General features: G+C 68.9%; 96 protein-coding genes and 1 pseudogene (1 of these 97 running past the window's edge). 40 read left to right on the top strand and 57 right to left on the bottom strand.

What is annotated here, in order from left to right; all coding sequences use genetic code 11:
• The 5 genes in view from ABD255_RS35310 to ABD255_RS35290 are tightly spaced (at most 56 nt apart) and all read right to left on the bottom strand, a layout consistent with a single transcriptional unit that may run on beyond the window.
• A protein-coding gene (locus ABD255_RS35310) for a methylenetetrahydrofolate reductase (RefSeq protein ID WP_344221139.1) crosses the window boundary here: on the bottom strand, positions 1–711 show its 5' portion. 42 nt of this gene lie to the left of the window's left edge; 711 of the gene's 753 nt are visible here — the first part of the coding sequence; its start codon is at positions 709–711; its stop codon lies off the left edge, out of view.
• A gap of 56 nt (positions 712–767) precedes the next feature.
• The gene (locus tag ABD255_RS35305) at positions 768–1,988 is read right to left on the bottom strand and encodes an RNA polymerase sigma factor (protein WP_344221138.1); all 1,221 of its coding nucleotides are present in this window, start codon (positions 1,986–1,988) and stop codon (positions 768–770) included.
• 10 nt (positions 1,989–1,998) lie between these two features.
• Complete coding sequence (locus tag ABD255_RS35300) at positions 1,999–2,343, bottom strand: YciI family protein (RefSeq protein ID WP_344221137.1); 345 nt, start codon at positions 2,341–2,343, stop codon at positions 1,999–2,001.
• Positions 2,344–2,383: 40 nt separating this feature from the next.
• On the bottom strand, positions 2,384–3,655 hold the full coding sequence (locus tag ABD255_RS35295; protein ID WP_344221136.1) for a sensor histidine kinase: 1,272 nt from the start codon (positions 3,653–3,655) through the stop codon (positions 2,384–2,386).
• Complete coding sequence (locus tag ABD255_RS35290; RefSeq protein WP_344221459.1) at positions 3,652–4,308, bottom strand: response regulator transcription factor; 657 nt, start codon at positions 4,306–4,308, stop codon at positions 3,652–3,654. Before ABD255_RS35290 ends, ABD255_RS35295 begins: the two co-directional genes overlap by 4 nt.
• 140 nt (positions 4,309–4,448) lie before the next feature.
• Here ABD255_RS35290 and ABD255_RS35285 point away from each other — a divergent pair, with 140 nt between their 5' ends.
• The 4 genes from ABD255_RS35285 to ABD255_RS35270 are packed head-to-tail and all read left to right on the top strand — an operon-like array spanning position 4,449 to position 7,925.
• Positions 4,449–4,967, top strand: coding sequence for a hypothetical protein (locus ABD255_RS35285; RefSeq protein ID WP_344221135.1), 519 nt, complete (start codon positions 4,449–4,451; stop codon positions 4,965–4,967).
• Positions 4,967–6,022: a peptidoglycan-binding protein gene (locus ABD255_RS35280; RefSeq protein ID WP_344221134.1), complete on the top strand. Its 1,056-nt coding sequence runs from the start codon at positions 4,967–4,969 to the stop codon at positions 6,020–6,022. Before ABD255_RS35285 ends, ABD255_RS35280 begins: the two co-directional genes overlap by 1 nt.
• Positions 6,019–6,681 carry an ABC transporter ATP-binding protein gene (locus tag ABD255_RS35275; protein ID WP_344221133.1) on the top strand — a complete coding sequence of 221 codons (663 nt, stop codon included), beginning with the start codon at positions 6,019–6,021 and terminating at the stop codon, positions 6,679–6,681. The genes ABD255_RS35280 and ABD255_RS35275 overlap by 4 nt, the downstream gene beginning before the upstream one ends.
• The gene (locus ABD255_RS35270) at positions 6,681–7,925 is read left to right on the top strand and encodes an ABC transporter permease (RefSeq protein WP_344221132.1); all 1,245 of its coding nucleotides are present in this window, start codon (positions 6,681–6,683) and stop codon (positions 7,923–7,925) included. The genes ABD255_RS35275 and ABD255_RS35270 overlap by 1 nt, the downstream gene beginning before the upstream one ends.
• An 11-nt stretch (positions 7,926–7,936) precedes the next feature.
• Here ABD255_RS35270 and ABD255_RS35265 read toward each other — a convergent pair whose 3' ends face one another.
• A complete protein-coding gene (locus tag ABD255_RS35265) occupies positions 7,937–8,887 on the bottom strand; it encodes a complex I subunit 1/NuoH family protein (protein ID WP_344221131.1) in 951 nt (316 codons plus the stop codon).
• A gap of 87 nt (positions 8,888–8,974) precedes the next feature.
• On the opposite strand from ABD255_RS35265, the gene ABD255_RS35260 reads away from it, so the two are divergent.
• On the top strand, positions 8,975–9,823 hold the full coding sequence (locus ABD255_RS35260; RefSeq protein WP_344221130.1) for an NAD(P)H-binding protein: 849 nt from the start codon (positions 8,975–8,977) through the stop codon (positions 9,821–9,823).
• A gap of 161 nt (positions 9,824–9,984) precedes the next feature.
• On the opposite strand, the gene ABD255_RS35255 is transcribed toward ABD255_RS35260, so the two are convergent.
• From ABD255_RS35255 to ABD255_RS35245, 3 genes are read right to left on the bottom strand one after another with little or no spacing between them, the layout of a single operon-like run.
• The gene (locus ABD255_RS35255; protein ID WP_344221129.1) at positions 9,985–10,719 is read right to left on the bottom strand and encodes an NADH-quinone oxidoreductase subunit C; all 735 of its coding nucleotides are present in this window, start codon (positions 10,717–10,719) and stop codon (positions 9,985–9,987) included.
• Positions 10,716–11,348, bottom strand: coding sequence for an NADH-quinone oxidoreductase subunit B (locus tag ABD255_RS35250; protein WP_344221128.1), 633 nt, complete (start codon positions 11,346–11,348; stop codon positions 10,716–10,718). The genes ABD255_RS35255 and ABD255_RS35250 overlap by 4 nt, the downstream gene beginning before the upstream one ends.
• A 4-nt stretch (positions 11,349–11,352) precedes the next feature.
• Positions 11,353–12,210, bottom strand: coding sequence for an alpha/beta fold hydrolase (locus ABD255_RS35245; RefSeq protein WP_344221127.1), 858 nt, complete (start codon positions 12,208–12,210; stop codon positions 11,353–11,355).
• Positions 12,211–12,317: 107 nt separating this feature from the next.
• Between ABD255_RS35245 and ABD255_RS35240 the strand changes: the two genes are divergently transcribed.
• The 10 genes from ABD255_RS35240 to ABD255_RS35195 all read left to right on the top strand — a co-directional run bounded on the left by ABD255_RS35240 (position 12,318) and on the right by ABD255_RS35195 (position 22,062).
• Positions 12,318–13,805: a purine-cytosine permease family protein gene (locus tag ABD255_RS35240; RefSeq protein ID WP_344221126.1), complete on the top strand. Its 1,488-nt coding sequence runs from the start codon at positions 12,318–12,320 to the stop codon at positions 13,803–13,805.
• On the top strand, positions 13,806–14,345 hold the full coding sequence (locus tag ABD255_RS35235) for a cysteine hydrolase family protein (RefSeq protein ID WP_344221125.1): 540 nt from the start codon (positions 13,806–13,808) through the stop codon (positions 14,343–14,345).
• Positions 14,342–15,061 carry a GntR family transcriptional regulator gene (locus ABD255_RS35230; protein WP_344221124.1) on the top strand — a complete coding sequence of 240 codons (720 nt, stop codon included), beginning with the start codon at positions 14,342–14,344 and terminating at the stop codon, positions 15,059–15,061. Before ABD255_RS35235 ends, ABD255_RS35230 begins: the two co-directional genes overlap by 4 nt.
• The gene (locus tag ABD255_RS35225; RefSeq protein WP_344221123.1) at positions 15,058–16,182 is read left to right on the top strand and encodes an ADP-ribosylglycohydrolase family protein; all 1,125 of its coding nucleotides are present in this window, start codon (positions 15,058–15,060) and stop codon (positions 16,180–16,182) included. The genes ABD255_RS35230 and ABD255_RS35225 overlap by 4 nt, the downstream gene beginning before the upstream one ends.
• On the top strand, positions 16,179–17,090 hold the full coding sequence (locus ABD255_RS35220) for a PfkB family carbohydrate kinase (RefSeq protein ID WP_344221122.1): 912 nt from the start codon (positions 16,179–16,181) through the stop codon (positions 17,088–17,090). The genes ABD255_RS35225 and ABD255_RS35220 overlap by 4 nt, the downstream gene beginning before the upstream one ends.
• 85 nt (positions 17,091–17,175) lie before the next feature.
• The gene (locus ABD255_RS35215) at positions 17,176–17,337 is read left to right on the top strand and encodes a hypothetical protein (protein WP_344221120.1); all 162 of its coding nucleotides are present in this window, start codon (positions 17,176–17,178) and stop codon (positions 17,335–17,337) included.
• 250 nt (positions 17,338–17,587) lie between these two features.
• Entirely contained in the window at positions 17,588–17,716 is a 129-nt protein-coding gene (locus ABD255_RS35210) for a hypothetical protein (RefSeq protein WP_344221119.1), read from the top strand.
• A 13-nt stretch (positions 17,717–17,729) separates the two neighbouring features.
• Complete coding sequence (locus ABD255_RS35205) at positions 17,730–17,894, top strand: hypothetical protein (protein ID WP_344221118.1); 165 nt, start codon at positions 17,730–17,732, stop codon at positions 17,892–17,894.
• A 287-nt stretch (positions 17,895–18,181) separates the two neighbouring features.
• On the top strand, positions 18,182–21,097 hold the full coding sequence (locus ABD255_RS35200; RefSeq protein ID WP_344221117.1) for a helix-turn-helix transcriptional regulator: 2,916 nt from the start codon (positions 18,182–18,184) through the stop codon (positions 21,095–21,097).
• Positions 21,098–21,255: 158 nt separating this feature from the next.
• Positions 21,256–22,062 carry an NPP1 family protein gene (locus ABD255_RS35195; RefSeq protein ID WP_344221116.1) on the top strand — a complete coding sequence of 269 codons (807 nt, stop codon included), beginning with the start codon at positions 21,256–21,258 and terminating at the stop codon, positions 22,060–22,062.
• Between the two features lie 679 nt (positions 22,063–22,741).
• On the opposite strand, the gene ABD255_RS35190 is transcribed toward ABD255_RS35195, so the two are convergent.
• Positions 22,742–23,752, bottom strand: coding sequence for a dipeptidase (locus tag ABD255_RS35190; RefSeq protein WP_344221115.1), 1,011 nt, complete (start codon positions 23,750–23,752; stop codon positions 22,742–22,744).
• A 56-nt stretch (positions 23,753–23,808) separates the two neighbouring features.
• Between ABD255_RS35190 and ABD255_RS35185 the strand changes: the two genes are divergently transcribed.
• A complete protein-coding gene (locus ABD255_RS35185; RefSeq protein WP_344221114.1) occupies positions 23,809–24,720 on the top strand; it encodes an ornithine cyclodeaminase family protein in 912 nt (303 codons plus the stop codon).
• On the opposite strand, the gene ABD255_RS35180 is transcribed toward ABD255_RS35185, so the two are convergent.
• A complete protein-coding gene (locus ABD255_RS35180) occupies positions 24,707–25,075 on the bottom strand; it encodes an NADH-quinone oxidoreductase subunit A (protein WP_344221113.1) in 369 nt (122 codons plus the stop codon). The two genes, ABD255_RS35185 and ABD255_RS35180, sit on opposite strands and share 14 nt — an antisense overlap.
• Positions 25,076–25,100: 25 nt before the next feature.
• Positions 25,101–25,934, bottom strand: a complete 834-nt coding sequence (locus ABD255_RS35175; RefSeq protein WP_344221112.1) for a hypothetical protein — start codon at positions 25,932–25,934, stop codon at positions 25,101–25,103.
• Positions 25,935–26,231: 297 nt separating this feature from the next.
• Between ABD255_RS35175 and ABD255_RS35170 the strand changes: the two genes are divergently transcribed.
• The gene (locus ABD255_RS35170) at positions 26,232–28,214 is read left to right on the top strand and encodes a 2-oxoacid:acceptor oxidoreductase subunit alpha (protein WP_344221111.1); all 1,983 of its coding nucleotides are present in this window, start codon (positions 26,232–26,234) and stop codon (positions 28,212–28,214) included.
• The gene (locus ABD255_RS35165; protein ID WP_344221110.1) at positions 28,211–29,290 is read left to right on the top strand and encodes a 2-oxoacid:ferredoxin oxidoreductase subunit beta; all 1,080 of its coding nucleotides are present in this window, start codon (positions 28,211–28,213) and stop codon (positions 29,288–29,290) included. Before ABD255_RS35170 ends, ABD255_RS35165 begins: the two co-directional genes overlap by 4 nt.
• A gap of 22 nt (positions 29,291–29,312) precedes the next feature.
• Here the strand turns inward: ABD255_RS35165 and ABD255_RS43935 are convergent, their stop codons facing one another.
• Genes ABD255_RS43935 through ABD255_RS35155 form a run of 3 tightly spaced genes read right to left on the bottom strand, consistent with a single transcriptional unit; the run spans position 29,313 to position 31,968 of the window.
• On the bottom strand, positions 29,313–29,447 hold the full coding sequence (locus tag ABD255_RS43935) for a CGNR zinc finger domain-containing protein (RefSeq protein WP_425554615.1): 135 nt from the start codon (positions 29,445–29,447) through the stop codon (positions 29,313–29,315).
• A 22-nt stretch (positions 29,448–29,469) separates the two neighbouring features.
• A complete protein-coding gene (locus ABD255_RS35160) occupies positions 29,470–30,717 on the bottom strand; it encodes a DUF445 domain-containing protein (protein WP_344221109.1) in 1,248 nt (415 codons plus the stop codon).
• 45 nt (positions 30,718–30,762) lie between these two features.
• A complete protein-coding gene (locus tag ABD255_RS35155; RefSeq protein ID WP_344221108.1) occupies positions 30,763–31,968 on the bottom strand; it encodes an MFS transporter in 1,206 nt (401 codons plus the stop codon).
• Positions 31,969–32,085: 117 nt separating this feature from the next.
• On the opposite strand from ABD255_RS35155, the gene ABD255_RS35150 reads away from it, so the two are divergent.
• Together ABD255_RS35150 and ABD255_RS35145 are read left to right on the top strand one after the other, a co-directional pair.
• Complete coding sequence (locus ABD255_RS35150; protein ID WP_344221107.1) at positions 32,086–33,246, top strand: alpha-hydroxy-acid oxidizing protein; 1,161 nt, start codon at positions 32,086–32,088, stop codon at positions 33,244–33,246.
• Entirely contained in the window at positions 33,243–33,899 is a 657-nt protein-coding gene (locus tag ABD255_RS35145) for an HAD family hydrolase (RefSeq protein WP_344221106.1), read from the top strand. Before ABD255_RS35150 ends, ABD255_RS35145 begins: the two co-directional genes overlap by 4 nt.
• A 54-nt stretch (positions 33,900–33,953) precedes the next feature.
• Here ABD255_RS35145 and ABD255_RS35140 read toward each other — a convergent pair whose 3' ends face one another.
• The 3 genes from ABD255_RS35140 to ABD255_RS35130 all read right to left on the bottom strand — a co-directional run bounded on the left by ABD255_RS35140 (position 33,954) and on the right by ABD255_RS35130 (position 37,670).
• On the bottom strand, positions 33,954–34,709 hold the full coding sequence (locus tag ABD255_RS35140) for a D-Ala-D-Ala carboxypeptidase family metallohydrolase (RefSeq protein ID WP_344221105.1): 756 nt from the start codon (positions 34,707–34,709) through the stop codon (positions 33,954–33,956).
• A gap of 142 nt (positions 34,710–34,851) precedes the next feature.
• Positions 34,852–36,759, bottom strand: a complete 1,908-nt coding sequence (locus tag ABD255_RS35135) for a glycoside hydrolase family 76 protein (RefSeq protein ID WP_344221104.1) — start codon at positions 36,757–36,759, stop codon at positions 34,852–34,854.
• 158 nt (positions 36,760–36,917) lie between these two features.
• On the bottom strand, positions 36,918–37,670 hold the full coding sequence (locus tag ABD255_RS35130; RefSeq protein WP_344221103.1) for a sugar phosphate isomerase/epimerase family protein: 753 nt from the start codon (positions 37,668–37,670) through the stop codon (positions 36,918–36,920).
• Positions 37,671–37,790: 120 nt separating this feature from the next.
• Here ABD255_RS35130 and rarD point away from each other — a divergent pair, with 120 nt between their 5' ends.
• Together rarD and ABD255_RS35120 are read left to right on the top strand one after the other, a co-directional pair.
• Positions 37,791–38,699 carry an EamA family transporter RarD gene (rarD, locus tag ABD255_RS35125; protein WP_344221102.1) on the top strand — a complete coding sequence of 303 codons (909 nt, stop codon included), beginning with the start codon at positions 37,791–37,793 and terminating at the stop codon, positions 38,697–38,699.
• 135 nt (positions 38,700–38,834) lie between these two features.
• Positions 38,835–40,904 (top strand): PhoX family protein, encoded by a 2,070-nt coding sequence (locus tag ABD255_RS35120; protein ID WP_344221101.1) that lies wholly within the window; start codon positions 38,835–38,837, stop codon positions 40,902–40,904.
• A 97-nt stretch (positions 40,905–41,001) separates the two neighbouring features.
• Here ABD255_RS35120 and ABD255_RS35115 read toward each other — a convergent pair whose 3' ends face one another.
• The 17 genes from ABD255_RS35115 to ABD255_RS35035 form a co-directional block, all read right to left on the bottom strand.
• Complete coding sequence (locus ABD255_RS35115) at positions 41,002–42,018, bottom strand: polyprenyl synthetase family protein (RefSeq protein ID WP_344221100.1); 1,017 nt, start codon at positions 42,016–42,018, stop codon at positions 41,002–41,004.
• Complete coding sequence (gene nuoN, locus ABD255_RS35110; protein ID WP_344221458.1) at positions 42,015–43,616, bottom strand: NADH-quinone oxidoreductase subunit NuoN; 1,602 nt, start codon at positions 43,614–43,616, stop codon at positions 42,015–42,017. The genes ABD255_RS35115 and nuoN overlap by 4 nt, the downstream gene beginning before the upstream one ends.
• 11 nt (positions 43,617–43,627) lie before the next feature.
• Positions 43,628–45,151 (bottom strand): NADH-quinone oxidoreductase subunit M, encoded by a 1,524-nt coding sequence (locus ABD255_RS35105; protein WP_344221099.1) that lies wholly within the window; start codon positions 45,149–45,151, stop codon positions 43,628–43,630.
• A complete protein-coding gene (gene nuoL, locus ABD255_RS35100; protein ID WP_344221098.1) occupies positions 45,148–47,019 on the bottom strand; it encodes an NADH-quinone oxidoreductase subunit L in 1,872 nt (623 codons plus the stop codon). Before nuoL ends, ABD255_RS35105 begins: the two co-directional genes overlap by 4 nt.
• Before the next feature lie 12 nt (positions 47,020–47,031).
• Positions 47,032–47,331, bottom strand: a complete 300-nt coding sequence (gene nuoK, locus ABD255_RS35095; protein ID WP_344221097.1) for an NADH-quinone oxidoreductase subunit NuoK — start codon at positions 47,329–47,331, stop codon at positions 47,032–47,034.
• A 73-nt stretch (positions 47,332–47,404) separates the two neighbouring features.
• Positions 47,405–48,250, bottom strand: coding sequence for an NADH-quinone oxidoreductase subunit J (locus ABD255_RS35090; protein ID WP_344221096.1), 846 nt, complete (start codon positions 48,248–48,250; stop codon positions 47,405–47,407).
• Positions 48,247–48,843, bottom strand: coding sequence for an NADH-quinone oxidoreductase subunit NuoI (nuoI, locus tag ABD255_RS35085; protein WP_344221095.1), 597 nt, complete (start codon positions 48,841–48,843; stop codon positions 48,247–48,249). Before nuoI ends, ABD255_RS35090 begins: the two co-directional genes overlap by 4 nt.
• Positions 48,836–50,161, bottom strand: coding sequence for an NADH-quinone oxidoreductase subunit NuoH (gene nuoH, locus ABD255_RS35080; protein ID WP_344221094.1), 1,326 nt, complete (start codon positions 50,159–50,161; stop codon positions 48,836–48,838). The genes nuoI and nuoH overlap by 8 nt, the downstream gene beginning before the upstream one ends.
• Positions 50,158–52,590, bottom strand: coding sequence for an NADH-quinone oxidoreductase subunit G (locus tag ABD255_RS35075; RefSeq protein ID WP_344221093.1), 2,433 nt, complete (start codon positions 52,588–52,590; stop codon positions 50,158–50,160). Before ABD255_RS35075 ends, nuoH begins: the two co-directional genes overlap by 4 nt.
• Positions 52,587–53,888, bottom strand: coding sequence for an NADH-quinone oxidoreductase subunit NuoF (gene nuoF / locus ABD255_RS35070; RefSeq protein ID WP_425554613.1), 1,302 nt, complete (start codon positions 53,886–53,888; stop codon positions 52,587–52,589). Before nuoF ends, ABD255_RS35075 begins: the two co-directional genes overlap by 4 nt.
• A gap of 2 nt (positions 53,889–53,890) precedes the next feature.
• On the bottom strand, positions 53,891–54,700 hold the full coding sequence (gene nuoE, locus ABD255_RS35065) for an NADH-quinone oxidoreductase subunit NuoE (RefSeq protein ID WP_344221092.1): 810 nt from the start codon (positions 54,698–54,700) through the stop codon (positions 53,891–53,893).
• Positions 54,701–56,056, bottom strand: coding sequence for an NADH-quinone oxidoreductase subunit D (locus ABD255_RS35060; RefSeq protein ID WP_344221091.1), 1,356 nt, complete (start codon positions 56,054–56,056; stop codon positions 54,701–54,703).
• Positions 56,056–56,763 carry an NADH-quinone oxidoreductase subunit C gene (locus ABD255_RS35055; RefSeq protein WP_344221090.1) on the bottom strand — a complete coding sequence of 236 codons (708 nt, stop codon included), beginning with the start codon at positions 56,761–56,763 and terminating at the stop codon, positions 56,056–56,058. The genes ABD255_RS35060 and ABD255_RS35055 overlap by 1 nt, the downstream gene beginning before the upstream one ends.
• Positions 56,760–57,314, bottom strand: coding sequence for a NuoB/complex I 20 kDa subunit family protein (locus ABD255_RS35050; protein ID WP_344221089.1), 555 nt, complete (start codon positions 57,312–57,314; stop codon positions 56,760–56,762). Before ABD255_RS35050 ends, ABD255_RS35055 begins: the two co-directional genes overlap by 4 nt.
• 3 nt (positions 57,315–57,317) lie before the next feature.
• On the bottom strand, positions 57,318–57,677 hold the full coding sequence (locus ABD255_RS35045) for an NADH-quinone oxidoreductase subunit A (protein ID WP_344221088.1): 360 nt from the start codon (positions 57,675–57,677) through the stop codon (positions 57,318–57,320).
• A 93-nt stretch (positions 57,678–57,770) separates the two neighbouring features.
• Positions 57,771–59,090 (bottom strand): geranylgeranyl reductase family protein, encoded by a 1,320-nt coding sequence (locus tag ABD255_RS35040; RefSeq protein WP_344221087.1) that lies wholly within the window; start codon positions 59,088–59,090, stop codon positions 57,771–57,773.
• Positions 59,091–59,239: 149 nt separating this feature from the next.
• Positions 59,240–59,938, bottom strand: coding sequence for a demethylmenaquinone methyltransferase (locus ABD255_RS35035; protein ID WP_344221086.1), 699 nt, complete (start codon positions 59,936–59,938; stop codon positions 59,240–59,242).
• A gap of 142 nt (positions 59,939–60,080) precedes the next feature.
• On the opposite strand from ABD255_RS35035, the gene ABD255_RS35030 reads away from it, so the two are divergent.
• The 6 genes from ABD255_RS35030 to ABD255_RS35005 all read left to right on the top strand — a co-directional run bounded on the left by ABD255_RS35030 (position 60,081) and on the right by ABD255_RS35005 (position 65,635).
• The gene (locus tag ABD255_RS35030; protein ID WP_344221085.1) at positions 60,081–61,352 is read left to right on the top strand and encodes an isochorismate synthase; all 1,272 of its coding nucleotides are present in this window, start codon (positions 60,081–60,083) and stop codon (positions 61,350–61,352) included.
• Between the two features lie 2 nt (positions 61,353–61,354).
• The gene (locus ABD255_RS35025; protein ID WP_344221084.1) at positions 61,355–61,975 is read left to right on the top strand and encodes an MBL fold metallo-hydrolase; all 621 of its coding nucleotides are present in this window, start codon (positions 61,355–61,357) and stop codon (positions 61,973–61,975) included.
• Between the two features lie 67 nt (positions 61,976–62,042).
• A complete protein-coding gene (locus tag ABD255_RS35020; RefSeq protein WP_344221083.1) occupies positions 62,043–62,963 on the top strand; it encodes an ABC transporter ATP-binding protein in 921 nt (306 codons plus the stop codon).
• The gene (locus ABD255_RS35015; RefSeq protein ID WP_344221082.1) at positions 62,960–63,772 is read left to right on the top strand and encodes an ABC transporter permease; all 813 of its coding nucleotides are present in this window, start codon (positions 62,960–62,962) and stop codon (positions 63,770–63,772) included. Before ABD255_RS35020 ends, ABD255_RS35015 begins: the two co-directional genes overlap by 4 nt.
• A 22-nt stretch (positions 63,773–63,794) precedes the next feature.
• Complete coding sequence (locus ABD255_RS35010) at positions 63,795–65,015, top strand: sensor histidine kinase (protein WP_344221081.1); 1,221 nt, start codon at positions 63,795–63,797, stop codon at positions 65,013–65,015.
• The gene (locus ABD255_RS35005; protein ID WP_344221080.1) at positions 65,012–65,635 is read left to right on the top strand and encodes a response regulator transcription factor; all 624 of its coding nucleotides are present in this window, start codon (positions 65,012–65,014) and stop codon (positions 65,633–65,635) included. Before ABD255_RS35010 ends, ABD255_RS35005 begins: the two co-directional genes overlap by 4 nt.
• On the opposite strand, the gene ABD255_RS35000 is transcribed toward ABD255_RS35005, so the two are convergent.
• The gene (locus ABD255_RS35000) at positions 65,632–66,465 is read right to left on the bottom strand and encodes a GNAT family N-acetyltransferase (RefSeq protein ID WP_344221079.1); all 834 of its coding nucleotides are present in this window, start codon (positions 66,463–66,465) and stop codon (positions 65,632–65,634) included. The two genes, ABD255_RS35005 and ABD255_RS35000, sit on opposite strands and share 4 nt — an antisense overlap.
• Positions 66,466–66,554: 89 nt before the next feature.
• On the opposite strand from ABD255_RS35000, the gene ABD255_RS34995 reads away from it, so the two are divergent.
• The 4 genes from ABD255_RS34995 to mptB all read left to right on the top strand — a co-directional run bounded on the left by ABD255_RS34995 (position 66,555) and on the right by mptB (position 70,069).
• Complete coding sequence (locus tag ABD255_RS34995; RefSeq protein WP_344221078.1) at positions 66,555–67,181, top strand: PadR family transcriptional regulator; 627 nt, start codon at positions 66,555–66,557, stop codon at positions 67,179–67,181.
• A gap of 173 nt (positions 67,182–67,354) precedes the next feature.
• The gene (locus tag ABD255_RS34990; protein ID WP_344221077.1) at positions 67,355–68,344 is read left to right on the top strand and encodes an ABC transporter ATP-binding protein; all 990 of its coding nucleotides are present in this window, start codon (positions 67,355–67,357) and stop codon (positions 68,342–68,344) included.
• On the top strand, positions 68,341–69,141 hold the full coding sequence (locus ABD255_RS34985) for an ABC transporter permease (protein ID WP_344221076.1): 801 nt from the start codon (positions 68,341–68,343) through the stop codon (positions 69,139–69,141). Before ABD255_RS34990 ends, ABD255_RS34985 begins: the two co-directional genes overlap by 4 nt.
• 88 nt (positions 69,142–69,229) lie before the next feature.
• The gene (mptB, locus tag ABD255_RS34980) at positions 69,230–70,069 is read left to right on the top strand and encodes a polyprenol phosphomannose-dependent alpha 1,6 mannosyltransferase MptB (protein WP_344221075.1); all 840 of its coding nucleotides are present in this window, start codon (positions 69,230–69,232) and stop codon (positions 70,067–70,069) included.
• On the opposite strand, the gene menD is transcribed toward mptB, so the two are convergent.
• The 3 genes from menD to menE are packed head-to-tail and all read right to left on the bottom strand — an operon-like array spanning position 69,989 to position 73,682.
• Entirely contained in the window at positions 69,989–71,656 is a 1,668-nt protein-coding gene (menD, locus tag ABD255_RS34975; RefSeq protein WP_344221074.1) for a 2-succinyl-5-enolpyruvyl-6-hydroxy-3-cyclohexene-1-carboxylic-acid synthase, read from the bottom strand. The two genes, mptB and menD, sit on opposite strands and share 81 nt — an antisense overlap.
• Positions 71,653–72,591, bottom strand: coding sequence for an o-succinylbenzoate synthase (locus ABD255_RS34970; RefSeq protein WP_344221073.1), 939 nt, complete (start codon positions 72,589–72,591; stop codon positions 71,653–71,655). The genes menD and ABD255_RS34970 overlap by 4 nt, the downstream gene beginning before the upstream one ends.
• Positions 72,588–73,682, bottom strand: a complete 1,095-nt coding sequence (gene menE / locus ABD255_RS34965; protein WP_344221072.1) for an o-succinylbenzoate--CoA ligase — start codon at positions 73,680–73,682, stop codon at positions 72,588–72,590. The genes ABD255_RS34970 and menE overlap by 4 nt, the downstream gene beginning before the upstream one ends.
• Before the next feature lie 89 nt (positions 73,683–73,771).
• Between menE and ABD255_RS34960 the strand changes: the two genes are divergently transcribed.
• Positions 73,772–74,644 (top strand): 1,4-dihydroxy-2-naphthoate polyprenyltransferase, encoded by an 873-nt coding sequence (locus tag ABD255_RS34960; protein ID WP_344221071.1) that lies wholly within the window; start codon positions 73,772–73,774, stop codon positions 74,642–74,644.
• Between the two features lie 8 nt (positions 74,645–74,652).
• Here ABD255_RS34960 and cds1 read toward each other — a convergent pair whose 3' ends face one another.
• Positions 74,653–75,792, bottom strand: coding sequence for an L-cysteine desulfhydrase Cds1 (gene cds1 / locus ABD255_RS34955; protein WP_344221070.1), 1,140 nt, complete (start codon positions 75,790–75,792; stop codon positions 74,653–74,655).
• Positions 75,793–75,873: 81 nt separating this feature from the next.
• On the opposite strand from cds1, the gene ABD255_RS34950 reads away from it, so the two are divergent.
• The 3 genes from ABD255_RS34950 (at position 75,874) to ABD255_RS34940 (ending at position 77,928) form a co-directional block, all read left to right on the top strand.
• On the top strand, positions 75,874–76,272 hold the full coding sequence (locus ABD255_RS34950; protein ID WP_344221069.1) for a hypothetical protein: 399 nt from the start codon (positions 75,874–75,876) through the stop codon (positions 76,270–76,272).
• 99 nt (positions 76,273–76,371) lie between these two features.
• Positions 76,372–77,388: a M48 family metallopeptidase gene (locus tag ABD255_RS34945; RefSeq protein ID WP_344221068.1), complete on the top strand. Its 1,017-nt coding sequence runs from the start codon at positions 76,372–76,374 to the stop codon at positions 77,386–77,388.
• A 57-nt stretch (positions 77,389–77,445) separates the two neighbouring features.
• Complete coding sequence (locus ABD255_RS34940; RefSeq protein ID WP_344221067.1) at positions 77,446–77,928, top strand: GNAT family N-acetyltransferase; 483 nt, start codon at positions 77,446–77,448, stop codon at positions 77,926–77,928.
• 56 nt (positions 77,929–77,984) lie between these two features.
• On the opposite strand, the gene ABD255_RS34935 is transcribed toward ABD255_RS34940, so the two are convergent.
• The 9 genes from ABD255_RS34935 to hemL form a co-directional block, all read right to left on the bottom strand.
• Complete coding sequence (locus ABD255_RS34935) at positions 77,985–79,538, bottom strand: MFS transporter (RefSeq protein WP_344221066.1); 1,554 nt, start codon at positions 79,536–79,538, stop codon at positions 77,985–77,987.
• A gap of 63 nt (positions 79,539–79,601) precedes the next feature.
• The gene (locus tag ABD255_RS34930; protein ID WP_344221065.1) at positions 79,602–80,213 is read right to left on the bottom strand and encodes a TetR/AcrR family transcriptional regulator; all 612 of its coding nucleotides are present in this window, start codon (positions 80,211–80,213) and stop codon (positions 79,602–79,604) included.
• Between the two features lie 484 nt (positions 80,214–80,697).
• The gene (locus ABD255_RS34925; RefSeq protein ID WP_344221064.1) at positions 80,698–80,949 is read right to left on the bottom strand and encodes a DUF4229 domain-containing protein; all 252 of its coding nucleotides are present in this window, start codon (positions 80,947–80,949) and stop codon (positions 80,698–80,700) included.
• A gap of 2 nt (positions 80,950–80,951) precedes the next feature.
• On the bottom strand, positions 80,952–81,959 hold the full coding sequence (ccsB, locus tag ABD255_RS34920) for a c-type cytochrome biogenesis protein CcsB (protein ID WP_344221063.1): 1,008 nt from the start codon (positions 81,957–81,959) through the stop codon (positions 80,952–80,954).
• On the bottom strand, positions 81,956–83,539 hold the full coding sequence (resB, locus tag ABD255_RS34915; RefSeq protein ID WP_344221062.1) for a cytochrome c biogenesis protein ResB: 1,584 nt from the start codon (positions 83,537–83,539) through the stop codon (positions 81,956–81,958). The genes ccsB and resB overlap by 4 nt, the downstream gene beginning before the upstream one ends.
• Before the next feature lies 1 nt (position 83,540).
• Positions 83,541–84,284 (bottom strand): cytochrome c biogenesis CcdA family protein, encoded by a 744-nt coding sequence (locus tag ABD255_RS34910; RefSeq protein WP_344221061.1) that lies wholly within the window; start codon positions 84,282–84,284, stop codon positions 83,541–83,543.
• Between the two features lie 17 nt (positions 84,285–84,301).
• Positions 84,302–84,913 (bottom strand): TlpA family protein disulfide reductase, encoded by a 612-nt coding sequence (locus ABD255_RS34905; protein ID WP_344221060.1) that lies wholly within the window; start codon positions 84,911–84,913, stop codon positions 84,302–84,304.
• Positions 84,913–85,536 (bottom strand): histidine phosphatase family protein, encoded by a 624-nt coding sequence (locus ABD255_RS34900; protein ID WP_344221456.1) that lies wholly within the window; start codon positions 85,534–85,536, stop codon positions 84,913–84,915. Before ABD255_RS34900 ends, ABD255_RS34905 begins: the two co-directional genes overlap by 1 nt.
• Positions 85,537–85,596: 60 nt before the next feature.
• Entirely contained in the window at positions 85,597–86,919 is a 1,323-nt protein-coding gene (gene hemL, locus ABD255_RS34895; RefSeq protein ID WP_344221059.1) for a glutamate-1-semialdehyde 2,1-aminomutase, read from the bottom strand.
• Positions 86,920–87,185: 266 nt separating this feature from the next.
• On the opposite strand from hemL, the gene ABD255_RS34890 reads away from it, so the two are divergent.
• The gene (locus tag ABD255_RS34890) at positions 87,186–88,547 is read left to right on the top strand and encodes a lytic transglycosylase domain-containing protein (RefSeq protein WP_344221058.1); all 1,362 of its coding nucleotides are present in this window, start codon (positions 87,186–87,188) and stop codon (positions 88,545–88,547) included.
• Positions 88,548–88,673: 126 nt separating this feature from the next.
• On the opposite strand, the gene ABD255_RS34885 is transcribed toward ABD255_RS34890, so the two are convergent.
• Positions 88,674–92,342 carry a S8 family serine peptidase gene (locus tag ABD255_RS34885; RefSeq protein ID WP_344221057.1) on the bottom strand — a complete coding sequence of 1,223 codons (3,669 nt, stop codon included), beginning with the start codon at positions 92,340–92,342 and terminating at the stop codon, positions 88,674–88,676.
• Between the two features lie 181 nt (positions 92,343–92,523).
• A complete protein-coding gene (locus ABD255_RS34880; protein WP_344221056.1) occupies positions 92,524–93,486 on the bottom strand; it encodes an LLM class F420-dependent oxidoreductase in 963 nt (320 codons plus the stop codon).
• Positions 93,487–93,592: 106 nt separating this feature from the next.
• On the opposite strand from ABD255_RS34880, the gene ABD255_RS34875 reads away from it, so the two are divergent.
• Complete coding sequence (locus ABD255_RS34875; RefSeq protein ID WP_344221055.1) at positions 93,593–94,324, top strand: 2'-5' RNA ligase family protein; 732 nt, start codon at positions 93,593–93,595, stop codon at positions 94,322–94,324.
• Here ABD255_RS34875 and ABD255_RS34870 read toward each other — a convergent pair.
• Together ABD255_RS34870 and ABD255_RS34865 are read right to left on the bottom strand one after the other, a co-directional pair.
• Entirely contained in the window at positions 94,299–104,930 is a 10,632-nt protein-coding gene (locus ABD255_RS34870) for a non-ribosomal peptide synthetase/type I polyketide synthase (RefSeq protein WP_344221054.1), read from the bottom strand. The genes ABD255_RS34875 and ABD255_RS34870 overlap by 26 nt on opposite strands.
• On the bottom strand, positions 104,878–106,167 hold the full coding sequence (locus ABD255_RS34865; protein ID WP_344221053.1) for an MFS transporter: 1,290 nt from the start codon (positions 106,165–106,167) through the stop codon (positions 104,878–104,880). Before ABD255_RS34865 ends, ABD255_RS34870 begins: the two co-directional genes overlap by 53 nt.
• Before the next feature lie 197 nt (positions 106,168–106,364).
• Here ABD255_RS34865 and ABD255_RS34860 point away from each other — a divergent pair, with 197 nt between their 5' ends.
• Positions 106,365–109,571 carry a glycoside hydrolase family 3 N-terminal domain-containing protein gene (locus ABD255_RS34860; protein WP_344221052.1) on the top strand — a complete coding sequence of 1,069 codons (3,207 nt, stop codon included), beginning with the start codon at positions 106,365–106,367 and terminating at the stop codon, positions 109,569–109,571.
• A gap of 127 nt (positions 109,572–109,698) precedes the next feature.
• Here the strand turns inward: ABD255_RS34860 and ABD255_RS34855 are convergent, their stop codons facing one another.
• From ABD255_RS34855 to ABD255_RS34845, 3 genes are all read right to left on the bottom strand, one after another.
• A complete protein-coding gene (locus ABD255_RS34855; protein WP_344221051.1) occupies positions 109,699–111,843 on the bottom strand; it encodes an MMPL family transporter in 2,145 nt (714 codons plus the stop codon).
• A 114-nt stretch (positions 111,844–111,957) separates the two neighbouring features.
• Entirely contained in the window at positions 111,958–112,890 is a 933-nt protein-coding gene (locus tag ABD255_RS34850; protein ID WP_344221050.1) for a GlxA family transcriptional regulator, read from the bottom strand.
• A gap of 6 nt (positions 112,891–112,896) precedes the next feature.
• Positions 112,897–113,496: an isochorismatase family protein gene (locus ABD255_RS34845; protein ID WP_344221049.1), complete on the bottom strand. Its 600-nt coding sequence runs from the start codon at positions 113,494–113,496 to the stop codon at positions 112,897–112,899.
• A 226-nt stretch (positions 113,497–113,722) separates the two neighbouring features.
• On the opposite strand from ABD255_RS34845, the gene ABD255_RS34840 reads away from it, so the two are divergent.
• Positions 113,723–114,937 (top strand): aldose epimerase family protein, encoded by a 1,215-nt coding sequence (locus tag ABD255_RS34840; RefSeq protein WP_344221048.1) that lies wholly within the window; start codon positions 113,723–113,725, stop codon positions 114,935–114,937.
• 201 nt (positions 114,938–115,138) lie between these two features.
• On the opposite strand, the pseudogene ABD255_RS34835 reads toward ABD255_RS34840, so the two are convergent.
• A pseudogene (locus tag ABD255_RS34835) lies at positions 115,139–115,343 on the bottom strand (hypothetical protein); the annotation flags it as partial.

Genomic DNA, 115,343 nt, shown 5'->3' with positions numbered 1-115,343 from the left:
GCTCACCGGGATCAGATGCACTCCTTGGAATGCCCCACTGTCACGAATCTTCAGAACCTGCTCACAGGCCGCCTCGACGCCGGCATCGCGATCCCGCGCGACCGCCTCGATCAAAGCTTCGGGGATGGTCAGCTGAGGCAGAGAGCCCAGGTTCGCGGCCATCTTGGCGCTCGCGAGCACCATCACCCCGGCGTACACGGGGATGTCCAGTACTACGCTCTCCCGCCAGCGCAGCAACTCCTCCACGTCATAGCTGACCTGCACGAACAGGAAGTCGGCCTCCGCCTTCCACCTCGGCACCGGCCGCAGGCGGGTCGCCGCGCCTACCTGGAACGGCGCTATCCCGGCGAATGAGGTTGCGCGGGCCTCCTCGATCATCGTCCGCACGGTCAGCTGGCTCGTCCGGGCGCCGGCTGTCGGGTTGTCGCCGTGGACGAAGAGGAACTGCTCCACCCCGTACGCCGCCGCCGTCAGCAGGTCGCGCCGGAAGCCGAGCAGGTTCCGGTCCCGGGAGTTCAGGCAGGCAATCCCCCGCGCACCCATCGCCTGCACCTCGTTCGCCACCGCGACGCTGGACACGGTCGCCCGGCCGATGTGGTTGTCCGGGATCAGGAAGGCGTCCGCGATCGGGCTCATCACCCCGATCTGATGCCGCACCTTCTTCAGATCCGGCCGCGTCGGCGGCTCCACCTCACACACCACTTCGAACATCCTCCGACCCTACCGGCGCAGTACCGTCGGGAGATGCAGGCCGAGGACGGCTGACGTCAGTTGGTGAGAGGGCCCAGGGCTGCTTGTTGCTGTTCTAGGAAGGTGCGTTCGGGGGTGTTTTCGGTGAGGGTGGCGGCTGTCTTGTAGGCGGTGGAGGCTTCGGCTGGGCGGTTGAGGCGTTTAAGGAGTTCGGCGCGGATGGCGTGGAAGAGGTAGTAGCTGCCTAGGTCCAGGTCGTCGACGAGGGCCAGGGCGGTGGCAGGGCCGTTGAGCTCGGCTACGGCGACCGCGCGGTTGAGGGCTATGACCGGGCTTGGGTTCAGGGCCAGCAGGTGGCCGTAGAGCTGGACGATCTGGCGCCAGTCCGTGTCGGCCGCGGTCGGCGCGTCGCTGTGTACCGCGTTGATCGCGGCCTGGAGCTGGTACGGACCCGGCTGGTCGCGGCGTAGGCAGCGGCGTACTAGGTCTTGGCCCTCGGTGACGAGCGCCTGGTCCCACAGCGTCCGGTCCTGGTCGGGCAGCAGGACAAGCGAGCCGTCTGGAGCCACTCGTGCCGGGCGGCGGGACTCCTGCAGGAGCATGAGGGCGAGTAGGCCGACCGCCTCCGGCTCGTCCGGCATCAGGTCGACCAGGAGCCGGCCCAGGCGGATCGCCTCCTGGCAGAGCTCGGTGCGGATCAACTCGTCGCCGGACGACGCGGCGTACCCCTCGTTGAAGATCAGGTACACGACCGCCAGTACTCCGCGCACCCGCTCGGGCAGGTCCGCCTCGTACGGCACGCGGTACGGGATGCCGGCGGCGCGGATCTTCGCCTTCGCCCGGACGATCCGCTGCGCCATCGTGGGCTCGGGGACCAGGAAGGCACGGGCGATCTCGGTGGTGGTGAGACCGCCGATCAGCCGCAGCGTCAGCGCGACCCGCACGTTGAGCGCCAGGGCCGGGTGGCAGCAGGTGAAGAGCAGCCGCAGCCTGTCGTCGCGCACGACACCCTCCTCCACTGGTTCGTCCTGGGCCTGCAGCAGTGCGGCCTGGGCGTGCTTGTCCTCCCGCGAGGACTCACGCCGGAGCCGGTCGATCGCGCGGTTCCGGGCGGTGGTGATGATCCAGCCGGCCGGGCTGGGTGGCAGCCCGGCCGCCGGCCACTTCTCCACCGCCGCCGCGAACGCCTCCTGGACCGCGTCCTCCGCGATGTCCAGATCCCCGAACACCCGCGTCAGTACTGCGACCGCCCGCCCGTGCTCGTCCCGGAACACCGCCGCCACCTGCTCGACCGACACGGCCGCATCTTCAGTGGGCAAAGGGCCGCACTTCGATCGCGAGCGGGCTGAGGATCTCCGCCAGCCGGCGGGACCAGGTGAGCGCTTCGTCCAGGTCCTCCACCTGGATGACGGTGAAACCGCCGAGGTGTTCCTTGCCCTCGGTGTACGGACCGTCGGTGACCAGCACCTCATCACCCTTCGACTGCAGCACGGTCGCCGTGTTCGGTGGATGCAGACCGGCGGCGAAGACCCACGCACCGGCCTCCCGGAGGTCGTCGTTGAAGGCGGCCAGGTTCTTCATGATCGGTTCCAGCACCTCGGGCTCAGGAGCGGGTCCGTCGGGCTGGTAGATGCTGAGCAAGTACTGCTTCACGGGTCCTCCTCGGGTTCATCTACCCACTACACGAGCAGCCTCAGCCCGGATCGACAGGCAGTCTCACGATAATCACCAATCCGCCGCCTTCGCGTGGTTCGGCCCGTACCGATCCGCCGTGCGCCAGCGCCACCGACTGCACGATCGACAACCCCAGCCCGGCGCCCTTCGACCCCACCACCCGATCCTCGCCCAGCCGGTGGAACGGCTTGAACAACCCCTCCACCTCGTACGGCGGAACGCTCGCGCCCGTGTTCGTCACCTCGACCTCCACGTGCTCCCCCACGGTCCGGCTGATCACCCGGACCCACCCGCCGGCTCCGACGTTGTGGCGGATGCCGTTCTCCACCAGGTTGTGGACGAGGCGTTCGAGCAGGAGGGCGTCGCCCTGGGTCGGGGCGTCAGCAGGCTGCCTGACCAGTTCGACTCCACTGTCCGAGGCCTCGGTGGTCAGCTGGGCGACCACGTGGGTGATCACGTCGGCGAGGTTCACGGGATAGGCGGTGATCTCCTTCTCGGAGTCCGCCAGCAGGAGCAGCCCGGTGATCAGTTGCTCGTGGCGTGAGTTGATCTCGAGCAGGGTCTCGCCGAGTTGCTTCACGTCGTCCGAGGCGGTTCTGCGGTGCATGGCGACTTCCACCAGCGCGCGGCCGAGGGTGAGCGGAGTACGGAGTTCGTGGGAGGCGTTGGCGACGAAGCGGCGCTGGCCGTCGAACGAATGGTCCAGACGCTCGACCATCGTGTCGAAGGCGTCGGCGAGGTTCTTCACCTCGTCGTCGGGGCCGCGGAGGGCGATCCGCTCGTGCAGACCCCGTCCTGCGGCCGGGGCGGCGGCGATCCGGCGGGCCGTGTCGGTGACGCGGTGCAGCGGGGCAAGCACACGGCCGGCGACCAGCCAGCCGAAGCCGGCTGCAAGACCGCCGACGATCACCAGCGCGATGCTGCCCTGCACGAGCAGCGACTTGGTCGCCGCCGCCCGCACCTGAGCCTGCTGCTCCCGCATCACCCGCTCGGCGTCAGGCCCGGTCAGCACGTCGCCGTCGCTGTTGAGCACGTAGAGCTCCTTCGGCAGCTTCACCCCCTCCGGAACAGGACTGGGAGAGGCTCCGGGAGTTTGGGGCGCACCGGCGGTCGGGGAGCTGAGGAAGGTGCCGCGCACGATCACGCGGCCGCCGGTGAGCTGCTCGTTGAACAGCACGTACGTGACGCCGAGCAGCAGCACGCCGGCGATCATGAACAGGCCGCCGTAGATCAGCGTCAGGCGGGCCCGCAGAGTCAACTGGCGGGTGGACAGCTTGGCCGGCAGCTTCACGGGATTCGGTACCCCACTCCGGTGACGGTCTCCACCACGGCCGGTTCGCCGAGTTTGCGGCGCAGCTTGAGGATCGTCAGCCGGACCGCGCCGGTGAACGGATCCACGTGCTCGTCCCACGCCTTCTCCAGCAACTGCTCGGCCGACACCGTCGCGCCGTTGGCCCGCAACAGCTCAGCCAGTACTGCGAACTCCTTCTTCGCCAGCGGCACGTACCGCCCGTCCCGGAACACCTCGTGCCGCGCGGGATCCAGCGTCAGCCCGGCGCGTCGCAGTACGGGGGGATCGGCGGGGCGGCTGCGGCGGCCGAGCGCCAGTACGCGGGCGGCCAACTCGGCGAAGGCGAACGGCTTGGTCAGATAGTCGTCGGCGCCGAGTCCGAGCCCGTCGACGCGATCGGTCACGGACGCCGCGGCCGTCAGCATCAGCACCCGGGTGTCGGACCCGGACGCCACCAACTGCCGGCACACCTCGTCCCCGTGCACGACGGGGAGATCGCGGTCGAGCACCAGTACGTCGTACTCGTTGACCGCGAGCCGTTCCAGCGCGGCGGAACCGTCCGGCGCGACGTCGACAGCGTGCGTCGCGTCCCGCAACCACTCCGCGATCGCTGCCGCCAGCAACGGTTCGTCCTCGGCCACCAGCACCCGCATCGCCACGCCATCCTTCCCCGTCCGGACCATCCATCATCCCCGACCGGTTGTTTCCTCCGTGTTGGCTCGACGGGAAACAGCGGGGAAACGTCCACGGGTCTTGTCTTGAGCCGAACCACCGGCGATCACAAGGAGACGACGTGAAGCGAACGACAACCCTCGGCACCCTGGCGCTCATCCTCGGGCTGGCACTGACCGGCTGCGGGTCCGGTGACGAGGGGAACCAGGTCGCCTCCGGCGGCGGCGCGCAGCCGACGACCGGCACCAGCAGCAACCCGGCCGAAGGGCTCAGCCGGGACGAGAAGGGCGTGAAATTCGCCCAGTGCCTGCGGGAGCAGGGCATCAACGTGCCCGACCCCGAACCAGGCAAGGGCCCGATGATCAAGCTCGACCCGAGCAGCGGGATCACCAAGGAGAAGATGGACCAGGCGATGGAGGCCTGCAAGGAGTTCAGCCCGCAGGGCGAGGGCACCCAGGCCAATCCGCAGCAGGAGGAGAACGGTCGCAAGTACGCCGTCTGCATGCGGGAGAACGGCGTGGAGAAGTTCCCGGACCCGAAGCCGGGCCAGCGCGGGATCATGATCGACGGCTCGGTCGGGAACGACCCTGACTTCCAGAAGGCCCAAGAGGTCTGCCAGCCCGTCCTGGCGGGTAAGTGATGGCAAGAAGAACCCTGCTGACGGCGGTCGCAGTACTGGCTGTGGGTGGTGCGCTCACCGCCGCGCTACTGACTCGGAGCGACAGCAGCCAGGCTGCCGATGAGACACCTGCCGCACTGACCAACACGGCCAAAGTGACTCGGCAGACGCTCAAGGACACGGAGACGGCTGACGGTGAGCTTGCCTACGGCACCACCACCACAGCGACCAACCGGGCCGCCGGGACGGTCACCTGGCTCCCCGACAGCGGCCAACAGATCAGCCGGGGGCAAACGCTCTACCAGGTGAACAACCTGCCAACCACCTTGCTGTACGGCGCTGTGCCGGCGTACAGGCGGCTCGCGGAGGACAGTGAAGGGCCGGACGTCCTGCAGCTCGAGCAGAACCTCAAGGCCTTGGGGTACACGGGTCTCACAGTCGACGACGAGTACACGTCCGCCACGGCCGAGGCGGTTGAGGAGTGGCAGGAGGACCGCGGGCTGGAGGAGACCGGCGTGGTCGAGCTCGGCCAAGTCGTGTTCGCGCCCGCGGCGGTGCGGGTGGACAGCCTGCAGGCACAAGTGTCCGATCCTGTCGCGCCGGGACAGAAGTTGCTCGGTTACACCGGGACCACGAAGGCGGTGACGGTGGAGTTGGAGGCGGCGGACCAGCGGCTGGCGAAGGAGAACGCGGCGGTGTCGGTGACCCTGCCGGACAACACGACCGTCGCGGGCAAGGTCGACGAGGTGTCGACGGTCATCATTCCGGCCGCCTCGCCGGACCAGGATCCGGAGACGAAGATCGAGGTGATCGTCGCCTTGGGCAACCAGAAGGCGGCGGCCTCGTACGCGTTGGCTTCCGTCGACGTCACCTTCACGGCGACCGAGCGGAAGAACGTGTTGACCGTGCCGGTGGGCGCGTTGCTGGCGCTGCAGGAAGGCGGGTTCGGTGTCGAGATCGCCGACGGCACGACCACGCGGTACGTGCCGGTGAAGACAGGGCTGTTCGCGGGCGGCCGGGTCGAGATCAGTGGTGCCGGGATCACCGAGGGCCTGAGCGTGGGGGTGCCGAAGTGATCGAACTGACCGACGTGACGAAGGTGTACTCCGGCGGGGTCGCCGCGCTGGCCGGGGTCTCGCTGCGGGTCGACGCGGGAGAGTTGGTCGCGATCGTCGGGCCGTCCGGATCGGGCAAGTCGACGATGCTGAATGTGCTGGGCACGCTGGACCGGCCGACCTCGGGGCAGGTCCACATCGACCGGTACGACGTGGCGACGCTGTCGGACGCGGGGTTGTCCGCGCTCCGGGCGAGCCGGATCGGGTTCGTGTTCCAGCAGTTTCATCTCGCGTCCGGAGTACGGGCGGTGGAAAACGTCGCGGACGGTCTGCTGTACTCCGGTCTGCGGCGCGCCCAGCGTCGTCGGCGGGCGGCGTCGGCGTTGGAGAAGGTGGGGCTGGGGCACCGGCTGGATCACGAGCCGCACGAACTCTCCGGCGGCGAACGCCAACGCGTCGCTGTAGCGCGCGCAGTTGCCGGGGAGCCGGCTCTCCTGCTGGCGGACGAGCCGACCGGCGCTCTGGACTCGGCCTCAGGCGCGGGTGTGATGCAACTACTCCGTGATTTGAACGCCGGCGGGACGACGGTCGTCATCATCACCCACGACCGGGACATCGCCGCCTCCCTCCCCCGCCAGGTCCACATGCGCGACGGCCGAATCATCGCGGAGGTGCGCTGATGAAGGAACAGAACGCGGAAGAGCCGGAGGCGGCTGGGCGGCGCGGGCGGGAACTGCGCCCCGCGCGGATGGGGGCTCGGGATGTGGTGCGGGTCGGGGCGGTGGGGTTGCGGACCCGGCCGTTGCGAGCGTTCTTGTCCGCCCTGGGAATTGCGATCGGAATCGCGGCGATGGTGGCGGTGGTCGGCATCTCCTCATCCTCACGGGCCGAGCTGAACGAGACACTCGATGCCTTGGGCACCAATCTGCTGACGGTCGCACCGGGGACCCGGTTGACCGGCGAACAAGCGCAACTGCCGCTCACCGCGGAGGCGATGGTGCGGCGGATCGGGCCGGTCGAGGCGCTGTCCGCGATCGGGCGGGTCGACGACGCGTCGGTCTACCGCAGCGACAAGATCCCGGCCGTCCAGACCAACGGCATCGTCCCGTACGCCGCACGCACCGACCTGCTCGCCACCATCGGCGCGACGGTCCGCAGCGGCAGGTGGCTCGACGCGGCGACCGGCTCTTACCCCGCCACCGTGCTGGGTTCGGCGGCTGCCGAGCGGCTCGGGATCACCAGGTCCGGACCGGACACCAAGGTGCTCATCGGCGACGAGTGGTTCACCGTGCTCGGCATCCTCGCGCCGTCCGCACTCGCACCGGAACTGGACAGCGCCGCCCTGATCGGCTGGCCCGCCGCCGACTCCACGCTCGGCTTCGACGGACACGCGACCAAGATCTACACCCGCTCGTCCGACGCTCAGGTGGAGTCGGTCCGCGACGTACTCGGCGCCACGGCGAACCCCGAAGCACCGAACGAGGTCGAGGTCTCCCGACCCTCCGACGCGCTCGCGGCGAAGCAGGCGGCAGGTGAGGCGTTCACCGGCCTGCTGCTCGGACTCGGCGCGGTCGCTTTGCTCGTGGGTGGTGTCGGCGTCGCCAACATCATGGTGATCTCGGTGCTCGAACGCCGTGCGGAGATCGGCCTGCGACGATCCCTCGGAGCCACCCGAGGACAGGTCCGGACGCAGTTCCTGACCGAGTCGTTGCTGCTGTCGGCCTTGGGTGGTGCGGGCGGCGCGTTCCTCGGCAGCGGAGTCACCGCCGCCTACTCGTCGTACCAGGGTTGGCTGACGGTCATCCCGCTCTGGTCGCTGGTGGGCGGGGTCGCGGCGACTCTGGTGATCGGCGGACTGGCCGGTCTCTACCCGGCGATCCGCGCGTCCAAGCTGTCTCCGACCGAGGCGTTGGCGACGCCCTAGTAAGAGAAGTCTCAGTAGAAGACGACGACCCCGATGCCGGTGAGCGCGAGCTGGAGCAGCGCCACCGGCACGAGGCCCTGCCAGGCGAGCTTCTGCAGTTGGTCGGCGCGCAACCGGGGGAAGGCGACCCGGACCCAGATGACCAGCAGCGAGACCGCGGCGATCTTCAGGATGGTCCAGATCCAGCCGATGCTGTCCGGACCCGGCCCGCTCCAGCCACCGAGGAACAGCACTGCTGTGAGTCCGGCGAGCACCACGATCCCGGCGTACTCGGCGAGGAGGAACATGGCGAACCGCAAGCCCGTGTACTCGGTGTAGGGCCCGAAGATCACCTCCGAGTCAGCGACCGGCATGTCGAAGGGTGGCCGTTGGAGCTCGGCGAGTCCGGCGATGAAGAAGACGACCATGCCGGGCAACTGCCAGAGCAACCACCACGGGTTCCAGGCGTCGGCGATGCCCGTCAGGCTCAAGCTGCCGGCCGCCACCGCGACGCTCGCCGCGGACAGTACGAACGGGAGCTCGTAGCTCATCAGCTGCGCCGCGACCCGGAGACCGCCGAGCAGGCTGTACTTGTTGCCGCTGGCCCAGCCCGCCATCAGCGAGCCGAGCACGCCGACGCTCATCACCGCGAGCACGAAGAACAGGCCCGAGTCGAAGTCGGCCCCGACGATGCCGGGCGCGAGCGGGATCGCGGCCATCGCCGCCATGTACGGCAGGATCGCGACGATCGGGGCCCACTCGAAGACGCGCTTGTCCGCGGCCGCCGGGGTCACGCTCTCCTTCTGGACGAACTTCACCCCGTCCGCGACCAGTTGCGCCCAGCCGTGGAAGGCCCCGGCGTACATCGGGCCGAGCCGCGACTGCATGTGCGCCATCACCTTGTGCTCGGCCTGACCGACCAGCAAGGGAGTCACCAGGAACGCGACCAGCACGCCGACGACCCGCACCACGAACTCGAGCATGACGGCACCCTATCGACTCCGGCTTGACCTGAACCATTGTTGAGGTCCCAGGGTGTGGAGAAACACCGATCCAAGGAGATGTTGTCGATGACCACGATCCTCGTCACCGGAGCGACCGGCCGCGTCGGGCGCCACGTAGTACAGGGCTTGCTGGCGGCGGGGGTGACCGTACGGGCGCTGGTCCGGAATCCACCGCAGGCCGGGCTGCCGCCAGAGGTCGAGATCGCCCAGGGCGACATCTACGACCCGGCCGCAGTGTCGCGAGCCGCCGCGCAGGTCGACGCCGTCTTCCTTCTCTGGCCGTCGTTCAGCGCGGAAGGCGCAGAACCGATGGTGTCCGCGTTGACCAAGCAAGTGTCGCGCGTGGTCTACCTCTCGGCGATGAATGTGCAAGACGACCAACCGGCCGCCGCGAACGGAGTGTGGGGTGAACTGGAGGACCTGCTGTCCGGAACGGACTGGACGTTCCTGCGCGCGGGCGGCTTCGCGGTCAACACGCAGGAGTGGGCAGACCAGATCCGCACCGGCGAGGTGGTCCGGGTCCCCTCACCGGAAGCCGGGCGCTCGCTGATCCACGAACGCGACCTCGCCGCAGTCGCAGTACTGGCGCTGCTGGACGACAAGCACGTCGGCCAGAAGTACGTACTGACCGGCCCGGAGACGCTGACGCAGACGGAACAGATCGCGATCCTCGCCGATGCCATCGGCAAGCCCCTGCGGATCGAGGAAGTCCCCGCCGCCGAGGCCCGCCAAGCAATGCTCGCCTTCGGCGCCGACCCAATCCTTGCCGACAGCTCGGTCGCCTACTGGGCCTCCCTGGTGGACAACCCCGAGCCAGTAACCACCACGGTCCCCACCCTGCTCGGCCGCCCCGCCCTCACCTACCGCGACTGGGCCAAGGAGCACGCCGCCGAGTTCCGCGCACCGACCGACTGAGAATGGCCTCGCGGAGTTGATATCGCGCGATATCAGAACGGAAGGAGGATCTGATGAGTGATGTGTTGATCCGTGACGTCCCCGACGAGGTGCTCGCGGCCATCACCGGGCAGCGGTTGGAGCGACTCGACCAGGGCTGAGATTCACCCCATCGAACGGGATCAGGAAGTCTCGTCCTCAGGTTCCGTGGGAGGTGTCGGTTCCGCGGGCGGCTTGGGCTCGGTTTGCTTGGCTGCGCGGCGTTCGCCTGCGGCGCGGCGGGGTCGGGCGGGGGTGGCGGCCGTTAGGGCGGGGGCCAGGGGGTCCGGGGCGGGTGAGGCGGGTGGGCGGGGGCCCCAGGACTCGGGGTCTGGTACGCCGGGTGGGAGGGTGCGGCGGCGGCTGGGGGCTCCGGCCTTGGGGGCGTGGTCGGATTCGCCGGGTTCCTTCGCGCCGGGCCAGGGCTTGGCGACTCGGGAGGCGAGGACGAACTCCTTGCGCAGCGGGTTGCCCTCGAAGCCGTCGGGGAGGAGGAGGGGGATGAGGTTCGGGTGGCCTTCGAAGCTGATGCCGAACATCTCGAAGGTCTCGCGCTCGTGCCAGTTCGCGCCGGCGTAGACGCCCGAGAGCGAGGCGAGTTGCGGCGTCGCTCGCGGGATCAGCGTGCGGATGATGACGTGTTCGACGTGCGCCCCGCCCCAGAAGTCCGCCAGGTGGGTGACCACCCGGAACCCGTCGTTCAGTTCGTCGCTCGCGGTCAGGAAGTCGAAGAAGGTCAGGCCGACCTCGTCCCGCAGTATTTCGTGGGTCGCGACCCAGGACTCGGCCGGTACGTCGATCGTGGCCGGGCCGAAGCTGTCGGTCTTGACCGCTGCGATCCCGGCCGCGGTGAGTGCGGCCAGCGCGTCATCGATCACTGCTGCTCCGAAGCCGAAGCCGAAGCCGAAGCGGCAGCCGAGCCGGACTCCGAAGACGAGCCCAGCGCAGGGGGCGTGACCAGCCCGCGGGTCAGCGCCTGCGCGGACGGCTCGTACCGGCTGGTGACGTTCTCACCCGCGATCTTCTCCTGCAGCTTGAGGATGCCCTGCAGCAGCGCCTCCGGCCGCGGCGGGCAGCCGGGCACGTACACGTCGACGGGGATGATCTGGTCGACGCCCTTCGTCACGCAGTACGAGTCCCAGTACGGGCCACCCGAGTTCGAGCAGGAGCCGAACGAGATCACGTACTTCGGCTCCGGCATCTGGTCGTACAGCCGCTTGATCGCCGGCGCCATCTTGTCCGTCACCGTGCCCGACACGACCATCAGGTCGGCCTGCCGGGGCCCGGGCGCGAACGGGATCACGCCGAGCCGGATGAAGTCGTGCCGGCCCATCGACGCGGCGATGAACTCGATCGCGCAGCAGGCGAGGCCGAAGTTGAAGACCCAGAGCGAGTACTTGCGGCCCCAGTTCAGCAGGTAGCGCACCGGCTCGGGCGCGAGTTTCGCCAGCGCGCCCACGGCCGGCCGCACCGTGGGGAGCGGCAGGTGGACCGAGCTGTCAGGCATAGCCTCAGCCTAGTCCGACAATCTCCTCGGCGAGCACCTCCGGGTACTCCAGCGGCGCGTAGTGCCCGACCCCGTCGACGAAGCGCAGCCGTACGTCGCTGAAGAAGTCGTCCAACCGGTCCGACCACGCCCGCGGGAACAGCGGGTCGAACTCGGGCCACAACACCACCGTCGGTACGGCGATCCGGTCGTACGACGCCGGCGCCACCTCCGCGGCCGACGTAGCCACCGAGCCCGCACCCGCCCGGTACCAGTTGATCGAGGCGGTGAACGCGCCCGGCTCGGAGTACACCTCGACCAGGTGATCCAGTTCCGGCTCGAAGCCCGGTCCGGACCAGTGCGTCCAGAAGTGCCGCAGGTACGACCGAACCGCCTCGGGGTTCCCGTCGACCAGTTCCTCGATCACCGGCAGCCGGTGGAACGCCTGGTACCAGAACTCCGCCTGCGGCTTCTCCCCGAACACCCGCTTCCCGATGCCCGGCAACGGCGGCGCGACCACCAGTCCACGCACCACCTCAGGCGTACTCCGCGCGATCCCCTGCGCGATCCGGCTGCCCACGTCGTACCCCGCGAGTACGGGTCGTTCCAGTTCCAGTTCCAGTTCGTCGATCAGGCCGACCACGCTCCGGCCCTGCGCCGCCACGTCGTACTGCGCCGCCGGGTCCGCCACGTGCTTGTCCGACTCCCCGAACCCGCGCAGGTCCGGCACCACCACCTCGAAGCCACGCTCGACCAGCATCGGCGCCAGCAGCCGGTAGTCCGTCCGGTCTCCGGGCCAGCCGTGCAGCAGCACGACGGCGGGTCCTTCGCCTGCCCTGTCGTAGGCCAACCTGAACCCGTCCACCGCTGCGCTGACCGGCATGACCGTCCTCTCCTTGGGGGCTCCCATCATGGTCCTTGACCGGCAGCCGTGCGCGACTTACCGTGATTGAACAGGACTGGACAGGTTCATTTCCCGGAGGGGTCCGAATGGCCGATCAGTTAGAGGTGCCGCCGCTGGAGCCGCGTGGGTTCGCGGTGGAGAGCAACGGCCTGAACGTCATCGACGACGCGGAGCGCAAGGGCACACCGCGGCAGTTGTTCTGGCCCTGGTTCGGGGCGAACGTCTCGGTCCTCGGGCTGAGTTATGGCGCGTTCGCGCTCGGCTTCGGGATCTCGTTCTGGCAGGCGGTGGTCGCGGGCCTGGTCGGTATCGCCTTCTCCTTCCTGCTCTGCGGCCTGGTCGCGCTGGCCGGCAAACGCGGGTCGGCGCCGACGCTGGTGCTCAGCCGGGCCGCGTTCGGAGTACGGGGCAACAAGCTTCCGTCGCTGATCTCGTGGGTGCTGACCGTCGGCTGGGAGACCGTGCTGACGATCCTCGCGACGCTGGCCACGGCGACCGTGTTCGAGCGGCTCGGCTGGGGTGGCGGCAGCGTCACCAAGGTGGTCGCGCTGGTTGTCGTCGGCACCTTGATCGTTGCCTGCGGCGTGCTCGGGTTCGACCTGATCATGCGCGCGCAGGCCGTCATCACGATCGTCACCGGCGTGCTCACCATCATCTACATCGCGCTGGTCGCCGACCAGGTGCACTGGAGCACGGTGTCCGCGCTGCCGGGCGGTTCGAACGCCGAGGTGATCGGGGCACTGGTGTTCCTGATGACCGGCTTCGGCCTCGGCTGGGTGAACATGGCCGCCGACTACTCCCGCTACCTGCCCCGTACCGCATCCAGCCGCGGCGTGGTCGGCTGGACCACCTTCGGCGCCTCCATCGCGCCCGTCGTGCTGCTGATCTTCGGCCTGCTGCTCGCCGGCTCCTCCGAAGACCTCAGCGGGGCGATCGCGGCCGACCCGATCGGCGCGCTCGCGGAGGCCCTGCCGACCTGGTTCCTGGTGCCGTTCGTGATCGTGGCGGTGCTCGGGCTCGTGGGCGGCGCAGTACTGGACATCTACTCGTCCGGGCTGGCCCTGCTGTCCGTCGGTCTGCCGGTACCGCGGTACGTGGCCGCGTTCATCGACGGTCTGGTGATGATCGCCGGCACCATCTACGTGGTGTTCTTCGGGGACGAGTTCCTCGGTCAGTTCCAGGGCTTCCTGATCACACTCGGCGTTCCGGTCGCGGCCTGGTGCGGCATCATGCTCGCCGACATCGCCAGCCGGCGCCGGGACTACGCCGAGGCCGACCTGTACGACCGGTCCGGCCGGTACGGCGACGTCAGGTGGTTGCCTGTAGCCACTGTTCTGATCGCCACCGCGATCGGCTGGGGACTCGTCACCAACGGCAGCGCGAGCTGGCTGACCTGGCAGGGCTACCTGCTGGATCCGCTGGGCTTCGGCGGCAAGGAAGGCACCTGGGCCTTCGCCAACCTGGGCGTGCTGTTCGCCCTCGTCGCGGGGTTCGTGGTCCAGCTGATCGGCGGCCGCTCGCAGGTGCAGCGGCAAGAAGAACTGCCGCAGCGCAGGCAGGATGTGGAGGTCTAGATGACCCCAGTACTAGCCCTGATCGATCTTCAGCGGATTTTCGCCGAGCCCGAGAGCGGATGGGTGACACCCGACTTCCAGCGGGTGATCAAGCCGACCCAGGAGTTGGTCGACCTCTACTCCCCCAACGTCGTCTTCACCCGCTTCATCGCACCCGACGAGCCCACCGGCTCCTGGATCCCGTACTACGAACAGTGGCCCTTCGCGCTCCAGCCGCCCGACTCCTACGCCTACCAACTGGTGGACGAGTTCCACGGCGCCCCGACTCTGGACAAGACCACGTTCGGCAAGTGGGGGCCAGAGCTCGCGGAGGCGGTCGGGTCTGGCGGGCAACTGGTGCTGTCGGGAGTCACCACTGACTGCTGCGTGATCAGCACCGCGCTGGCGGCCGTGGACGCCGGAGTCCACGTGCGGGTCGTCGCCGACGCCTGCGCGGGAGTAGACGAGACCAGCCACCAAAAGGCCCTCGACATCATGCGGCTCTACGCCCCGATGCTGGAGGTCGTCACCGTCGAGCAGTTGGCCGCGGAGCGCCTGTGATCCGTGAAGTGAACCTCAAGCACGAGCGGATCGCGTCCATCCTGGCCCGGGAGATCCGCTCCGGCCGGGTCGGGCGCGGTACCCAGTTGCCCGGCGAGCTCGAGCTGGCCAAGAGGTTCTCGGTCAGCCGGAACACGGTCCGCTCGGCGCTCGCAGTACTGAGTGAGGACGGGCTGATCACCACACGTACGGGCAAGGGCTCGTTCGTGCTGTTCGACGGCCGGCCGCTCGACGACCGGCTCGGCTGGTCCCACGCGCTGGCCGAGCAGGGCGTCGACACCGAGGTCCGGGTACTGCGGCTGGAGCACGCCCAGGACCAGGATCTCGCCGAGCGGCTCGACCTGGACTCCCCCGAGGTGATCGTGGTCGAGCGGTCGCGGGCGATCGTCGGCGGCGAGGCGATCTCGCTCGAACGCAGCCGCATCCCCGCGGTCGGCGAACTGGCGGATCTGCCCGCCCGCGGCCTGGTCGACAACTCGATCACCGCCACCCTGGCCCGCGCCGGCCTACATGTCGACCACGGCGAACAACGCCTCCGCGGTCGCCCCCTGGACCCCGAAGAGGCCACCTTGCTGGGCCGCCCCGAAGGCACCTGGTTCCTCCACACCACCCGAACCAGCTGGACCACCGACAACCGCTTCGCCGAACACGTCGACAGCCTGCTGGACCCCCGCCACTTCGAACTGAGCCTCACCTACAACGAGTCCACCCGATGAGCACCCCCGGCCCTCCGGGCCCAGTCGCACGCCCGCCGGGCGCCGGCTCCACTCCCACCGCCGGCCCCAGCCCGCCCGACCCGATCACGGCATCCAGCGCCTTCCCTTCCCGCGCCTCGCGCGCCGCAGGTGCGCTCTACGGGCTGGCGATCGGTGATGCGCTCGGCATGCCTACACAGTCGTTGCCCAGGGCCCTCATCGTTCGGCGCTACGGCGAGGTGATCGACGGCTTTCACCCCGGTCCGGAGGATCAGCCATTGGCGGCGGGAATGCCGGCCGGTGCGATCACCGACGACACGGAACAGGCCGTACTGCTCGCCCGGCTAGTCGTCTCCTCCGGCGGGCTCGTGGACGGCCGTGAGCTGGCGCGGAAGCTGCTGGACTGGGAAGACTCCATGCGCGCCCGCGGCTCCCTCGACCTCCTGGGCCCGTCGACCAAGCGCGCAATCGACGCCCTGCTCCAAGGCGCGGACATCACCGAGACCGGCCGCTATGGCACCACCAACGGCGCCGCCATGCGGATCACCCCTGTCGGCATCGCCACCCTATCGACCGACCTCGACCTGCTCCTCGACCGAGTGATCGCCGCCAGCGCGGCAACCCACAACACCGGCCTCGCCTTGGCCGCCGCAGCCGCGGTAGCAGCAGCCGTAAGCGCCGGGATCGACGGCGCGACCGTCCCCGACGCGACGAACGCCGCGATCCAAGCCGCAGCCAAGGCCTCGAAGCGCGGCCACTGGGTAGCAGGCGCAGACGTCGCGACCCGCATCAAATGGGCCACCTCCCTGATCGACACGGCGCCTGGCAACACCCCTCCCAGGCCGGGCGCCGTGTCTGCACTTCTCTACGACCTGGTCGGCACCAGCCTCGCCAGCCAGGAATCCATCCCCGCCGCCTTCGCCATCCTCGCCGCCTGCCCCGACGACCCCTGGCTCGCCGTCCGGCTGGCCGCGTCGGTCGGCGGTGACACCGACACGATCGCCGCGATCACCGGCGCCGTGGCAGGCGCGTGCCACGGCGAGGAAGGCTTCCCGGTCGAGGCCCGGATCACCGTTGCCGGCATCAACGACCTGGACCTCGACGAACTCGCGGAGCAACTGCTGAAGGTCCGCTCCGGATGAGGCTGATCCACGTCGGCAACGTGGTGATCGACCTGGTCCTCACCGTCGGCGACCTGCCGGTCCGCGGCGGTGACGTGATCGCCTCCAGTACTGCGACCGCGGCCGGCGGCGGCTTCAACGTGATGGCCGCGGCCGCCCGCCAAGGCCTCCCCACCCTGTACGCCGGTGCGCACGGCACCGGCCCATTCGGTGACCAGGCCCGGGCGGCTCTCGCGCAAGCGGGCATCGAGTGGTTGCACCCGGCAAGAGCCGACCGGGACACGGGTTTCGTCATCACGCTGGTCGACCCCACCGGCGAACGCACCTTCGTTACCAGCCCCGGCGCCGAGGCCACTCTCACCTCAGCCGACCTTCCCGAACCAAAACAGGGCGACCTCGTGTACTTGTCCGGGTACGGCCTGTTGCACGACTCCAACCGAGCCGCCCTGGTCCCCTGGCTTTCCAAGCTCCCAGTCGATGTGCTGGTCTTCTTCGACCCCGGCCCACTCGTTGCCGACATCCCCGAACCCGCCCTCGACGCCGTGCTCGCCCGGGCCGACTGGTGGAGCTCCAACACCACCGAGGCCACCGCGTTGACCGAACTCGCCGACCCTGCCGATGCGGCCCGATCGTTGATTGAGAGAACGACCCGCGCCGATGTGCTGGTGCGAACTGGCCCGGCCGGCTGCGTACTCGCAGTACGAGGTCAGGGTGTCGCGCGGATCGACGGGTTCGCAGTACGGGCGGTGGACCTCAATGGTGCTGGAGACGCGCATGCCGGCGCCTTCCTGGCGGGGATTGCCGAGGGCAAGGATCCGGCCGAAGCGGCTCGTCGCGCGAACGCGGCGGCGGCCCTGGCGGTCACCCGGCGCGGACCGGCCACCGCACCCACTAGGGACGAGCTCGAGAGCTATCTAAGGGTCCACTAGGCGCCGTATAGGGAGTTGTGCCGATGTGGCCGTCCTCCTCAGGCGAGCACAGTCGGGCCATCGACCGAAGCTCCCGGAGGACATCATGCAGTTCTACACTCCCGACTCGCTCCAGGCAGAGATCTCCTGGCGGCAGGAGCGCATCACGCGAGACTTCCAGCGTCGGCTGTGGTTCCAGCGCAGACCCGCTCAGCGGGTGAAGCAACAACCCTGCCTCCCAGCGGTCCAGGCTCGGCACGCGATGTGAGCGCCCGACCACCACCCGTCCCTTCCACCCAGCGCGGCCGAGGTTCCCACCGGAACCCGGCCGCGCTGCCGTTGCCGGGACTACCTAGGCGTTGCCGGGACTACCTAGGCGCCGCCTACGGCGTACAGGGATCCCTAGTGAGTGCGTAGGGGCTGTGGATAGGGACTAGTTCCGATGTGCGGGCCCTCCTCAGACGAGCAGATTGGAGCCATCGACAGGGAGTCGATGCGAAGCAGCCAGGAGGCAGCAGATGTTCACCACCGAGTCGGTCAAGGCAGAGGTCAGCTACCGCAAGGAGCGCCTCACCCGCGACTTCGCCCGGACCCGCAAGACGGGCACCCGCCGGCACCTCGTCCACCTGTTCAACCGGAACGTCTGAAGGGAGGCACACCATGTTCACGACGATTCAGTCAGCCCAGGCGGAGACCGCCTACCGGCAGGAGCGGATCAAGCGCGATTTCGGCCGGGCCACCGCCCGCCGGCAACGCCGGGAGCAGGCCCCCCAGCCTGAGCCGCGGCACGCCCGCCGCGCCCTGCGACCCACCCACGCGGCATGACCGCCGCACCCGCCGTCCCCGACCACATAAAGCCGGTCGGGGACGGCGTTTCCACGTCCACCCCCGAACCGAAACCGCCGACCGGGCCGGCCCGACGGGCCGAACAAGCCGGCCGACAGCCCAGCGAGCGCGCCGGAAAGGCAGCCGGGCAGGCCACCCAGGCCGGACAGACCGCGAGGAGCGGGCGTGTGGCTGCGGGACCTGTCTCGGTTTCCAGGGGGATTTCGCTGTCGGCATCAGCACAGCGGACGGGATGCCGTCGATTTGTGTCGGCTCCAGGGGCGAAGATGGACGACGTGCCCTGGACCTCGACACCTCTCGTCGGCCGCTCGACCGAGCTGGCCACCCTGCTCAGCGCCGTGGACGAGGCGAGAACCCGCCGCGCCGGGGCGATTCTGCTGTCCGGTGACGCCGGCGTCGGCAAGACCCGGATGCTCGACGAGGTGGCCACCGGCGCGCACGAGCGCGGTTTCGGCGTGCTGGTCGGGCACTGCACCGACTTCGGCGACGCCGGGCTGCCCTACCTGCCGTTCACCGAGATCTTCGGCCGGCTGGCCGGCGAGCGCCCCGACCTGGTCGAGAGCGTCCTGACGAACTTCCCCGCGATCGGCCGGCTGCTGCCGACGCACCGTTTGATCGGCGCGCAGCCGGTCCCGCAGGAAGGTCAGCTCGACCGCGCGGCGCTGTTCGACGCCGTACTGGGCGCGCTGACCGCGCTGTCGACCAGCGAGCCACTGGTGGTGATCATCGAGGACGTGCACTGGGCCGACGACTCCAGCCGCGACCTGATCGGTTTCCTGCTGACCCGGCTGACCTCGCAGCGCCTCGCGCTGGTGATCTCCTACCGCAGCGACGACCTGCACCGGCGCCATCCGCTGCGCCGCCCGATCGCCGAGTGGTCCCGCCATGCCCGGGTCCGCCGGGTCAACCTGCTGCCGCTGGACGACACCGACTCGCGCACGTTGCTGACCGCCCTGCTCTCCGAGCCGCTGTCCGCGATGGAGGAGCGGCGGATCCTCGAGCGGGCCGGCGGCAACGCCTTCTTCACCGAGGAACTGGTCGCCGCCGCCTCGATGGGCGACGCGGACGCCGTACCGCCGGATCTGGCCGATCTGCTGCTGGTCCGGCTCGACCCGCTGTCCGACGACGCCCGCCAGGTCGCCCGGGTGATCGCCGTGGCCGGGCGGCGAGTGCCGCACACCCTCCTGACGGCTGTCGCCGGACTGCCCGACCGGGAGCTGGACGCGGCGCTGCGCGAGCTGATCGACGCGCACATCATCGAGCACCCGGGCAACGCGAGCTACTACTTCCGCCACGCACTTCTCGCGGAGGCTGTGTACGACGACCTGCTGCCGGGCGAGCGGGTGCGGCAGCACGCGGCGTACGCGAAGGCTTTGAAAGACCAGACAGTCGCCGGTACCGCGGCGGAGCTGGCCGGCCATGCGACCAGGTCCCACGACCTGGCGACCGCGTTCGAGGCGCGGGTCCGGGCCGGGCAGGAGGCGATCTCGGTCGCGGCGCCGCTGGAGGCGCTGAAGCACTACGAGATGGCCCTGGAGCTCTATCCGAACGCCGCCGAGGATGCCAGCATCGACAAGACCTGGCTGATCGTCGAGACAGCCGCGGCCGCCTCGCTGTCGGCGCAGCACCTGCGTGCGCTGAAGCTGCTCCGCAAGGCGCTCGCGGATCTGCCCGCCGAGGCGCCGAGCCTGCAGCGGGCGCAACTGCTGATGCCGCTGGCCGAGATCGCCCTGGCCATCGACCAGGACCAGGAGGCGAACGAGGCCATCTCCCAGGCCCTGCGGCTCACCTCGGACGAGCCCGCGAGTGTGTTCAAGGCGCAGGTCGCCTCGATGTACGCGCGAGTGTCCGACGCCCTCGGTCGCCCGATGGAGGCTGAGCGCTGGGCGAACGAGGCACTGCAGATCGCGCGCGATGTCGGTCAGGAGTCCGCCGCCGGCGATGCCGGGATCACCCTGGCCCAGCTGCGTCGGCGAGCCGGTGACCCCATCGCGGCCGCCAAGCAGTTGGAAGAAGCCGCGGTACGGGCGCAACTGGCGGGCGACAACGCCGCTGAGATCCGCAGCCGGTTCCTGCTCGGCTCGAACCACTACGAGATGGGCGACCTCGCCAGCGCCAAGACCTCTTTCCTGTACGCCGCTCAGCGGGCCGAGGAGCTTGGTCGGCAGTGGGCCGTCTACGGCTTCGATGCCCGGCGGATGCTGGCGCTGACCCAGTTCGTTGTCGGCGAATGGGATGAGGCGGCCGCCACCGCGCACACGGACTCGAAGACGCCAGCTGCTGCTGAGGCCGCTCTGCGGGCGGTTGGAATGGCCGTTCGGGGCGGGCGCGGCGACACCACCGTGGCCGAGGATCTGGAGCGCATGCGCAAGTGGTGGACGCTGGACGCGATGCTCCCGATCATCGGGCTGCAGCCGGCCGTCGAGGCCTACCTCGCGCTGAACCAGGTCGCCGAGGCGGAGAAGCTGATCGCCGACGTGTCCGCGTTGCTCACCGAGCTGTTCCAGACCGAGTGGTTCATGGCCCGGATCCGGTTCTCCGCGCTGGGGTTGCAGGTGCTGAGCCACCGGGTCGTGCACGAGCCGACGGCCGCGCCCGAACTGGTCGCCCGCGGCGCCGAACTGGTGAGCGACGGGCAGTCGACCGCCGAGAAGGGACTGCCGCCGGGCCGGGTGCTCGGGGTCGAGGGCATCGCCTGGCTGGCCCGGCTCGAAGCTGAGTGGGAGCGGCTGCGGTGGCTTGCCGACATCGATCCGCCGACGGCCGAGGAGCACGTCGCCACCTGGCAGCGAACCGTGGACGCCTTCGGCTATGGATACGTGTTCGAGCAGGCCCGGGCGCGGATCCACTTCTCGGCCGCCCTGCGCGCGGCCGGCCGGGTGGCCGACGCGAACGAGCAGGCGCTGCTCGCCGCGGAGACCGCCCGCGCGCTGGACGCCAAGCCGCTGCTGGACGAGCTCGGCGGCGTGGAGACCGGCGCCGGGCCGACCGCGCTGACGGCGCGGGAGACCGAAGTACTGGCGTTGCTCGCCGAAGGCCGGACGAATCGTCAACTGGCTCGCGAGCTGTACATCAGCGAGAAGACGGTCAGCGTCCACGTCTCGAACATCCTGGCCAAGCTGGGTGTCCGCAGCCGGACGGAAGCGGCTGCCGTCGCGCGCCGGGACGGCCTGCTCGGCTAGTCCCGGTCGCTCGAGGCGTTCACGCATCGTCGATCAGTGGATACGTAGCGTCTATACGGATGTGCCCCGCGCATGTCATCGTCGTTCTCACTCGCCCCGGGGGTGTCCGACTGTCTGGTGACGCGTCCGGGGTCCGCCCCCGTCGAAAGAGCGACACCATGAGCGATCTGTCGTCCCCAAAACCTGTCAGGCGCCGGCGCAGGCGCCGCCTGCTCGGAGTACTGCTCGGCACCGCCGCCCTGACGATCACCACGGCCACAGCGGCGTACGCCGCTCCGCCGCCCGCCCTTCCGCAGAACGCCGGAGGATGGGAACAGTCTTTCTCGCCGGCCTACGACTACGACGGCGACGGGTGCTACGCCACCCCCGCCATCGGCGCGGACGGCACCCTCAACCCGGGCCTGAACACGACCGGCGCGGTCAACGGGAACTGCCGTGACCTGTCCGACCTGAACAACTCCCAGACCTACGCCCGCTCGAAGTGCAACAACGGGTGGTGTGCGGTCGTCTACGCCAGTTATTTCGAGAAGGACCAGGCAGTGGCCGGCAGCGGGCTCGGCGGCCACCGGCACGACTTCGAGCACGTCATCTCATGGATCAACCAGGCGTCGAACCAGGTCGAGTTCGTGACGACCACGCAGCACAGCAGCCAGGTGACCTACCCCCGCGCGCAAGTGCGCTTCGACGGCACGCACCCCAAGGTCGTCTACCACAAGGACGGCGCGAGCACGCACTTCTTCCGGCTCGCCAACACCAACGACGAACCGCCGGAGAACCACTATCACAACTGGCGCTACCCGCCGCTGGTCGACTGGAACGGCTGGCCCACCACGGCCCTGCGCGACCAACTGATGACCGCGAACTTCGGCGCGGCGACCATCAAGATCACCGACCGGGACGACCGGTTCCGGAACCTGCTCAACAACTCCAAGCCCGGCGGCATCCCCTTCAATCCCTGGGCCTGACCACCTTCGATGGGTGCCACTGCTTCAGTGGCACCCATCGACGGCAGGCTCAGGTGGGCACCCATGCCGCTCGAAGGCACCAGGGGCCGGGGGGTGGTGGCCCGATGAAGCCGTTGCCGAGCGGATGGGCGCCCACGGTCACCGCGGGCGCGACCACGCATCAGTGGTGGCCGCGCGAGCGGTGCTGGGGGTGGGCGGTCGGTGCGGCCAGCGCGGGCCGGAACTGATGCCGTCGGCGCTGCCTGGCCAAGTCGTGAACCGGGGCCTCGTCAGCGCGGAACTCGTCGACACGGTCGACCCGGGACGGAGCCCTCCGGGACTGATCTGAACGGGACTGGTCAACGATGTGGTCGAAGACCTGCTGCGCGCGGTGCAACTTCACTGCCAGGACCGCGATGACCCCGGTCGCTGCCGCCGCAATCAATACCCAGAGTTGCCAAGACATGCCCCACCGTCCTGTGTTCGCCCCGTTTCCCCCAGTGATCACTGTAACTCTGATCTCCGCGCTTGGCGACTACCTCATCGCAATCCGTTACACAGCGAGGCTTCTGAACACAACCGTTGTCCAATGCAATCACACGGGGTGATCAGGCAACGATCCCTGACCAGACAGTATTCTCACTCTGAGTAATATCTGAGATCAGCCGTCCGCTACCGGACACCTACGGTGCGCAACCCGTCAACGGCGCAAGAGTTGCATAAGATTGCCGCCGAGGACCTTGCGGAGAGTCGCCTCGGGCATCCCCCGGCGCTGCAGCGCGTCGGTGACCAACGGCATCCCGGCCGGGCCCTCCAGACCAGGCACCATGACCGCGGCGTCCAGGCCCTCGATGATCAGGGGGCGGTCGCAGGCCGGGATCTTCTCGTCGAACACCTCTTGGACGAAGTCGCTGCCGAGGCCGACGTGATCCTCACCCGCCACCTGGACGGCGTACTCGATGTGGTCGGCCAAGTGGTCGACGGTCGGCTTGTCCGCGGTCAGGAAGCCGGCGAAGAAGTTCACGCAGACGACTCCGCCGGTGGCGGCGACACCACGCAACTGCTCGTCGGTGAGGTTGCGGTGGTGCTCGTGCAGTCCGAAGGCGCTGGAGTGCGACGCGACGACGGGCTTGGTGGCCAACTCGAGGATGTGCTCGACGCCGGCCCGCCCGACGTGCGAGATGTCGACCAGGACATCGAGGTCCTCGAGCAACCCGACCGCCTCGACGCCGGCCTTGGTCAGCCGACTGCCGGTCGCGTCCTCCCCCGACCCGTCGCCGAGCGCGCTCCGCCCGAAGTGGGTGAACGAGGCCATCCGTACTCCGAGGCGCTGCATCGTCTGCAGCAGTTCCAGGTCCACGTCGATCTGGGCGCAGCCCTCCAGCGCCAGCACCAGCGCGATCCGCCCGGCCGCGACGGTGGCGTCGAGTTCGGCTCCGGTCGTGCACAGGGTGACCTGGTCGGCGTTGCCCTCGGCGATCCGGTGCGCCGCCTCGATCATCCGCAGCGTCTCCCGCAGCGCCCCCTCGGGCCGGAACTCGTGATCGATGAACACCGGCAGCACCTGGACGTCGATGCCGCCCTCGCGCAGTTGCGGGATCCAGCGATCGCGGAAGTAGCCGACCCACTTCTCCTTCGGCCGGCGCGCCACCAGCATCAGGAGATCGTTGTGCGCGTCCGCCACCACCGCGTCCCGATGCAGGTCCGTCATCGATGTCCCCTCAGTTGTCGCGTGTCTGCCGGGCCACGTTATAACCTCACCGTCTGATGAAGGTGCTGAGCGCGGAAGACGTACGCCGTACTGTGCCGATGCCGGCCGCGATCTCGGCGGTCCGGGACGCGTTCCTCGAGCTCGCGGCGGGTCATTTCGTCCTGCCCGCGCGGCAGATCTTCGGCGACGGCGCGGTGCTGGTGATGTCGGCGTACCACACGCCGAGCCGGACCGCGGTGGTGAAGAAGATCGGCATCGCCCTCGACCAGGTCCCGGCGATCCGGGCGACAGTGATCTGGACCGGAGCCGGCGAACAACTCGTCGCCGACGGCACCTCCATCACGACGCTGCGGACCGGTGCCGTCGTAGGCGTCGCCACAGATTTGCTCGCCGCTCCGGACGCCACCCGCTTGGCCCTCCTCGGGACCGGCGGTCAGGCCGCGGATCAGGTCCGCGCCGTCCTCGCAGTACGTCCGATCACCGAAGTAGCGGTCACCGGCCGCGACGCCACCCGAGCCGCTGCCCTCGCCAAAACTCTGGCGGCTGAATTCCCCGCGGTGCACTTCATCCCCGGCACCTCCATCGACGACGCCATCATCACCGCCGACGTGATCTGCTGCGCGACTTCCTCCTCCACCCCGCTCTTCTCCGTCGATGCCCTCCCCGACCGAGTCCACGTCAACGCCATCGGCGCCTTCCGCCCCACCATGCGAGAACTCCCCCGCGACCTCCTGGCCGCCGCCTCCGTCGTCATGGTCGACCAACGCGAAGCAGCCCTCGAAGAATCCGGCGAGATCATCGACGCCCTCACCTCAGGCACCCTCGCCGAGTCCGACCTACTGGAACTCGGCACCGCCCTGACCACCAAGCCCGACCCCACCGGCCGCACAGTCTTCAAATCAGTGGGCGTAGGCCCCCAAGACTGGGCAATAGCCGCCGCGTTGGCAGCCTCGGTCAGGTCCAGCTGAGGATGCCCTTGCGGTAGGCGTAGAGGAGGCCTACGGCTACGAAGGCCAGGAAGATGAACATCTCGATCAGGCTGGCGACGCCGACGGCGGCGAAGACGGTGGCCCAGGGGAAGAGGTAGACGGCGTCAACGGCGAAGATCACGTAGAGGTAGGCGAACAGGTAGTACCTGATGTGGACCTGGGCCCAGCCCTCGCCGACCGGGTCGACGCCGGACTCGTACGTCTTGAGCTTCTCGGTGGTCGGATACGTGATGGTGAGCGCCTTGTTCAGCGCGAAGGCGCCGAGCAGACCACCGAGGCCGAGCACGAGGATCGCGCCGACTACGCCGTAGCTCTGTGAAACCTGCCCGATCATGGCTCACACCCTAGTGGTGCGCGCCTCAGTTGGTGCAGAGGAGCAGGGCGTCGACGGCGACGATCGGGCCGTAGCCGGACTTCACGTCGGCGACCTGCAGGCGCAGCCGGGTGACGCCGAGGATGTCGCGGTTCAGCCAGGTCTCGGTCTCCTGCGCCATCGCGACCGCGCCGACCACCTTCGCTCCGTTCAGCAGCGAGACCCGGACGGTGCCGTCGGTGAGGTTGCCGAGCCAGGTGCGGACCCAGCGGCAGCCGGTGGTGTCGATGTCACCCCAGACGACGCCCGCCTTGTCGGCGATCACCTCCGCCTCGGCGCGACGCGGCCCCTCGGCCGGCGGGACCACGGTGAACTGCGGGTGGCCCTTGCCGCCGGTCGCGAGCAGCGGCTTCTTGAAGATCCCCCGATAGACATAGTGGGAGAAGCTGATCGCTGACGACGAGGCAGCGCCGTACGGGGCCTGGGCGCCGATGTAGAGCCGGTACGACGCGACGGAGCCCGGCACGGTCGGCGGGATCGTGATGCTGGTCCCCTTGGTCGGGCCGTGCCCGATCTCGATCCACTTCCGCCCGGTCGAGGACCAGCGCTGCAGCGAGACCCGGGAACCGGCCGCGGGCGCCGGGGTGATCGAGCCGACCACCGTGAGCACGCCCTTGGTGGCGTCGGTGGTCTTGATGCTGGTGATCTTCACCGCACGCACCGGCGTGGTCTGGACCGCGGCCGGAGCCGCCTTGCCGGTGCCCGGCACGGACAGGGCACTCTCGGCCGGGACCACCGTGGCGGCGCATCCGGTCAGCGAGAGGGCCGCGACGAGCAGGCCGATGCCGAGGTGGTGAGAACGCAGCGGGCGCACGCCCATGGTGAAACTCCCTCGAGCCCGGGTGGATCCCGGGGTAGATCACAGCTGGATGAAGACACCCTGCCGGTAATGGCTGCGGTTGGCAAGCGAACGACTGCTCTGCGTGACACCGGACGATTCGGCCCGAACAGGTGGATTCGGGCCGCAAGTGGGTACCGCTCAATCCCAGGCTGTGGACCATCAGGTCTTCTGCATGGTTCCGTCCTAAGGGCGAACTAATATTGGGTTATCGCCCTGAATGGGGGGATCGACCGGCCTTTCACGAGAAGGTGGGCCGACCCAAGCGTCGACTTGGAGATGAACAGAAAAGTGACCATCGAGGTCAAGCAACTCGATCGCGTGGTGATCCGCTTCGCCGGCGACTCCGGCGATGGGATGCAGCTCACGGGGGACCGATTCACCGCGGAGACGGCATCGTTCGGCAATGACCTGTCGACGCTGCCCAACTTCCCCGCCGAGATCCGGGCACCAGCCGGTACCTTGCCGGGCGTTTCGTCGTTCCAGTTGCACTTCGCCGACCACGACATCCTGACGCCTGGTGATGCGCCCGATGTGCTGATCGCGATGAACCCGGCCGCACTCAAGGCGAACCTGAGCGACGTACCGCGGGGCGCCACGCTGATCATCGACACCGCCGACTTCACCGCCCGCAACCTGAAGCGGATCGGGTACGACGAGAACCCGCTCGACACCGGGGAACTCGAGGCGTACCACGTGGTCCCGCTGAACCTGACCGGGATGACGGTCGAGTCGGTCAAGGAGTTCGGGCTGTCCCGCAAGGACGCGTCCCGGGCGAAGAACATGTACGCGCTCGGCCTGGTCTCCTGGCTGTTCCAGCGGCCGGTGGAGTCCACCATCGAGTTCCTCGAGACCAAGTTCGCCGGCAAGCCGGCCATCCGCGACGCCAACATCGCGGCGTTCCGGGCCGGCTACAACTTCGGCGAGACCGCCGAGGAGTTCTCGGTCCGCTACGAGGTGAAGCCGGCCCGGATGGCGACCGGCACCTACCGCAACATCTCCGGCAACCTCGCGCTGGCGTACGGCCTGGTGGCGGGTGCCCAGCGGGCGGGGCTGCCGTTGGTGCTCGGTGCCTACCCGATCACCCCGGCGTCCGACGTACTGCACGAGCTGTCAAAGCTGAAGCGGTTCGACGTGACGACGATCCAGGCCGAGGACGAGATCGCCGGTGTCGGCGCCGCCCTGGGTGCCTCGTTCGCCGGTGCGCTCGGCGTGACCACGTCGTCAGGCCCGGGCATCAGCCTGAAGTCCGAGACGATCGGTCTCGGCGTGATGCTCGAACTGCCGCTGGTCGTCTGCGACATCCAGCGCGCCGGTCCCTCGACCGGCATGCCGACCAAGACCGAGCAGGCCGACCTGCTGCAGGTGATGTTCGGCCGCAACGGCGAGGCGCCGCTGCCGGTGGTCGCCGCTCAGTCCCCCGCGGACTGCTTCGCGATCGCCGTCGAGGCGACCCGGATCGCGGTCACCTACCGCACCCCGGTGATGGTGCTGTCCGACGGCTACCTGGCCAACGGCTCCGAGCCCTGGCAGATCCCGGTGATCGAGGACCTGCCGACGATCGACCCGAACTTCACCACCGAGCCGAACGCCACGAACGACAAGGGCGAGCCGGTCTACCTCCCCTACCTGCGCGACCCGGAGACCCTGGCTCGCGCCTGGGCCATCCCCGGTACCGCGGGGCTCGACCACCGCATCGGCGGGCTCGAGAAGGAGGACAAGACCGGCAACATCTCCTACGACCCGGCCAACCACGACCTGATGATCCGCACCCGCCAGGCGAAGGTGGACGGCGTCGACGTGCCCGCGCTCGAGGTCGACGACCCGGACGGTACCGCGAAGGTCCTGGTCCTCGGCTGGGGCAGCACCTACGGCCCGATCGGCGCCGGAGTACGCCGGGTCCGCAAGGTCGGCGGCAAGGTCGCGCAGGCCCACCTGCGCCACCTCAACCCGTTCCCGGCGAACCTGGGCGACGTGCTCAAGTCGTACGACAAGGTCCTCGTGCCGGAGATGAACCTCGGCCAACTGGCGATGCTGCTGCGCGCCAAGTTCCTGGTCGACGTGGTCTCGTACGCGCAGGTCCGGGGTATGCCGCTGGGCGCCGCGGAACTGGCCGAGGTGATCGGCAACCTGGTCGAGGAGACCGAGGGCATCGACGACGACGCCCGTCACCTGGGCGAGGCCGCCGCCAACCTGACCCACGGCGAAGCGCTGCACACCGAACCGAACGGCCAACTGCACCACCCGGAGGGAGCACGATGAGCACCGTCGACCTCGGCCTGCCGAGTCTGCCCGGCGGGCTCCGCGGCGTACCGGCCGCGACCGAGCCGCAGAATCGCAAGGAGTACGTGTCGGACCAGGAGGTCCGCTGGTGCCCTGGTTGCGGCGACTACGCAGTGCTGGCTGCCTTCCAGGGGTTCCTGCCGGAGCTCGGGATCAAGCGCGAGAACGTGGCGATGGTGTCGGGTATCGGCTGCTCGTCCCGCTTCCCGTACTACCTGTCGACGTACGGGATGCACTCGATCCACGGCCGCGCGCCGGCCATCGCGACCGGGCTCGCGGTGGCGCGGCCGGACCTGAGCGTCTGGGTCGTGACCGGTGACGGCGACGCGCTGTCGATCGGCGGCAACCACCTGATCCACACCCTGCGGCGCAACGTGAACATGAAGATCCTGCTGTTCAACAACCGGATCTACGGTCTGACCAAGGGCCAGTACTCCCCGACCTCGGAGCCCGGCAAGGTCACCAAGTCGACTCCGATGGGCTCGGTGGACAACCCGTTCAACCCGGTCTCGCTGGCGCTCGGCGCCGAGGCGACGTTCGTGGCCCGCACGGTCGACTCGGACCGCAAGCACCTGACCTCGGTACTGCGAGCCGCGGCCGAGCACCGCGGTACGGCCTTCGTGGAGATCTACCAGAACTGCCCGATCTTCAACGACAACGCCTTCGACGCCTTCAAGAACCCGGAGACCCGCGACGACGCGATCATCCCGCTCGTGCACGGCGAACCGATCCGCTTCGGCACCGACGGCCGCCTCGGCGTAGTACGCGACGGCTTCGCCTCCCTCGCGGTCCGCGAGATCGCGGACCTCCCGAACGGCGAGGCCGACCTGGTCGTCCACGACGCCCACACCGACGACCCCGCCTACGCCTTCGCCCTGTCCCGCCTCACCGACGCCGGCGTCCTCCACCAGGCCCCCATCGGCGTCTTCCGCGCGGTAGACCGCCCGGCGTACGACGACCTGGTCCGCCAACAGGTAGCAACCTCCAAGGAAACCCAGGGCCAAGGCGACCTCCAGTCCCTGGTCACCGGCTCCGACACCTGGACCGTCAACTAGTACTACGCGGAGTCCGTCGCCGTCAGGTGCTCTGGCGGCGACGGAAGGCGGCTACCCGGGTGCGGTTCTGGCAGGTGACCGAGCAGAACCGCCGGTGGGCGCGGGCCGAAACGTCGATGTAGACGTCGGCGCAGCCGTCCGCGGCGCAGGTCCCCACGCGGGCCGGATCGTGCTCCGCGCTACAGCAGTTGGCTGGCGGTGTGGATTACCAGGCCTACCAGGGCGCCGACGACGGTGCCGTTGATGCGGATGAACTGGAGGTCGCGGCCGACGTGGAGTTCGATGCGGGCTGAGGCTTCTCGGCCGTCCCAGCGTTCGATGGTGTCGGAGATGACGGAGACGATCTCGGTGCCGTAGGTGCGGACGACGTAGCCGACGGCTTCGGAGGCTCGGGTGTCGACCTTGGCGCGGAGTACGTCGTCGGTTTGCAGGCGCTTGCCCAGGTCCTTGATGGCTTGGGCGGCGCGGCCGCGCAGCGGGCCTTCGGGGTCGTTGATCGCGCCGATCAGGGCGGTTCGGACGGCGTCCCAGACGGCGGTGAGGCTGGTGCCCATGTCGGGGTGGCTCAGCATCCGGCGTTTGAACGTCTCGAAGCGCTCCATCATCTCCGGGTCGTTCTGCAGGTCGTCGGCCAACTGGCTCAGCAGCCGGTCGACCGCCTTGCGGGCCGGGTGCTGAGGATCGTCGCGGATGCCGGCCAGCCAGACCAGCGCCTCCTTGTGGATCCGGTCGATCACGATCGAGTCGACCCAGCGAGGGGACCAGCGCGGCGCGCGGGAGCCGACGACCTCGGTCAGGGTCTCGCGGTTGTCGCGGAGCCAGTCGTAGGCCTCGACCATCAACAGGTCGAACAACGCGTGGTGCGCGCCGTCGTCGACCACCGACTGCAGGAAGTGCCCGGCGATCGGGCTGAGCGGCTCGGCGGCGAACCGCGGCAGCAGCGAGCCTTGGACGAAGGCGGTGACGTCGTCGTCACCCAGTCTCGGCAGCGCCGCGCCGATCGTCCGGGCGCCCTCCTCGACGATCCGTTCAGCATGGTTGCCGGAGGCAAGCCATTCGCCGGCCCTGCGGCTGACCTCGGCGGTCCGCATCTTCTCGGCGACGACCGCCTCGGACAGGAAGTTCTCGGTGACGAACTGCTCCAGGCTCTCGGCCAGGCTGTCCTTGCGGGTCGGCACGATCGCGGTGTGCGGGATCGGCAGCCCGAGCGGGTGGCGGAACAGCGCCGTCACCGCGAACCAGTCCGCCAGCGCGCCGACCATCGCCGCCTCGGACGCGGCGTTCACGTAACCCCACGCACCCTCGCGGTGCAGCGTCACGACGTACACGATCGCCGCCAGCACCAGCAAGGACAGCGCGACCATCCGCATCTGCCGCAGGCCGCGCCGCCGCACCAGATCGGCCCCGCTCAAAACCAGTGTCGCCATACCCCGATCTAACCAACTGCCTGGTGATCACGCAGCGCGAACGAGCTACGACCGGGCCTCCGCCAGCGGCCGGGCCGTCCGCCGGTCCATCTGCCCAGACACCAGCGCCAGTACGAGGCCTGCCACCGCCAGCGCCGCGCCAACCCGGCTCGGCCACTCGTACCCATACCCAGCAGCCAGTACTACGCTGCCGAGCCACGCGCCGAGCGCGTTCGCCACGTTGAGCGTCGAGTGGTTCAACGACGCCGCCAGCGACTGCCCCTCGTGAGCGACATCCATCAGCCGAGTCTGCAGAGCAGGGATCAGGATGCTCGCGCTGAACCCCATCGCGAAGACCCCGATCAACGCGCCCGGCTTGCTCTGCGCGAGCCAGCCGAAGGTTCCAAGCACCACGGTCACCGCGATCAGCCCGCCGTACATGCTGGGCATCAGCGCCCGATCGGCCAGCCGCCCACCGACCAAGGTGCCGCCGGTCATGCCGATGCCGTACACGGCGAGCACGATCGTCACCGCCGCCGGGGTGAAGCCGGCCAGTTCGGTCATCGTCGGGGTGATGAACGAGTACGTCGCGAACATGCCGCCGAAGCCGACCATCCCGACCAGCAGGGCCATCCACACCTGCGGCTTGGCCAGGGCGCTCAACTCGCTGCGTACGTTGACGTCGTTGCCGACCGGCTGCGGACCGACCCAGGACCAGACCGCCACCAGCGTCAGCAGACCGAGTACGCCGACCGCCAGGAACGGGAGTTGCCAGCCGAACTCCTGCCCGAGCAGGGTGGTCACCGGGACGCCGACGATGTTCGCGACCGGCAGGCCGACCATCATCATCGAGACCGCCCAGGCCCGCCGGTTCGCCGGCACCATCGAGGCGCCGACGACGGCTCCGATGCCGAAGAACGCGCCGTGCGGCAGCCCGGTCAGGAACCGCGCCGCCATCAGCAGTTCGTAACTGTTCGCGATCGCGGACAGGACGTTGCCCAGCACGAAGACCGCCATCAGCCCGAGCAGCAGCCTCTTCCGGCCGGTCCGGGCGCCCAGCGCGGCGATCACCGGCGCCCCGACGACCACGCCGATCGCGTACGCCGAGACGATGTGCCCGGCGGTCGGGATCGAGATGTCCACGCCGGCCGCGATCTCGGGCAGCAGGCCCATCGTGACGAACTCGGTCGTCCCGATCGCGAACCCGCCGGTCGCCAGCGCCAGCAGCGCCAGGCCGACGTGCCGCGAGCCCGCGGAGCTGTCAGGAGTCATCGAACTTGTCACGCCTGATTGTCGCATCAGCCCGGCCCGCCCCGGCCGAGGTCTCAGCCGCCGGTGTGACCAGCGCCATCGCGTGACGCGGAGGACCCGTTGTGAAAGCATCCGGCCATGTCATCACCGGCCAACTACGGCGATCACCAGTTGAGCATCTACGTGCAGGGCATGTTCCAGAACACCCGGCCGGAGATCACCACTGACCTGTCCCGGCTGGAGTCGCAGGCGGCGGCGAGCCTGTCGGCCGAGGCGATGGGCTACATCGTGCCGAGCGCGGGCAGCGGGTCGACCGCGCGAGCCAACCTGGCGGCCTTCGACCGGTGGCGGCTGGTGCCGCGGATGCTGCGCGGGAGCACCGAGCGGGACCTGTCCTGCACGATCCTCGGCACGAAGATGCCCGCTCCGGTGCTGATCGCGCCGATCGGCGTACAGACACTGGCTCATCCCGACGGCGAACTGGCCACCGCGCGGGCTGCCAACGCACTCGGGTTGACCTACACGCACTCGACCCAGGCGAGCCACTCGTTCGAGCAGATCGAGGCCGACAGCAAGTGGTACCAGCTGTACTGGCCGACCGACCGGGACGTCTGCCTGAGCTTCCTGCAACGCGCCAAGCACAACGGGTACTCCGTCCTGGTCGTCACCCTGGACACCGGCACGATCGGTTGGCGGCCGGCCGACCTGGACCGGGGATTCCTCCCGTTCCTCACCGGCGTCGGCCTGGCGAACTACTTCACCGACCCCGCGTTCCAGGCCAAGCTGGCCAAGCCGATCGAGGAGGACCCGACCGCCGCGGTGATGCACTGGGCACAGATGTTCCCGAACGTCGGGCTGGGCTGGGACGAGTTGTCCTTCCTGCGCGACAACTGGGACGGCCCGATCGTGCTGAAGGGGATCACCTCCGTCGACGACGCCAAGCTCGCGGCCGAGCATGGCGTGGACGGCCTCGTGGTGTCCAACCACGGCGGCCGCCAGGTCGACGGTGCGATCGCTGCGCTCGACGCACTCCCGGCGATCGCGGACGCGGTCGGCGAGCAGGTCACCATCCTCTTCGACTCAGGCGTCCGGACAGGCTCCGACGCGGCCAAGGCCCTCGCCCTCGGCGCCAAGGCCGTACTGCTCGGCCGCCCGTTCCTCTACGGCCTCGCGCTGGCGGGCCAGGCAGGCGTCGAGCACGTACTGCGCTGCCTCCTGGCCGAGCTGGACCTCACCCTCGCCCTGTCGGGCTACGCCAACCACCGCGAGCTCAACCGGACCTCGGTGGTGCCCGCGTGAAGGCGGTCATCTTCGACCTCGACGACACGCTGTTCGACCACACCACCTCGGCGACGGCCGCGATCCACGCCTGGGTCCCACAACTCGGTGGTACGCCGACGGACGAACTCGTCGCCCAGTGGTTCGTGATCGAGCAGCACAACTTCGACCAGTGGCTCGCCGGCGCATTGACCCACCAGGAACAGCGCCGGGGCCGGCTCCGCGACTTCCTCCCGCTGGTCGGTCAGCCGGTGCCGGCGGACGACGACGAGCTGGACCAGGTCTTCACGGGTTTCCTGGACAGCTACCAGGCGAGCTGGTCGGCCTTCCCGGACGCCCGCCCCGCCCTGGAAGTTGCCCGCAGCAACGGATGGCGGATCGGCGTACTGACCAACGGGAGCACTCGGCAGCAGAACGCGAAGCTGGAAGCGATCGGCCTGGCCGAGCTGGTGGACGTCGTGTCCACCTCGGAGCAGCTCGGCTTCAGCAAGCCCGCGCCGCAGGCGTACCAGCTGACCTGCGAGGCACTCGGTGTCAATCCCGCGGACACGTTGATGATCGGCGACAACCTGGAGCTGGATGTCGTCGGCGCTCACGCGGCCGGGTTGTCGGCAGAGCACCTGGACCGGGCGGCCGGCATCACCTTGGCCGAGCTGGTCCGAGCGACGAGCTGACTCCCCCGCGGACCACATTGTCCGCAGGGGCGCCAGCCCGTCCGTAGTACCTGGTCAGATGCCGCAGCTGGGCGCCGACCAGGAGTTGCTCGTGCGGATGTCGAGGTGGGTGTGGTCGTTGTGGCCGGGGTAGCCGGGGCCGAAGATGCCGCCGAAGCCGTGGTACCGGGCCTGCTTGGCCAACGTGCACAGGGAATGCACGCCGACGAGGTCGGCCGAGCGGCCGTACAGGTGCTGGCTGTTGCTCGCGCCGCCGACCGAACTGTTGCACGAGTAGCTGCGGAAGCCACTCGTCACGGTCAGCGGCTGGTCACCGAGCGCGTGCCGCAGGGCCTCGAGCTGCCACATGGTCTGGAGTGCGTTGGCCTTGGTGGCAGCCGCGGAGAGCGGACCACCGTCCCAGCCACTGCCACCACAGCCGTCGTCGAGTTCGGAGTAGGTGAAGTGGATCGGCGTGCAGTCGTCGTCCTGCAGCGCGTAGATCTTGCTGAACGTCGCCGAGCCGGCGATCCCGTCGGCGCTCAGTCCGTACGCCGACTGGAACCGCTGCACCGCGGCCTTGGTCGCCGGACCGAAGGCGCCGTCCGCCGCGATGTGCCCGCCGTACCCCGGATAGCCGGCGACGCGGATCTGCAACTGCCGCACATCCTCGCCACTGGCACCTTGGGCGAGCGTGCGGCTCCATGTGTAGCAACCGTCGGCATGTGCCTCGGTCGCGGTGACCACCGAGGCAACCACGGTGGTGCCCAGCATCGCCGCGAACAGGGCGAGCACGGCGACGATCCTGGGTAAGCGTTGGGTGAGAGACATCGGACTACCTCCGGTGACGCGATTGGGGCGAAACGCGCTGTCACCCGCAAGAATCGCGCCACTATCTACCGCTTGACCAGGCCTCGGCAGAAATTTTTCTACGACTCCCTCTGTCGGCCGGCTGCCGTTGCTCGTCGTGGGACTACTCGGTGTAGGCCGCGGTGACGTGGGCGACCCGGCCGCCCCAGCCCTCGGTGGGGAACGAGTCCGAGACCCGGACATAGCCGGCCTTGTCCGGGCCGAGGTGCGGCGTCAGGTCGAACGTCAGCGTCGCCTTGTTCTCGCCGCCGTGGATGTGCCGGGTCTCCCTGGCCACGGTGGTCCACTGCCGGCCGTCACCGCTCACCTCGACGTGGTACTCGTTGTCGATCGTCAGCGTGGCGGACGCGGAGGCGGTACCGGACGGGAACGGGAAGCGGTAGACGAAGTACGCGTTGCCGTCGGCGAAGCGGTTCTGGGCGCCGTGGCTCTGGGACCCGCCGGCGTCCCACAGCCAGGGCAGCTCGGCCGCGGTGCCGGTGTCGAAGTCCACGGTGCGCGCCACCAGGATCTCGGCCTGCGTGGTGAACGCGAGGAGCGGGCCGGACGTCGCCGTCACGGTCACCGGGTAGCGACCGTCCGGCGTACCGCCAGGGATGGCCACGTCGAGCTCGACCTCAGCCTGTGCCGGTACGGCGTTGCCGGTTGGGCGCAGGGTCACGCTCGCCTGGCGCGGGGTCACGGTCCAGCTTGCGGGCGCCGAGGCCTGGACGTCGGCCGTGATCCGCTCTCCGGCCGGCGCGGTGGCCTGGAGCCGAGCCACCAGCCTGAGGTGGGTCGCACTCTCGCTCGCGGACATCACCACCGGCTGGGCCGGAGTCATGATCGCGGACAGGGACCGCACCGGCGGCCGCGCCGGTACGTCGGCGATCAGCGCGCTGAGCCCACTGGCCTGCGTCCGCCAGTCGAAGACATTCGGATCGGCCGGACTCGTGACGCCGGACCAGCGCAGGCCGAGGCGCCCGGCCGCATCACGGTTCTCCCAGACGGCGGCGGCCTGCCGGTCCTGGAAGGCGAGGTAGCGCCGGTCGTGCGTGGTGTCGGTCAGGTCCATCCAGTACCGCAGGAAGATGCCCTTGAACTGCTTCTGGTTGTCGTCGCAGACCTTGCCCGGGACATCGCACGACTCGGTCAGGGTCCCGTCGGAAACCAGACCCCCGGCGGCGATTGCCGAGTCCGCGAGCCGCCGTACCGTGGTCAGCAGCTCGGGGTTGCGGGTTGCCCGCCACAGCTCGAGGCCGGCGCCGATCGCGAGGCCCTGGTTATAGGTCCACACCGTCTCGTTGTTGCTCTGGCAGGTGCTGGTCTTCAGACCGTCGTTCACCAGGCCCTGGGCGTTGATCATCCCGCTGCCGGTGAACCAGTTCCACCCCTGCTGCGCGCGGCCGAGCCAGTGCCGGTCGCCGGGGATCCGGTTGTGCAGCTCGGCGGTGAGGCGGATCCAGAGCCCGTTGGTGACGGCGTTCTTGTACGTCCGCTCGGCGTCCCACCAGACTCCGCCGCCGCAGGTGTCGTCCCAGTAGTTCTCGACGTACTCCGCGATCGTGACCGCCATGTCGAGGTACTTGGGGTTCTTGGTCAGGTCGTAGGTCTGGATCCAGGTCAGCGCCCACCACTCGGAGTCGTCGATGGCGCGGCTGGTGAAGTTGCCGAGCAGGGGATCACCTGACAGGTAGCCGGCCGGGAACACGCCCTTGGCCTTCTCGAACGTGTTGTCCAGCTGCGGCAGATAGCGGCGGTCGCCCGTGCGCTCCGCGAAGTCGCCGATGGTCTGCAGGGCGACGGCGGAGTTCCACCAGCTGGACGGGAACCACGCTTTCACCGGCTCGTACGAGCTCATCAGCACGTCGGCGGCGACCCGGGCCCGCGCCGTCGCCGTCGGGCCGTCGGCGCCACCTCCCGGATCGGCTCCGGCGGGCGATGACGACACCAGCGACGACGCCAGCCCGGCAGCCAGCGTGGCCACGCCGGCCACCAGGGCGCGCACTACGCGCGAACGACTCAGGACCATGATCGAGATCTCCTCGAGGCTTCAGGGCGGCTCGGCCGACGGAGGTTGGAAACGTTTCATCAGCTCTTGACGCAGTATCGTCGTCGCAGCAGACAACGCTGTCAATGCCGAACGCCGAGCTGGTTGCCGCACGACACCACGGCCGGCGGGCCCAGGTGTCAGACCCAGTTGTGCAGGGACTTGGCGTCGGTGGAGAACTGGGCTACGGAGTCGTCGGCGACGAACTCGAGGAGGGCGTTGATTTCTCGGGGTTCGGTGGCGAGGCGGTCGAGGACCGGGCGCCAGAGGGACTCGCGGCCCGCCAGCGGGAGGCGGGTGTTGGAGGGCCACCAGGAGAAGACGTGGACGGTGCTGAGCCAGGGCATCAGGGCCTCCAACTGCTGAAGGCACTCGGCGTCGGCCAGGTCCACCGGGGGTTGCCAGTACGTTGTGAGGTTGGGCGCGCCGACATCCAGCAGCAGGGTGATGGTGGAGTCCACCTCGTCGGTCAGGGTGTTGCGGTGGAACTCCATCGCGATCTCAATGCCGGCGCCGGCGGCCACGTCCGCCAGTTCGGCCAGACCGCGGGTCACTGCCATCCGGTCACCCACGCCCGCCTCGGCGGTGCCGACGGTCCCCGCCCAGACGCGGATGCGGGGAGCCCCGAGCTCGGCGGCGGTGTTGACCGCGGTACGGATCTCTTCGCGGTCGACGCTGCCGGCCCGCAGGTAGGACCCGTACGCCGCGACGGCGAGCCCGTTGTCCTCGCAGAGCGCCCGGGCCTTGCGTGCGGCGGCCATGTCGCCGAACGGCACGTGCACGTCGCCGCCCCACTCGATCGCGGCCAGCCCGGCCTCTTTCGCCACCTCGACGACCTCTTCGACCGCCAACTTCCGGAACGTCACCGAGACCAGACCGGTCCTCACGCTCACGGGTTCCTCCTGGTCCACGTCACTGTGCTCACACCTCTATCCAACCTCATCGCACCAGCGTGTCTCACGTCATGAGCAAACCTCGTTGATACCCATGACGCCGGGTCTAGACTCGCAACCGTGGCGGAACAGCGGAGAGGGTTCATCTTCGGCCTCTCGGCATACCTGCTGTGGGGTCTCTTCCCGCTGTACTGGAAGCTGATCGACTCCTCCGGCGCGGTCGAACTGCTCGCCCACCGGATCCTCTGGTCCCTCGTCACGATCGTCGCGCTGGTGCTGGTACGGCGTCGCTTCGGCCAGGTGCGGGCCCTGATCTCGGACCCGCGACGCAGGTGGCCGCTGGTCGCCGGGGCGGTACTGATCTCGGTCAACTGGGGCGCCTACATCTGGGGCGTCAACCACGACCGGATCGTGGAGACGTCCCTCGGCTACTTCATCACCCCACTGTTCACCGTGCTGCTGGGCGTGATCATCCTCAAGGAGCGCCTCCGGGTCGCCCAGTGGATCGCGCTCGCGATCGCCTTCGTGGCGGTCGTCGGGCTGACCATCGAGAACGGCCGGCCGCCGTGGGTGGCGATCGCCCTGACCTTCTCGTTCGGCTTCTACGGGCTGGCCAAGAAGAAGGCCGGCGCCGGGGCGATCGAGGGGATGGCGGTGGAGTCGGCGACGGTGGCGCCGCTGGCCCTGATCGCGATCCTGGTGCTCGGGTTCCAGGGCCAGGCGACCGTGACGCACGAAGGACCCGGCTATCTGGTGCTGGTGCTGCTGACCGGGCCGATCACCGCGGTACCGCTGCTGCTCTTCGGGGCCGCCGCGACCAGGGTCTCGATGACGACGCTGGGCCTGTTGAACTACATCGCGCCGATCATGCAGTTCATCGTCGGCGTGGTGGTCTTCCACGAGCAGATGAGCCCGATGCGCTGGATCGGTTTCGGGCTGGTCTGGCTGGCCCTGATGATCTTCACGCTGAACGGTCTGCGGACCCGCCGGCGGACGATGGCGCTCGAGGTCACCGCCTCCGCGGTGTGAGCGTTCCGGCGCGCTTCGCGACTGAGGGTCGCCTAAGCCTTTCCGCGTTCATCTGACCTTCACCCAGTTCCCGTTTCCGCTCCTTAGCCTCACGGCGTCTGCATTGTCCGCCGCGAGAAATCCGGAGTACCGCGAGTGAGCCCCAAGTTGCTGCCGCTGATCAGCCAGATCGGCACCCGTCACGGATCGCGCTCTTTTCGCACCTGCGAACTGAAGTGCGCCAACCAGTGTGACCACCCGGAGCCGAACACCTCCGGCAACGAGCACATCCAGAGCGTCCTGCAGTCCGCCTTCTCCCGCCGCGGCATGCTGAAGGTCGGCGCCGCGAGCGTCGCGGCCGCCGGCGTCGGCGTACTGGCCTCCAACCTGCCGGCCGCGGCGGACTTCTCCGCCGCCGCGAACGGCGACAAGGGCAACGGCGAGTTCCCCGGCTTCGGGGGCGGCCACGGCCAACTCACCCACGGCGTGGTGCCGCCGAACCGCAAGGACGACATCGTTATCCCGGCCGGCTACGCCCAGTCCGTGATCATCGCCTGGGGCGACCCGGTCGAGACCGGTGCGCCGAGGTTCGACGTGAACCGGCAGACGCCCGAGGCGCAGGCCAAGCAGTTCGGCTACAACAACGACTACACGATGGTCGTGCCGCTGCGCGACGACCGGAAGGCGTTGCTGGTCTGCAACCACGAGTACACCGACGAGAACCTGATGTTCCCGACCGGCAAGTACGACGCCAAGACGATCGCCAGGATCGGCCTGGCCGGGCACGGCATGTCGGTGGTGCAGATCGACCGGGTCGGCCGCACCGGCCAGTGGCGCCGCGACGGCCACGGCGGCAGGTACAACCGCCGGATCACCGCCACCACCAAGTTCGACGTGACCGGCCCGGCCGCCGCCGACGCGCGCGTCGGAAAGGTTGCCTATGGCACCTTCGGCAACTGCGCCGGCGGGGTCACCCCGTGGGGCACGATCCTGTCCGGCGAGGAGAACTTCAACGGGTACTTCGACGTCAGCGGCACCGTGCCGGCGCAGTACCAGGCAAGCTTCAAGCGGTACGGCGTACCGACGACGGCGACCAAGTCCGCCCGCCAGTGGAGCCTGGTGGACGAGCGCTTCGACCTGACCAAGGTCCCGACCGAGGCGTTCCGGACCGGCTGGATCGTCGAGGTCGACCCGTACGACCCGAAGTCCACGCCGAAGAAGCGCACCATGCTCGGCCGGATGAAGCACGAGGGCGCCACCGTCACGATCACCGCCGACGGCCGGATCGCGGCGTACCTCGGTGACGACGAGCGCGGCGAGTACATCTACAAGTTCGTCTCCACCGGCAGGTACGACGAGAAGAACCGCAAGGCCAACTTCGCTCTGCTTGACGAGGGCACCCTGTACGTCGCCAAGTTCACCGGCGACGGCACCGCGGACGGGCTCTTCGACGGCACCGGCCAGTGGATCCCGCTGACCACGGACAAGAAGTCGTTCATCGACGGGATGAGCGTCGCCGACGTGCTGATCGACGTCCGGACCGCGGCCGACAAGGTCGGCGCCACCCGGATGGACCGGCCCGAGGACATCGAGCGCAACCCCGTCAACGGCCGGATCTACGCCGCCCTGACCAACAACTCCAACCGCGGCGGGACCTTCGCGGTCGACGAGGCCAACCCGCTGGCGAAGTCGCACACCCGGCCGAGCCTCGGCGCGCCGCTGGTGGAGCAGTCCGGCAACCGCAACGGCTACATCCTGGAACTCAGCGAGGAGGGCGACGACGCGGCCAAGACCGGCTTCTTCTGGACCCTGTTCCTGATCTGCGGCGACCCGGCCGCGCAGGAGACGTACTTCGGCGGTTTCGACAAGTCGAAGGTCAGCCCGATCTCCTGCCCCGACAACGTCGCGTTCGACGGTTCCGGCAACCTGTGGATCTCGACCGACGGCAACGTGCTCGGCTCCAACGACGGCATCTTCACCGTCCCGGTGGCCGGCCCGAAGCGCGGCCAGGTGAAGCAGTTCCTGTCGGTGCCGTTCGCCGCCGAGGCCTGTGGCCCGCTGGTCAGCGAGGACGACCTGACCGCGTTCGTCGCAGTCCAGCACCCGGGCGAGACCGACGACGCGACCTTCGAGAAGCCTTCCTCGACCTGGCCGCACACGCACACCTTCCCCCGCCCGGCGATCTCCTGCGTCTGGCGCAAGGACGGCGGCCGCGTCGGCAGCTGATACTCCATGGGTGGGCCCCACCTGGCAAACCCGCTGACAGACAAGATGCCCGACAGTCTCGCGCTGTCGGGCATCTTGTTGTTGCAAGCAAGAGGATTCAGACCGAGCGGGTTACCACCAAATCGCAGAGGGACTCGAGGGCGGAGCGGCCTGGGCCCTCGGGGAGGTCTTCGAGGAGCTTGCGGGCGTCGTTGGCGCGGCGGCGTACGTCGTCCTCGGCCTGCTGTAGCGAAGGGTGGGCGCGCAGCAGGCCCAGCGTCTCCGCCAGCATGGCGTCGTCGCTCAGGTCGGAGTCGAGCAACTCCAGCAGGCGGGCGTCCGTGGGGTTCGACGAATCTGCTTGGGCTCGGAAGATGAGGACCGGGAGGGTGGGGACGCCTTCGCGAAGATCGGTACCAGGAGTCTTGCCGGACTCCTCCGAAGTGACGTCGAGGATGTCATCGGCCAACTGGAACGCCTGGCCGATCTCCTCACCGAAAGCCCGCAGGGTCTCCTGGATCTCCACCGACGCACCGGCAAACCGAGCACCGAAGAGCGCCGAGGTGGCGATCAGCGAGCCGGTCTTGTCCGCGACCACCGACAGGTAGTGCGCGAGCGGGTCCTGCCCCTCGGAGACCCCCAGGGTCTCGCGGATCTGCCCCTCGACCAGGCGGCCGAAGGTGCGGGACTGGATCTTGACCGCCTCCGGGCCGAGCGACGCGACCAGGTCGGAGGCGCGGGCGAACAGCCAGTCGCCGGTCAGGATCGCGACCGAGTTGTCCCAGCGCGCGTTGGCGCTGTCGGCACCTCGGCGCAGGGCGGCCTCGTCCATCACGTCGTCGTGGTACAGCGTGGCCAGGTGGGTCAGCTCGACCACGACGGCCGAGTCGACCACCTCCGGCGCCGCCGCGGACGGACCGAGCTCGGCCGCCAGCAGCACCAGCAACGGACGGAACCGCTTGCCGCCGGCAACCATGACGTGCTGGGCGGCCTCGGTGACGAACGGGGCCTCGGACTGCGCGGAGTCGCGGAGCGCCTGCTCGACCCTCTCCAGCCCAGCACGAACCCGGGACTCGAGCGCCTCGTCGGCGAACGCGAATCCCAGGCTCTCGGCTGGCAGCGGGGACGGACTCACCGGATGAACTCACCCGCTCGGGCCGCCAGGTCGAGCACCGGTCCGGGAACCAGACCGAGTACGACGGTGGCGGCGAGACCCAGGGCGACGGCCGCGGTGGTCTGCCAGCCGGGCAGCGCCACGTCCGGCGCGTCAGCCGGCAGGTCGGAGAAGAACATCAGCACGATCACGCGGACGTAGAAGAACGCGGCGACCAGGCTGCAGAGCACCGCGACCACGACCAGCGGCCACGCGCCACCGGTCCAGGCCGCGGTGAACACGGCCCACTTGCCGGTGAAGCCCGCGGTCAGCGGGATGCCGGCGAAGGAGATCAGGAAGAAGGCGAAGATCCCCGCCAGCAGTGGCGACTTCTTGCCCAGTCCGGCCCAGCGGGACAGGTGCGTCGCCTCGCCACCGGCGTCGCGGACCAGCGTGACGAGGGCGAAGGCGCCGATCGTCGGGAAGCCGTAGGTGACCAGGTAGAACAGCACCGCCTGGGTCGAGGTGATGCCGTCGGTGACACCGCTGCCGCTCTGCGCGAGCCCGACGAACGCGGTCAGCAGGAAGCCGGCGTGCGCGATCGACGAGTAGGCGAGCATCCGCTTCACGTCGGTCTGGGTGATGGCCACGATCGAGCCGACCACCATGGTGAGGATCGCGACGACCCACATCATCGGCGCCCAGTCCCAGCGGGTGCCGCCGAGGGCGACGTAGAAGACCCGCATCAGGCCGATGAACGCGGCGATCTTGGTGCAGGCCGCCATGAAGCCGGTGACCGGCGTCGGCGCGCCCTGGTAGACGTCCGGCGTCCAGGAGTGGAACGGAACCGCGCCGACCTTGAACAGCAGGCCGACGGCGATCAGGCCGGTACCGGCGAGCAGGATCGCGTCGCCCCCGGTCTTGGTGGCGAGCGCGTCGGAGATGCCGCCCAGCGACATCGTCCCGGCGTACCCGTAGAGCAGCGCGATGCCGTAGAGCAGGAACGCCGAGGCGAACGCGCCGAGCAGGAAGTACTTCATCGCGGCTTCCTGCGAGATCAGCCGGCGACGCCGCGCCAGCCCGCAGAGCAGGTACAGCGGCAGCGAGAAGACCTCGAGCGCGACGAACAGGATCAGCAGGTCGTTGGCCGAGGCGAACAGCATCATGCCGCCGACCGCGAACAGCGTCAGCGGGAAGACCTCGGTGTGCTCGACCTTGGCCGCGGTACCCTCCCGCTCCGCCTCACTGCCCGGTACTGCGGCCGCCTGGCCGGCGAAGGCGGACAGCCCTCCGTCGACCGAGCGCTCCGCGAACAGCAGCACACTGATCACCGTCAGCGTGAGCAGCGTGATCCAGGTGAACAGCGCGGGGCCGTCCACCGAGATGGCGCCCTGCGCCGCGACCAGCGACTTCTCGTCCACCATCAGCAGGACCGTCAGCACCGCGGCGACCACCAGGCCGACCAGGGTCAGCGCCAACTGGACCACGTGCCGCAGCGCCCGGGGCAGGAAGGCCTCGGCGACGACGCCGACACAGGCCGCGCCGAAGACCACGAGCAGCGGAGCCAACTCGTTGTACTCGATCTTCGGTGCGACGAAGTCCGCCAGCGGCAAGGCGCCAGGGACCGCCGCCAACGGCATCAGCACTGCACTCACTTCTGTCCCTCCGTCACGGGAACCTGCGGGGCCGGGTCGGTGACGCCCACCCGCTGCATCGTCGACTCGACCGCCGGCTTGATGATGTCGACCACCGGCTTGGGGTAGATGCCCAGGGCGATGATCAGCACGACCAGCGGTGCGATCGCGAACACCTCGCGGAAGTTCAGGTCCTTCAGCTTCTCGATCCCGTCGCGCACCGGGCCGGTCATCAGGCGTTGGTACATGATCAGGATGTAGAGCGCGGCCAGCACGATACCGAGCACGGCGATCACCGCGATCACCTTGTGCCGGCTGAACGTTCCGGCCAGCACCATGAACTCGGAGATGAACGGCGACAACCCAGGCAGCGCCAGGCTGGACAGGCCGGCGAACAAGAAGGTGCCGGCCAGCACCGGAGCCACCTTGTCCACCCCGCCGTAGTCCGCGATCCGGGCCGAACCGCGCCGCGAGATCAGGTAGCCGGCCACCAGGAACAGCGCCGCGGTGGAAAGACCGTGGTTGAACATGTACAGCGTCGACCCGGTCAGGCCCTGCGAGGTGAGCGCGAAGATGCCCATCACGATGAAGCCGAAGTGCGAGATCGAGGTGTACGCGATCAGCCGCTTGATATCGGTCTGCCCGATCGCCACCAGGGCGCCGTACAGGACCGAGATCAGCGCGAGCACCAGCACCACCGGGGTGGCCCACTCGGACGCGTTCGGGAACAGGCCCAGACAGAACCGGATCATCCCGAAGGTGCCGATCTTGTCCAGGATGCCGACCAGCAGCACCGAGGTCCCCGGCGTCGCCTCGGCGGCGGCGTCCGGCAGCCAGGTGTGGAACGGCACCATCGGCGCCTTCACCGCGAAGGCGAAGAAGAAGCCGAGGAAGAGCCACCGCTCGGTGTTCTGGCTGATGTCGAGCTGGACCAGGTCGGACAGCAGGTACGACGGGTCGCCGCCGCGGGCCGACAGGACGTACAGGCCGACCACGGAGGCCAGCATCAGCAGACCGCCGAGCAGCGAGTAGAGCAGGAACTTCACCGCCGCGTACGACCGCTGCGCGCCGCCGAACCCGCCGATCAGGAAGTACATCGGGATCAGCGTGGCCTCGAACAGCACGTAGAAGAGGAACACGTCGGTGGCGGCGAACACGCCGATCGACAGCGCCTCCAGGCCCAGCACCCAGGCGAAGAAGGACTTCTCGCTCCAGCGACCGGTCTTCGCGTCGTTCCAGGAGGCGAGCAGCACGATCGGGGTGAGCAGCGCGGTCAGCACGATCAGCACGATGCCGACGCCGTCGAGGCCGAGCGCGTAGTGCGCCCCGAACGCCTCGATCCAGGTGTAGCTCTCCTCGTAGTCGGCCGCACCGTTCTGCTGGTAGCCGACCGCGATCACGATGGTCAGGATCAGCGTGAGGGTGGAGAAGACAAGCGCGACCTGCTTCGACAGCAGTGCCTTGGCTTTCGGCACCGCCATCGTCGCCAGGGCCCCCACGAACGGCAGGAGCATTGTCAGGGTCAGCCAACCGATGTTCACGACAACCTCACCGCGAGGAGGGCGACGACCACGAATGCGGCGCCGAAGACCATGCTGAGTGCGTAGGAACGGACGAAGCCCGTCTGGTACCGGCGCAACCGGCCGGACAGACCGCCGAAGAGCGCGGCCAGGCCGTTGACCAGGCCGTCCACCCCGCGGTTGTCGAGCCAGACCAGCGTCCGGGTGAGGTACTGGCCCGGCCGCATCAGGACCGCCTCGTTCAGCGCGTCGCCGTACAGGTCACGACGGGCGAAGGTGGTGGCCGGCGAGACTTTGACCGGCGCCTCGCGCGGGATGTCGCGGCGGTACAGGAAGACCGCGACGAGCAGGCCGACGAGGACCACCGCGAGGGTGATCAGCGTCATCACCAGCGCGCTGACCGGCGGGTGGTGCTCCTCGTGCCCGACCACCGGTTCGAGCCAGTCGACGATCCAGTGGCCGGCGAAGTACAGCGCGCCGCCACCGATCGACAGCGCCGCCAGGACGACCAGCGGACCGGTCATCACCGCGGGCGACTCGTGCGGGTGCACGTCCTTGCCCCAGCGCTTCTCGCCGAAGAACGTCATCAGCATCAGCCGGGTCATGTAGAACGCGGTGATGCCGGCGCCGAGCAGCGCGCACAGACCGATCACCAGGTTGTCCGCGAACGCGGCCTCGATGATCTTGTCCTTGCTGAAGAAGCCGGCGAACGGCGGGATGCCGAGGATGGCCAGGTAGCCGAAGGCGAACGTCACGAAGGTGACCTTCATGTACTTCGCCAGGCCGCCGTAGTGCCGCATGTTCACGTCGTCGTTCATGCCGTGCATCACCGAGCCGGCACCGAGGAACATGTTGGCCTTGAAGAAGCCGTGGGTGAGCAGGTGGAAGATCGCGAACACGTAGCCCGCCGGGCCGAGACCCGCCGCCAGCATCATGTAGCCGATCTGACTCATGGTCGAGCCGGCCAGCGCCTTCTTGATGTCGTCCTTGGCGCAACCGATGATCGCGCCGACCAGCAGCGTGACCGTACCGACGATCACCACCGCGGTGGAGGCGAACTCGGTGACCTCGTAGATCGCGTGCGAGCGGACCACCAGGTAGACGCCCGCGGTCACCATCGTCGCCGCGTGGATCAGCGCCGACACCGGGGTCGGGCCCTCCATCGCGTCCAGCAGCCAGGACTGCAGCGGCACCTGGGCGGACTTGCCGCAGGCCGCCAGCAGCAGCATCAGGCCGAGCAGCGTGCCCCAGGTGTCGGAGACCCCCTCGACGCCCGCGCTCACCGTGGTGAAGGCGGACGAGCCGAACAGCGCCCACATGCTCATCACCGCGAGCGAGAGGCCGATGTCACCGACCCGGTTCACCACGAACGCCTTCTTGGCGGCGGTCGCGGCCGAGTGCTTGTGCTGCCAGAAGCCGATCAGCAGGTACGACGCCAGGCCGACGCCTTCCCAGCCGACGAAGACCACCAGGTAGTCGGCGGCCAGCACCAGCAGCAGCATCGAGGCGATGAACAGGTTCAGGTACCCGAAGAAGCGGCGGCGGCGCGCGTCGTGCGCCATATAACCGATCGAGTAGATGTGGATCAGCGAACCCACGCCGGTGATCAGCAGCACGAAGAGGATGGACAGCTGGTCGACCAGCAGGGTCACATCCACCTGGATGCTGCCGACCGAGAACCACTCGAACAGCTTGACGGTCTCGGACCGCTCCTCGCCGGAGTGGCCCTGCATCTGGAAGAAGAGCAGGACCCCGCAGACGAACGAGGCCAGCGGTGCGGCGGTGCCCAGCAGGTGACCCCATGCGTTGGTGGCCTTGCCACCGAGCAACAGGATCGCCGCGGACACGGCCGGGATCGCGACCAGCAGCCACGTCAGCTCATGACTCATCGGTGATCGACCTCAGTACTTGAGCAGGTTGGCGTCGTCGACCGAGGCCGAACGACGGGTGCGGAAGATGGCCATGATGATCGCCAGGCCGATCACGACCTCGGCCGCGGCCACCACCATCACGAAGAAGGCGGCGATCTGGCCGTCGAGGTTGCCGTGCTGGCGGGCGAAGCTGACGAACGCGAGGTTGGTCGCGTTCAGCATCAGCTCCACGCACATGAAGACGACGATCGCGTTGCGCCGCACCAGCACGCCGAGCGCGCCGATGCAGAACAACATCGCCGAGAGCACGATGTACGGCTCGGTAGTCACGCGCGTCCTCGCTTCGCTCCGGACGTGCAGGACTCAGGCGTGCTGACCTGAATGGTTCGGTCGCTCCGCTCACTCACGTCTTGTCTCCTTCACCGAATCCGGTCAGGTCCGTGCCGGTCGGTTCCGGCGGGACCTCGTCGCCCGCGTCAGCCTCGGCGATCCGGCGGACCGCGTCGACCTCGTCGCGCTCCTCCGTTTCGGGGAACACCGTGCCACGGGCCTGCAGCACCCGCGAAACCGAGGTGGGTGCGATCGACCCGTCCGGCAGCAGTGCCGGGGTGTCGACGGCGTTGTGCCGGGCCAGCACGCCCGGGGTGGGCAGCGGGCCCGGGTGCACGCCGCCCTCGGCGTACTTGCGGATCCGCTCCTCGGCGTGGTCGCGCTGGGTGCGCTTGCGGGTCAGCCGCTCGCGGTGCGCCAGCATCATCGCGCCCATCGCCGCGGTGATCAGCAGCGCCGAGGTGACCTCGAAGGCGAAGACGTACTTGCCGAACAGCAGTTGCGCGATGCCCTTCGGGTTGCCCTCGGGCTGCGCCTGGCCCAGGCCGATCGGGTCGCCGTACACGGCGTTGCCGACGGCGAAGACCAGCAGCACGCCGATGCCGAGGAAGGCCAGGCCGGCCAGCAGCCGCTGACCGCGGATGGTCTCGACCAGCGAGTCGGACGCGTCGACGCCGACCAGCATCAGGACGAACAGGAACAGCATCAGGATGGCGCCGGTGTAGACGATGATCTGGACCGCGAACAGGAACGGTGCGTCCTGGGCGGCGTACTGCACGGCCAGGCAGATCATCACGGTGGCCAGCAGCAACGCCGAGTGCACCGCCTTGCGGACCAGGATCATCGCGATCGCGGCCAGCACCATGATCGGTGCCAACATCCAGAAGGCGACCTGGCCGCCGGTGACGAGACCGATCACTGCCGGTCACCTCCCTGCAGCGAGCTGTCCGGGTGGACGGCCGCGCTCTCGGGCACGACGGCGGCACCGGTCAACCCGAGGTAGTAGTCGGTGTCGGTGGCGCCGAGCTGCATCTCGTGCGGCGGCTCCTGCATGCCCGGCAGCAGCGGTGCCAGCAAGTCCTTCTTCTCGTAGATGAGGGACTCGCGGCTGCGGTCGGCCAGTTCGTACTCGTTCGTCATCGTGAGCGCCCGGGTCGGGCACGCCTCGATGCAGAGCCCGCACAGGATGCAGCGCAGGTAGTTGATCTGGTAGACGCGGCCGTAGCGCTCACCCGGCGAGAACCGGCCGGAGCCGTCCGCCGTGGTGTCGGCGTTGTCCGCGCCCTCGACGTAGATCGCGTCCGCGGGGCAGGCCCACGCGCACAGCTCGCAGCCGATGCACTTCTCCAGCCCGTCGGGCCAGCGGTTCAGCTGGTGCCTGCCGTGGAACCGCGGCGCGGTCGGCTTCTTGTCGAACGGGTACTGCTCGGTGAACACCTTGCGGAACATCGTCCGGAAGGTGACGCCGAACCCGGCTACCGGGTCCCAGAGGGACTCTTTCACACTAGCCACGGCTGGCTTCCTCGCTTCGGCTCGGAGTGTCGACGAGCGGTGGTGGGACTGGGAATCCGCCGGCGAAGGCGTCGAAGTCCTCACCCTCGGCGGTCTGGGCGGGCTCCTCGGTCTTCTTCTGCGGCAAGACCATCGGGATCAGCAGGATCAGCGCGAGGACGCCGGCGCCGATCAGCAGGTAGTTGCGCTGGAACTCGACCTCGCGGCCGACCGCGCGCACGGTCGCGACCAGCAGGATCCAGCCCAGCGAGACCGGGATCAGGATCTTCCAGCCCAGCTTCATGAACTGGTCGTAGCGCAGTCGCGGCAGCGTTCCGCGCAGCCAGATGTAGAAGAAGATGAAGCACATCATCTTGCCGACGAACCACAGCACCGGCCAGAAGCCGGAGTTCGCGCCGTCCCAGACCGAGATCGGCCACGGCGCCCGCCAGCCGCCGAGGAACAGCGTGGTGGCCAGCGCGGACACGGTCGCCATGTTGATGTACTCGGCCAGGAAGAACATCGCGTACTTCATCGACGAGTACTCGGTCAGGAAGCCGGCCACCAGTTCGCCCTCGGCCTCCGGCAGGTCGAACGGCGCCCGGTTCGTCTCGCCGATCATCGAGATCACGTAGATCACGAACGACGGGAACAGCAAGAACGCGTACCAGCCGGGGATCGGCAGCTCGAAGAGCCTCAGGTCGATCGACTGCTGCGAGCTCTGCGCGGCGACGATCTCCGAGGTCGACATCGAGCCGGCGAACAGGAACACCGTCACCAGCGCCAGGCCCATCGCGACCTCGTAGGAGATCATCTGGGCGCTGGAGCGCAGACCGCCGAGCAGCGAGTACGTCGAGTTGGACGACCAGCCGCCGAGCACGATGCCGTAGATGCCGATCGAGGCGATCGCCATCACGTACAGCACCGAGACCGGCAGGTCGGTGAGCTGCAGCCGGGTGTAGGTGTCGGTGAAGGGGATCTTCACCGTCGGCCCGAACGGGATCACCGCGAAGGTCAGGAAGGCCGGGATCGAGGCGATCACCGGGGCCGCGACGTAGACGAACTTGTCCACGCCCTTCGGCATCAGGTCTTCCTTGAACATCAGCTTCATGCCGTCGGCCAGCGACTGGAGCAGACCGAACGGGCCGTGCACGTTCGGGCCGATCCGGTGCTGCATCCGGGCCACCACCCGGCGCTCCCACCAGATGTTGAACAGCGTCAGCACGACCAGGAAGACGAAGATGATCAGCACCTTGAGGCCGACCACCCACCACGGGTCGTTGCCGACGCCGGCATCCGGCGGCGTCGCCAGCGGAAGGGCGAGGGCGATGTTGGTCATGCGTTCCCTCCGGCGATCGTCACGATCGAGCCGTGATCGGCGTGCAGGGACCGTCGCACGTGCGAGTCGGCCGAGTTGGTCGGCAGCCAGACGACGTTGTCGGTCATCGGCGTGATCACCACCGGCAGCCGGATCGAGCCCGCGTCGGTGCTGACCACCAGTTCGTCACCGTCGTGTACGCCGACCCGGTGCGCCGTGGTCAGCGAGATCCGCGCCACCGGGCGGCGGGCGGTCGCGACCAGGTGCGGCTCGCCGTCGTTGCCGCGGCTGTCGTCGATCAGCATCCGCCAGGTCGCCAGCCGGGTCGAGTCGAACGCGCCGAGGGCCGGACCGGCCTGGTACGTCGGCTCGCTGGCCCGGTCGCCGTCCCAGCGGCCGAGCTCGTCGAACTCCTTCTTCGCCCCGGCCGGGGTGCTGAAGCCGAGCGACGCGTCCATCTGCTGCGCCAGCGCGGCCAGTGCCCGGACGTCCGGCATCGCGGCCGGCGTCTTGAGCACCACCGGGAACGGCCGCTCGCGACCCTCCCAGTTCACGAAGGTGCCGTCCTTCTCCGCCGGCGGAACCACCGGGAAGACGACGTCGGCGTGCTCGGTCACCTGCGAGCTGCGGACCTCGAAGCTGACCACGAACGGCGCGGCCGCCAGCGCGGCCAGGGCCGCCGCCGGGTCCGGCAGGTCGTCGACCTCGACACCCGCGACCACCAGGGCCTGCAGCGATCCGGCGGCGGCGAGGATCTCACCGGTGTCGCGCCCGACGCTGCTCGGCAGATTCTCGACGCCCCAGGCGGCCTGCAGGTCGACCCGCGCGGCCGCGTCCGCGACCAGGCGACCGCCCGGCAGCAGACCCGGCAGGCAGCCGGCCTCGAGCGCGCCCCGGTCGCCCGCACGACGCGGGATCCAGACCAGCTGAGCGCCGCTGTCCAGCGCCAGCCGCAGCGCCGCGGACAGTGCGCCGGGCACGGTCGCGAGCCGCTCGCCGACGACGATGATCGAGTCGGCCCCGAGCGCCGCCTGGGCGGCGGCTCCCGCCTCGCCCATGCTGCGCAGATCACCCAGTACTGCGGCCTCCGTGCCCGGCGAGGTCTGGACGACGGTGCCGGACAGCTTCTCCACCCCGCGCGACGCGAACGGCGCGATGGTGAACACCTTGGTGCCGTTGCTCCGGACGCCCTTGCGCAGGCGCAGGAAGACCGACGGCGACTCCTCCTCGGGCTCGAACCCGACCAGCAGCACGGATCCGGCGACCTCGAGGTCGGCGAACGTCGTACCGAGGCCGGTGCCGGCCACCGCGGCGGCCAGGAAGTCGGCCTCCTCGTCGGAGTGCGGCCGGGCCCGGAAGTCGATGTCGTTCGTGCCGAGGGCGACCCGGGCGAACTTCGAGTACGCGTAGGCGTCCTCGAGGGTCAGCCGGCCACCGGTCAGTACGGCGGCGTTGCCCCGCGCGGCCAGCAGGTTCCTCGCCGCGAAGTCCAGCGCCTCCGGCCAGGAGGCGGGCCGCAACTCGCCGTCCTCGCGGATCATCGGGTGGGTCAGCCGGTCACCGGTGCTCGCGTAGTTGAACGCGAACCGGTCCCGGTCGGAGATCCACTCCTCGTTGACCAGCGGGTCGTCGCCGGCCAGCCGGCGCATCACCTTGCCGCGCCGGTAGTCGACCCGGATCGCCGCGCCGGACGCGTCGTGCTCGGCCACCGACGGCACCGAGACGAGGTCGAACGGCCGAGACCGGAACCGGTACGCCGCGCTGGTGAGCGCGCCGACCGGGCAGATCTGGATCGTGTTGCCGGAGAAGTAGCTCTCGAACGGCTCCTTCTCGTAGATGCCGACCTGCTGCAGCGCGCCGCGCTCGAGCAGTTCGATGAACGGGTCGCCGGCGATCTGCTGGGAGAACCGGGTGCAGCGGGCGCAGAGCACGCAGCGCTCGCGGTCCAGCAGCACCTGGGCGGAGACGTTGATCGGCTTGGGGTAGGTCCGCTTCACCTCGTGGAAGCGGCTCTCGCCCCGGCCGTTCGTCATCGCCTGGTTCTGCAGCGGGCACTCGCCGCCCTTGTCGCACACCGGGCAGTCCAGCGGGTGGTTGATCAGCAGGAACTCCATCTGCCCCTGCTGGGCCTTGTCGGCCACCGGTGAGGAGATCTGGGTCCGGATCACCATGCCGTCGGCGACGGTCAGCGAGCAGGAGGTCTGCGGCTTCGGCATCCCGCGGCCGTTGCCCGCGTCGACGACCTCGACGAGGCACTGACGGCAGGCGGCCACCGGGTCGAGCAGCGGGTGGTCGCAGAACCGCGGGATCTGGACGCCGATCTGCTCGGCGGCGCGGATCGCCAGCGTGTTCTTCGGGACCTTGACCTCGATGTCGTCGATGGTGACGGTGACGAGATCGGTCCGCTCCACTGCGCCGCCACCGGCCGGGGGATTCGCTTGGATGGTCATGCGCTGGCTCCGGCGGTCGCGAAGACGGTGGACAACATCGGGTCGAACGGGCAGCCGCCGTTCGTGAAGTGCGCGACGTAGTCGTCCTTGAAGTGCTGGATCGAGCTGGTGATCGGCGCGGTGGCACCGTCGGCCAGCGCGCAGAACGACCGGCCGGTGATGTTGTCACACAGGTCGAGCAGGGTCTCGAGGTCTTCCTCGCTGCCCTTGCCGGCCTCCAGCCGCTCCAGGATCTGCACCAGCCACCAGGTGCCTTCCCGGCAGGGGGTGCACTTGCCGCAGGACTCGTGCTTGTAGAACTCGGTCCAGCGCAGCGTGGCGCGGACCGGGCAGGTCGTGTCGTCGAAGATCTGCAGCGCCTTGGTGCCCAGCAGTGAGCCGGCCCCGGCGACACCCTCGTAGTCGAGCGGGATGTCCAGGTGGTCGGCGGTCAGCAGCGGCGTGGACGAACCACCCGGCGTCCAGAACTTCAACTCGTGGCCCTCGCGGACGCCACCGGCCAGCTCGAGCAGTTGGCGCAGCGTGATCCCCATCGGCGCCTCGTACTGTCCCGGCCGGGTGACGTGGCCGGACAGCGAGTACAGCGTCGGGCCCTTGGACTTCTCGGTGCCCATCGAGCCGAACCAGTCGGCGCCGTTGTTGATGATGGAGGGAACAGACGCGATCGACTCGACGTTGTTGATCACTGTGGGGCAGCCGTAGAGGCCCGCCACCGCCGGGAACGGAGGACGCAGCCGAGGTTGACCACGACGACCTTCCAGCGAGTCGAGCAGCGCCGTCTCCTCGCCGCAGATGTAGGCGCCGGCGCCGGCGTGCACGATGACGTCCAGGTCGTAGCCGCTGCCCAGGATGTTCAGGCCGATCAGGCCGGCCGCCCTGGCCTCGGCGACCGCCTGCTGCAGCCGCCGGACGACGTGCAGCACCTCACCGCGGACGTAGATGAACGCGGTGTTCGCGCGGATCGCGTAGGCCGAGATGATGACGCCCTCGACCAGCGTGTGCGGCGAGGCGAGCATCAGCGGGATGTCCTTGCAGGTGCCCGGCTCGGACTCGTCGGCGTTCACCACCAGGTACTTCGGCTTCGGGTTGTCCTGCGGGATGAAGGACCACTTCATCCCGGTCGGGAAGCCCGCGCCGCCACGGCCGCGCAGACCCGAGTCCTTCACCGCGGTGACCACGTCGGCCGGCTGCATCCGCAGCGCGGTACGCAGTGCGTCGTAGCCACCGGACCGCTGGTACGACGCCAGCTGCCAGGAGCGGATCTGGTCCCAGTTGTCGGACAGCACAGGGGTCAGCACGGTCAGTCCTCCTTGCGGCTGTCGTCGGTGTGGACCGCCTGGGATTCCTTGCCCGGCTGGTCTTCCGGACGCGGGCCCGCGGCGGCCTCGGCCGAGACGGTCTGCTCGGCGGCGGAACCGTTGCTGCGGGCATGCGTTCCGGCCGGGGCGGTCCAGTTGCGCTCGCGGGCCAGCCGCAGGCCGGCCAGCGTCGCCTTGCCACCGGTCGGGCCCTCGTCCGCACGGCCGTCGGGGAAGCCGGCCAGCACGCGCTCGGCTTCCTTCCAGGTGCAGATGGTGGCGCCGCGGGGCGACTTCACCTCGGTGCCGTCGCGCAGGTCGTCCACCAGCCGGGTGGCCGACTCCGGCGTCATGTCGTCGAAGAACTCCCAGTTCACCATCATCACCGGCGCGTAGTCGCAGGCGGCGTTGCACTCGAGGTGCTCGAGGGTGATCTTGCCGTCCTCGGTGGTCTCGTCGTTGCCGACATCGAGGTGCTGCTTGAGCCGCTCGAAGATCAGGTCGCCGCCCATCACCGCGCACAGCGTGTTGGTGCAGACCCCGACGTGGTAGTCGCCGACCGGGCGGCGCTTGTACATCGTGTAGAAGGTCGCCACCGCCGACACCTCGGCGCCGGTCAGGCCGAGCACCTCGGCGCAGGCCTCGATGCCCTCGGGAGTGATCCGGCCCTCGACCGACTGCACCAGGTGCAGCATCGGCAGCAGGGCCGAGCGGCCGACCGGGTACCGGGCGGCCAGCTCGCGCATCTCGGCGATCGTGGTGTCACCGATCTTCGAGTCGCCTGTGCTGTAGGGAACGGTTGTGTCAGCCATCTATCGGTCCACTCCACCCATCACCGGGTCAAGGCTGGCGACGGCGACGATCACGTCGGCGACCTGTGAGCCCTCGCACAGGATCGGCATCGCCTGCAGGTTTGCGAACGACGGGTCGCGGAAGTGCGCCCGGTACGGCTTGGTGCCGCCGTCGGAGACCAGGTGGCAGCCCAGCTCGCCGCGCGGCGACTCGATCGCCACGTACGCCTGGCCGGCCGGCACCCGGAAGCCCTCGGTGACCAGCTTGAAGTGATGGATCAGTGCTTCCATCGACTCGCCCATGATGTGCTTGATGTGGTCGAGGGAGTTGCCCATCCCGTCGTTGCCGACGGCCAGCTGGCTCGGCCAGCCGATCTTCTTGTCGGCCACCATCACCGGCTCGCCCTCCATCTTGGCGAGGCGGTCGGCGCACTGCTCGACGATCTTCAGGGACTCGTGCATCTCCTGCAGCCGGATCCGGAACCGGCCGTACGAGTCGGCGGTGTCCCAGGTCGGTACGTCGAAGTCGTAGGTCTCGTAACCGCAGTACGGCTGGGTCTTGCGCAGGTCCAGGCCGTACCCGGTGGCGCGCAGCGGCGGGCCGGAGATGCCGAGCGCCATGCACCCGGTCAGGTCCAGGTAGCCGACGTCCTGCAGCCGGGCCTTGAAGATCGGGTTCGCGTTGCACAGCTCGGCGTACTCGGGCAGGTGCTTGTTCATCCAGGTGATGTAGTCCCGGATCTTGTCCAGCGCGCCCGGGGGCAGGTCCTGGGCGACGCCGCCCGGCCGGATGAAGGCGTGGTTCATCCGCAGGCCGGTGATCAGCTCGAACAGGTCGAGCGTCATCTCCCGCTCCCGGAAGCCGATCGTCATCACGGTCAGCGCGCCGATCTCCATCCCGCCGGTGGCGATGCAGACCAGGTGGCTGCTGATGCGGTTCAGCTCCATCAGGAGCACCCGCATCACGTTCGCCTTCTCCGGGATCTGGTCCTCGATGCCGAGCAGCCGCTCGACCGCGAGGCAGTACGCCGTCTCGTTGTAGAACGGCGACAGGTAGTCCATCCGGGTGCAGAACGTGACGCCCTGCGTCCAGGAACGGAACTCCATGTTCTTCTCGATACCGGTGTGCAGGTAGCCGATGCCGCAGCGGGCCTCGGTCACGTTCTCGCCCTCGATCTCGAGGATGAGCCGGAGCACGCCGTGCGTGGACGGGTGCTGCGGGCCCATGTTGACGACGATGCGCTCTTCGGGCTCGTCCCCCAGGCCGGACACGACCGAGTCCCAGTCCTGCCCGGTGACGGTGAAGACCTTGCCCTCGGTGGTGTCGCGGCCCTGGGCGTACGGGTCGGCGGTGGCGTTCGGGTCTGTAGTGGTCATCAGTTGTAAGACCTCCGCGTGTCGGGCGGCGGGATGACGGCGCCCTTGTACTCGACGTCGATGCCGCCGAGCGGGTAGTCCTTGCGTTGCGGGTGGCCCGGCCAGTCGTCGGGCATCTGGATCCGGGTCAGCGCCGGGTGTCCGTCGAAGATGATGCCGAAGAAGTCCCAGGTCTCGCGCTCGTGCCAGTCGTTCGCCGGGTAGACCGAGACGATCGACGGGATGTGCGGGTCGGAGTCGGGGCAGGACACCTCGAGCCGGATCCGCCGGTTGTGCGTGATCGAGAGCAGGTGGTAGACCGCGTGCAGTTCGCGGCCGGTCTCGTTCGGGTAGTGCACGCCGCTGACGCCGGAGCAGAACTCGAACCGGAGCGCCTCGTCGTCGCGGATGTGCTGGGCCACCTCGACCAACCGGTCGCGCTGGATGTGCAGGGTCAGTTCGCCGTACGCGACCACGACCTTCTCGATCGCGCCGTCGCCGACCAGGCTCTCCAGCGTCTCGGTGGCGCCGTCGAACCAGCCGCCGTACGGCTTGGCCGATCCGCCCGGCAGCGCGACCTGGCGGCGCAGGCCGCCGAAGCCGGAGGTGTCACCGGTGCCGCGGACGCCGAACATGCCCTCGCGCTGGTCGACGACCTCGGCGGCCGGCGTCTGAGCGTCGCCACCGGGCGTGGTCGCCGGAAGGTTCTCGGGTTGGGTGTCGCTCACCTGAGCAAGCCCTTCATCTCAAGAGTCGGGGAGGCCGACAGTGCCGCGGTCTCCTGCTCGGCCTGCAGCGCCTTCTTGTTCGCGCCGAGCTTGCCGTGCTGGATGTCGTCGTGCAGCTTGAGGAACGCGTCCAGCAGCATCTCCGGCCGCGGCGGGCAGCCGGGCAGGTACATGTCGACCGGGACGACGTGGTCCACGCCCTGCACGATGGCGTAGTTGTTGAACATGCCGCCGGACGACGCGCAGACGCCCATCGCCAGGACCCACTTCGGGTTCGGCATCTGGTCGTAGATCTGGCGCAGCACGGGGGCCATCTTCTGGCTCACCCGGCCGGCCACGATCATCAGGTCGGCCTGGCGCGGCGAGGCCCGGAAGACCTCCATGCCGAACCGGGCGGCGTCGTAGCGGGGCGCGCCCGTCGTCATCATCTCGATCGCGCAGCAGGCCAGCCCGAAGGTTGCCGGCCACAACGAGGCCTTCCGCATGTAGCCGGACAGGCCCTCGACGGTGGTCAGCAGCACGCCGGCCGGAAGCTGTTCTTCAACACCCATTGGTCAGTCCCATTCCAGTCCGCCGCGGCGCCAGACGTAGGCGTACGCGATGAAGACGGTCACGATGAAGATGACCATCTCGATCAACCCGAACAGCGCCATCTGGTCGAAGGCCACCGCCCACGGGTAGAGGAAGATGATCTCGATGTCGAAGATGATGAAGAGCATCGCGGTGATGTAGTACTTCACCGGGAATCGCCCGCCACCGACCGGCTGCGGGGTCGGCTCGATCCCGCACTCGTACGAGTCGAGCTTGGCCCGGTTGTACCGCTTCGGGCCGACGAGCGCGCTCGTCACCAAGGTGCCCGCCACGAAGATCGTCGCGAGCACACCGAGGATGAGGATCGGTACGTAAGGGTGCATCGTCGCGTGCTCCCTCCTTCTGCGTCCGTACTGCCGGATCGATGCTTACTGCTGCTTCTTGATCAGCACTGTGTTACCAGTAGTGCTGCGGTGCTATGCGGCCGGGGCCACCTTGGTCAGGCCGTTGATGATCTTGTCCATCACGTCGCCGTCGCGCGGATCGGTGAGGTTGGCCAGCAGTTTCAGGGTGAACTTCATCAACGTGGTGCGCGGCAGCCCGTACTTCGTGCACAGCCGCATCACCTCCGGATTCCCGATCAGCTTCACGAAGATCCGGCCGAGCGTGTAGTAGCCGCCGTACTCCTGCTTCAGTGCCTTCGGGTACGCCGACAACGCCCGCTCGCGCTGGTGCGGCTGCCGGCGCAGCGCCTGGGCGGCGACCTCGGCGGCGAACGCCCCGGACTCCATCGCGTACGGGATGCCCTCGCCGTTGAACGGGTTGACCATCCCGCCCGCGTCGCCCAGCAGCATCAGCCCGCGGGTGTAGTGCGGCTGCCGGTTGAAGCCCATCGGCAGCGCCGCCCCGCGGATCGGGATGGTCTGGAACTCGTCGCGGAACTGCCACTCGTCCGGGGTGTTCTTCAGCCACTGCTTGAGCAGGTCGGAGTAGTCCACCTTGCCGAACGCGTCCGAGGTGTTCAGGATGCCGAGGCCGACGTTGACCGTGCCGTCGCCCATCCCGAAGATCCAGCCGTACCCCGGCAGCAGGTTGCGCTGGCCTGGGTTCTGCGGGTCGTCCGCCCACAGCTCCAGCCACGACTCGAGGTAGTCGTCGTCGTGGCGCGGGCTGGTGAAGTAGGTGCGGACGGCCACGCCCATCGGGCGGTCGTCGCGCTTGTGCAGGCCCATCGAGATGCTGAGCCGCGAGGAGTTGCCGTCGGCGGCCATCACCAGCGGCGCCCGGAACTCGAGGTCGGCCCCGGCCCGGCGGCCGTTGTCGTCGACCGGCTTGGCGGTGACGCCGACGATGAAGCCCTTCTCGTCCAGGATCGGGGCGGTCACGTTGGTCCGCTCCCGCAACTGGGCGCCGGCCTTGACGGCCTGCCGGGCGAGCATGTCGTCGAAGTCCATCCGGTTCCGGGTCAGCCCGTAGTTCGGGTGGCTGGCCAGGTCCGGCCAGTCGAGCTGCAGCACGTGCCCGGCGCCCTGGATGCGGAGGCCGTAGTTGGGGATCCAGCCGGCCTCGGGCGAGATGTCGATGCCCATGTTGATCAGCTGCTTGGTCCCGCGCGGAGTGAGACCGTCGCCACACACCTTCTCGCGCGGGAAGGCGGTCTTCTCGAGCAGCAGGACGTCGAGTCCGGCGTTCGCGAGATGGTACGCGGCCGCCGAGCCCGCGGGGCCCGCGCCGACGACGATCACATCCGCGGTCTCGGCCTGTTGCCGACCCGTGGTCGACGCGATCTGGCTCATCTCATCCCGGCCTGAAGGTTGGGCTGTCACTCGTGAAGGGATTCACGAGGCCTGGTCACCCGACAGTCTAGGACTGCCTGACGAGGACGCGAAACCGGCCCGTATGCCCTTGCCCACAACCGATTTACGCGCACCTATCCTTGCGTAATTTAGAGCGGCTTCACGGCCCGGTGGATGGCCACCAGACCACCGGTCAGGTTGCGCCACTGGACGTGCGCCCAGCCCGAGGCCCCGATCGTCTCCGCGAGGGGCACCTGACCTGGCCAGGCGCGGACGGACTCGGCCAGGTAGACGTAGGCGTCCGGGTTCGTCGAGACCGCCTTCGCCACCACCGGTACGGCGCGCATCATGTACTCCAGGTAGGCCACCCGGAACGGCTTCCAGGTCGGGTGCGAGTTCTCCAGCACCACCAGCCGGCCGCCCTGCTTCGTCACCCGGAGCATCTCCCGCAGCGCCACCGTGACGTCGTTCACGTTCCGCAGCGCCCAGGAGATGGTCACCACGTCGAAGGTCTCGTCCGCGAACGGCAGCCGCAGCGCGTCACCCGCGATCAGGTCCAGTTCGGGGTGCTGCCGCTTGCCGACCCGGAGCATGCCGACCGAGAAGTCGCACGAGACCACCTCGGCCCCGGCCTCCCGCAACTTCACGCTGGAGGCACCCGTCCCCGCCGCCAGGTCCAGGATCCTCATCCCCTTCCGGGGCGCGATCTCCGCCAGCGTCTGCGGCCGCCAGTACAACTTCTCCAGCCCCATCGTGGCGACCGCGTTGGTCCGGTCGTAGCCCTCAGCCACATTGTCGAACATCGCGGCCACTGCATCCGGCTGTTTGGTGAGATCCGCCCTGGTCACCTGTCTAGTTGATCACGGCCGCGACAGGCACCGAAATTCGCCGGCCGGCGGGGCCGCATACGCTTGCATGCCGTGAGCGAATCTCCAATGAGCCGGCCGGCCATCGAGACCCGGGGCCGGGAAGCGAGCGAGGAGTGTTGCCGTGAGCTTGTCTGACCCGATCCGGCCCGGCCAGGAGCCGGCTCCGCGGCTGGTGGTTCGCAGCCAGCGGGTCGAGGGCGTCGCGGCCGCCCTGATGGACCACCTGCCCGAGACCGGCGGACTGGCCTGGGTACGACGTGGCGACGGTCACGTCGGCTGGGGCGTCGCCGCCCGGCTCGACGTTGCCGGTAGCAACCGGTTCACCGAGGCACAGACCTGGTGGCGGGACCTGACCGCGGCCGCGGTGGTCCGCGACGAGGTCGGCGTACCGGGCTCCGGCCTGCTCTGCTTCGGCTCTTTCGGCTTCACCGACGACGACCCCAGTGAACTGGTGGTGCCCGAGGTGATCGTCGGCCGCCGGGGTGGGACCACCTGGGTGACGACCATCTCCGGCGCCAGCACCCTCGGCGCTCCCCCGGAACTGACCACCTACGAGCCGGACCCGGTCGGCCAGATCGCCTTCGCCGACGGTGCCCGGTCCGGCACGGAGTGGTCCGGGATCGTGGCCGACGCGGTCAAGCGGATCACCGGCGGCGAACTCGACAAGGTGGTGCTGGCGCGGGACCTGATCGCGATCGCGGACGAGCCGATCGACTTGCGCTGGCCGTTGCGGCAACTGGCCTCGGCGTACCCGAACTGCTGGACGTTCTCGGTCGACGGGCTGATCGGCGCCACCCCGGAACTGCTGGTCCGGCGGGAGAAGGGCCTGATCACCTCCCGGGTACTGGCCGGCACCATCCGGCGTACCGGCGACGACGCGCACGACCTGGCGCTGGCCGCGTCGCTGGCGCGGTCCAGCAAGGACCTGGAGGAGCACGAGTTCGCCGTCCGGTCGGTGGCGGACGCGCTGAAGCCGCACTGCAAGTCGATGAACGTGCCCGAGACCCCGTTCGTGCTGCACCTGCCGAATGTGATGCACCTGGCCTCCGACGTCGCCGGCGTCGCCGCGAACGGAGCCTCCGCGCTCGGCCTCGCCGCCGCGCTGCACCCGTCCGCAGCCGTCTGCGGTACGCCGACCGACGTCGCGCGCGAGGTGATCGGTGAGATCGAGGGGATGACCCGCGGCCGGTTCTCCGGCCCGGTCGGGTGGCTGGACGCGGCCGGCGACGGCGAGTGGTGCATCGCGCTGCGCTGCGGCCAGGCCGACCCCGCCGACCCCCGCCGGATGCGCCTGTTCGCCGGCGCCGGCATCGTCGCGGGCTCCGACCCCGAGGCCGAACTGGCCGAGACGAACGCGAAGCTGGTTCCGATGCGAGACGCACTGGGAGACTGACTGTGAAGCTGACCAAGTACACACACGCCTGCGTCCGGCTGGAGAAGGACGGGAAGGTGCTGCTGGTCGACCCGGGCAACTTCACCGAGGACGAGGCCTTCGCCGGCGCCGACGCGATCCTGGTCACCCACGAGCACGCGGACCACCTCGACGTCGAGCGGGTGAAGGGCCTGGACACGCCGATCTGGACCAACGCCGGCGCGGCTTCCCAGCTCGGTGCACTGGGCGATCGGGTCAGCGTGGTGGCGGACGGGGATGCCTTCGAGGCGGCCGGTTTCGCGGTCCGTGTCTACGGCAGGGACCACGCGGTCATCCTGCCGGAGCTGGGTGTTCCGTGCCAGAACGTCGGCTACCTGATCGAGGACGCGGTCTACCACCCGGGCGACTCGTTCACCCGGCCGGACCGCGAGGTGCACACCAGCCTGGTGCCGATCGGCGGTCCGTGGTTCTCGCTGCCGCCGGCCGTCGAGTACGCCCGGGCCGTCGCCGCGCGGCAGACCCTCGGCATCCACGAGGCACCGCTGAGCGCGATCGGTCAGGGCATGATGAAGCGCTTCCTCGACGGCCAGGGCGACCGGCCGTTCGTACTGGTGACCCCGGGCGCCTCGGTCGAGGTCAACTGACATTTGTCACCTGTTCCGGTGACACGGTCCCAGCCCGGGCCGCCGGCGGGCGCCGATGCTGGTTCGTATGGACGAATCAGCGGTCATCCAGGTCGAACGGCTCACCCGCCGGTACGCCGGCCGGCCCGGCTACGAGGCGGTGCGCGGGGTCGATTTCTCGGTCCGCCGGGGTGAGCTCTTCGCGCTGCTCGGCACCAACGGCGCCGGCAAGACCTCCACGCTGGAGGTGCTCGAAGGCCTCGCCCGGCCGACCTCCGGGACGGTTCGGGTGCTCGGCCGGGACCCGTTCCGCGACCGGCGGACGGTCCGGCCGCGGATCGGGATCATGGTGCAGGACAGGGGTTTCGCGGCTGATCTGACCGTCGCCGAGACCACCCGGATGTGGACCGGGACGCTGACGACGCCCCGCCCGGTCGGCGAGATCCTCGAGTTGGTCGAGCTCACCAGCCGGGCCGGAGTACGGGTTCGTCAGCTGTCCGGCGGCGAGCGGCAACGCCTCAGCCTCGGTCTGGCGATCGCCGGGCACCCCGACCTGCTGTTCCTCGACGAGCCGACCGCCGGCCTTGATCCGGAGAACCGGCAGCGCAGCTGGCAGCTGATCTCCCGGCTGCTGTCGTCGGGCACCACCGTGCTACTCACCACTCACTACCTGGCCGAGGCGGCCGAGCTGGCCGACCGGCTCGCGATCATGCATCGCGGCCGCATCGTCGGCCTCGGCACCCCGGCCGAGATCGCCGCCATCCGGCCGGCTCGGATCTCCTTCCGGCTGCCCACGGGTGCGCAGGTGCCCGAACTTCCCGGCGTACTTGTCGCGGTCAACGGAGGTGGAGTGCGGCTGGACACCGAGGACCTCCAGGCCACTCTCACCCTGGTGCTCGACTGGGCGAGGCGGAACGACCTGCGCCTCGAGGACCTGACGGCTCGGCCGGCATCCCTGGAGGAGGCCTTCCTCTCCATCGCGGAGTCGGACCAAGGAGCTGTGGCATGAGGGTGCTCATGGCCGCGCCTCCGGCACGGCGGGTCACGAGGCTCAACTCCCTGGCCTGGTCGGAGGCTCTGTTGCTCCGCCGCAATCCTCTGGCTCTGCTGATCGCCGTCGGGTTGCCGGTCGGCGCTGTCCTGCTGCTTCGGTCGTCGCCCGAGCTGACCGCCTCCGTCGGCGCGGAGAAGGGAGCCGCGATCGTCACCACCGTGGCTGCAGTGGCGCTGAACCTCTTTGTTTATTACCACCTGGTGACCTCGCTGGTCGCGCGCCGCGAAGAACTGGTCCTCAAGCGCCTGCGCACAGGTGAGGCATCGGACCTCGAAATCCTCGCCGGTACTGCGGCCCCGGCCGTGGGGATCGCCTGGGCGCAGGTCCTGCTGACCGGTCTGGCCAGCGCCGCGTTGTTCGGACTTGGCCTGCCGGTGAACGTGCTGCTCGTACTGGTCGCTCTGGTGCTCGGCTCGCTCGTGTTCGTCGTACTGGCGGCTGCGACCACGCCGTTGACCCGTACGGTCGAGTTGGCCCAGCTGACGACTACACCGATGCTCCTGATTCCCCTGAACCTCAGTGGGCTCTTCTTCCCGCTCGGCGACTTCCCGGAGTCGCTGGAGCAGCTGGCCCGGGTGCTACCGCTCACACCCGTGGTGGACCTGCTGCGGCTCGGTCTGTCGGGGATCACGCCAGACGGGAGCACTGTGGAACTTGGCGGCACCTTCGCGCCCGCAGTACGGCCTGTGCTTGTGCTGTTGGCCTGGGTGATCGTCGGGGGCCTGGCGACGCGCCGCTGGTTTCGGTGGGAGCCGCGCCGATGAGCGACGTGACAGGCTGAGCACCATGGTGCCCGCTCCGCGCTGGTGGCTCGAGCGCAGTAGAGCCGAGCGCTTCGACATCACCCTCCGCTGGCCGCTGTACGCGCTGTGTTGCATGGAGCCCCTCCTTGCCCTGCTGATCACCTTCGGCGAGAAGGAGACGCGGGTCGCGGGAGTAGTCGTGTTCCTGGCGGTGACTGTTCTACAGGCCGGTGCGAATGTGGTGTTGCTCCGCGCTGGCATCGGCAGCTATCTCGGCGGTTCCCGGCCTAGCAAGCGGCTGCTGGCCGTAGCCACCGCACTGGCCGTCGTGGTGGTCCCGGCTGCGGCGCTGGCGTTTCCTCGCTTCACTTGGAGCCACGGCGAGTCGGCCATCCGCCTAGCCGTCCTGTTGATGGCGGGTGGCTCCTTGACGCTGGCTCTCTCGCCTCTTCTGCGCACTACCGCTCTGGTCGGCTTCATCGTGGTCTGCGCGGTTGTGGTCAGCGTTCTGACAGGTCAGCAACAGCAGGGCTTCAGCTACTTCTATTCGATCGGCGCAGTCGCGTTCACCTGTCGCGTCACGGTCTGGACGTTGGGCCTCGGCTGGGAGATCGACCGGTCGCGCACGGTCACTGCTCAATTGGCGATCGCTGAGGAACGGTTGCGCTTCGCCCGTGATCTCCACGATGCGCTGGGCCGGAACCTGTCACTGGTGGCCGTGCAGAGCGAACTGGCCGCGGCGCTGGCCACCCGAGGTGATGCCGGAGCCGCCGAGCAGATGCTCGACGTACGACGGATCGCCCACGACTCCCTCCGCGAGATGCGCGCGGTGGTCAGCGGCTACCGCAGTACGGACCTCAGCTCGGAACTGGCCGGAGCCCAATCCGTACTCCGCGCCGCCGGCGTCGACTGCCGGGTGATCGGTGACGGCTCGGGTCTTCCCGATGCCACCCAGGCAGCACTCTCCTGGGTCGTCCGCGAGGCAACCACCAACGTCATCCACCACACGAACGCCACGTCCTGCAAGATCGAACTGGACCTGACTTCCGAGTCGACCATCCTCCGGATGGAGAACGACGGAGTCGCGAAGAGCCCCGCCTCCGGCTGGCACAAGGGCGGGGCAGGCCTCCCCGCCCGCGAGGACGGGCGAGGGACCGGGTTGGTGGGGTTGCGGGAGCGGCTGAGCGAGGTGGGCGGGACGTTGACGGTCGAGGAACACCCGGGGCGGTTCGTGCTCGTGGCTCGGCTTCCGGCGGCGCCATGATCCGGCTGCTGCTGGCGGATGACGAGAATCTGATTCGTACGGCGCTCGCCGCGTTGTTGTCGCTGGAGGTCGACCTCGCGGTGGTCGGCCAGGCTGCGTCTGCCGATGGGGCGCTGGCGATGGCTCGGCTGCATCACCCGGACGTCGCAGTACTGGATCTGCAGATGCCCGGTCTTGCCGGCTCGGGCGCGATGGGTGGCCTCGGGGTGGTCGGGGCGCTGAAGTCCGAGGTGCCCGACTGCGCCTGCCTCATCGTCACCGGCCACGGCCGCCCGGGTCACCTGAAGCAGGCGCTCGCGGCCGGAGTACGGGGGTTTCTCCCGAAGACGGTCTCGGCCCACGTGCTCGCCGACGTCATCCGCACGATCCACAGCGGCGGCCGGTACGTCGACCCGGAACTGGCCGCCGAAGCCATCAGCGCCGGCGACAACCCCCTCACTCCCCGCGAAGCCGAAGTGCTGGAGCACGCCGCCGACGGCGCACCCATCGACCAGATCGCCCGCCGCGCGTCCCTCTCCCCCGGCACCGTCCGCAACTACCTGTCCTCAGCAGCCGCCAAGCTCAACACCACGAACCGCTACGAATCGGTCCAGGTCGCCCGCACCCATGGCTGGATCTAAGCCGGCTGGAAGGTGAGGTCGACGAAGTCGGCGACCGGGACGTAGCCCAGCTGGGCGTAGATCTTGTTCGAGGTGGGGTTGGCCAGGTCGGTGTAGAGGCAGGCCTGATGGCCTTGAGCAAGGATCTTGGCGGACAGGTGGCCGGTCAGGGCGCCGGCATAGCCGTTGCGGCGATGTTCCGGTGGGGTGTAGACCGGCCCGACGCGGCAGACGCCGAAGATCGGCAGGTGGTAGCCGACCATGCTCACGGGCTCGCCGTCGACCTCCCAGAACCACAGGGTGCCCATCTCCAGCTGCCGCGTCGCCCAGGGCAGGTCCGGGCTGGTGAACTCGTCGTGGAATCCGTCGGCACTCCAGTCGGCGGCCAGCCGGATGTCATCCATCGTCATCGGGCGCGGGTTGCCGGCGGCCGCGAGTTCGGTGAGGGTGCCAAGCTTGTGCAGGCGCGTTCCCTTGGATTCCGCCGCGGTGGTGCCGCGCAGCTCGGCCCAGCGCTCACCGAAGGCGTGGACCGCGGCCCGATCGCCCGCCACCCCGCCGACGTCAGGCACCAGTTCGGCGTACGTCGTGGCGATCTCCGGCGCCAGGTCCTCGCGGAGCGCGCCGAGGTAGACCGGACGCTCGGGGGTCCTCATCGCCACGCCGATCACCTCGCCGGCGTCGTCGTGCATGGAGACGTAGTACGCCGTACCGTCCTCCGGCGGGTAGGTGCCGGCGGCCCGCTCGGCGACGTTGCTCATGATGATCGTGTGCAGCACCGGATCCCTTTGCAGAAAGGGAAAGGCGGTCGCCTGGAACTCCGCCGCGTCGCTCGTCACCCGCAGACTCATACCGAGACCCTACGCCCGCTGAACACTGCGGTCAGGCCGTTTTCCTCAGTCTTCTGCGGCCCGGCCGAGGTGTTATTTACACTGCGAGCATGTCCACCACGCGGTTGCTCCTGCTCGGGGTCGTCCGGATCTTCCAGCCGGCCTACGGCTACCAGTTGCGTCGCGAACTGCTGACCTGGAACGTGCAGGACTGGGCGAACATCAATCCCGGCTCGATCTACACGGGCCTCCGGACCCTCGCCAAGCACGGCTACCTGGTGGAGCTGGAGGAAGGCGCCGGACGCAAGCCCGGGCGTACGTCGTACAAGCTGACCACGGATGGCGAGACGGAGTACTTCTCGCTGCTGCGGAAGGCACTGTGGAGCGTCGACGGCTTCCGCCCGGACCAGATGCAGGTCGCGCTCAGCTTCCTGTGGTCGCTGCGCCGGGACGAGGTCCTGGCGGCGCTGGAGTCCCGGATCGTCCAGCTGGAACAGCTGGCGAAGGCCGCGCCGTTCGCCGAACGCCAGATCCTCGAAGACCCCGGTACGCCGGATCATGTGCTGGAGATGCTCCGGATCTCCAGCGCGCGGGATGCCGGCGAGCTGGAGTGGACCCGCTCGTTCCACACCCGAGTGGCGTCCGGCGAGTACTCCTTCGCCGGCGAACCACCCCAGTGGCAACCCCAACCCGGCACCTCCACCCACTGGGGCACCATCCCCGACCCACCAGACTGAACTGCCCCTGCAGGCCGCTGCCCAGACTCCCGCCAGCACCGCCTGAGCACGCGAGCAAGCTCGCGTGACCGGCCAGGCAACCGGTGACTGCCGCCGACCAACCCCGCCCCCGCAACCAAGTCCCAGTTTTAATCAACATTGACTATTCAATGTTGATTGTTGAGACTGGCCCGATGATGATCGAAGCTCGCGGACTTGTCCGCACCTTCAAGACCAAGCGCGGGCCGGTGCAGGCCGTGCAGGGGGTAGACCTGAATGTCGCCGACGGGGAGATCGTCGGCTTTCTCGGCCCGAACGGGGCCGGCAAGACCACCACCATGCGGATGCTGGCGACCCTGATCAAGCCGACCAGCGGGACCGCGACCGTGGCCGGGTGCGACCTGGCGAAGGACCCGGTCGGCGTCCGCCGCGGGATCGGCTACGTGCCGCAGAGCGGTTCCACCTTGCCCGAGGCGATCGCGGGAGACGAGGTGGTCGACCACGCCCGGCTGTACGGGGTGGACAAGAAGAAGGCGATCGCGGACGGCCAACGGCTGTTCGAGGAGCTGGATCTGCCCGGCCTGTGGCGGCGCCAGTGCAAGACCCTGTCCGGCGGTCAGCGCCGCCGGCTGGACATCGTGATGGGTCTGATCCACGACCCGAAGCTGATCTTCCTGGACGAGCCGACCACCGGCCTCGACCCGCAGGCGCGGGCCAACCTCTGGGAGCACATCCGGCAGTTGCGACACGACGGTGCCACCGTCTTCCTGACCACGCACTATCTGGACGAGGCCGACGCGCTCTGCGACCGGATCCTGGTCATCGACCACGGCAAGATCGTTGCCTCAGGCAAGCCCGACGAGCTGAAGCAGCAGGTGTCGGGGGACGCCGTCCGGCTCAGCCTCGCGGACCTGACCCAGGCACCGGCGGTGACCAAGATCGTGCAGGAACTGCCCGGCGCGGTCGCGGTCGAGACCGAGGGCGAGGTGGTCGCCTTCCGGATCCCGAAGGGCGGTTCGGTCCTGCCGTCGCTGCTCCGCTCGATCGATGCCCAGGGCATCGAGCTGAACGGCGTCGAGGTGCATCGCCCGACCCTCGACGACGTGTTCCTGACCATGACCGGCCGATCGCTGCGCGACGAGGACACCACCGTCGCCGTGGAAGACAAGGAGGCGGTGGCATGACTGTGCAGTCGCTGACCCCACCCCAGCACCCCGGTCAGGTACTGAGAGAGACCTGGATCGTCTTCAACCGCGCGATGCGGTTGTCGCTGCGCAATCCGATGTGGTCGATCCTGATGCTCAGCCAGCCGCTGATGTACCTGTTCCTGTTCGGCCCGCTGCTGAAGCCGATCACCGCGCAGATCAGCGAGGGCGCGACCACGAACGCCTACCAGGTGTTCATCCCCGGCCTGATCGTCCAACTCGGCATGTTCGGCGCGATGTTCGTCGGCTTCGGCCTGATCGCGGAGTACCGGGCCGGCGTGATCGAGGCCGACCGGGTCACCCCGGCCTCCCGGATCGCGCTGATGGCAGGCCGCGTACTGCGGGACGTCGTGGTGCTGGTCGTCCAGTCGGTGCTGCTGTTGCTGGCCTCCATCCCGCTGGGCCTGCGCGCACCATGGGGCGGCGTACTCCTGTCGCTGGTGATCGTGGCCCTGCTCGGCGCCACCTTCGCCTCGCTGTCGTACTCGGTGGCCCTGATCACCAAGAGCGAGGACGCGCTGGCGCCCCTGCTCAACGGGATCGCGATGCCGTTGCTGCTGCTGTCGGGCATCCTGCTGCCGATGCAGATCGGCCCGACCTGGCTGCAGCGGCTGTCCGACATCAGCCCGTTGAAGCACGTCGTGAACGGCGTCCGCGCTCTCTTCCGGGGTGACATCGGCAGTAGCGCGTCGCTGTGGGGCCTGTTCTGGGTGGTCCTGCTGACGGTCGTCGGTCTGGCCGTTGGCGCCCGCACCTTCCGCAAGGAGTCCGCCTAGCCGCTGCCGCTGCTTGCGTCCGGAGAGATTCTCCGGACGCAAGCCGTTGTTCATCGGGCAGTCGCCCGGCCTGGTTAGCGTCGACGGCATGCGGATGCCGTCGGCGTTGCTGCGTGGACTGGCCGGATCATGCGTGGTGGCGGCCGCGTCGCTGGTGACGTCGGTGGTGCCGGAGTCGTCCTGGATCGCGTCACTGCCGATCGCCGCCGACCTGCGCTCGAACCTGCTAGGACGGATGACCGGGCTGACGTTCATGGTCGCCGGACTCGGGCTGATGGCCTGGGCGTGGCTGTCTGTGGGCCGGGAAGTCTTTGCCGGCATGCGACACCGCCTGCTGCCGCTAGTCGTCTGCTGGAGTGCGCCACTGCTGCTGATACCCCCGCTGTTCAGCCGGGACGCTTGGAGCTACGCCGCCCAGGGCGCACTTGTCGCCGAGGGCCACGACCCCTACGGCATCGGCCCAGGCGTCTTGTCGGGCCACATCATCGAAGCAGTCGACCCGATGTGGATGTCGACCCCGGCACCGTACGGACCGCTCCCCCTCGCGTACGGCGGGCTCGCAGCGCGGATCGCCGTACTAGGCCTGCGCTCGTCCATCCACAACGCGGCCCGAGCCGTCGGCATCGCTCTGCTCGCTGTGGTCCTCCTCGGCCCCACCGCTCACGACTGGTACTTCGTCTGGTGCCTGCCGTTCCTGGCCGTGGCCCGCCCCGGCCGCCGCCTCACCACAGCTCTCATCAGCGTCAGCACCATCCTGACCATCGCCGCCCCGCTCAACTCATCGCTCCGCGGCGCGGTGGTCCCGATCCTCGTCACCACCTCGCTCGTGCTGGTGGTGGTCGGCTGCCTACTCGGCCGCCTGCGCACCATCCAGCCTCAGCTCGCTGACGGCGTTGTGAAGGTCCGCTTGAAGGGTGCGGTGGGCTGAGCGATCCACTCGGGCTTCGATGACGTCTATGCCGGCGACCGTGCGGGTGAGGGCTGCACGCAGAGCGTCGGGCGTTTCAGCCAGCAGGTAAGGGATGTGGGTGGCTGCACAGAGCGCTGCCAGGTCGACGCCGTGGGGAGTGCCGAAGACTCGTTCGAAGTGGTCGGCGTGGCTGGAGTCGCCTTGTTCGAGGGTGGAGAAGATGCCGCCGCCGTTGTCGTTGACGACCACGATCCGCAGGTCGGGGCGAGGCTCGGCCGGGCCGATCACCAGGCCGTTGGCGTCGTGCAGGAAGGCGAGGTCGCCGACCAGCGCGTACGTCGCGCCGGCGTTGGCGAGGGCGGCTCCGACAGCGGTGGACACGGTGCCGTCGATGCCGGCCAGCCCCCGGTTCGCCACCGTCCGGATCGGTACTACGGGCGCCAGGTCGAGGTCGCGGACCGGGTTCGACGAGGCGACCACGAGCATGCCGTCGGCGCCGACGGACTCGCCCACGATCGCGGCGATCGCCGGACCGGTCAGGCCGTCGGACAGCACCTTGTCGATCGCGGGCCGGGCGAGCTGGTCGGCCTGTTGCCAACGAGCCAACCAGTCGGTCTGGTCCGCGCCGATCACTTCCAGCCCGGTGACCACCGAGTTCGCCTGCCGGCCGGCGTCCGCCCACAGCCCGGTCGGGGCGACGACGACCACCTCGACCTCGGGACGCGCCAGCAGCTTCGCGACCGGCCGCGACAACGTCGGATGCCCGAACACCAGCACCCGCTCGATCTCCTCACCCAGCGAAGTTGCCCCGAGCAGCAACCGGTACGCCGAGATGACCGACGGCCCGATCCGGGCCCGACTGGAAGGCTCGGCGAACAGCGGCCAGTTGCCGGCCTCCGCAGCCAGCCGAGCCGCTTGCGACGCTCCATCGCCCGCGACCACGACAGTCTTCGGCCCAGGCGCCACAGCCGAGGGTTGCGCGGCAGCAGCGTGCACACTCGTCCACGGACCAGTACTGCGACCGTCCAGCGGCTCCGGCCACTCACCATCATCAGTAGGCACCAGTGGCTCGACCAGCGGGCAGTTGAGCTGGACAGGTCCCGGATCGAAGGTGCGAGCTCCCACCGCCACCGATACCGCGCGCGAGATCTGCGAACGCCAATAGGCGACCTGACCGAGCTGCTTGGCCGGTGTGCCGAGCTCGTGGAACAACCGGACCGCAGAGCCGAACACCTTCAACTGATCCGTGGTCTGGTTCGCTCCGCTCCCCCGCAGCTCCGGCGGCCGGTCCGCGCTCAGCACAATCAGCGGCAGCCCGCTGTGCGACGCCTCGAGCACCGCCGGGTGCAGGTTGACCACCGCACTACCGGAGGTGGTGACGACCGGGACCGGCAGACCCGTCCCCCGGATCAACCCGAGCGCCAGGAAGCCCGCAGTACGCTCATCGATTCGTACGTGCAGCCGGAGGCGTCCATCACGGTCTGCAGCGGCCAGGGCCAACGCCAGTGGCGCACTACGCGAGCCCGGAGCCAGTACGGCCTCGCGTACTCCGGACCGGATCAGCTCGTCGACAACCACTGTCGCGAACGCCGTGGACGGGTTCATCCCGCACTCCCCTTCAGTACTTCGACTCGGGCCAACCGCGCGTTCCACTGGGCTGTGGTCGCTGGATCGGCCGTGGCTGCGGCTAGCAAGGCTGGATCTGGTTCGAGCCGCTTCACCGGCAGGAACCCGTCAACAGGCAGTAGTGGTTCGGCGACGACCTCTGACGTGAACATGGAGACAGTGGCGAGGCCGCACGCGTACGGAAGCTCCGGTAGAGCGGCAGCCAGTGCTACTCCGGCTGCAATGCCTATGGAGGTCTCCAAAGCAGAGGACACGACTACAGGCAGTCCGATCTGCTCAGCGATGTCCAGGCAGGCCCGGACGCCGCCGATCGGCTGCACCTTCAGTACTGCGATGTCGGCGGCCTCGAGCTTCTTCACCAGCAGGGGATCCTCCGCCCGCCGGATCGACTCGTCCGCAGCCACCAGCACCTCCGTACGCCGACGTACTGCGGCCAGGTCCTCCACCGAAGCGCACGGCTGCTCCACATACTCCAGGTCGAAGCGTGCGAGCTGTTTCAACGCCGACAGCGCCTCATCCACTGTCCACGCGCCGTTCGCGTCGATCCGCACCCGGCCTCCGCCGATGGCGTCCCGGACAGCCTCGACCCGCTCCAGGTCATCCGCCGGCGTCTGACCCGGCTCGGCCACCTTGACCTTCGCAGTACCGCACCCAGAGGCCCGCACTATGGCTGCGGCCTTCTCCGGCCCGACCGCCGGCACAGTGCAATTCACCGGTACTACGGACCGCACCGGCGCCGGCCATCCTTCGTCAGCAGCCTCACGAGCAGCCCGGAGCCAGGAGACACAGGTGGCGTCGTCGTAGTCGAGGAACGGACTCCACTCGGCCCATCCCGCCGCACCCTCGAACAGCATCCCCTCGCGGACCGTGATCCCGCGGAACCGGTTCTTGAGCCCGATCGAGTAGGTGATCACCGGACGCCCTCCGCCAGCCGTTGCCGATCGACCTTGCCGGACGCCAGCATCGGAAGCTCGGTCAGTTCGACCACCTGCTGTGGCGCCCACGTCCGCGGAAGGACCTCTGAGACGAAATCCCGGAGCTGATCCCTGCCTGGCTGACCAACCACAAACGCGACCACGCGGCTCCCCCACTCCGCGTCAGGCACACCGAGCACCACCGCATCCGCGACGCCCGGGTGCTCGAGCAGTCGAGCCTGGACGGCGGTGAGCGTGACGTTGACGCCGCCAGAGATGACCACGTCATCCAGGCGCCCGACCACCTGCAGCCGTCCGTCGACCAGCCGACCGCGGTCCTGCGTCCGGAACCACCCGTCGCGGAACACCTCAGCGGTCAGCTCGGGCCGCAGCCGATACCCGGAGAACAATGTCGGTCCCTTGATCAGAATCCGCCCGTCGTCGAAGTCCACGGAGGTACCGTTCAGCGGCTCGCCCGCATAGACACACCCGCTGCCCGTCTCCGTCATCCCGTACGCCGGGATCGCCGTCACACCCTCCGCCCGCACCCGCGCCTTCAACTCCGCCGACATCGAAGCCCCGCCGATCACGATCGCGTCGAAGCTCCGGAGCGCCTCCAACTCCCTGTCGAGATATCGAGCCAGCTGCGTCGGAACCATCGCCGTGTACCTGCGCTCACCGGTCATAGCCTCAGCCGCGGCGCTGAAGCTCTCCCCCAGCACCACCGGCGCATACCCCGCGATCACAGAGCGCGTGAGCACCTGCAGCCCACCCACGAAGTACGGCTGCATGGGTAGCAGCCATTGCCCGGGTCCACCGAGCCGATCGTGAGTAGCCGTCGCAGAGGCGACCAGAGCGTCAGCCGAGAGCATGACCCCCTTTGGCTCGCCGGAGGAGCCAGACGTCGCCAGGATCACCGCACAGTCGTCAGACTCGAGCGGCTCGTCCGGTGCCACCGCCTGCCGGACCCGCTCGGCTGCGGCAGGATCAGCCGGCACGGGAGCGAACGGAGTACCAGTCCCGTCCAGTACGGCGGTGAGTGCCGACAACACGGCATCCGGGGTGCCAGGGACCAGGCGCAACGTAGACATATCCATCCGAGCGTACGGCGCGGGCTCGGCGGGCTTGCAGCCTGTGCCGCCTGCGAGCCCTTGCCAGGGGGCTGACAGAATCGTTGCTCATGGCCACCCCTGCCCAGTGGATCGAAGGCGCCCGCCCTCGCACGCTGCCCGCCGCGATCGCTCCCGTGCTCGTCGGTACGGGCGCAGCCGCCTTCCTGGACGGCTTCGTCTGGTGGAAGGCGCTGCTGGCCCTGGGGGTCGCACTGTTCCTGCAGATCGGCGTCAACTACGCCAACGACTACTCAGACGGCATCCGCGGCACTGACGAGAACCGGGTCGGCCCGCTCCGGCTCGTGGGCTCCAAGGTGGCCAGCCCGGGACAGGTGAAGGCTGCGGCGTTCACCTGCCTCGGCATCGGCGCAGTACTGGGTCTGGTGCTCTGCGCGACGTCCAACTGGTGGCTGCTGGCCGTCGGGGCCGCCTCGCTGGCCGGTGCCTGGTTCTACACGGGCGGCAAGAAGCCGTACGGCTACCGCGCTCTTGGCGAAGTAGCGGTCTTCCTCTTCTTCGGACTGGTCGCAGTGCTCGGCACCACCTTCGTGCAGGCGGAGGAGCTTCACTGGACGGCGGTGGCCGGCGCAGTAGCCATCGGCAGCATCGCCTGCGCTCTGCTGGTGGCCAACAACCTCCGCGACATCCCCACGGACATGGTGACCGGGAAGCGCACGCTGGCCGTAGTACTGGGTGCTGCGCGGTCGCGGCAGCTCTACGCCGCACTGATCGCGTTGGCCTTTATCCTGGCCGCGCTGTCAGCTCTGGCGACGCCCTGGGCGCTGCTGGCGCTCATCGCGCTGCCGCTGGGGGTCAAGGCTGTCCGCGTGGTCGTCAGCGACGCCGTCGGCCCGGCACTCATCCCCGTACTCAAGGGAACCGGCCTGACCGAACTGGTCTACGCCATCGGGCTCGCCGTCGGCCTAGCGCTCGGAGGCTAGCTCTGGGGCTAGCGGACCGGCTCCCGCCAGCGCCCGGTCTCCGCGAAGCCTTCCAGCGTCTCCGTGTAGGGCGCGAGGTCGATCCCGTTCCGCTGGAGCCACCCGTCGTCGTAGTACGTGTCGCTGTACCGATCGCCGCTGTCGCACAGCAGCGTCACGATGCTCCCGCGAGCGCCGGTACGCCGCATCTCCGCCGCCAGCCGCAGGGCACCCCACAGGTTGGTGCCGGTGGACCCACCGACCAGCCGGCCGGTCACCTTCGAGCAGAACCGCATCGCCGCGATCGACGCCGCGTCCGGCACGGCGATCATCCGGTCCACCACGCCGAGCACGAACGACGGCTCGACCCGCGGCCGGCCGATGCCCTCGATCCGGGACGGGCGGCCGGTGGCGAAGTCGCCGTCACCGGACTCGAAGGCGGGGAAGAAGGCCGAGTTCTCCGGGTCCACCACGGCCACCGAGGTGTCGTGCCGCTGGTAGCGCACGTAGCGGCCGATCGTGGCCGAGGTGCCACCCGTGCCGGCGCCGACCACGATCCAGGCCGGAATGGGGTGCTCCTCGAGCTCCAACTGGCCGAAGATCGACTCGGCGATGTTGTTGTTCCCGCGCCAGTCGGTGGCCCGCTCGGCGTAGGTGAACTGGTCCATGTAGTGCCCGCCGGTCTCCTCGGCGAGCCGCTTGGCCTCGCCGTAGATCTGCCCGGAGCGCTCGACGAAGTGGCAGCGGCCGCCGTAGAACTCGATCAACTCGACCTTCTCCGGACTGGTCGAGGCCGGCATCACCGCGACGAACGGCAACCCGAGCATGCGGGCGAAGTACGCCTCGCTGACCGCGGTGGAGCCGCTGGAGGCCTCGATCACCGTGGTGCCCTCCTGGATCCAGCCGTTGCAGAGCGCGTAGAGGAACAGTGAGCGCGCAAGCCGGTGCTTGAGCGAGCCAGTCGGATGCACGGCCTCGTCCTTGAGGTACAGGTCGACGCCGACGCCGGCCGGCATCGGGAACACGTGCAGGTGCGTGTCGGCGCTGCGGTTGGCATCCGCCTCCACCAGCCGGATCGCCTCCGACACCCAGGCCCGCTTCTTGTCATCCCGCCGGTCAACCTCGCGACACGGCAGGGGTTTGCTCGACGCCCCGAATACCTCACTCATGGGGTCAGGCTAGGACAGCCCAGCACCGATTGAGTATTCCTACTCTCTGCAACCGGCGCCGCGGGCAGCAGGATCGAGACCATGATTCCGATGGGGTTCGAGTTCCACCTGACGCCGGGCGAGCAAGCAGTGTTACTGGTGGTGCTGGGGGTGCTCGCGGTCACAGCGGCACTGCCGGTGAGCTGTGTACTGGCCTGGGTCGGTGCCCGGCGGGCGAAGCGGGCCGGGCGGCCGGGCGGCACCAACGGATTCTGGTACTGGCTCTGGGGTACTGCGCTGAGCTGGGCGGTCATGATCGGCGCCTTCAACCTGCACCTCGGCTGGTGGTCCATCCCGATCGGCTGGCTTCCGGGACTGGCAGCAGCGGCCCTGCTGCGGCCCCGTGGTCCGAGTGAGCCCGGTCCGCAAGCCCTGCCCGCTCCGCAGAACGGGCAGGGCTCCTGGACGGATCCGGATCAGCAGTCGCGCACCCGGCTGTAGGTGCCGAACCTGGCCTGCACCACGACGCCGTCCCGGATCAGCGCGCGGACCCCGAGGGCGGCTACGTTGGAAGGAATCACGCCGACCTGTGGGGGAACGATGACCGACAACGACGAGCGGCCGACCCGGCACCGGGCCACGCTCACCGACATCAGCTCCCGGGCCTGGGAGCATCCGGCCGACCGCGGCGCGCTGGTGGCGCTGCGGCAGCTCAAAGGGTTCGACTTCGTGCTCCGGAAGATGTCCGGGCTGATCAACGAGCGGGCCTTCCGGCTGCAGTACCTCGGCTCGGCGATCCGGGTCGACGAGCGGCAGTTCCCCAAGGTCCACCGGCTCTACACCGAGGCCGCGACCACCCTCGACGTCCGCCAACTGCCCGAGCTGTACGTCACCAACAGCCCGGTCTGGAACGCGGTCACGATCGGCATGGACCGGCCGTTCATCGTGCTGAACAGCGCGCTGGTCCAGGGGCTCGACGACGAGGAGACCCGGTTCATCCTCGGCCACGAACTCGGCCACGCGCAGAGCGGGCACGCGCTCTACCAGTCGCTGCTGCTCTGGCTGATGCGTCTCACCGGCGCGGTCAACTGGATGCCGATCGGCGCGTTCGGCCTCCGCGCCATCATCGCCGCCCTGCACGAGTGGTCCCGCAAGGCCGAGCTGTCGGGCGACCGGGCCGGCCTGCTCGCAGTACAGGACCCGGCGGTCGCGCTGCGGGTGCAGATGAAGCTGGCCAGCGGCGGACAGCTCGACCAGCTGGACACGACCGCCTTCCTCGCCCAGGGCACGGAGTACGAGAGTGCCGGCGATTTGCGCGACAGCGTGCTCAAGCTGCTGCTGCTCGAGGCGCAGACCCACCCGCTGGCCGTGATCCGCGCGCACGAACTGCGCCGCTGGGTGGACGAGGGTGAGTACACGCAGATCGTCTCCGGCACCTACCCGAAGCGGCAGGAGGACAAGGACGCCTCGATGACCCAGGAGGCCAGGAACGCGGCCAAGTCGTACTCCGACGCGTTCGCCCGCTCGCAGGACCCGCTGGCCAAGCTGGTGCGCGAGATGAGCGACGGCCTCGGCGGCGTCCGCGACTGGGTCAACTCCAAGTTCCCGCCCCGCTGACCACCTGTACCACCCGCGGCCTGCAAGACCTGACCCGGCGCCTGAGAAGGTGTCGGGGTGATCGAGCTTCGGGAACTGACTTCTGACGACTGGCGGATCTGGCGGGAGTTGCGGCTGGCGGCGCTGGCCGACGCGCCGTACGCGTTCGGGTCGCGGCTGGCGGACTGGGTGGACGCCGAGGAGGACCGGTGGCGGGCGCGCCTGGCCCTGCCGGGCGGACGCAACGTGGTCGCGGTCCTGGACGGTACTCCGGTCGGCATGGCCAGCGGATTGCGGGCCGAGGAGGACGGGGTCGTCGAACTCGTGTCGATGTGGATCGCACCGGCGGGACGCGGCCGGGGCATCGGCGATCGGCTGATCGCGCAGGTAGAGCAGTGGGCCCGCGACGACGCCGCCCACACCCTCAAGCTGTCCGTTGTCGAGGGCAACGACCAGGCCCACGCCCTCTACCTGCGCAGCGGTTTCACTCCCACCGACGAGTCCGGCGACCTGATGCCCGACGGCATCCACCGCGAACTCGTCATGCGCAAGAAGCTCTGAGACAGACGAAGGGCCGCCTCCCCCTCCCGGAAAGCGGCCCTTCGAGTTCGTGCGGGTCAGCCCAGGTGCGCCGGCTGACCGTCGTTGGCCAGGTCCTCGTGCTTGACCGACAGGCCGATCAGGGTGACCGCCGCGGCACCGACGAACATGAACGCGGACACCAGGAACGCCGTGGTGAACCCGTGCGTGGTGGCGATCGCCGTGGCCTGACCCTCGAGCTGCTTGGCCTGGTCCGGCGCGGCCTGCGCGGCCTGCGCCAGCCCCGGAGCCAGCTCGGTGAACTTGTCCTTGATCGCGTTGGTGGAGACCGTGCCGAGCAGCGCCAGACCGATCGCACCACCGATCTGCTGGACCGTGTTCAGCACCGCCGACCCGACACCGGAGTCCTCGTTGGCGACCCCGCTGACCGCGGTCAGCGTGAGCGGCACGAAGATCAGGCCCATCCCGAAGGACAGCAGCAGGATGTACGGCAGCAGGTGGGTCAGGTAGCTCGAGTCCAGCTCGAGCTGGGTGAAGCCGAACATGCCGCCGGCCGCGATCGCCGCACCGGCACCGGAGATCCAGCGCGGGTCCATCCGGGCGATCAGCACCGACGCGATCTGTGCCGCCAGCACGATGCCGAAGCTGAACGGCAGGAAGGCGAAGCCGGTCTTCAGCGCGCTGTAGCCGAGCACGTTCTGGATGAAGATGCCGAGGAAGTAGAACATCGAGAACAACGCGGCACCGACGATCAGCATCACGAAGAAGCTGATCCCGCGGGTCCGGTTGGCGAGGATCCGGAACGGCATCAACGCGTGCCGCGAGCGGGCCTCGATGGCCAGGAAGACCCCGATCAGCACCACACCGGCGGCGATGAAGCCGACCGTCTCGGCGTCGCCCCAGCTGCTCTGGGCGGCGTGGGTCAGACCGTAGACCAGCGAGGTCAGACCGACCGTTCCGGTGATCGCGCCCGGCAGGTCGAACTTGCCGGTCTGGCGGGCCGACCCACCCAGGAAGCGGATCGCCAGCACGGCCACGACCAGGCCGATCGGAGTGTTGATGAAGAAGGTCCAGCGCCAGGAGGCCTCGGTCAGCAGACCACCGAGGATGAGACCGACGGCGGCACCCGCACCCGACATCGCGGCGTAGACGGCCATCGCGCGGTTGCGCTCCTTGCCGGCCGGGAAGGTGGTGGTGATCAGCGCCAGCGCGTTCGGCGAGGCCGCCGCGGCACCGAGGCCCTGCAGGATGCGGCTGGCCAGCAGCAGCGTCTCGTTCTGCGCGATGCCGCCCAGGAACGAGGCGATGCCGAACAGCACGACACCGAAGATGAATACCTTGCGGCGGCCGAGGATGTCCCCGATCCGGCCGCCGAGCAGCAGCAGACCACCGAAGGCCAGCGCGTAGGCGTTGACCACCCACGGCAGCGAGGCGTTGCTGAAGCCCAGGTCGTTCTGGATGTGCGGCAGCGCGATGTTGACGATGGTGCCGTCGAGCACCACCATCAGCTGCGCCATGCTGATCAGCGCGAGCGCGATGCCGAGGTTGCGGTGGCCATGGGCGGCCGGTTCGGCCACCGTGTCGACCGGCCGCCCCTCCGGCGGTTCGGCCTTGATGACGTCTTCAGACATGCTGGAATATCCCCTCTTGGGTGTTACTGGCTTGTCGGTCGCTGAGTCCGGCCCCTCGCCGGTTCAGCTCGCCTGCGACCCCCGCGCCGCAGGCAGGATGACGTGGTCGATGACCCGCAGGATCAAGTCGTCGGTGGGCTCGATGCCGAGCACGAAAGCGTGGTGGACGACGAGCGCGGGCAAGGTCTGCGAGAGCAGTTCGACGTCCACGTCGGCGCCGATCTCGCCACGCCGGACCGCCCGCTCGTAGACCCGGGTCGTGACAGCCACCCGCGGCGCCAGGAAGTTCTGCTTGAAGGCCTTCTGGAGATCCTCGTCCCGGTGCAGCGCGGTCAGCAGACCGGCCATCACCGACAACGGCATCTCCGAGGTGAATCCACCCTCACCGCACGACATCGAGATCAGGTCCCCCCGCAGACTCCCCGTGTCGATGTCGTTCGGCACCGGACACCCCTTGGCCCGGCTGATCGCGTCGACGACCAACTCCGCCTTGGTGGTCCACCGCCGGTACAGCGTCGCCTTGCTGGCCTTGGCAGCCGTCGCCACCGCGTCCATCGTCAGCCGGTCGTAGCCGAGCTCGGCAAGGACCTCGACGGTCGCGTCGAGGATCTCCTCCTCGCGCCCACCCTCAACCCGCGGCCGCAACCGCGGGCCTGCATCGGCGACATCGTTCATAGCTCGGCAATCACCCTATGTAGTCAGTCAGTAGCTGATAGAACGAAACGGTTTCGTTTCATCAACTACGTTACGACTCATGTGAACCAATGCACAAATGATTTACCGAAGTTTCTGACAGTGGCCTACATCACTCTCCGTACCACCAAACCAACTGGTATGCCGCGCTGAGGCTCAAGAACTCCGAGATACCGCGGAGGAGCACGCGAGAGCAGCTTCGACCGGTCAACGCCGGCCGGCCGCAGACCCGGCACACTCACCGGGGGCGCCAGCTCAGCGCAGCCGATCGGAGTGCAGCTGAAGGGGGGACCGTCTCCACCCGCCGGCATAGAGGGCGGGGTGCCGGCCAGTGGGTCAGTCTCTAGCAGGCTTGGTCGGCTGCACTGCTCTGACGCTCAGTTGAGTGGACTGACAGCCGGAGACCGCCGCCGGCAGCACCCACCGGCGGACCATCCTCCGCTTTTCTTGCTTTTCTTGCTTTCTTTCAGTCGTCGTCTTCGGCGCGGCGGGAGGCGTCCAGCTTGGAGGTGATGCGGGCGGCGCGTTGCTCGATGGTGCCGGCGAGGCGGTCGCGGGCGGCTCGGAGAACGAAGATCGACAGGATCGACGAGACGATCAGCGCGACCAGCAGCACGGGGAAGATCGTCAGCCAGTTGTTCAGGGCGAACCACAGGACGGCGAAGCAGGCGGCGAAGAGGACCAGCCGGAGGCCGGTGTAGATGGCGAATTCCTTCATCGTCAGACTCCGGAATACGAGTGCAGGCCCGAGACCAGCAGGTTCACGCCGACGAAGTCGAAGACGAAGACCAGCCAGCCGACGATCGCGATGATGGCGGCCGGGCGTCCCCGCCAGCCGGCGGTCGCGCGGGCGTGCAGGTAGGCGGCGTACACGACCCAGGTGACCAGCGCCCAGACCTCCTTGGGGTCCCAGCCCCAGTACCGGCCCCAGGCGTACTCCGCCCAGATCGGCCCGGCCACCAGTACTCCGAAGGTCCAGAGCGGGAAGGCGAACGCCAGCACCTTGTACGCCGTACCGTCCATCGCCTCGGCGCTCGGCAACCGCTTCATCGACTCGGACATCGAGCCGCCCGCCAGCACCCCGCGCTCGGCGCGAGACTTCAGCAGGTACAGGATCGAGATCAGCGCGCCGACCGTGAACGCACCGCCGGAGATTGCCGCGGCGGACACGTGGATGACGAGCCAGTACGAGTGCAGCGCCGGCACGAGCGGTCCCGCCGGCGTGTAGAGCAGCAGCGTCGCCAGGCCGAGGGTGGCGGCGACCACCAGGGTCACGCCGAGCCCCAGCCACTGCAGCTTGTACCGGTGCACGAAGACCAGGTAGACAGCGGCCACCGCGAGCGAAGACGTGATGGTGAACTCGTACATGTTGCCCCACGGCACGCGGTCGGCCGCGAGTCCACGGGTGAGCACGCCGACGAAGTGCAGCACGAAGCCCAGCCAGGTCAGCATCACCCCGATCCGGCTCGCCGCCGCGGACCGCTCGGACCCCCCGTCGCCACCCGCACCACCAGCAACCGAAGCAGCGCCAGCCGGTACGGCGACGTCCTGCGCGCCGGCAGAGCTTGAGCCCACCAGGACCTCAGCAGGCTGCTCAACAGCCGCCTTGACGGCGACCGCACGCCCCATCCCCCACTCCAGCGCGTGCGCCATCATCGCCAGCAGGTAGATCACGGTGGCAGTCGGGATGACCAGGTTGGAGACTTGCGCGTAGGTCTCCGGGCTCATGGCTGCTCCTGCTGGGTCGAGTCTTTCGCTGGCAAGGGTCTCAAGGCTTGTGCGATGGCCTGGATCTCGTCCCCGAGGCCACGCTCGGGTCCCCGGTCCAGTCCGGCGACCTCGACCACGGTACGCCCATCGACGGTCCGGACCCGCACCCAGGTACGCCGGGGGTGGATGAACAGCGAGCCCATCAACCCGAGGATGGCCAGGGAGATCCCGACCAGCGCGAGATTCAGGCCCGGGGTGTGGCTGACCTGCAGCTTCACCCAGCGCTCGTAGGAGTCGAAGGTGAGCGAGCCGCGGTTGTCCGGCAGGGTGATGCTCTGCCCGGGAGCGAGCTGGAACCGCAGCTTGTCCCCCTCGCCGTTGTCGAACTGGGTCAGCTTGGTCTTGTCCAGCTGGTACACCGACTGGGGCTTGCCGGTCTCCTCGCCCGGGCGGCCGTAGTACGCGGTCATCACCAACGCCGGGTTGAGGTCGTCGGGGAACACCGAGATCGGGCCGCGCTCGTCGATCACCGCGGAGGGCAGGAAGTAGCCCTCGAAGCCGAGCTGCTCGGGCCGGGCGTCCGGCGCCTTGACCACGCCGAACGAGGAGAAGTTGCCGTCCTGCGGCAGGAACGGCACCGGGCCGGAGAACGCGACCTCGCCCTTGCCGTCCCGTACGGTCACCCGCGGCGCGTAACCGTGGCCGAGCAGGAAGACGCTGGCGCCGTCCACCTTGAGCGGATGGTTGACCCGCAGGTCGTACGACCGCTCCGGCGACTCCGGCGTCTCCTGATAGGTGATCGGCGCGTTGAACGAGGTCGCCGCGCCGCGCTGCGGGCCGTCGGTCTGGAAGGCAACCTTGAAGTCCTTCACCGTCAGCGAGAACGGCGGCAGGTCGTCGGGGGTGAAGACCCGGCCGGGGGTGAAGTCGTCGAACTGGGCCACCGAGTTCGAGAAGCCGTTGCCTACGACAACAAGTACCGTGCCGCGGTAGCCGAACAGCGCACCCCAGGCGGCACCGATCAGCGCCACGATCAGGGAGAAGTGGAAGAGCAGGTTGCCGGCCTCGCGCAGATAACCGCGCTCGGCGGCCACCGCGCCGTCGTACCGCTCGACCCGGAACCGGCGGCGGCGCAGTTCCTTCGCGGCCAGGTCCAGTACGTCGCCGTCCGCGGCCGGCTCGAAGGACTGGTAGCCGGGCAGCCTGTTCAGGTTGCGCGGCGGCTTCGGCGGCCGGGCCCGCAAGGCCTTCAGGTAGACCCGGAGCCGCGGCAGCACACAGCCGACCAGCGAGATGAACAGCAGCAGGTAGATCGCCGAGAACCAGGCCGACTTGTAGACGTCGAACAGCCCGAGCTTGTCGTAGACCGGACCCAGTTTCGGGTGCGCCTCGAGGTAGTCGGCGACCTTGACCGGGTCGATCGCGGTCTGCGGGATCAGCGACCCGGGGACCGCGCCGAGGGCGAGCAGGAAGAGCAGCACCAGGGCCGTCTTCATCGAGGTCAGCTGCCGCCAGGTCCAGCGCAGCCAGCCGACGAGGCCGAGCCCGGGCAGGTCCGGAGGCGCAGGTGCCTCGGTACGGTCCTTGACGTCGGTCATCTCACACCGCCGACCCGAAGTTGGCGACCCATTGCCGGAGATCGGCGGTCATCGAATCCCATACCCCTGTCAGCAGCAGTAGCCCCACGGCGATCATCAGCACGCCGCCGATCCGGATCACCAGCAGTTGGTGCCGGCGCACCCAGGCGACCGCACCCAGCATGCGGCGGAAGGCCAGCGCGGCGATGATGAACGGAATGCCGAGCCCGAGGCTGAAGACCAGCGCCAGCGTCGCGCCCCGGCCGGTGCTTCCCTCGGTCGCCGCCAGGTTCATCACCGTACCGAGCGTCGGCCCGATGCACGGCGTCCAGCCGAAGCCGAACAGTACGCCGAGCAACGGCGCCGCCGCGATCCCCACGGCCGGGACCCGGTGCACCCGCATGTCCCGCTGCAGGAACCCGAACCCACCCAGGAAGACCAGCCCCAGTACTACGGTCGCGCCACCCAGGATCCGGGTGATCAGCGTCTGGTGCTCGATCAGGGCGTTGCCGGCGGCACCGAACAGCACTCCGGTCAGGATGAAGACGGCCGAGAACCCCGCGACGAACAGGCTGGTCCCGGCCAGCATCCGGCCCCGGCGCTCCGATCCCAGCTCGGCGGCGGACAGCCCGGTCACGTAGGAGAGGTAGCCGGGCAGGAGTGGCACCACGCAGGGCGAGAAGAACGAGATCGTCCCGGCGAGCACCGCGATCGGCAGTGCCACCAGCATCGAACCCGTCATCGACTCCGCGAACCACTCACCCACTGTGCTGAATCCTTCGGTCAACCAGCGGCAGCATCATGAACCATGCCGAGCAGAGTCTGCTTCGTCACCGGCCCGAGCACCCGGGACGCCACCTTGCCCTGCTTGTCGATCACCAGCGTCGACGGAATCGAACTGGCCGAGACCTTCTGGCCGCGGAACTTCAGCAGCAGCTTGCCGGACGGGTCGTAGATGCTCGGGAACGGAACTCCGAACGCGGCCACGAACTTGCGGGCCGGCGCCGGGTCGAGGTCGCGGGTGTTCAGGCCGATGAACCGCACGGACGGTCCGAGCTCCTTGGCCGCCTCGGTCAGGCCCGGCGCTTCTTCCCGGCACGGCCCGCACCAGGATCCCCAGACGTTGATCACGATGATCTTGCCGAGGTTGTCCTTGGAGTTCCACTGCTTGCCGTCGAGGGTGGTGCCGCCGAACTCGGGCGCCGGTTCGCGGTCGGCCGGCGCGAAGCTCGCGACCCGGCCGGAGCCGCTGACGAACCCGGTCTGACCCTGCCGGCTGTCGCTGGACTCCTGGCCCGAACTGCAGGCCGTGACCGCGATCATCACCGCGGCGGCCAGGAGCACCTGGCCGCGGCGGGACTGGATCGACGACCGCCCGGTACCGAGCCCGCGCATCAGGCGCCGCCTACGAACTTCTTCGGGTTCTTGATCGGCAGCAGGTCCTTGGCCGGTTCGGCGTAGCCGACCGACACGATCGACTCGCCGTGGAAGGTGAACGAGGTCAGGCTGGCCAGGCTGCACTGCCGCTTGCGCGGATCGTGCGGCAGCCGGCGGCCTTCGATCGCGGACCGCACGATCCAGATCGGCAACTGGTGCGACACGATCAGCGCCTCGTGCCCGGCGGCCTTCTGCCGGGCTGTCTCGATCGCGTCCCGCATCCGCCGGACGAGTTGCTGGTACGGCTCGCCCCACGACGGCTTGATCGGGTTCCGCAGCAGCCACCAGGCGCTCGGGTTGCGCAGCGCGCCGTCGCCGACGCCGAACCTCTTGCCCTCGAACAGGTTCGCCGCCTCGATCACCCGCTCGTCGAGGTCCGGGGTCAGCCCGAACGTCTTGGCGATCGGCTCCATCGTCTCCTGGGCCCGCTCCAGCGGCGAACTGACCAGGTGCACGATGTCCCGGCCGGCCACGTGCTCGGCGACCCGCTCGGCCATCTTGCGGCCGAGCTCGGACAGATGGAAATCAGGGATCCGGCCGTACAGCACGCCGGTCGGGTTGTGCACCTCGCCGTGACGCATCAGGTGCACGACCGTCGTTTCGGTCACCGAGCCCTTCCCTTCACTTCTGCGCAGTCCTTCTCAGTTCTTGACGGCTGCCGCGGCGCGGGCAGCCATGGCCAGTGCGGTCTCGACCGTGGCCAGAGCGTCGTCGTCGATGGCGGCACTCACGAACCAGGCCTCGAAGGCGCTCGGCGGCAGGTAGACGCCGGCGTCCAGCATGGCATGGAAGAAGGCAGCGAATCTGGGCAGCACCTGGGCACCGGCCCCGGCGAAGTCCCGGATCTGCTGCTGACCCTCCGTTGACTCCACGAAGAAGACACTGAAGAGGTTCCCGGCGTTCTGGATGACGTACGGCACACCTTCCTTGTCCAGCGCGGTCGCGACCAGCCGCTGGAGGGTGGCGGACGTCTCGTCGAGCCTGGCGTAGACCTCGTCGGTTGCCAGTCGCAACGTGGTCAGACCGGCCGTGGTGGCGATCGGGTTCCCCGACAGGGTGCCTGCCTGGTAGACCGAGCCCTCCGGCGCCAGGTGGGCCATCAGATCCGCCCGGCCGCCGAACGCCGCCGCGGGGAATCCGCCGCCCATCACCTTGCCGAACGTCATCAGGTCCGGCTCGACGCCGTCGACGCCGTACCAGCCGGACTTGGTGATCCGGAAGCCCGTCATCACCTCGTCGGAGATGAACAGGGCGCCGTTGTCCTTGCAGGTCCTGGCGAGGAAGGCGTTGAAGTTGTCGACCGGCGGAACCACGCCCATGTTGCCCGGCGAGGCCTCAGTGATCACCGCCGCGATCTGGTCGCCGTACTGGGCGAACGCCTCGGTCACGGCGGCCTTGTCGTTGTAGGGCAGCACGATCGTGTCGGCGGTGGTCGCTTCGGTGACGCCCGGGGTGCCGGGGATGCCGAGGGTGATCACGCCGGAGCCGGCCTGAGCCAGGAGCGCGTCGACGTGCCCGTGGTAGCAGCCGGCGAACTTCACGATCTTGGCGCGGCCGGTGGCGCCGCGGGCCAGCCGCAGGGCCGACATGGTCGCCTCGGTGCCCGACGAGACCAGCCGCACCTTCTCGACCGGAGTACGGGCGACGATCTCCTCGCCCAGTTCCACCTCGGCCCGCGTCGGAGTCCCGTACGACGTACCGCGGCTGACCGCCGCCTGGACGGCCGCGGTGACCTCGGGGTGGGCGTGGCCCAGCAGCATCGGCCCCCAGGAGCAGACCAGGTCGACATAGGTGTTGCCGTCGACGTCGGTGATGTGACATCCGTCACCCGAGGCCATGAAGCGCGGTACCCCGCCGACGGCACGGAACGCGCGGACCGGGGAGTTCACCCCACCGGGCGTGACGGCGGAGGCGCGGTCGAACAGGGTGGCGGAAAGTTCGGTGTTGTCTGACACGGCGGCCATTCTCCCCGACAGACCGGCACGCCGGGTGGGCGGGGACCGCGCTCTCATCGCGGTTCACGGCCGGTAAGCAGCATGTGGGGACTTCACTTGTGCGTTGTTACGCGCCAGTATGGGTACCCGGTGACCGCTCGTGCACTGTCTGCGTCCACTCGTAACCCACGCACGGGACAGGCGTTAGACCAGAGACAGCGGTGACCGGCAAGGACCGAGAGACATGTCCGCAGCGTGGGGCGGGACAGGTCGATGAGTCACGGAGGGGATCATCGATGGCGAAGGGCAAGCGTCGCGCCCTGGGCGGAGGCGGGTGGCGTCAGGTGGCGCCGCTGATTCCGCTGGCGTTGTTCGCGAGCGCGTTCACCGTCAGCGCCACGGATGATCCGGCGGTCGCCACGGCGGCGCTGGAGCAGGGACTGTCGACGAACAACCCGGTCGTCGTGCCGAAGCAGCCGATCACCGACCCGGCGAACGTGCCCGTGCCCGGCACGGTCGGCAACGGCGTGGACAAGGGCGAGCAGCCGACCCAGGTGGTCTCCGGCCTGTCCCGCAACGGCATCCCGAACGCCGCGCTGAAGGCCTATTCACGAGCCCAGCAAGCGATGGGCCAGGCCGACCCGGGCTGCCAACTCCCCTGGACCCTGGTGGCCGCGATCGGCCGGGTCGAGTCGAACCACGGCCGCTTCGGCGGGAACTCGCTGACCACCGACGGCGTCGCGTCGCCGGGCATCTACGGCCCGCGCCTCGACGGCACCAGCACAGCCAGGATCACCGACTCCGACGCCGGCAAGCTGGACGGCGACGCCGCCTACGACCGGGCCGTCGGGCCGATGCAGTTCATCCCGCAGACCTGGCAACTGATGGGCGTCGACGGTGACGGCGACGGCGCGAAGAACCCGCAGGACATCGACGACGCGGCCATGTCGACCGCCGTCTACCTGTGCTCGGGCAACATGAACCTGTCGAAGGCCGGCGACCTGAACCAGGCTGTCCTGCGCTACAACCACTCCCAGGCCTACGTCGACCTGGTGATCAGCATCGCCAAGGCGTATGCGGGCGGCAGTTGGATCGCCGTCGGTAACGGGACCGAGAGCGACGGTCAGGGCATCGACCGGGCCGGCGACCAGTTCGGCGACCCGACCATCGACGCCCCGGCGGACGACAACCTGCCGCAGGCGGTCGACATGCCCACCTACCCGGGCTCGAAGCCGAGCCCGCAGACGGTCGAGGGCACCACCAAGCCGTCCGGCGACCCGACCAAGCGGCCCCCGACCACCAAGCCGTCGGACCAGCCGAGCAAGCCGGGGACGACGAAGCCGCCCACCAGCAAGCCGCCGACCACGCCCCCGACGACCAACCCGCCGGCCAAGAACCCGGTCGCCACGCTGCAGACCGCGGCCGGCGTCATCGTGGGCACGGTCGGCAGCACGGTGACCGAGCTCTCCAAGGCGACGACGTACTGCCAGGCGGAGATGAAGAAGGTCACCATCACCAACCCGACCCAGCAGCAGTTGCAGAAGTGTGTGACCGCCTACCAGACCGGCGGCACCGCCGCGGTCGACCAGGTGATCCGCAACCTGCTGTCCGTGCTGGGTCTGCTCGGAGTTCTCGGGGGAGGTCTCCTCGGGAACTGAGCACCCAAGACCGGCGCGCCTGCCCCCACCCCTCCCTGGGCGCGCCCCTGGCGACGCCACGGAGCACCTCCCCCCGGCTTCGTGGCGTCGCCCTTTTCTGTGGTCAAGCGCTTACTTGAGGATCTCTCACTTTGTCACCCAGGCCTTGTCGATGGTCTGCGTGATGCTGTTGCCGATCAGGTCCCGCGCGGTCACCCGGAGCGTCAGTTCGCCCTTCGTGGTGGGCAGTTGGACCGTGCCGCGGTCGAGTCCCCGCGGTACGACCGTCAGCCGTCGCCAGGTCTTCCCGCCGTCGTACGACACCTCGGCGGTGGTGCGGAACCAGCCGAGGCCGCGTACGCCGGGTTGGTACCCGGCCTTCAGTTCGAGCGTGTTCCCGGTCCGCTGGTAGTCCACCTGGACAAGAGGGAGCACGGCGCGCGACTTCGTCGTACCGGAGAGGAAGTGCCAGGTCGTGTGGGTCGCGGTCGAGGTCTTGGCCCAACTGTTCTCGGCCCGCTTCACGTCCAGGGTCAGGTCGTACCAGGCCGTCTTCGCCGGCACCGGGAACTGCGCGACCGACCAGTCCTTGCTGCCCAGCACCTTGCCGTTGCTGCTGAGCTTGAGCGCGGTCTCGTCGCCGCGCATGTCGCTCCAGCCGTAGACGCTCCGATCGCCGTTCACGTACTGCGGTATCGCGACCCGCAGCGCGTTCTCGAACCGGGCAGCGGGCAGTCCCTCGGCCTCACTTCCACTCGTCACCGGAATCGCCGGGCGGGCGAGCGAGGCCCACCAGTCCCGGGTCACCTTCTCGTCCGGCCGGTAGGTCCGGCCCAGGCTGTACTCGAAGCCGGACTCGTTCCACTCCCCTGCCGCCGTCTTCTCGTCCCAGGTGGTGCCCGGGACATCGCTGGCGAGGTAGTCGGTGCGCTTGACCGGCCCAGCCACCAGGCGCGTGGAGCTCATCCCGACAGCAAGGCCCGGGAGGTGCGCGGTGCGCTGGTCGACGTGGAGCGGCCAAGCGTCGGTCTGCCCGTAGTTGGTGGTCACCGCGGCCGGCCGCATCCGGGCGAAGTCGTAGGTGATCGGACCGGTCACGATCGACGGACCGACCGCCAAGTCGTACCGGTAGGTGCTGTCGCGCAGGCCGGTCAACTGCACCTCGCTGCTCGCGAGCAGCTTCTTACCCTCTTCACTCTGCAGGAGATAGAAGGGGATGCCGACCATCGCGCCGTCACTCCAGAACCCGGGCTGCTCGTTGTACATGAAGACCACCTTGGCGCCGGCATCCTTCGCTGCCTGCACCTGCGAGGCTGTCCGGTCGTAGTCACGCCAGCGGATCAACGCGACCTTGCCCTCGGCGCCTTCCAGCTCGGCCGGGCTACCGTCCCCACCGTTGAACAGCGCGAGTTTCTCGGTGCCGACATAGGGGGTGGTCTCGTCGACGTTGCGGGGCGTCGGCAACCGGAAACCACCGGGGCCGGTGACGTCCACGGTCAGCTTCGGCTGGGCGAGATCCCAGCGCTGCACCATCTGGAAGCTGCCGTCGGACACCCGCCCGAAGTTCTGTGCATAGATGCCGTCAGCAACTTGTCCGTCGAAGGCCCAGCCGGAGACGGCATCACGCTCGGCGGTCTTCCGGTGCCAGGCGACCCCGACGCTGTCCGGATCAGCCCGTTGCGGCGTCCGGACCGTGACCTTGTTCGCCGTGCGGGCATCGAAGACGAAGGTGCGGTCCGCGGTGACGCGCGCGTCCGGATCCCCCAGCAAGATGATCGAGTCTGCCCAGCCGGCCTCGTCGGCTCCGATCACGAACGCCATCACCGCATACCGCCCGGTCGGGACCTCGAGCGTGCGGCTGCCGGTCTCGTCGAAGATGATGCCGTTCACGTCGCCGGTGTCGAGGTTCCACAACTGCACCCCGCTCGGCGTGAACGGCGATGCCCCGACCGGGCGACCGGTCCGGTCGATGGCCTTCACCGTCACCTGGTTGAGCCGGCCACCCGCCGCGAACCCCAGCCCCGTCGCGTACGACGTACCGCCGCCGCGCGCGACCAGCCGGCCGGAGTACTTGGCCGGCTGGGTCTTCGCCAGATCGAGGGTGACGGTGGCGGACGCAGTACCGCCCGGCGCGATCGTCAGCTTGGCCGGAGTGACCTTGACGGCCGCGGCAACGCCGGCCGGGGACTTGGCCTCGACGGCCAGGTCCAGGGTCACCGGCTGCTTCGAGTTGTTGCTGTAAGCAATCTTCCGGGCGACCGGGGCGGGCGCCTTACCGGTCCAGGAAACGTCGCCGAAGTACAGGTTCGCCGTGTCCGCCAGGATCTTGGGATCGAGCGCCCGGGGCAGGTCGATTCGGCCGAGTCCCTGCTGGACCGGGGTCGCGCTCTTGTTCGGCACCGCCGTCGTGGCGAGGGCGGCCTTCAGTTGCTCGCCCGTCCAGTCCGGATGCCGCTGTGCCAGGATCGCGGCCGCGCCGGCTACGTGCGGAGTGGCCATCGACGTACCGCTCATGGCCGTGTAGTTCTCGTCGAGCGCGTAGCCGCCGTCGGTCCCGGCTGCCCGGGCGGCGGCGATGGCGACGCCCGGTGCGGTCACCTCGGGCTTCATCGCGCCGTCGCCGAGGCGCGGGCCGCGGCTGGAGAACGGCGCGAGCTTGTCGTCCCGGTCCACCGCGCCCACGGTCAGCGCCGCGGCGGCGGCGCCCGGAGTACCGACTGTTTCTTCGCCTCCGGAGTTGCCGGCGGCGATCACGAAGAGAGCGTCGCTGCTGGCCGACAGGCGGTCGACGGCCTCGCTCATCGGATCGGTGCCGTCGGTCGGCCACCCGCCGAGGCTGAGGTTGATCACCTTGGCACCCTGCTGGACGGCCCACTCCATCCCGGCAATCGCCTCGGAGTCCAGCCCGACTCCGTCGTTGTCGAGCACCTTGCCGACGAGCAGTTGTGCGCCGGGGGCGACGCCCTTGCGCGTGCCGTCGGACGCGGTGCCGAGGCCGGCGACGACCGAGGCGACGTGGGTTCCGTGGCCGTTGCCGTCCTGGACCGCCTGGTCGGGGACGAAGCTCGCGGACCCGACGACCTGCTTCTTCAGGTCGGGGTGGTTGGCGTCGTAGCCGGTGTCGAGCACGGCGACCTTGACGCCCTTGCCGTCGTACCCGGCCTGCCAGGCGCTGGGGGCACCGATCTGTTTCGTCGAGCGGTCCAAAGTCGCGCGGGTGCGGCCGTCGAGCCAGATCTTGCCGACGCTGCTGCGCAGGTTGGGGCCCTTGACGCCGTTCCAGAAGTCCTTGGCCCTGCTCTTCTCCACGGTGACCGCGGTGGTGCCGACGCTGGCGAGAGTACGGCGCGTGGTGGCGGCCGCGGGCGGCTGAGGCGCCGCCTTGGCGGTCGGGGCCGAGAGCAACATCGGCAGCTTGGCAGTGGCCGCGTCGTCATAGCCCTGCGCGACCAGGTCGGTGAGGTTGAAGAGCCGGCTGTCGAGGCGGCCCTCGGTCAGCATCGGGTACGCGGCGATCGGTACGAGGGTCAACTCGTCGCCGAAGTCGCCCAGGTAGTAGTTGCCGCCGTTGACGAGCCTGGCGCTGCGCCGGCCGTCCGGGGTGGTCGTGTACTCCGCGACGTCACCGGTGACGAGGGTGATCCGGTGGGTGTTCGTCCCGGGGGTGGGTCGAGCGGTGGGGCTGGTGGCGCCGGCGCCTGTGTCGGCGCCACCAGCGGAGGGGCTCACCGCGTGCGCTCCGGCGACGGTCGACGCCAGCAGGGCGCCGACAGTCACAGCCGAGAACAGCCTGGCGGCGGGGTGTGACGGACTCACGAGGGCACCTTCCGATGCCCCGACGGGCGCGAGGCCATCGCCGCCGAGCCTGTCAGTTGCCTCCGGCCACGGTCCATCGATCGACCTGGCTTACACCCGCCATGACCGATTCTGGTCAGTGCAGGCTTGGGTCAGGCGGCTCTGGGGTCAGGCCGGCTCAGGGGTCAGGCCGGCTCAGGGGTCAGGCGAAGCGCTTGGCGACCTGCTCGACCCGGGTGACCAGATCGAGGTCGTAGGCGACGCCGGGCACGTAGAAGATCACGTAGTCGGCGCCGGCCTCGAGCGCGGCCTCCACCTTGTCGGCGATCTCGTCCTCGGTGCCGATCAGGTTGTCGTTGGCGAACTTGTCCCAGTTCATCGGGCCGAGCGCCTTCTCGGTCGCCTTCTTCGGGTCGTCGCCCTTGTCGATCGGGAACGCGTTGATCCCGGTCGACTTGATGATCGAGTCGTAGTCGCGGCCGAGCGTCTCGCAGTGGCCCTTGAGGATGGCCACCTTCTCCTTGATCACCTCGGGGTTGCCGCCGCCGATGTTCGCCGCGTCGCCGTACTTGGCGACCAGTTTCAGCGTCACGTTCGGGCCGCCGCCACCGATCCACAGGCTCGGGTGCGGCTTGCGGACACCCTTCGGCTCGTTGATCGGCTTGTCGATCGAGTAGTACTTGCCCTTGAAGACGGGCTCGTCCTCGGTCCACATCTTGTAGATGATCTCGGTGGCCTCGCGGAAGGCGCCCATCCGGTCCTTCAGTTCGGGCCACTCGTAGCCGTAGGCCTTCCACTCGTGCTCGTACCAGCCGGCGCCGATGCCGGCGTACAGGCGGCCGTGGCTGGCGACGTCCACGCTCGACGCGATCTTGGCGTAGAGCGACGGGTTGCGGTAACCGTTGCAGCCGACCATCTGGCCGATGTTCACCCGCTTGGTGTCACGCGCCAGCGCCGCGGTCGCGGTCCAGCACTCGAAGGTGCTCTCCGTGCTCGGCTCCGGCACGGTGTGAAAGTGGTCGAACAGCCAGATCGAGTCCCAGGACCCCTCATCGGCCTTCTTCGCGACCGCCGTCATCGCTTCCCACTGCTCGATGGGGTCGTCGAACCCCGCGAGGTCCATCTTCCACCCCTGCGGAACGAACAATCCAAACCTTGATGTCATACCCCCATCCAACCGGCCCGCCCCTTAACCGGTCCAGCAGTGCGCCTACTGAATCCCTTCTCAATTCCCCAACTCCAGCTTCTGAATGAGCGTCATACCCGACCGAGTGCCCATCACGACGAAGGAAACGATCATCCAGCCAACCAAGTTCGACCAGCTTTTCGAGTCCGCCGTACCGCTCATCTCCAGCGGCGATCACCAGCGCGACGCTCCTCCGGTGGAAGGCGGGCGCTGGCCGGTCAGCGTCGTACTGCGGCCTCCCGCCGGTGGCGACCTCAGCCGTCGCCTGGACGAGGTCACCCGCGAAGCCGCCGCGCTCGCCGGGCCCGGGCATTGGCAGACCGGGCAGATCGGGTCCGCTCATCTCACCGTCCGCGCCCTGGAGACCTACCGTTCAGTGGTCGACCCGTCCGAGCCGGTGATCCGGCGCTACCAGTCGGCCCTGAAGCGCGCCGCCGTCCTCGCCGGGCCCGCTCGCGTCCAGGTCACCGGGCTCACCCTCACCCCCGGCACCGTGATGGCCAGCGCTGTCCCACTCGACGCCCAGGCCGACCTCCTGCTGGACCAGTTCGCCACCGAACTCGGCCCGGACGGCTGGTACGAACAGGCCGAGCGCCGTGACATCTGGTACGTGAACCTTCTGCACTTCACCACGGACATCCCGGCGCCGGAGGACCTGATCGCCTGGGTGAAGGCGTACCGATCGGTTTCCCTGGGTGAGGTCACCATCGACACGGTCGAGTTGGTCCGCTTCCACCACGACCCCGGCGAACGCCCGTACATGCGGCCCGACGTACTCGCCTCCGTACCGCTCACCGCCTCGTCAGGGTCGCGCTGAGGGTGGTTGCCCACTCCGCGATGGTCGTGGAGGTGAAGAGGTCGGTCGAGTACTCGATGTCGAGCGTGAAGGACTCCTCGGTGAGCGTGAAGACCACGTAGAGCTCGGTCCGAGCCTGGCCTGGGACGGCGAGACCGCGAGCCGGGAACTCGCCGGTGGGCAGTGTCAGGGTCGGCGGCTTGCTGGTGATGACGGTGAAGAGCACCGCCGGATAGGGCAGGCCGACCTGATCCGGCAGCGCGGTGCGGACGACCTCTGCCAGGGGTAGAGCCTCGTGGTCCAGCGCGGAGTACAGCGCTCTCGCCGTCGCGGCCAGCAGGTCCGCGGCGTCGAGCCTGACCCGGACCAGGACCGCTTCACCGAGATAGCCCACCACGCCCTCGTGTTCCGGGCGGCTCCGGCGCGCGCTGGACACCGGCAGCACCACCTCGTCCTGGCCGCAGAGCTCCCCCAGCCAGCGGGCGAAGCCAGACGCGATCACGACGTACGGCGTAGTACCGGCCGCGGCCGCTGTGGCCCTGATCCGGTTGGCTACTTCCAGCGAAAGGTCGAGGTGGTGGCTGGAACCTTGGCCTGACAGGACTTCCGGCCGCGGATGGTCTAGCGGCAATTTCGGCCGAAGTGATGCCCCGGCCAGTTCAGCACGCCAAAACGCCTCCAGTTCGGATCTGGTCTCGCCGGTGAGGTTCGCCTGCTCCCAGCGGGCATAGTCGGTGAACTGGGTTGGCGGTGCGAGTTCGTCGCCGCGATAGAGGGCGGACAGCTCCTGCCAGAACAGTCGCGCCGACCAGCCGTCGTAGATCAGGTGGTGGACGACCATCACCAGCACCCAGCGGTCGGCCGAGACCCGGCCGAGGCGGACCCGCCACAGCGGAGCCTGCGCGGTATCCAGTGCCGGCCAGGCGGCTGCGACACACCACTCGTGGATCCGAGCCTCGTCATCGGGCAGGTCATCCGCCGTCAGGACGATCGGGACGGTGGCCAGTACTTCCTGACGATCGTCGAAAACCCTGGTACGCAAAGCAGAATGCCGATCCGTCATCACCTGGAATGCCGCCTGCAGAGCCTCCGGATCGAGGGCGCCGGTCACGTCCACCCGGGTGATGCCGTTGTAGATCGCCGCGTCAGTCCGGGCCTGGTGGCGGCCCAGCGCACGACGTTGCGCGTACGTCGCGGGCGCGGTCTCCACGATCACGGCCGGGCTGTCCGCGAGCGCGCGGATGGTCGGAGTACGGAAGAAGTCCGTCAGGGTGAGCTCCACTCCGGTCAGCTCGCGGACCTTGTTGAGCAGCCGGACCGCCAGCAGAGAGTGGCCGCCGAGTGCGAAGAACGAGTCGTCGATACCGACCTCGGCCAGCCCTAGCACCTCGCACCACACGGCCTGCGAAGCCCGCTGCGACTCTGTCGTGGCTGCGGCGTCGCCTCGCGGAGCCTCCGGTACCGGCAACGCGGCGCGGTCCAGCTTCCCGGTGCTTGTCAAAGGCAACTGATCCAGCCGGACCCAACGACGCGGCACCAGGTACTGCGGCAGCCGTGTCGCCAGGTCGTGGACCAGGCCGGTGAAGTCGGCGGTGCCGACCAGGTAGCCGACGAGCTCACCGTCGACCACGACCACCGCGGCGTCGGTCACCTCGGGATGATCGAGCATCGCGGCACGGATCTCGCCCGGTTCGATCCGGACGCCGCGGATCTTCACCTGCTCGTCGCGCCGTCCGTGGAACTCGAGCGCACCGTCAGACCGCCAGCGGCCGAGATCGCCGGTGGCGTACCGGCCCGGCGCGAAGAACGCGGCGGCCGTCTCCTCCGGCCTGTTCAGGTAGCCATCGGTCACGCACTGGCCTTCGGCACAGATCTCACCGACGGCGCCGACCGGGACCGGACGGCGGTCCGGGTCGAGAAGCCGGAGCCGGACGCCGGGGAACGGTCGCCCGATCGGCGGCGCGGTCTCCCCCGCCCCGACCAGGTGCTCGGTGAGCCCGATGGAGGCCTCGGTCGGCCCATAACCGTTGTAGAGAACGCAGTCCGGATGCGCGGCGAAGAACTCGTGCTCCGCGGCGGTCGGCGTGGCCGCCTCGCCCGCGGTGTAGATCTCCCGCAACGTCGGCAGTGACGGCCGGGTCGCCAGCAACAGATGGACCGCGCTGAACGGCATGACGATTCGCTCCACCTGGTAGCTGCGGATCGTGTCGGCCAGCAGAGCCAAGTCGTAGCGGGCCGCGTCGTCGATCAGCACCAGCGTCTGACCCGCGGCGAGCGTCGTGAAGATCTCGTGCACGCTGCCGTCGAACATCGGCGATGCCCAGTGCAACGCGATCGTCCCCGGGTGGGCGGCGAGGTACTGGAGTACGTGGTTGACCGTGCCGCGGTGCGGGACGAGCACGCCCTTCGGCGTACCGGTCGAGCCGGAGGTGTAGATGCAGTACGCAAGGTCGTCCGGCGACACCTTGACTCCTGGTCGATCCGCCTGCCCAGCGCCGACGCGCAACTCTGGTCTGCCCAGCGCGGGCATTCCCTCACTCGTCACCACCAGTACTGCGCCGGCGTCGTCCAGCAGGGCCTGCAATCGGTCCACCGGTACGACTGGATCCAACGGCAGATAGCCGGCCCCAGCCTTGAGCACGCCAAGCAGCGCGGCGATCTGCTGTGGACCGCGCGGCAGACAGATCGCGACCAGATCCGCTCGGCCGACGCCGTGGGAGAGCAGGTCGACGGCCACCCGGTTGGCCTGCTGGTCGAGCTCGGCGTAAGTGAGGTCGCCGTCCTTGCCGGTCAGCGCCAGTGCGTCCGGATTCAGATCGACCTGCTGCTCGAACAGTTCGTGCAGGCAGAGCGGCGACTCTTCGGTGGAGTCACCTTCCAGCTCGGACAACAGCCTGGTGTCCTCGGCGGTGAGCACGAAGAGGTCCGGCACCGAGACGTCCGTATCGGCTGTGGCGAGGTCCAGCGTCTGCTCCAGGTAGGCGAGCAGACGCCTGATCGTGGTTTCGTCGAACAGGGCGCTGTCGTACTCGGCTACGCACTGCACGCCGTCGGCCCGGTGAGTCAGGTACAGCACCAGGTCGAGCGGGGCCCGCTCGCTCGGCAGGTCGAGCAGCGTGGCCGCCACCCTCGGCGGCGCGAACGAGATCGTGTCAGTGCCGTTCTCGAACTCGACGGCGATGCTGAACAGGGGATTGCGGCCGGCGGTGCGGGTCGGGTTGAGCGCGGCGACGATCTCGTCGAAGGGCAGCCCGCGGTGATCGACCGCGTCCATCAAGGACAGTCCGAGGTCTTTGGCGAACCCAGCGAAACTCGCGCCGTCGGTGAGTCGGATGCGCAGCGGGAGGGTGTCCACGAACATCCCGACGGAGTCCTGAGCCTGCTTGCCCCGCCCGGAGACGCCGGTTCCGAGGACGAAGTCCCGCTGTCCGCTGAACCTGGCGAGCACGACGCCGAGCCCGGCAAGCAGCGTACTGAAGACCGTGACGCCCGTCTGGCCGGCGTAGGCCGCGATCCGCTGAGCCAGCTGACCGTCGAGGTCGTGGCTGACCGACCGGCCGACGCCGCTGCGTACCGGAGGACGTGGCCGGTCGGTGGGCAACTCCAACTCGGGGGCATCGGAGAGGTGCCCGAGCCAGAAGTCCGAATCGGCCGCCGTACTGGGCTTGGCGGGATCGATGCCGTCTGTTGCTGCGGGCAAGCCGGGATCGTCCGGCCAGGCTCGGTAGTAGGTGGCGAGATCGCGAGTGAGCACTGGAGTCGAGGCTGAGTCGAAGATGATGTGGTGGGCGACTAGCAGTAGGACGTGGTGCTCGTCGGATAGCCGTACCAGTTGCGCCCTTAAGAGCGGGCCGTTGCCTAGATCAAGCTCGCCCAGCCGCACGTCGTGCAGTACGGCGTCGAGGTCACCGTCTGGAGCGTCGACGACCGGGCAGTCGAGCTGGTGGTGGGAACGGACGAACGCCCTTGCTTCGCCGTCGATCTCGCGGTACTGCGTCCGCAGTGCCGGGTGCCGGTCGACCACCCGTTGCAGGGAACCCTGCAGGGCAAGGGTGTCCAGCGGTCCGCGCAGCTCGATCGCCTTCGGCTCGTGGTAGGCGTTGGTCCCGGGAGTCAGCTGCTCGAGAAACCAGATCCGCCGCTCCGCCGCCGTCAACGGCCGCCCGACCTCACTCCGCTGCGCCGGTTGGTCGGCGTACTGGGTGCGGAGGTCATCGACCACCGACAGGCTGCGCATCACCTGGTCCGGGGACAGACCGAAGTCCACGAAACAGGCGATCTCATCCGCGCCTGCTGCCAGCAACTCCTCGACGATCGCGGCGCAGCTTTCCGGCGTACCGATCAGGGCCCGCGACTCGCAGTACCGCTGGTAGGCCTGGCCGAGCAGGAAGTCGACGTCGTCGGCCGGTGTCTTGTCCAGGTCGATCTGGAAGCCGAGGCTGTTGGTCACCTGGCCGAACAGGGACAGCGACGATCGGAGATAGTCGCAGAACGGCTGGTAAGCCTCGGCGCGCACCGACTCCAGATCCTCGCCGACGTAGGTGTGCACCAGCACCACCACCCGGCCGGCGTCGGGGTCGAGGCCGTGCTCGGCGCGGGTCGCGCGGTACAACGCGATGTTGGCCGTCAGGTCCTCCACCGTCTGCGCCATCAGGTTGGTGACGACGCCGATGTCGTTCTTGGCCGCGAGCTTGTACGACTCCGGATTGCCGACGACGGCGGCGAACAGCGGCGGCTGCTCCTGCAACGGCGTCGGGTGCAGCGTCACCTCGGTCGGTTTGCCGTCCCCGGCAGTCGCGGTGATCGCGTCGCCCGCCCACAGCCGACGCACGGTGTCGAGCCGGTCGTACATCTCCTCCCGGTGCTTCCCGTACGCGTCCGGCGCGAGGACGAAGTCGCGTGCGTGCCAGCCGCTTGCCACACAGATGCCAGCGCGTCCACCGGACAGGTTGTCGACCACCGACCACTCCTCGGCCACCCGGATCGGGTTGTGCAGTGGCAACACCACGGATCCGGCGTGCAACCTGATCCGCTGCGTCCGCGTCGCCAACGCTGCCGCGAGGACAGACGGGTTCGGGAACAACGCGCCGAACGAATGGAAGTGCCGCTCCGGCAGCCACACCGCATGAAATCCGTGCTCATCGGCGAACTCCGCGGCTTGCAGAATCAGCCCGTACTTGTCCTGCGCTGCCGAGTCCGGATAGTCCCCGAAGAAGTACAAACTGAAGTCGCAACCTGTCCGTCGTCCGTTCTCGCCCCGGCGCCTTTGGAACCCCTGCGCAGGTGCCGGCGCCCGCAGAACCTGCGGCGGGGTGGGGGACGCCGCCTGGGTCTGCACCTGCGGCGAGGTGGAGGACGCTGCTGGCGGCAGAGTCTGCGTGCGTGTGGTCGGCGGGGTGGGGGACGCCGCGGGCGGGAGAGTCTGCGTTCGTGTGGTCGGCGGGCCGCCGTCGAGGAGGGTGAGTTGCTCCGACATCAGGTTCGTGACCCGGTCGACCATGCGTTCAGCCAGCCGAAGCTGCCGATCGAGGATCTCCCGCATCCCCGGATCCGCCGTTTCAACACCCTCCGGAGCAGCCGCCTGCTGCGGCGCAGCCGCGTTCTGCGGCGCAGCCGCGTTCCCCGGCACAGCCGCATTCCCCGGTGCCGCCGCGTTTCCCGGCGCAGCCGCGTTCTCAGGCAGTGTCTCGTGTTCCGGCGGAGCGGGCTGGGGTTGGGGTTGCGTGGGCAAGGTGCCACCGGAGCGGTTGAGGAGGGCGGCCAATTTGGACGGGGTGTCGGCGTCGGCGAAGAGTTGGCGGACCGGGACGGTGACGCCGAAGACCTCGTCGAGTTCGCCGACCAGCCTCATCAGGGACAGCGAATCCGCACCCAGGCTGAGGAACGTGGCGTCAACGGGAATGTCGCCCGGCGCCATCCCCAACGACGGCGCGACCATCTCCCGCAGCTTGCCGATCACCGCGTCCTGACCGGTCCCGTCCATCTGAGCTCCTTGACTGATCTCTCCCGGCGATGCGGTGCTCGCAACCACCGGCACCTGTTCGGTCGCCACTCGGCCGATGCGCTTCCGGACCAGCGGATGACCCGGCAACGGAACACGACGGCCTGTACTCACCGGCGACCAGTCGATGTCGGATCCGCCGCGGTACAAGGCCGCGAGCGCACTGGCGAACTGCGTGTCCGACCCCTTTCGCTGACTGGCGGTCCAGTCGCTCCCCGGTAGTGCCCGCCGGCCGAGCGCGGTCAGTACGGCATCGGGCCCCAGTTCGAGGAACCGACTGCCTCCCCGTCCGCCCACAGCGGCCATCAGCAGATCGAATCGCACCGCACCCCGCGCATGACCCTGGACGTACTTCCCATCCACCGCGGACAGAACCGAACCATCCAGCCCACTGAGAAGCGGCAGTCGCGGCGGCTGGAAGCTCACATTGTCGGCGTGCACGCGCAGCTCGCCGAGCACTGGCGTGACCAACGCGGAGTGGAACGCCCGGTCCACGGTCAGCCGCCGCCAGGTCAGCCCCTCACGATCCAACGAGGCGACGACCCGCGCCATCGCGTCCTCGGCACCGGACAGCACCTGCCGATCAGGACCGTTGACGGCCGCGATCTCCCCGCCACCCTCAGCAGCGATCCGCTCAGCCACGGCAAGGTCCGCGACCACCGCGACCATCGCTCCGGGCGGCATCGCGCTGTGCATCAACTCGCCCCGCCGGGCGGTGAGCACCGCACCATCAACCAGGGACAGCGCACCGGCCGCGTACATCGCCGCGAACTCGCCGACGCTGTGCCCGATCACGAGATCCGGGACGACACTCAACGACCGCCAGACCTCTGTCCACGCAGCCTGGTTCGCGAAGAGTGCCACCTGAGTCAGCTCCGCCCTAGCGGTGTCGACCACCGAAGCGCCGACTGCACGTTCGACCTCATCGAAGACGTCCCGGGCGACATCGAATGAGCGATACAACCAGTCGGACATCCCCGGATAGGCGGTGCCCTGGCCGGAGTACGCGAAGGTCAGAGGGCCACTGCCCGCCGGCTGCAACGGCTCGGCCAGCGCCGCGGCCAACTCGGCCGCATCAGCGCCGATCACAGCATGCCGATGCGAGTACTGCCGCCTGCCCAAGGCCATCGTGGTCGCGACGTCGGCCGCCGCCAACTCAGGCTGCTCGGACAGCCGCGCACGCAGCGCGCCGATCGACTCCCGGAGCGCGCCTTCGGAAACAGCCGAAACCGGCAGTACTACGACCGCCCCGCCCGGCGCGCGCAGTACCTCGGGTGCTCCGCCCGGCGTGCGCATAGCCTCGGGTGCTCCAGCTGGCGCGCGCAGTACCTCGGGTGCTCCGGCCGGCGTTGTCCGTAGCTTGGGCGGTTCTTCGAGGATGACGTGGGCGTTGGTTCCGCCGACGCCGAGAGCGCTGACGCCGGCGCGGCGCCGGGATCCGTCGGACTGCCAGTCCTGGAGTTCCGTGGCGAGTTCGAATCGGCTGTCCGCCAGCCGCAGGTCTGGATGCGGCCGAGTCAGGTTGATCGTCGGCACCACCTTGCCGTGCCGCAGCATCAGGACCGTCTTGATCAGGCCGGCCATCCCCGCACAGGAGTCCAGATGGCCGACATTCGCCTTCACCGAGCCGAGCTTCGCCGTACGCCGCCCGGCCGGTCCTGCCGGTCCTGCCGGTCCTGCTGGTCCTGCTGGTCCGAAGGCGCGCGAGAGCGCCTCGAACTCCACCGGATCTCCGAGCGCGGTGCCGGTGCCGTGCGCCTCGACGTACGAGATCGTCTCCGGCCCGACGCCGGCCCGCTGCAGCGCCCTGCTCACAACGTCGACGTGGCCCGACACACTCGGCGCGGTGAAGCCGACCTTGCTGGTTCCGTCGTTGTTGACCGCGCTGCCGAGGATCACCGCGTGCACGGTGTCGCCGTCGGCGAGCGCCCGGTCGAGCCGCTTCAGCAGCACCGCGGCCACGCCGTTGCCTCCGACTGTGCCGTCGGCGGCAGCGTCGAACGGACGAACCCGGCCGGTCGGCGACAGGATCGAGCCGGGCACATGCTGATAACCGCTGTCCTGCGGCAGCCGTACCGCCGCGGCGCCGGCGATGGCGAGGTCAGCATCTGAGTCCAGCAACGCCTGGGCGGCGAGATGGACCGCGACCAGCGAGGTCGAGCAAGCCGTCTGTACGCCGATCGCCGGGCCGGTCAACCCGAGCCGGTAGGACACGCGGCTCGCCAGAAAGTCCGCGGTGTCGCCGATGGTGGCTTGCATCGCGGTCGGCACGTCTCCGGCCGCGGCGCCGGTCGGAGCCAGCCGGTCCTGGTGGCCGTACAGGTTCATCCCTGATCCGGCGTACACGCCGATCCTGAGACGGGCTGGGTTGGCCGAGTAGCCGCCTTGCTCCAGTACTTCGTGCGCGACCTCGAGGAACTGCCGATGGGCCGGGTCGGTGAGTTCCGCTTCCTTCGGGGAGACCCCGAAGAACTCCGGGTCGAAGGTGTCCGCATCCTCCAGTACGCCGCCGGCCATCACCTGGTTCGGAGTACCGCTCCCGTCGAACGTGCTGACGCTGTCCACCCCGCCACACAGGTTGGACCAGAACTGCTCCACCGTCCGCGCGCCCGGGAACCGAGCCGCCAGACCGATGATCGCCACCCGCCGATCAACCACCTCCACGTCCGCCGCCACACGACTGGAGGTAGGGGTCGCCGAGTTGGTGAGCCAGGCCGTCAGGGCGGTGACCGTCGGATGCCCGAACGGCACAGTCGCCGGTACGTCGATCCCGAACCGGCCGGCCAGTCCCGCGCGCAACCGGGCCACCTTCACCGAGGTCAGCCCGAGCTCGTAGAACGGCACGTCATCTCTCACCGGCCGCCCGACAAGCTCCGCCACCAACCGCCGAACCTCTTCCACCGTGGGCTCGAGCTGCGGTGGCGATGCCTTGTCGTAGCGACCGGCTTGGTACTGGCGTCGTAGTTCTGTGCGGCGGACCTTGCCACTTCCGGTTCTGGGGAAGTTGCCGGCCGGGACGCGGACGACGTCGGTTGCCGTCAGGCGCAGGCGTCTGAAGAGGGCGGACTTGATCGCGGCGACGACGTCGTCCGGGCCGCCGGTGTCCTCGAAGAACACGACCAGATCTTCGGTGCCGGTGCTGGCGTTCGGTACGCCGCACGCGCCGACTCCCCGCAGGCTGACCCCATCGACCTCGCTGACGACCTCCTCGATCTCGTGGCAGAACAGGGTGTTCCCGTTGATCACCACGCTGTCGCCCTCCCGGCCGGTGATCACCACCTGACCGCCGGAGACGAAGGCGAGGTCGCCGGTCCGCAGCCACTCGCCATCGGGCAGAGCAGCCGCGGTCGCCGTTTCGTTGTTCACGTAGCCGGCGGTGATCCGGGGCGAGCAGACCTGCAACCGCCCGATCCGCAACTCCGGCAACACCTCGTCGTTGCCGTCGACCACCCGGACCGTCGCCCCGTGCGCCGGCGGGCCGACCGCGACGAACGTCGTACAGTCCGCGTCGGGCACCTCCGGATCGGCGATCACGAGATCGCCGCCCAGGGAGGACTTGAGCACCCGGACCACGCCGCCCTCGGAGGTCAGCCGGCCGATGGTGATCGCGGTGGTCGTCTCGGCCATCCCCCAGACCGGCCGGAAGCTGTCCCTGGCGATTCCCGAGCGGGCGGTCGCGGCGAAGAACCGGTCCACCACCGGCAGAACGATCTGCTCACCGCCACACACGAGCGACCGGATGCCGCTCAGCTCGAGGTCGAGATCCGGCCGGGCCGCGAACTCCTCCGCCGCGAGCTGCAGGCCGAACGTCGGCGCCCAGGCGTGCGCGACGCCGTACTGGGCCAGTTTCTCCAACCAGAGCAGAGGATTCGCGAGTACTTCGGACGTCGGCAGATGCACGTTGGTGGACCCCGTGAACACCGGCAGGACGTGGTAGAACAGGAGTGCTCCGCTGTGGTCCACCGGCAGCCAATTGAGCATCGTCTCCCCCGGCTGCAGGTCGAGCAGTCGCCGCGACCCGGCAGCGAACTCCGCCAGTGCCTGGTGAGTGAGAGCGGCTGCCTTCGGCGCACCCGTACTGCCGGAGGAGAGCATCAGGAGCGCCACCTCGGCCGGGTCCGGCTGATGCAACTCCTCGGCCGCCGGCAGCAGCGCCAGGTCCTCGACGACCTCGGCCCGGAACCCGTCCCCTGCTGCAAACTCCGCCAGCACAGCGGCGCCGGCTCGGTCGGTGAGGATCAGCGGCTCGTCCAGCAACCGCCAGGTGTGCCGGAGCCGATCGAGGACCGGAGATCCGGCCGACGCCGTGTCGCTGATCACCGCCGGCTGGATCCCACCGAGCAGGCAGGCCCAGAACGCCGGGAAGAAGTCGTCCAGGGAAAGGCCCTGCACGATCACCGAGTCCCCGCTGGACAGTCCGGCGGCGCGGAGCCCGGTCAGAGTCCGCCTGGCCTGGTCGAGCAGGTCCGGGTAGGTGAGCAGGCCTGCTGGTGTTCGAACACCCGCCGCCGGGCCTTGCGAGTACGGCTGAGCCGCGGCGGCCATCGACAGGGCCTGTACTGCGTCGGTCGGATCATTCGGGGTCAATACCAGCGGCGGACCGTGACTGATCGACGCGTTCACCATCGTGTGTTCTCCTCATTGAGAGCAACAGAAGGACCATTACGCCAGTCACCGCGACGCCGTGGAACCCGGCGACCACGGGCAATACCGGAGCAATCTCGAGCAGACCGGCCGCGATCACCATGCCGCCACCGAAGGCGGAGTTCTCCACGCTCGCGGACAACCCGAAGAGCCGGGTTCGCTGCGGACCGGGCAGGGTCTGCAGGGTGGACACATAGCCGATCTCGGTGACGCCGTCGGCGATTCCCGCCAGCAGGCAGACGGCAATCAGCCAGACCGTCGGCAGGCCGGTGAAGGCGAGCACGAAACACACCGACATCACGCAGGTCGCCGCCGCGAAGAGCCGATGGTCGATCGTCTTGATCAGTCGGCTGACGAGTTGGTGGGCGCAGAGGCTGCCGATCGCCCACGAGGTCATGAACTCCGCCATCAAGGACGCCGGGTTGCCCGGTGCCGTGGTGCTGGCGAAGATCGGCAGAGCGACGTTGTGCCCGGCCGAGGCCAGCGCGTCCAGCCCACGCACCACCACCATCCCGCCGACAACCAGCGGCAGCATCCGCCACAACGAGAGCCGCTCGCCCCCACCGGCGGTCGCCGCCGCGTCAGGCGGCGCCGGCGGCGCGGCCTGGGAGTTGGCCGAAGGCTCGGCTGCCGCCTTCACCAGGGGTTCGGCTTCGTCAGCCGGCCAGGTGACGAAGAGAAGGGCCAGGGCTGAGATCAGGAAGGAGCCGGCGTTCAGGAGGAAGGCCGCGGTGTAGCCGCCGAGGTCTATCACCAGGCCTGCGGACCCGAACCCCAGGACGGTGGCCAACGAGCGGGCAGTCACCAGCCGACCATTCGCCCTCGCCCGATCGTCCGCGCCGACCAGATCCGGTACGCCGCTGCGCAGCGCGACGACGAGCGTGGTGTTGCCGACGCCCAGGAGCACCGCGACCAGCACCAGCATCGGCAGGCTCGGCGCCAGGACGATCGCGACCATGGCGGCCGCCTGCACCAGGTCCATCCCGATCAGCAGCGGCCGGCGGCTCACCCTGCTCTGCACCCGGCCCGACAGCAGCCCGGTGACGAAGCCGGCCCCGAGCCGGATCGCCATCACCGCGCCCGTGGCCCAGGCACTTCCCGTCCAGTGGTAGCTGAACAGGCCGAGGGCGATCAGATTCAGGTAGTTGCCGTACGAGGACACCGCATACCCGCACAGCAGCAACCAGAAGCCGCGCGCGTTCTGTGGGGCATCGGTCATCGACCGGACTCCCTCCGTTGGCCGAGGCAGGCGGGCCTGGCCAATGCGAGGAAGCTTAAAGAGGTTCGGGGCCACCTCGCGGAATGAGAGCGCTCTAGTTCCGGAACCGGCGGGGTCTTGACCGAGGGCTTTCGAGGGCTGAGAGTCGGGCGCGACGCGTGCGTGAGGCTCGCGCACCAATCCCCGAGGAGTCGCCCATGCCCAGGTGGCCAGCTATCCGCTCAAGACGACCCAGACGTCGTACCGCGCTTGTCACGACCGCGGCGTTGCTGACCGGGCTGTTACCGCTCGGAGTCGCCTCGCAGGCGGCCGCGGACGACCCGGCGCCGACCGTGCTGGCGGCGTTCGAGGGGGCGGAGGCGTTCGCTTCGCCGCCGAACCCCGGGATCTTCGGCTGGGGCAGTGACGCGGACGACCCACCCACAATGGAGTTCCAGGCGCGCGACGACGCGCCGGTCGGCGAGAAGGTGCTGCACGGCACCTACAACATCAGCGGCTGGGGTGGCTTCAGCCACGACGTGACGTTCGACCAGAACCCCGGCAACTGGTCGATCCACAAGGGCATCCGGTTCTGGTGGTACGGGCAGAACACCGCGCCGCTGCCGCCGGGGTCCGGCCGGCGGATCTTCTTCGAGATCAAGGACGGCGGCGCGAACGCCGAGGCGTCGGAGCTGTGGAACACCAGCTTCACCGACGACTGGCAGGGCTGGCACCTGGTCGAGATCCCGTTCAGCGATCTCGTCTACCGCGGCGACTACCAGCCGGTCGGCGGCATCGACCAGATCCTGAACCTGACCCAGATGTGGGGCTACGCCTTCACCATGCCCGGCGGAGGTCCTGGTGAGTTCGCCATCGACCAGGTGGAGGTGTACGGCAAGGCCGACCCGGCGTTGAAGGCGAGCGTGGTCACCGACGCAGGCGTCTACCCGGTCAAGGAGGGCGGCACCGCGCAGGTCAAGCTGACCGTCGCCACCACCGGCAGCACCCCGCTGGAGGAGCCGGTCACGGTCGAGTACCGCACCGGCACCGGAACCGCCGGCTCCGCCGACTACCTGCCGGTCTCGGGCGCCTTCACCTTCCCAGCCGGTACTGCGTCCGGCACGTCCCAGACCGTCCAGGTGGTCACGAAGAAGGACAAGTCGGCCGAGGTCGCCGAGACGATCCCGGTCGAGCTCACGGTCACCGGCGCGAAGGCCCCCACGGTCACGCCGCAGGTGGTCATCAACGCGCACGACCTGCCGTACCTGAACAGCAAGCTCCCGGTGAAGCTCCGGGTGAAGGACCTGCTCGGCCGGATGACGCTGGCGGAGAAGGTCGGCCAGATGACCCAGGCCGAGCGGAACGCGCTGCGCTCGAAGAGTGACATCGCGACGTACGCGCTCGGCTCGTTGCTGTCCGGCGGTGGCTCGGTGCCGACGCCGAACACGCCGGCCGGCTGGGCCGCGATGATCGACTCGTTCCAGCTGAACGCGCAGGCGACCCGGCTGCAGGTGCCGCTCATCTACGGCGTCGACGCGGTGCACGGGCACAACAACGTGATCGGCGCGACGATCCTGCCGCACAACATCGGAATGGGCGCCACCCACGACCCCGAGCTGTCCCGACGGGCCGGTGAGGTCACGGCGACCGAGGTCCGCGCGACCGGCGTCCCGTGGGACTTCGCGCCGTGCGTGTGCGTGGTCCGCGACGACCGGTGGGGCCGCACGTACGAGGGCTTCAGCGAGGACCCCGCGCTGGTGAAGGTGATGGCCAGCGTCATCACCGGCATGCAGGGCAAGGCCGACGGCAGTCAGCTCAACCAGAGCAACCGGGTGCTCGCGAGCGCGAAGCACTACGTCGGCGACGGCGGTACGACGTACGGGTCGTCGACGACGGGGAGCTACAAGATCGACCAGGGCGTGACCGAGGTGACCCGGCAGCAACTGGAGGCGATCCACCTCGACCCGTTCAAGACGTCGGTCGACCTGGGCGTCGGCACCGTGATGCCGTCGTACTCGAGTGTCGACATCATCGGCGACGACGGCACCAGTATCTCGGGCCCGGTGAAGATGCACGGCAACGCCGAGCTCATCAACGGAGTGCTGAAGCAGCGGATGGGCTTCGACGGGTTCGTGATCAGCGACTGGCAGGCGATCGACCAGCTGCCCGGGGACTACCCGAGCGACATCCGTACGTCGATCAACGCCGGGCTCGACATGATCATGGTGCCGACCAACTACCAGGGCTTCACCCAGGGCCTGACCGACGAGGTCACCGCCGGCCGGGTCACCCAGGCCCGGGTGGACGACGCGGTCCGCCGGATCCTGGTGCAGAAGTTCAAGCTCGGCCTGTTCGAGCGCCCGTACGCCGACACCGGCAAGCTGGACACCATCGGTTCGGCGGCCCACCGGGCGGTCGGCCGGGAGGCCGCGGCGAAGTCCCAGGTGCTGCTGAAGAACGAGGGCAACGTGTTGCCGCTGGCCCCGACCGCGAAGGTCTACGTGGCCGGCAGCAACGCCAACGATCTGGGCAACCAGCTCGGCGGCTGGAGCATCAGCTGGCAAGGTGCCTCCGGCAACACCACGACCGGCACCACGATCCTGGACGGGATCAAGCAGGTGGTGCCGACGGCAACGTTCAGCCAGGACGCCTCGGCGCCGCTGGAAGGACACGATGTCGGCGTCGTCGTGGTCGGCGAGCGGCCGTACGCCGAGGGAATCGGTGACGTCGGCAACAACGGCCACGACCTCGCCCTCAGCGACGCGGACAAGGCCGCCGTGGACAAGGTGTGCGCGGCCACCAAGTGCGTGGTGCTGGTCGTCGCCGGCCGTCCGCAGGTGATCGCGGACCAGCTCGGCGAGATCGACGCGCTGGTGGCATCGTGGCTGCCGGGCACCGAAGGCGCCGGTGTCGCCGACGTACTGTTCGGCAAGAAGCCGTTCAGTGGCCGGCTCCCGGTCAGCTGGCCGAAGGCGGAGTCGCAGCAGCCGCTCAATGTCGGAGACGCGTCCTACGACCCGCAGTACCCGTTCGGCTGGGGTCTGACAACGCAGGCGGCGGCTCGGCAGGAGCTGCTCGACACCAAGAAGGAGCTGCTGCGCAAGGGCTTCCTCTCCCCGGAGGTGCTTGCCTCGGTCATCTACATCGACCTCGCTCTGCGGGTGAAAGACTGGTCGGGGCCGCAGGCAACCAGCGCCTTGGCGGCACTCGCCCAAGCGGGCAAGTACCTACAGCGCACCAAGGTCGACTCATTCAACGACGGCGACGCGGTGGTCGCGGCCGCTCGCTGGATCGCCCAGGACCAGATCGGTCAGAACCTCGACGAAGCCACGTCGAAGCTGACGTCCGACGCGGAACACCTGGCCTTCAACGGCGACCTGACCGGCGCGATCGCCAAGCTCGCCGCAGCGCACAAACTGAAGTAGCCAACACCGAAGGGCGGGACGGCGAACTCCACCGTCCCGCCCTTCAGCCCGTCCGGTCCAAGCGGTGGCCGCCAAACGCTCTTTCTAGCTCCTCATGACAACGGACTGAGTGTTGGTGGCCTGGCGTCTAGACGGTGACCAGTTCGCGGTCGCGGGTCTCGGGGGCGGTGGCCGCGAGCTTGTTCGGCCACCAGGCCTTGCGTCCGAGCAGGACCATGATCGAGGGCAGCATCACGATCCGGACCAGGGTGGCATCGATCAGTACGGCGACCGCCAGGCCGATGCCCATCTGCTTCATCTCGATCATTCCGAGCGTCGCGAAGACGGCGAAGACCGACACCATCACGGCCGCCGCGCTCGTCACCACTCCGGCCGACTCGGTGATGCCCTTGCGCACCGCCTCCTTCGGCGACAGGCCTTCCTGGACGCCCTCGCGGATCCGGCCGAGCACGAACACGTGGTAGTCCATCGACAGCCCGACCAGGATGACGAAGAGGAAGACCGGGATCCACGAGATCACGAACCCGGGTGAGGTGAAGTCGAGCAACCCCTCGGCCCAGGTGTGCTGGAAGACCAGGGACAGGACGCCGAAGCAGGCCGCGACGGACGCCAGGTTCAGCACGGTGGTCACCAGCGCGATCGCCACGCTGCGGAAGGTGAAGACCATCATCAGCAGGGTCAGCGCGAGCACGAACGCGATCACGTACGGCAACTGGTCGCGCTGGTGCTGCCCGTAGTCGACCGACGACGCCGTCTCGCCACCGACGGCCCAGGTGGTCCCGGCCGAGCTCAGCGCCGACGGAACCAGGTCGTTCCGCAGCTTCTCCAACGCCTTCTTCGCGTCCGCGCTGGTGTCCGGCAGGACCGAGACCAGCGTCAGTACCGCGGTGTCGCCGTTCTTCTTGATCGCCTCGCCGGGCATCACCACGAACTCCCGGCCGGCCACTGCGGCCTGCTGCAAGTTGGCCAGTCCGGCCTCAGCATTGTTGCCCTTGGCTACCACATCGAAGGCCATTCCCTGGGACGGGAAGTTCTGCTGCAGGGCGGTCAGCGTCTTGACCTCGGGGATGCTCTGCGGCAGCGTGCTCAGCCCGCCCGGCTCGGTCTTCATCCCGAGCGCCGGTACTGCGAGCGCCACCACCGCGACGGCGGAGATCACCAGCGCGGCCTTGGGGAAGCGCAGTACGGGGGCGAGGAGCCGGCGGCTGATGCCACCCGGGCCGATCCGCCGGTTCAGGCGCCACAGCAGCGGGACGCGCGGGCGGTCCACCCGGTGACCCAGCTTCGCCAGCAGCGCCGGCAGGACGGTGAGCGACCCGAGGACCGCGACGGCGACCACGACGATCGTTGCCGTCGCCATCGAGGAGAAGACCGGGTCCTGCGCGACGTACAGGCCTGCCATCGAGACGATGACCGCGAATCCGGAGACAACCACCGAGTGTCCCGAGGTCGCCGCCGCGATCTCGATCGCGTCGACCGTACCGCGTCCGCGCTGCCGTTCCTCCCGCTCGCGCTTGAGGTAGAACAGCGAGTAGTCCACGCCGACCGCCATACCGATCAGCAGCACCACGTTGGCGACCGATCCGCCGTCGGGGAACAGGTAGGACAGCGGCGCGTAGAAGCCGAGCGCCGCGCCGACCGCCGAGAACGCCAGCAGGACGGGGATTCCGGCCGCGATCAAGGCGCCGAAGGCAAGCAACATCAGCGCGAAGGTGATCGGCAGGCTGAGCTTCTCGGCCCGCGCGAGGTCGTCGCCGACCTGCTTCCAGATCCCGGCGTCCACCGAAGCGGTGCCGGCCTGCTCGATGGTCAGGCCCTGGTTGGCCTCCTGTACTTCGGCCGTCGCCGCGACCAGCTTCTCGACGTTGTCGGAGGCGTCGTCCGCGTTGCCCTTCAGCTCGATCGGAAGCAGTGCGGCCGTACCGTTCTCGGCCCAGACCGGTTGTCCCACCGCGCCGACCGCGTCGATCGCCGTCATCTTCTGCCGCAGCTGGTCCAGGGCCGCCGTCGCCGCGGCCTTGTCGAGCGGGCCGTCGGGATCCGTCAGCAGGACGGTCTCGCTCGGCTTGTCCTCGAGGTTCGCCTGCCGGATCAGCTCGGACGCGGTACCGGACTGGCCGATCCAGGTGTCGTCGGCCTTGGTCTGTTGTTTCGGAATCGCGGCCGACAGCCCGACCGCGACGACGACGAGCAACAGCCAGAGGCCGATCGCCCGCCAGGGATGGGTAGCACTCCAACGCGCGACGCGCACTGTCACAGATCGCCTGCTCATCCTGGTCAACCTCTCGCAGTCCCCGCGGGCACCCTGCCCGCTCTACCGAGAAGCCTGGTGCGGACTGGAGGAGAACTCAGGAGTGCAAACCCCCGTCACATGGTGGGGTTAGACCTACCCCGCCAGGGGGCGGGCGCGGAGGCGGCGGAGCATGCGGGCGTCTTCGAAGCCGACTGCTCGGGCGGCGGACTCCACGGTGGCGCCGTGGCCGATGAGGTGTTCGGCGCGTTCGAGGCGGAGTAGCTGCTGGTAGCGCAGTGGGGTGAGACCCGTCGCGGTGGTGAAGATGCGAGTCAGCGTCCGTTCGCTCACGCCGGCTCCACTGGCCAGATCGGAAAGCCGCAACTGCTCGGCGTACCGGCTGTCGATGACGTCCTGGACCCGGTGCGCGAGATCGCTGAGGTGACCCCGGTGCCGGAGCATCGCGCTCTCCTGCAGTTCGTCTCCGTTGCGGCGCGCGTAGACGACCATCTCCCGCGCCACCCGCGCGGCTGCCTCCGCACCACGCTCCACCGCGATCAGATGCAGCGCCAGGTCGATCCCGCTGGCGATCCCCGCCGAGGTGATCACCCGGTCGTCCACGACGTACAGGACGTCGCGGACGATGTTCGCCTTCGGATAGCGCGCGGCGAGTTCGTCGGTCAGGTCGTGATGGGTGGTGTACTTCCGCCCGTCGAGCAGCCCCGCCGCCCCGAGCGCGTCGGCTCCCGAACACACGCTCGCGACCGAACCGCCGGCCGCATGATGAGCCCGCAGCCGCTGCTTGCCGGCCGCCGCGATCGGCGTCCGCGGCGACAACCTGGGCGACCGCCACCCCGGTACGACGATCAGGTCGGCGGGCCTGAGCTCCGGCCAGTCGCGGCTCGCCCTGATCGGGACCCCCTGGGCCGTGACGATCTCGTCGACCTCGGCCACGTAGTGCAGGTCGTAGCCGTAGCCGAGGTCGTTCGCGGTCGAGAAGGCCTGCGCCGGGCCGGCCAGGTCCAGCAAGTGGAGTTTCGGCAACAAGAAGAAGACGATCTTGGTCCGCATGATCCGGTCAGACATGATCACTCAGGATCGCAGCACCAGGCCGGCCTGCTCGTCGAGCGTCCGGATGGTGGCGAACCGCCCGGCCAGCGCGTACTCCGTCCGCTCCACGATCACCTCCGGGCTGAGCGTCCTCGGGTCGGCCAGGATCTCCTCGAGGGTGGCATCGGCCGGGGTGGTCCAGTGCGGCAGCGGGGTGGTCGCGGTCGCCTCGGTGACGAACACGACGTCGTACCCGAGGTCGGACGCGACCCGGGTGGTGGTCTCGCAGCACTGCTCGGTCCGGATCCCGCTGATGACGACCTCGCGGATGCCGTGCTGGGTGAAGATCTGCTGGAGATTCGTGGTCGTGAAGGCGTTGTGCGAGGTCTTGTGCAGGATCGGCTCGCCGGCTCGCGGTTCGAGTCCCTCGATCAGCCGGACGTGACCCTCCGCCGGGTCGAAGGCGCCGCCGGTGCCCGGCTCGGTGTGCAGCACCCAGACGACCAGGTCGCCCTTCGCGCGGGCCGCGTCGACCAGGACGTTCACCCGGTCGGCGATGTCGGGGTGGTTCACGGCTTTCCAGTTGGGCCGGACCCGGAAGGATTCCTGGACGTCGATCACGATCAGTGCGGTCTGGGTCATGTCCTCCATGGTGCTGCTCCCGGCGACCGCGGAGAAGACATCATCGCGCCCGCCACCGGACCGATCTGGTCAGCGTTGCGGCAACGGTCGTCAGATCAGTGCAGTCATCGGACGAATTCGAACCGTTACCAACTATTCCAAACACTGGACAACCCTGCTTACAGTGCCCGGGTCGGCCATGTGCACGCTCTCTCGCCGACACCGCCCAGTACAGAGAGGGGTTTCCATGCCTGCCAATCTGCCCCGCCGCCAGGTCCTCCGGACGGCCGGCGCGCTCGGCCTCGGCGCCGCTGCCACCGGTGCGCTGCAGACCACCGCGGCCGCCGCCGGTTCGCCGGATAGGGTCGCGGCCATGGGTTCACCGCACGGTCACGGCCGGCTCGAGATCCGCAAGGATCCGTTCGGCACCACTCCCGAAGGCGTCAAGGTGGAGGTCTACACGTTCACCAACGGCCGGGTCACCATCTCGATGCTGACCTGGGGCGCCACCATCCAGCGGGTCGAGACCCCCGACCGCCGCGGCCGAACCGAGAACATCAGCCTCGGCTTCGACAACCTGCCCGACTACGCGGCGCTCAGCCCGTACTTCGGGTCGACGATCGGCCGCTACGGCAACCGGATCGCCAAGGGCCGGTTCACCCTCGACGGGCAGACCTACCAGATCCCGGTCAACAACGGCGAGAACGCCTTGCACGGCGGCACGATCGGCTTCGACAAGAAGGTCTGGAAGGCGAAGGTCGTGCAGACCGACAAGGCCGTCGGCGTTGCCTTCAGCTACGTCAGCCCGGACGGCGAGATGGGCTTCCCCGGTGAGCTGACCACCACGGTCACCTACACGCTCGACAAGCGGGACAACCTGCGGATCGACTACCGGGCGACCGTCGCGGGCAAGGCGACCGTGGTCAACCTGACGAACCACGTCTACTTCAACCTCGCGGGTGAGGGCAGCGGGTCGATCGACGGACACGTCCTGCAGTTGAACGCCCCGTCGTACACGCCGGTCGACGCGGGCCTGATCCCGACCGGCGAGATCGCGCCGGTCGCCGGTACGCCTTTCGACTTCAACAAGCCGACCAGGATCGGCAAGCGGATCCGGGACGACCACCCCCAACTGGTGATCGGGCGTGGCTACGACCACAACTTCGTCCTCGGCAAGGCCGACTCCGACGGTCTCCGTTTCGCCGCGCGCTTCTGGGAACCCGAGGAAGGCCGCACGGTCACGGTCCACACCACCGAGCCCGGCGCGCAGTTCTACAGCGGCAACTTCCTCGACGGCACCTTCCAGGGCATCGGCAACAAGTCCTACCGCCAGGGCGACGCCTTCGCCTTCGAAACCCAACACTTCCCCGACTCCCCCAACCAGCCGAATTTCCCCTCCACCGTCCTCCGCCCCGGCCAGACCCTCACCTCCACCACCATCTACTCCTTCGGCACCAAGTAGGCACTCGGACCGAGTGACCCGCGTCCTTTGGGCACGGGTCACTCGCCGAAGAGGTTCTGGCCTCGCGGGCCATGGCGAAGTGAGTCAGCCGGTCGAAGGTGCCGGCGACCTGGCCCAGGCCGATGGCTGGCGAGCACCGATCGGTCCTCGCGGGTTGCCGCGATCGATCACGGGCCTCGGCGGCCTGTGTGCGCTGGTTGGTCAGCCGCTGTCGGCGAGGTCGGGTTCGCTGGATCGTTCGCCCCAGGGGTCGAGTCGTTCGGCGGCTGCTGGGGTGAGCCAGGCGAGTTGGCCGGTGCGTGCCGATCGCCCGGGGATCGGCCGGGTAGGCGCCGGGTCAGCCGGGGTGGGTGAGGGCTCGGCCGTCGTGGGGTCGGCGGGCTCGGCGTGCCGGGTGGGTGGGGGG

It is taken from the genome of Kribbella sancticallisti, from assembly GCF_039530625.1.
Lineage (GTDB): Bacteria > Actinomycetota > Actinomycetes > Propionibacteriales > Kribbellaceae > Kribbella > Kribbella sancticallisti.
Note: the sequence above shows the minus strand (reverse complement) of the source record. Positions and strands in the feature narration are given on the sequence as shown.

What these genes read in the sequence shown, in the direction of transcription:
- ABD255_RS35005 (WP_344221080.1), top strand. Translation starts at nt 65,012, where the DNA reads ATGATCCGGCTGCTGCTGGCGGATGACGAGAATCTGATTCGTACGGCG.
- ABD255_RS35235 (WP_344221125.1), top strand. Translation starts at nt 13,806, where the DNA reads ATGACCCCAGTACTAGCCCTGATCGATCTTCAGCGGATTTTCGCCGAG.
- hemL (WP_344221059.1), bottom strand. Translation starts at nt 86,919, where the DNA reads ATGGCCGCCGTGTCAGACAACACCGAACTTTCCGCCACCCTGTTCGAC.
- ABD255_RS35215 (WP_344221120.1), top strand. Translation starts at nt 17,176, where the DNA reads ATGCAGTTCTACACTCCCGACTCGCTCCAGGCAGAGATCTCCTGGCGG.
- ABD255_RS34945 (WP_344221068.1), top strand. Translation starts at nt 76,372, where the DNA reads ATGACCGACAACGACGAGCGGCCGACCCGGCACCGGGCCACGCTCACC.
- ABD255_RS35160 (WP_344221109.1), bottom strand. Translation starts at nt 30,717, where the DNA reads ATGGCGACACTGGTTTTGAGCGGGGCCGATCTGGTGCGGCGGCGCGGC.
- ABD255_RS35180 (WP_344221113.1), bottom strand. Translation starts at nt 25,075, where the DNA reads ATGATCGGGCAGGTTTCACAGAGCTACGGCGTAGTCGGCGCGATCCTC.
- nuoL (WP_344221098.1), bottom strand. Translation starts at nt 47,019, where the DNA reads ATGAGTCATGAGCTGACGTGGCTGCTGGTCGCGATCCCGGCCGTGTCC.
- ABD255_RS34990 (WP_344221077.1), top strand. Translation starts at nt 67,355, where the DNA reads ATGATGATCGAAGCTCGCGGACTTGTCCGCACCTTCAAGACCAAGCGC.
- ABD255_RS35000 (WP_344221079.1), bottom strand. Translation starts at nt 66,465, where the DNA reads ATGAGTCTGCGGGTGACGAGCGACGCGGCGGAGTTCCAGGCGACCGCC.
- ABD255_RS35015 (WP_344221082.1), top strand. Translation starts at nt 62,960, where the DNA reads ATGAGGGTGCTCATGGCCGCGCCTCCGGCACGGCGGGTCACGAGGCTC.
- ABD255_RS34935 (WP_344221066.1), bottom strand. Translation starts at nt 79,538, where the DNA reads ATGTCTGAAGACGTCATCAAGGCCGAACCGCCGGAGGGGCGGCCGGTC.
- ABD255_RS34995 (WP_344221078.1), top strand. Translation starts at nt 66,555, where the DNA reads ATGTCCACCACGCGGTTGCTCCTGCTCGGGGTCGTCCGGATCTTCCAG.
- ABD255_RS35260 (WP_344221130.1), top strand. Translation starts at nt 8,975, where the DNA reads ATGACCACGATCCTCGTCACCGGAGCGACCGGCCGCGTCGGGCGCCAC.
- ABD255_RS34960 (WP_344221071.1), top strand. Translation starts at nt 73,772, where the DNA reads ATGGCCACCCCTGCCCAGTGGATCGAAGGCGCCCGCCCTCGCACGCTG.
- ABD255_RS34905 (WP_344221060.1), bottom strand. Translation starts at nt 84,913, where the DNA reads ATGCGCGGGCTCGGTACCGGGCGGTCGTCGATCCAGTCCCGCCGCGGC.
- ABD255_RS35050 (WP_344221089.1), bottom strand. Translation starts at nt 57,314, where the DNA reads ATGGGTGTTGAAGAACAGCTTCCGGCCGGCGTGCTGCTGACCACCGTC.
- ABD255_RS34950 (WP_344221069.1), top strand. Translation starts at nt 75,874, where the DNA reads ATGATTCCGATGGGGTTCGAGTTCCACCTGACGCCGGGCGAGCAAGCA.
- ABD255_RS34890 (WP_344221058.1), top strand. Translation starts at nt 87,186, where the DNA reads ATGGCGAAGGGCAAGCGTCGCGCCCTGGGCGGAGGCGGGTGGCGTCAG.
- ABD255_RS35280 (WP_344221134.1), top strand. Translation starts at nt 4,967, where the DNA reads ATGGCAAGAAGAACCCTGCTGACGGCGGTCGCAGTACTGGCTGTGGGT.
- ABD255_RS34855 (WP_344221051.1), bottom strand. Translation starts at nt 111,843, where the DNA reads ATGAGCAGGCGATCTGTGACAGTGCGCGTCGCGCGTTGGAGTGCTACC.
- ABD255_RS34900 (WP_344221456.1), bottom strand. Translation starts at nt 85,536, where the DNA reads ATGCGTCACGGCGAGGTGCACAACCCGACCGGCGTGCTGTACGGCCGG.
- ABD255_RS35060 (WP_344221091.1), bottom strand. Translation starts at nt 56,056, where the DNA reads ATGACCACTACAGACCCGAACGCCACCGCCGACCCGTACGCCCAGGGC.
- ABD255_RS35075 (WP_344221093.1), bottom strand. Translation starts at nt 52,590, where the DNA reads ATGACCATCCAAGCGAATCCCCCGGCCGGTGGCGGCGCAGTGGAGCGG.
- ABD255_RS35150 (WP_344221107.1), top strand. Translation starts at nt 32,086, where the DNA reads ATGTCATCACCGGCCAACTACGGCGATCACCAGTTGAGCATCTACGTG.
- ABD255_RS34845 (WP_344221049.1), bottom strand. Translation starts at nt 113,496, where the DNA reads ATGACCCAGACCGCACTGATCGTGATCGACGTCCAGGAATCCTTCCGG.
- ABD255_RS34880 (WP_344221056.1), bottom strand. Translation starts at nt 93,486, where the DNA reads ATGACATCAAGGTTTGGATTGTTCGTTCCGCAGGGGTGGAAGATGGAC.
- ABD255_RS35200 (WP_344221117.1), top strand. Translation starts at nt 18,182, where the DNA reads ATGGACGACGTGCCCTGGACCTCGACACCTCTCGTCGGCCGCTCGACC.
- ABD255_RS35265 (WP_344221131.1), bottom strand. Translation starts at nt 8,887, where the DNA reads ATGCTCGAGTTCGTGGTGCGGGTCGTCGGCGTGCTGGTCGCGTTCCTG.
- ABD255_RS35245 (WP_344221127.1), bottom strand. Translation starts at nt 12,210, where the DNA reads ATGCCGGTCAGCGCAGCGGTGGACGGGTTCAGGTTGGCCTACGACAGG.
- ABD255_RS34870 (WP_344221054.1), bottom strand. Translation starts at nt 104,930, where the DNA reads ATGGTGAACGCGTCGATCAGTCACGGTCCGCCGCTGGTATTGACCCCG.
- ABD255_RS35010 (WP_344221081.1), top strand. Translation starts at nt 63,795, where the DNA reads ATGGTGCCCGCTCCGCGCTGGTGGCTCGAGCGCAGTAGAGCCGAGCGC.
- ABD255_RS34985 (WP_344221076.1), top strand. Translation starts at nt 68,341, where the DNA reads ATGACTGTGCAGTCGCTGACCCCACCCCAGCACCCCGGTCAGGTACTG.
- ABD255_RS35140 (WP_344221105.1), bottom strand. Translation starts at nt 34,709, where the DNA reads ATGTCTCTCACCCAACGCTTACCCAGGATCGTCGCCGTGCTCGCCCTG.
- ABD255_RS34925 (WP_344221064.1), bottom strand. Translation starts at nt 80,949, where the DNA reads ATGAAGGAATTCGCCATCTACACCGGCCTCCGGCTGGTCCTCTTCGCC.
- resB (WP_344221062.1), bottom strand. Translation starts at nt 83,539, where the DNA reads ATGACCGACGTCAAGGACCGTACCGAGGCACCTGCGCCTCCGGACCTG.
- mptB (WP_344221075.1), top strand. Translation starts at nt 69,230, where the DNA reads ATGCGGATGCCGTCGGCGTTGCTGCGTGGACTGGCCGGATCATGCGTG.
- ABD255_RS35190 (WP_344221115.1), bottom strand. Translation starts at nt 23,752, where the DNA reads ATGACGGACCTGCATCGGGACGCGGTGGTGGCGGACGCGCACAACGAT.
- ABD255_RS35165 (WP_344221110.1), top strand. Translation starts at nt 28,211, where the DNA reads ATGAGCACCGTCGACCTCGGCCTGCCGAGTCTGCCCGGCGGGCTCCGC.
- nuoE (WP_344221092.1), bottom strand. Translation starts at nt 54,700, where the DNA reads ATGGCTGACACAACCGTTCCCTACAGCACAGGCGACTCGAAGATCGGT.
- ABD255_RS34840 (WP_344221048.1), top strand. Translation starts at nt 113,723, where the DNA reads ATGCCTGCCAATCTGCCCCGCCGCCAGGTCCTCCGGACGGCCGGCGCG.
- ABD255_RS35250 (WP_344221128.1), bottom strand. Translation starts at nt 11,348, where the DNA reads ATGCCTGACAGCTCGGTCCACCTGCCGCTCCCCACGGTGCGGCCGGCC.
- ABD255_RS35220 (WP_344221122.1), top strand. Translation starts at nt 16,179, where the DNA reads ATGAGGCTGATCCACGTCGGCAACGTGGTGATCGACCTGGTCCTCACC.
- menD (WP_344221074.1), bottom strand. Translation starts at nt 71,656, where the DNA reads ATGAACCCGTCCACGGCGTTCGCGACAGTGGTTGTCGACGAGCTGATC.
- ABD255_RS35185 (WP_344221114.1), top strand. Translation starts at nt 23,809, where the DNA reads ATGAAGGTGCTGAGCGCGGAAGACGTACGCCGTACTGTGCCGATGCCG.
- menE (WP_344221072.1), bottom strand. Translation starts at nt 73,682, where the DNA reads ATGTCTACGTTGCGCCTGGTCCCTGGCACCCCGGATGCCGTGTTGTCG.
- ABD255_RS34850 (WP_344221050.1), bottom strand. Translation starts at nt 112,890, where the DNA reads ATGTCTGACCGGATCATGCGGACCAAGATCGTCTTCTTCTTGTTGCCG.
- ABD255_RS35175 (WP_344221112.1), bottom strand. Translation starts at nt 25,934, where the DNA reads ATGGGCGTGCGCCCGCTGCGTTCTCACCACCTCGGCATCGGCCTGCTC.
- ABD255_RS34865 (WP_344221053.1), bottom strand. Translation starts at nt 106,167, where the DNA reads ATGACCGATGCCCCACAGAACGCGCGCGGCTTCTGGTTGCTGCTGTGC.
- ABD255_RS35195 (WP_344221116.1), top strand. Translation starts at nt 21,256, where the DNA reads ATGAGCGATCTGTCGTCCCCAAAACCTGTCAGGCGCCGGCGCAGGCGC.
- ABD255_RS34860 (WP_344221052.1), top strand. Translation starts at nt 106,365, where the DNA reads ATGCCCAGGTGGCCAGCTATCCGCTCAAGACGACCCAGACGTCGTACC.
- ABD255_RS35240 (WP_344221126.1), top strand. Translation starts at nt 12,318, where the DNA reads ATGGCCGATCAGTTAGAGGTGCCGCCGCTGGAGCCGCGTGGGTTCGCG.
- ABD255_RS35020 (WP_344221083.1), top strand. Translation starts at nt 62,043, where the DNA reads ATGGACGAATCAGCGGTCATCCAGGTCGAACGGCTCACCCGCCGGTAC.
- ABD255_RS35155 (WP_344221108.1), bottom strand. Translation starts at nt 31,968, where the DNA reads ATGACTCCTGACAGCTCCGCGGGCTCGCGGCACGTCGGCCTGGCGCTG.
- ABD255_RS35210 (WP_344221119.1), top strand. Translation starts at nt 17,588, where the DNA reads ATGTTCACCACCGAGTCGGTCAAGGCAGAGGTCAGCTACCGCAAGGAG.
- ABD255_RS34930 (WP_344221065.1), bottom strand. Translation starts at nt 80,213, where the DNA reads ATGAACGATGTCGCCGATGCAGGCCCGCGGTTGCGGCCGCGGGTTGAG.
- ABD255_RS35045 (WP_344221088.1), bottom strand. Translation starts at nt 57,677, where the DNA reads ATGCACCCTTACGTACCGATCCTCATCCTCGGTGTGCTCGCGACGATC.
- ABD255_RS35170 (WP_344221111.1), top strand. Translation starts at nt 26,232, where the DNA reads ATGAACAGAAAAGTGACCATCGAGGTCAAGCAACTCGATCGCGTGGTG.
- ABD255_RS35135 (WP_344221104.1), bottom strand. Translation starts at nt 36,759, where the DNA reads ATGGTCCTGAGTCGTTCGCGCGTAGTGCGCGCCCTGGTGGCCGGCGTG.
- ABD255_RS35205 (WP_344221118.1), top strand. Translation starts at nt 17,730, where the DNA reads ATGTTCACGACGATTCAGTCAGCCCAGGCGGAGACCGCCTACCGGCAG.
- ABD255_RS35290 (WP_344221459.1), bottom strand. Translation starts at nt 4,308, where the DNA reads ATGCGGGTGCTGGTGGCCGAGGACGAACCGTTGCTGGCGGCAGCGATC.
- ccsB (WP_344221063.1), bottom strand. Translation starts at nt 81,959, where the DNA reads ATGAGCCCGGAGACCTACGCGCAAGTCTCCAACCTGGTCATCCCGACT.
- cds1 (WP_344221070.1), bottom strand. Translation starts at nt 75,792, where the DNA reads ATGAGTGAGGTATTCGGGGCGTCGAGCAAACCCCTGCCGTGTCGCGAG.
- ABD255_RS35225 (WP_344221123.1), top strand. Translation starts at nt 15,058, where the DNA reads ATGAGCACCCCCGGCCCTCCGGGCCCAGTCGCACGCCCGCCGGGCGCC.
- nuoH (WP_344221094.1), bottom strand. Translation starts at nt 50,161, where the DNA reads ATGACCAACATCGCCCTCGCCCTTCCGCTGGCGACGCCGCCGGATGCC.
- ABD255_RS35040 (WP_344221087.1), bottom strand. Translation starts at nt 59,090, where the DNA reads ATGAGCCAGATCGCGTCGACCACGGGTCGGCAACAGGCCGAGACCGCG.
- nuoN (WP_344221458.1), bottom strand. Translation starts at nt 43,616, where the DNA reads ATGCCGTTGGCGGCGGTCCCTGGCGCCTTGCCGCTGGCGGACTTCGTC.
- ABD255_RS35270 (WP_344221132.1), top strand. Translation starts at nt 6,681, where the DNA reads ATGAAGGAACAGAACGCGGAAGAGCCGGAGGCGGCTGGGCGGCGCGGG.